The following is a 91620-nucleotide window of genomic DNA, read 5'->3' as shown; positions in this document are numbered from 1 at the left end:
AGGCGCTCCCGGCCGTCAGCCGGGAGCGCCTCTGTGATGCGGGGACCTCATGGTGGAGCTGGCGGGAATCGAACCCGCGTCCTTCAGCGCAGAGGTAGGACTTCTCCGAGCGCAGTCTGCTATGTCGTTTTCTCAGCCCCGACGCTCGAACAGACACGTCGTCGACAGGCTCAGTCGCTGTGAATGTCCCCTGTCAGTCCCGCGACCGGACTAACAGAGCAAGCCTCCTAGCTGAGGCCGGTGACTGGGACGGAGGCGTTCCCAGGCCGACCCTTCACTTAGCTCGCCTCAGGCGGCGAGAGCGAAGTCAGTGCGCTTAGAATCGGCACTTATTGATTTCCAAGGAACGTTTACGAGATGACCTTGGATTCTCGGCTCGCTTCTCCTACGTCGTACGACCAAAGTCGAAACCGATCAGCCCCGCTGTGTAGTTGTCCCTGAAGGGTACCTGGTCCAACCGCCTCGAGACGAACGGTATTCCGGCTCACGCGTCGAACAGGGCCAAGCCGTTGCGCCACAGGACGTCACGCAGCCAGTCGTCACCCAGATCGAGCCGTACGAGGCCCTCGACCTGGTGCGCATACGCGTACGGGATGTTGGGGAAGTCCGAGCCCAGCAGCACCCGCGGCTGCAGGTCGCGCAGCCGCGCGAGAAGGTCGCGCGGGTACGGGGCGGTCTCTTCGGTGAAGTCCGTGAACACCATCGTGGTGTCGAGCCGCACCTGCGGATAGCGCTCGGCCATCGCGAGGAAGTCCTCGTACTCGGGGATGCCCATGTGCGCGACGATCATCGGCAGGTTCGGGAAGGCAGCCATCACCTTGCCGATCAGCTCGGGCCCCGTGTACGTCCCCGGCGCGGGTCCTGATCCGGCGTGCACGACGACCGGCGTCTGCGAGTCGCTCAGCGCACCCCACACGTCGTCGAGCAGCGGGTCGGTCGGGTCGAAGTCGCCGACCTGGACGTGGGTCTTGAACACGTCGACGCCTGCCTCGATCCGGGCCCGCACGTACGAGGCGGCCTCGGGCTCGGGATAGAACGTCGCCGACCGCAGGGCGTTGCCGTGGGCGGCGGCGAACTCGGCCGACCAGGTGTTGAGGTATTCGGCGATCCCCGGCTTGTGCGCGTACGGCAGCGCGGAGTAGCGCAGGACGCCGATCCGCCCGAGGTAGTCGGCGCGCTCCTCGACCGGCCAGCGATAACGGATCGGCCAGGGCCGTCCCGTCAGCGGACCGACTGCGTCGAAGTAGCCCCACACCTTGTCCATGACCCGCGGCGGGAGGAAGTGGACGTGGGTGTCGAACAGCCCGGGGATGCCCAGCTCTGCGGCGAATGCCGGGAGGTCGGCGTCCTCCAAGGTCATCCGGGCATGCCCTTCACCTTGCGCCCCACCTCAGCCTGGACCTCGCGGGTGGCTTGGCGCTCGGCGATCGCCTGGCGCTTGTCCCAGGCCTTCTTGCCCCGAGCGACAGCGATCTCGACCTTCGCGCGGCCCGACACGAAGTAGAGCGACAGCGGCACGAGCGTCACGCCCGGCGTCGACACGGCCTTCTCGATCTTCTCGATCTCGCGACGGTGCAGCAGCAGCTTGCGTTTGCGGCGCGCGGAGTGGTTGGTCCAAGTGCCCTGCGTGTATTCGGGGATGTGCACCCCGTGGAGCCACACCTCCCCGTTCTCGATGTCGGCCCAGCCGTCGGTGAGGTTGGCCCGCCCCTCGCGCAGGGACTTGACCTCGGTGCCGGACAGCACCATCCCCGCCTCGTACACGTCGTCGAGGTGGTAGTCGTGCCGCGCCTTGCGGTTCTGCGCGATCAGCTTGGTGCCGGTCTCCTTGGCCATTCCCCCATTGTCCCTGTCCTGTCCAGCACATTCACGGGCGGGCACGTACGGTCAGACCGTGGCGGACGCGCAGCGCGACACGCGGTGGAGCGCGCTGGTCGTGTGCCTGGTCGCCGGATTCATGACGTTGCTCGACGTCAGCATCGTCAATGTCGCCCTCCCCTCCATCCGCACCGGGCTCGACGCCACCGACTCGCAGATCCAGCTGATCGTCGCCGGCTACGCGCTCGCGTTCGGGATCGTGCTCGTCCCGGCGGGACGACTGGGCGACGCCATGAGCCGCCGTACGATCTTCTGCGTCGGGCTGGTTGTGTTCACCGCGTCGAGCGCCGTCGCCGGCGCCGCGTCCGACCCCGGCTGGCTGGCCGCCGCCCGGATCGTGCAGGGCCTGGGCGCCGGCCTCGTCAACCCGCAGGTGTCCGGGTTCATCCAGACGATGTTCCAGGGCGACGAACGCGGACGGGCATTCGGGCTGTTCGGCGCGATGGTCGGGATCTCGACGGCGGTCGGCCCCCTCCTCGGCGGTGTCCTGGTGTCGGTCGGCGGACCGGAGCACGGCTGGCGGTACGTCTTCTTCGTCAACGTACCGATCGGTGTCGTCGCACTGTTTCTCGCGCTGCGGTGGCTGCCGAAGGCGGAGAGCCGGCGGCGCGAGTCCCTGGACCCGGTCGGCGTGCTGCTGTTCGGCGTCGCGACGCTTCTCGTACTGCTCCCGATGGTGGAGGGCTCGCGCGGGGAGTCCCTGTCGACGCGCCCGTGGTGGCTGCTCGGTGTCTCGGCCGTTCTCATGGTCACCTTCGTCGCCTGGGAGCGCCGCTGGGCGCGGTCGGGGCGCGAGCCGCTCGTCGACCTCGCGCTGCTGCGCGTCCGGACGTACGTGCTGGGACTCAGCCTCGGCACGCTCTACTTCGCGGGGTTCACCTCGATCTTCCTGGTGCTCACCCTCTACCTCCAGAACGGGCTGGACTACAGCGCGTTCGAGGCCGGCCTGACCCAGATGCCGTTCGCCCTCGGGTCTGCGGCGGCCGCGGCGCTCGGCGGACGTCTTGTCGGCCGGTACGGGCGAGCACTCGTCGTGGTCGGCCTCGTCCTGGTCGTGGTCGGCCTGGTCGGGATCGACCTCGCCGTCCCTCACCTCCGCGACCACGTCGGGCTCACGCTGTCGCCTCTGCTGCTCCTCGCGGGCGTCGGTGGCGGTCTGGTCATCTCCCCCAACGTGACGATCACCCTCTCGGAGGTGGACGTCCGGCGCGCCGGTGTCGGCGGGGGGATGCTTCAGACCGCTCAGCGCGTCGGGAGCGCGATCGGCGTGTCGCTGGTCCTCGCCCAGTTCTTCAGCCGGCTCGCGGTCGACGGCGACTACGGGGAGTCCATGAGCCTCGCCCTGCGTACGACCGTCGCGTTCGTCGTGGGAGCCCTGCTGCTGGGCCTGGCCGACCTCGCGACCAGCAGGCGCCGCTGAGGGTGTCTAGAGCCAGTTCATCGGGTTCGTCGTGTCACCGTCGAGCATCACCATGAAGTGCAGGTGGCACCCCGTCGAATAGCCGGTGCTGCCGACGTACCCGATGATCTCGCCGCGGCTCACGCGCTGCCCCGCATAGGTGGAGTAGCGCGACAGATGGTTGTAGGTCGTGGCGACGCTGCGGCCGCGCTTCTGGCCGTGCGCGATGATCACGCGGTTGCCGTACCCGGCGTTGTAGTAGCGGTCCACGACGCGCCCTCCGGCCGCCGCTCGGACCGGGGTTCCGCAGCCGACCCCAAAGTCGGTGCCGTCGTGGAGCTTCCAAACGTGCAGCACGGGGTGGAACCGCATGCCGTACGAGGACGTGATCGGACCGTCGACGGGGTACGACAGCGCGCTGCCGCTGTCGCTGCCTCCTCCACCTCCGCCGTCCGACCCGCCGTTGCCGTCCGACCCACCGTTGCCGCCGGACCCGCCCGACCCGCCAGAGCCACTGGAGTTCTTGTTCTTGTTCGCCTCACGCCGCTTGCGATCACGCTCGCGCTGGGCCTCGAGCCGCTCCTGCGCGGCGATCGCCTTCAGCTTGCTCGAGATCTTGCCGCGCTCGGACTCGAGCGCTGCGAGCTCGGAAGCGTCGGACTGGCGTGCGGAGGCCGCGGTCGCTTGCGCGGACGCGTTGGTTGCGACCAGCTCACCGACCTTTGCTGTTTGCTCGCGCGCCGCCTGCTCGAGCCGCTTCTGCTCGGCGAGGTTGTCGGCAGCCTCCTTGCGCTTGACCGCCACCTCGTTGCGGAGCTTCTCGACCTTCTTGCGGTTGAGGTCCAAGATGACGCGAGTCGCGTCAAGCTTGTCGACCTTCGCAAGGCGTGCATCGGTCACAGCCCGGTCGAGACTGATCTGCTTGCCGTACGTGGCAGGGTCGACGCCGTCGACCAGCGCCGCGAACGCACGCATGCTCGGCGAGCCGCCCTGCAGCGACTCGACGGTCATCCGCTCGACCTCGCGGGCTGCCCTCTTCTGGCTGCGGCGGCCCTTCTTCGCCTCCGACTTCGCTGTCACCAGCGAAGCCTCCGCCTTGGTCAACGCGGCCTGCATGGCGATGTCGCGGGTCTGCGCGGTCGCGAGCCTGCTCTGCGTGGTCGCGAGTGCCGAGCGGGCGGCCGACAACGTGGCCTGCGCCGTCTGGAGCGCCTTCGTGGCAGCAGCGAGCCGGGCACTGGACTGGTCGAGCTCCGCCCGGGCTCCGGAGATCTCGGACTGGACCTCCTTGCGCCGGTGGTCCAGGTCGCCCTTCTCGTCGCCGGCGCTCGGGCTCGCGAGCGCGCCGGTCATGGCCACGACGACCGCAAGCGCGAGCGCCGTCCGCGTACGAGTACGCCGGGGAAGGACGGGTGAAGCCACAGGCCTACCTCTGGTCGGGAACGTTCCGTAGGCGACGCTAACCCTCAACTTGAACGAGAGGGTGCATTTCGTGCCGCCGGGCGTGCCGTCCTAGACCTTGAGGTAGCGCCTCGTCATCACCAGCGTCGGGACCAGCGCCAGCAGGAGCGCGAGGATGCTCGTGTAGCCCATCACCCCGATCGCCTCCTGCCACCTCACCCAGGTCGTCAGGCCCGCAAGCCGGTCGCGCAGGAACCCGTACACCACGAACTGCATGAACGCGGCGAGCCCGCCGCACGCGAGCGCGGCCGAGATCACGGCCGCGACCAGCGACTCGAGGATGAACGGCAGCTGGATGTGCCACGACGACGCGCCGACCAGGCGCATGATGCCGATCTCGCGACGTCGCGCGTACGCGGTCATCCGGATCGTGTTGGAGACCTGGAGGACGGCCGCGACGATGAGCAGCAGGGACGTGCCGAGCGCGGCCCAGCGCAGCTTCGACAAGACCTCGAACAGCGGCGCGAGCAGGTCGCGCATGCTGACGACGCCCGCAACCCCGTCGAGGCCGCTGACCTGGCTCACGACTCCCTCGAACTGGTTGGGGTCGCGCAGCGTCACCATGTAGGAGGTGCCGAACGACTCCGGCCCGAGCGCCTCGAGCTGCTTGCGCCCGTCAGCGTTCTGGCCGAGGTACTCCTGCGCCTGCTCGTAGTTGCGCTCCGGGCTCCAGCGCTCGAACGAGCGGACCTCGGGGTTGTCGTCGAGGGCGGTCTCGACGGTCTTCTCCTGCTCCGGGGTCGCCCGTCCGCCGACACAGGTGTCCGCGGAGGAGTTCTGGGTGCAGAGGTTGACCTGGATCTGGAGCCGGTCGCCGTAGTACTTCTCGGTCCGGTCGGCCTGCGTCTGCAGCAGCAGGCCGAGCGACGCGAGCACGAGCGAGACGCTCATCGTGACGACGAGCGACACCGTCATCGAAAAGTTGCGCCGAAGGCCCGTCGTGAGCTCGGAGAGGATGCTTCCCAGTGCCATCGGTCCTCGTCAGTCCTCGTAGCCGTACGCGCCGCGCGACTGGTCGCGCACCAGCACGCCACCGCTGAGCTCGATCACGCGTTTGCGCATCTGGTCGACGATCCCCGCGTCGTGGGTCGCCATGATCACGGTCGTGCCTGTGCGGTTGATCCGGTCGAGCAGCTTCATGATGCCGACCGACGTCACGGGATCCAGGTTGCCGGTGGGCTCGTCGGCGATGAGGATCATCGGCCGGTTCACGAACGCGCGCGCCACCGCGACGCGCTGCTGCTCACCGCCGGACAGCTCGTCCGGCATCCGCCCGCCCTTGCCCTCGAGACCGACCAGCTCGAGCGTCTCGGGGACGACACGGCGGATCTCCGTGCGCGGCTTGCCGATCACCTGCAGCGCGAACGCCACGTTCTCCGAGACGGTCTTGTTCGGCAGCAGACGAAAGTCCTGGAAGACGGTCCCGAGCTGGCGACGCAGCTTCGGCACCTTCCAGTTGGCGAGCCGGTTGATCTCCTTGCCCGCGACGTACACCCGACCCGTCGACGGGCGAGTCTCGCGCAGGACCATCCGGAGGAAGGTCGACTTGCCCGATCCGGACTGCCCGACGAGGAAGACGAACTCGCCCTTCTCGATCTCGAGACTGAGCTTGTCAAGCGCGGGTCTGGGCTGCCCCGGGTAGGTCTTGCTGACGTTCTCGAAGCGGATCACCGTGCGAGTGTACGCAGCGCTACTTGGCGGTGGCCTCAGCGCCACGCCGCCAACGGATACCTGCCTCGACGAACTCGTCGATCTCTCCGTCGAACACCGCCTGGGTGTTGCCTGTCTCCTGCTCCGTACGGAGGTCCTTGACCATCTGGTACGGGTTGAGGACGTACGAGCGCATCTGGTCGCCCCACGACGCCTGGACGTCGCCGCGCAGCTCGTCGATCTGGGCGCGCTCCTCTGCCTTCTTGAGGGCGAGAAGCTTCGCCTTCAGGATCACCATGGCGCTCGCCTTGTTCTGGAGCTGGCTCTTCTCGTTCTGACAGCTCACGACGGTGCCGGTCGGAATGTGCGTCAGGCGGACGGCGGAGTCGGTCGTGTTGACGCTCTGGCCACCCGGGCCCGAGGAGCGATAGACGTCGATCCGGATCTCGTCCTCGGGGATGTCGATCTGGTCGGTCTGCTCGAGGACCGGGACGACCTCGACGGCCGCGAACGAGGTCTGACGGCGACCCTGGTTGTCGAACGGGCTGATGCGCACGAGCCGGTGGGTGCCCGACTCCACGGACAGCGTGCCGTAGGCGTACGGCGCCTTCACCGCGAACGTCGTCGACTTGATGCCGGCCTCTTCCGCATACGAGGTGTCGTAGATCTCGACGACGTACTTGTGCTTCTCGGCCCAGCGGATGTACATGCGCTGCAGCATCTCGGCGAAGTCGGCTGCGTCGACACCGCCGGCACCGGAGCGGATGGTGATCAGCGCGTCGCGCGCGTCGTACTCGCCGGACAACAGCGTGCGGACCTCGAGGCCCTCGACGGCCTTCTGGACCCGTTCGAGCTCGGCATCGGCCTCGGCAAGGACGTCGGCGTCGTCCTCCTCGCGCGCCAGCTCCACGAGAACCGCGAGGTCGTCGAGGCGCTGGCGAAGACCGGTCGCTCGCTCCAACTCGGACTGCAGGGCCGAGAGCTTGCCGGTGACGACCTGGGCGTTGGCCTGGTCATCCCAGAGGTCGGGCGCAGCCACCTGCTCCTGCAGCTCCGCGACCTCCGCGCGGATCGCGTCGAGGTTGAGAACGGCCTCGATCGACGACATCGTCGAGTCGAGGGCCTTCAGTGCTGCGTCGTAGTCCCGTTGTGCCACACCGACGAGACTACCCGTCACCCCCTCGCGAGCCGCCCCAGGGCGCTGCGCGACAAAGCTGTTGAGGTCTCAGCGGGTCAGCGCGGCACACTCGGCGCGCTCGCAGTCCGCGAAGGCTTCGAGCTTGCGGAGGAGCGTCTGCACCGTCGGGTTATGGGGGTTGTAGACATTCGTGTGCTCGTACGCCCGCGGCCGCGACAGCCCTGTGTAGTACTCGTAGGTGTAGCCGGCAGGGTCGCCGCCCCGCGTGTCGTATCGGACGAGCATCGAGTCCGCGGACCGCACGGCCAGGTAGGAGGGTGTCTCGAGGCTGATCTTCTCGTTGTCGGGGTCGTTCACGTCGCGGACCGGGCGGGTGTGCTCCACGAATGCGTAGCGCGACCACGCGGCGCGTGGGTTGCGCAGGATCGGGAGCAACGACCGGCCGTCGCGGCGCTGGTCGGGGCGCAGGCCGGCGATCTGCTCGAAGGTCGACGAGAGGTCGATGTTCTGGACGACCTGGTAGCGCGGACCACGCACGACGCCTGGGCCGGCGATGATGAGCGGGACCCTGATGTCGGTGTCGTACGGCGTGGTCTTGCCGCGACCGAGCCGCTTGTGCCCGAGGTGGTAGCCGTTGTCGCTCGTGAAGACGAGGTAAGTGTCAGGCCCCACCGTCTTCATGACGGCACCGATCATGTCGTCGAGCGACTGCGCCATGCGGACGCGATCGCGGTGATAGCGGCGCATGCGGTTGACGTCGGCCTTGCGGAGCTTGGCGGTCTGGCCGAACAGCGGAGCCGGGCGACCATCGGCATAGCGTGGCCGCGACGCCGCACGACTGGCGTTGAACCCGGGGGTCTTCGCGACGTCGATTTTGTCGCACCGGACCGGGCCGCAATCACCAAAGCGTCGCTTCGGGTTCTTCTTGGCCTTCTTGTCCTTGAGCGGCCGGTCGCGAAGCGCCGCCGGGAAGACGGGCTCGCCCTTGCGCACGATCTTTGATGCGCGGCTGTGGACGGAGGTGGGCGCGAGCTCGACGAAGTACGGGCGGCCGTCGCGCTCTGCTGAACGGAGGTAGCTGACCGCACGCCGGCGCAGCACGTCTGTCGAGTATTCCGTGGGACGGGTGCCGAAGGAGCGGGTCTGGACCGTACGGGCGCCTTGGATGCCCGAACCGTTCGACGCGAGGCGGTAGCCCCACATCGCGTAGAGGTTGCCGGTCAGGCCCTGGAACGTGCTCCATCCGGCCGGCGCAGCGCTCCCAGAGGTCCCCTGATAGTGGTTGATGAACTTGCCGAAGAAGCCGGTGCGGTAGCCGCCCTGCTGGCCGGACATCGCGTACGCGAAGGTCTTCTTGTTGTTGTCGGCCTTCACCCACGCGGCGTGGCCACCGATCGGGTTCGCCGGATCGGGGCCCGTGGTGTTGATGAAGACTTTGGAGTTGTGGGGGTACATGCCGGTCAGGAACGACGCACGCGACGAGCAGCACAGCGAGTCGACCACGAAGCTGCGGCGGAAGTCGGCACCTCGCTTCTGCAGCTTCTTGAGGTTCGGCATGTACTTCACGAGGGAGCTGTCGAGGTCATCGGCCATGATCATCACGACGTTCGGACGGTAGCGAGCGGCGCCTGCAGGGGCGGCGGCAGCAACGGTCCCGTGAGCAGGAGCGACCGCGGCGGGAGCGACCGCGGCGGGAGCGGCCACGGCGGGAGCGGCCACGGCGGCGGCCGCGGCGCCGGAAGCGGTCGTGCCTGCAGCCGTGCTCGCTGAGACGGGAACCGGCTCCTCGGCCAGCTTCACCGCTACGGCGACGGAGGCGACAAGCGTGATCGCGACAGCAACGACGGCCGCACGGCTACCAGGGACGCGCACGCGAAAACCTCCAGGAGGGGTGACGGGAGGCACAAGTGTACGACGACCCCCACCCAAAGGAGCCGCCATCGCGGCTCCTCTGGGGAGAACTCAGGGGGTTTCGAGCGCGTTGATTCTTTCCTGGGCGTCGGTGGCGTGCTGCGGATCCGCCGCAAGCGTGCGGTGGAACCACTCGAGCGCGTCCTGTGTGCGGCCGGCCTCGACCAGCGCGTCCGCGTACGCGTAGCGCAACCGGGCGAGCCAGGTGGTCGGGCTGCCGTGGTGAAGGGGCTCCTGCTGGAGGACCGCGAGAGCCGCGTCGACCTGCCCGAGGTCGCGACGCGCGCCGGCGGCGACGATCGCGGCCTCCACGCGGAGGTCGGTGTCCTCGAGCTTGTCACGCGCGTCGGCGATCACCTTGAGCGCACGGTCGGGACGACCGAGGGCGCGCTCGGAGTCCGCGATCAACGGGATGTGGTCGAAGCTCCCCGTCATGCGCTTGGCAGCACGCAGCTCGGCGAGCGCGTCGGCCCAGCGGCCGGCCGCGTACGCAGTCTCCCCCGCAGCCTCACGGATCACTCCGATCCGGGGTGCGAGCTCGCGCGCAGTGCGGGCGTGCTTGTAGGCGAGATCAGGATCTTCGTCGATGAGGATCCCCGCAGCGACCAGGTGCGACGCGACGGCGTCGGCCTTGCCAGGAGTCAGCGACGTCAACAGACGACGGACACCCTTGTCGAGCTGGTCGGGGTGGACGCCCTCAGGGATCGGGGGGCCCTCGATACGGCGGGGAGCCTCGCGGTCGCCATCGCGGCGCGGACGATCAGGACGATCACCCTCGCGGCGAGGACCACGGGGGGCACCGTCACGAGGACCGCGCTGCTGCCCATCACGGGAGCCACGCGGGCCACCGTCACGGGAGCCTCCGCTGCGATCTGGTCGACCGCCGCCCGATCCCCCGGGGCGTCCCTGTCCACCCGGCCGTCCCTGGCCACGTCCGTTGCCTCCGCTGCCGCCACGGCCTCCGCCGCTCCCGCCACTCGGGCGGCCTCCACCGCTACGGCCCTGGCCTCCGCGGCCGCCTCCACCACGCTCGCTCATCAAATCAATCCTCCTGCGCTGCCTGCGCTCAGTCTTGCGTACATGCCCTCGTTCGCAAGGCTGTGCACACGTAAAAATGGGTCGTGGGTCGTTTCAACCACCCCGCTGAGGGGGTGGGAAACGACCCACGACCTGAAATATTGTCCGGCGGCGTCCTACTCTCCCACACAGTCTCCCGTGCAGTACCATCGGCGCTGAAGGGCTTAACTTCCGGGTTCGGAATGTTGCCGGGTGTTTCCCCTTCGCCATGGCCGCCGTAACCCTACAGGATTACACAACCAACAACTCTGTTCTGTTGTTGTAATGGGTTGTGATCCCAGAACCTCACAGTGGACGCATAATGTCTTTGTAAATGTGTGTAGACAAGCCCTCGGCCTATTAGTACCGGTCAGCTGCACGCATTGCTACGCTTACACTTCCGGCCTATCAACCCAGTGGTCTACTGGGGGCCTTAACCCACGAAGGGTGGGAAACCTCATCTTGAAACGTGCTTCCCGCTTAGATGCTTTCAGCGGTTATCACTCCCGAACGTAGCTAATCAGCAGTGCTCTTGGCAGAACAACTGACACACCAGAGGTTCGTCCATCCCGGTCCTCTCGTACTAGGGACAGCCTTTCTCAAGTTTCCTACGCGCGCGGCGGATAGGGACCGAACTGTCTCACGACGTTCTAAACCCAGCTCGCGTGCCGCTTTAATGGGCGAACAGCCCAACCCTTGGGACCTGCTCCAGCCCCAGGATGCGACGAGCCGACATCGAGGTGCCAAACCATCCCGTCGATATGGACTCTTGGGGAAGATCAGCCTGTTATCCCCGGGGTACCTTTTATCCGTTGAGCGACGCCGCTTCCACATGCCAGCGCCGGGTCACTAGTCCCGACTTTCGTCCCTGCTCCACCCGTCGGTGTCACAGTCAAGCTCCCTTGTGCACTTACACTCAACACCTGATTGCCAACCAGGCTGAGGGAACCTTTGGGCGCCTCCGTTACATTTTAGGAGGCAACCGCCCCAGTTAAACTACCCACCAGGCACTGTCCCTGATCCGGATCACGGACCTAAGTTAGATATCTAGTACGACCAGAGTGGTATTTCAACATTGACTCCACAACCACTGGCGTGGCCGCTTCACAGTCTCCCACCTATCCTACACAAGTCGAACCAAACACCAATACCAAGCTGTAGTGAAGGTCCCGGGGTCTTTCCGTCCTGCCGCGCGTAACGAGCATCTTTACTCGTAGTGCAATTTCGCCGAGCTCGTGGTTGAGACAGCGCCCAAGTCGTTACTCCATTCGTGCAGGTCGGAACTTACCCGACAAGGAATTTCGCTACCTTAGGATGGTTATAGTTACCACCGCCGTTTACTGGGGCTTAAGTTCAGTGCTTCGCCTTACGGCTAACACGTCCCCTTAACCTTCCAGCACCGGGCAGGAGTCAGTCCGTATACATCGAATTACTTCTTCGCACGGACCTGTGTTTTTAGTAAACAGTCGCTTGGGCCTGGTCTCTGCGGCCCTCATCGCTTCCCACCGCAAGGGTGTTCACGAATCAGGCCCCCCTTCTCCCGAAGTTACGGGGGCATTTTGCCGAGTTCCTTAACCACGATTCACTCGATCGCCTTGGTATTCTCTACCTGACCACCTGTGTCGGTTTGGGGTACGGGCGGCTCTGGTACTCGCTAGAGGCTTTTCTCGACAGCATAGGATCACTCACTTCGCCAAAACGGCTCGGCATCAGATCTCAGGCACATGACAGACGGATTTACCTATCTGTCGCCCTACGTCCTTACACGCGGACAACCATCGCCGCGATGAGCTACCTTCCTGCGTCACCCCATCACTTGCCTACTACCAGTTCGGGTCACACGCTCACCAAGACACGCCACCCCGAAGGGTGATCACGCTCAGCTCGGGTGCTTAGCATCACTGATTCAGCATGGGCGCACCAACGCCGGTACGGGAATATCAACCCGTTGTCCATCGACTACGCCTGTCGGCCTCGCCTTAGGTCCCGACTTACCCAGGGCAGATTAGCTTGACCCTGGAACCCTTGGTCATTCGGCGGAAGAGTTTCTCACTCCTCATTCGCTACTCATGCCTGCATTCTCACTCGTGTGGCATCCACGGCTGGGTCACCCCGCCGCTTCACACGCCACACGACGCTCCCCTACCCATCCACACACCTGGACCCACAAGGGGCCGAGTACACGTATGAATGCCATAGCTTCGGCGGATTGCTTGAGCCCCGCTAAATTGTCGGCGCAGAATCACTTGACCAGTGAGCTATTACGCACTCTTTCAAGGATGGCTGCTTCTAAGCCAACCTCCTGGTTGTCTGTGCGACTCCACATCCTTTTCCACTTAGCAATCGCTTAGGGGCCTTAGCTGATGGTCTGGGCTGTTTCCCTCTCGACTACGGAGCTTATCCCCCGCAGTCTCACTGCCGCTCTCTCACTTGCCGGCATTCGGAGTTTGGCTGATTTCGGTAAGCTTGTAGGCCCCCTAGATCATCCAGTGCTCTACCTCCGGCAAGAAACAAACGACGCTGCACCTAAATGCATTTCGGGGAGAACCAGCTATCACGGAGTTTGATTGGCCTTTCACCCCTATCCACAGGTCATCCCCTCAGTTTTTAACCTAAGTGGGTTCGGTCCTCCACGCGGTCTTACCCGCGCTTCAACCTGCCCATGGATAGATCACTCCGCTTCGGGTCTAGAGCACGCGACTCAACGCCCTATTCGGACTCGCTTTCGCTACGGCTACCCCCCAACGGGTTAACCTCGCCACGTACCACTAACTCGCAGGCTCATTCTTCAAAAGGCACGCCGTCACAACCCACAAGGGATCGCTCCGACGGATTGTAGGCACATGGTTTCAGGTACTATTTCACTCCCCTCCCGGGGTACTTTTCACCTTTCCCTCACGGTACTTGTCCGCTATCGGTCATCGAGGAGTATTTAGGCTTAACGGGTGGTCCCGCCAAATTCACGCGCAATTCCAGGAGTCACGCGTTACTCGGGATAACACAAAAGAAGACTCAGACTTACGCCTACAGGGGTCTCACCCTCTACGCCGGACCATTCCAGGCCCTTCGACTTCACCTGAGTTTTATCACTTCTCGCCAGCTCGGCAGAACCAGCAATGCGCTCCCACGACCCCGCACGGACAACAACTGCCGTCTCTCACATCCGCACGGTTTAGCCTCATCCGCTTTCGCTCGCCACTACTCACGGAATCACTGTTGTTTTCTCTTCCTGTGGGTACTGAGATGTTTCACTTCCCCACGTTCCCTCCGAACGCCCTATGTGTTCAGGCGCCGGTGACCAGACATAACTCTGGCCGGGTTTCCCCATTCGGACACCCCCGGATCACAGCTCGGTTGTCAGCTCCCCAGGGCTTATCGCAGACTCCTACGTCCTTCATCGGCTCTCGATGCCAAGGCATCCACCATGTGCCCTTAGTAGCTTGCAAATTACACACACTACAAAGACACTCGCGTCCACTGTGAAGTTCTCAAACCACAACCCGCAACCACCCGAACCACAACCCACAGGTCATGACCGGCCTGGCCGGAACCAAGACAACAGCACCCCCGACCCCCCAACCGGGAGACCGAAGGCGCCTGATGCCTCAGGACCCAACAGCGTGCCCAACCACCAGACCAGACCCACACAACCCTCCACACCGAACCCCCCGAAAGAGGCACAGCAGTACTAGCTGCACAAGCCCAACCCAACGATTGAATAATCGACGTTCCACTATCTGAGCACCCGGCCACCACGACATTCGCGTGATCAAGCCAGGAACACACCACCACCACAAACCAGTTGCGACAGTGATGAGCAATGCTCCTTAGAAAGGAGGTGATCCAGCCGCACCTTCCGGTACGGCTACCTTGTTACGACTTCGTCCCAATCGCCAGCCCCACCTTCGACAGCTCCCTCCCACAAGGGGTTAGGCCACCGGCTTCGGGTGTTGCCGACTTTCATGACGTGACGGGCGGTGTGTACAAGGCCCGGGAACGTATTCACCGCAGCGTTGCTGATCTGCGATTACTAGCGACTCCGACTTCATGGGGTCGAGTTGCAGACCCCAATCCGAACTGAGACCGGCTTTTTGGGATTCGCTCCACTTTGCAGTTTCGCAGCCCTTTGTACCGGCCATTGTAGCATGCTTGAAGCCCTGGACATAAGGGGCATGATGACTTGACGTCATCCCCACCTTCCTCCGAGTTGACCCCGGCAGTCTCCTATGAGTCCCCACCATTACGTGCTGGCAACATAGGACAAGGGTTGCGCTCGTTGCGGGACTTAACCCAACATCTCACGACACGAGCTGACGACAGCCATGCACCACCTGTACACCAGTGTCCAAAGAGACCCACATCTCTGCAGGCTTCTGGTGTATGTCAAACCCAGGTAAGGTTCTTCGCGTTGCATCGAATTAATCAGCATGCTCCGCCGCTTGTGCGGGCCCCCGTCAATTCCTTTGAGTTTTAGCCTTGCGGCCGTACTCCCCAGGCGGGGCGCTTAATGCGTTAGCTGCGGCACGGAACCCGTGGAATGGATCCCACACCTAGCGCCCAACGTTTACGGCATGGACTACCAGGGTATCTAATCCTGTTCGCTCCCCATGCTTTCGCTCCTCAGCGTCAGAACAGGCCCAGAGAACCGCCTTCGCCACCGGTGTTCCTCCTGATATCTGCGCATTCCACCGCTACACCAGGAATTCCGTTCTCCCCTGCCTGCCTCTAGTCTGCCCGTATCGGAAGCACGAATGGGGTTAAGCCCCAAGTTTTCACTCCCGACGTGACAAACCGCCTACGAGCCCTTTACGCCCAATAATTCCGGACAACGCTCGGACCCTACGTATTACCGCGGCTGCTGGCACGTAGTTGGCCGGTCCTTCTTCTGTAGGTACCGTCACTCTCGCTTCGTCCCTACTGAAAGAGGTTTACAACCCGAAGGCCGTCATCCCTCACGCGGCGTTGCTGGATCAGGCTTTCGCCCATTGTCCAATATTCCCCACTGCTGCCTCCCGTAGGAGTCTGGGCCGTGTCTCAGTCCCAGTGTGGCCGGTCACCCTCTCAGGCCGGCTACCCGTCGTCGCCTTGGTAGGCCATCACCCCACCAACAAGCTGATAGGCCGCGAGCTCATCCTCCACCGAAAAACTTTCCACCACCCACCATGCGGAAGGAGGTCATATCCGGTATTAGCCACCGTTTCCAGCGGTTATCCCAGAGTGAAGGGCAGATTACTCACGTGTTACTCACCCGTTCGCCGCTCGTGTACCCCGAAGGGCCTTACCGCTCGACTTGCATGTGTTAAGCACGCCGCCAGCGTTCGTCCTGAGCCAGGATCAAACTCTCCGTCGAAAACCCAACCAAAGGCTAGGCAACAACTTCCGTTATGACCCGGACTAACTATTTGCTGACAAATAATTGTCACGGAATCAACCCCAAACACTCACCCCTCCAAAGAGAAGCAAAAGTCCGAGGCCTTACTACTGATTATCTCGTCGACTTTTGGCACACTGTTGAGTTCTCAAACATCAGACACACAAAACCCTCAACCCCCACGGGCATCAGATCAAGGCGCGACCCCCAAACCTACCAGAACTTCGCGCAGCGGCCAAGATGGCCACCGTTCGGTGGTCTCAGAGAGAGGGGGTGTCGATCCGGGGTCCGCAGGCCCGGCCTCTCGGCCTTGCCCGCCGCCGTCCCCGGCAACAAGAAGAACATTACGCGGAGGAAAACCGTTGGTCAAACCGGGGGGCTGTGTCGTGGCTCACAACGACTGTCTTTGCAGGTCAGAGCCCCTTTTCTCCTCGAAAGTCCAGGGCCCGGCGTCGCGGCGCGACACCGAGCCCTGCGGACCTCTCGGACAAGTTCGGACAGACCGGTCAGGCCCTCTCGACCTCGGCGCCCGCGATCGACTTCTTGCCCTTGCGGAGGACCACCAGACCACCCTGCAGCTCGGCGTCGTCGAGGGTCTGCTCGGGATCCTCGACCCGGGCGTTGTTGACGTACGCGCCGCCCTCCTTGACGGCACGGCGCGCGGCCGACTTGCTGTCGACGAGGCCGGCGTCGACGAACGCGTCCACGACGGTCGTGCCGGGCGGGACGGACACCAGCCCCGCCTCGACCAGAGCAGCGCGCAAGGTCGTCACAGGGAGATCGACCAGCTCGGCACGTCCGAACAGCGCCGCCGAAGCCTGCTCAGCGGCGCGTACCTCGTCCTGCCCGTGCACCATCGCCGTCACCTCGGCTGCCAGGCGGCGCTGCGCGATCCGCAGCCCCGGCTTCTCGGCCGACTCCACGGCGATCGCGGCGATCTCGTCGAGGTCGAGGAAGGTGAACTGCTTGAGGTACTCGATGACCTTCGAGTCCTCCGCCTGGATCCAGGTCTGGTAAAACGCGTACGGCGAGAGCATCTCAGGGTCGAGCCAGAGCGCTCCCCCGGTCGACTTGCCGAACTTCGTCCCGTCGGCCTTGGTGATCAGCGGGGTCGACAGGGCGTGGACCTTCGCTCCCTCCGCACGCCGTACCAGCTCGACGCCCGCGGTGATGTTGCCCCACTGGTCGCTGCCGCCGGTCTGCAGCGAGGTGCCGTACCGGCGGTAGAGCGCGAGGTAGTCCATCGACTGCAGCAGCACGTAGCTGAACTCGGTGTAGCTGATCCCTGACTCCAGCCGGCTCGCCACCACCTGCCTGTCGAGCATCCGGTTGACGGGGAAGTGCTTGCCGATGTCACGCAGGAAGTCGATGACGTTGACGTCCTTCGTCCAGTCGAGGTTGTTGACCACGAGGGCCGCGTTGTCGCCCTCGAACGAGACGTACTGCTCGACCTGCGCCCGGATCCGTTCGACCCAGTCGGCGACGGTCTCTCGGCTGTTCATGGTCCGCTCCCCCACGTCCCGCGGGTCACCGATCAGACCTGTGGAGCCGCCGACGAGGATCAGCGGGCGGTGTCCGGCCAGCTGGAGCCTGCGCGCGGTGAGCAGCTGCAGCAGGTTGCCCATGTGCAGGCTCGGTGCCGTCGGGTCGAACCCCACGTAGAAGGTGAGCGGCCCCGCCGACAGATCGGCGCGCAGGGCGTCACGGTCCGTCGAGTGCGCGATGAGTCCGCGCGCCTCGAGGTCGTCCAGGACGTGGGTGGTCACGGTGTGTCTCCTCTGTCGGGATCGCGGCCAGGCAAGGGCCGATCCCTGCAAGTCTGCCGCACCGCGCACGTCACCTGACGAGCAAGAGCGCCCCGGCCGGCAGTCCTGCCGGCCGGGACGCCGATCGATCGTGCTCCTCCCGTCCCCCGATCGGGAGGGAGCACGATCAGGACAGACCCGTCGCCGCGCGGAACACGCCGGTCGGGTCCTCACGTGCGACGAGCTCACGCAGGCGTTCGAGCTCGCCGTACGAGGCGGAGCGGTCCAAGGAGTCCCACGGGGCGAGCAGTGTCGACCCGACGGCCCCCTCGGTCCACGGCAGCAGTGCCTCGGACACCGTCTCGAAGCCCTTGACGATCATCGGCTCCATCGACGGGTCCGGTACGAGCGCGAGCGACGTCACCAGGAACTCCGACCGCACCGCGGTGACGAACCCCGGGCGGTGGCCCGGGCGTACGGCTCCCACGTGCCGGACCTGGATCTGCATGACGCCGGGAGTCCCCGAGACCGCCAGCAGGGCTTCGACGGTCTGCGGCGTGAGATCGCCGAGCGGCCGTGCGCAGTGCAGGGCCGGCATCGGGTCGACGGGCTCTTCGCAGATGTCCCCGACCTCGGAGGCCGTACGGACACGCACGGTGTCGTAGACGACCGGCCCCGCAGCGCGTACGGGCGCCAGTGCGGACTTGAGGAGCTCGAGACCGTCCGTCGTGGCTCCCTCGATCACGACGAACGACTGCCCCCGCACCTCCTCCGGGATGAACGACACGTCCGGCAGGTGGACGATCGACGCCCAGAGCGACACCGAAGGCGGCGCCGACGCCGTGGCGTCCACGTAGGCGTCGAGCACCGCGCGGGCCGCGACGAACGGGAACATCAGCCGCCCGCCCGCGATCTCCGGTGCCGGGTGCAGATCGATCTCGACGGCCGTCACGTACGCGAGGTTTCCGCCGCCCCCGCGCAGCCCCCACATCAGCTCGGGATCGGAGGTGTCGTCGACCCAGCGCACCTCGCCCTGGGCATCGACGACCTCCGCGGCACGCAGCGAGTCCGAGCCCATGCCGAACGCGCGGGTGAACCACGAGTAGCCGCCCTGGAGCGTGTAGCCGACGACCGAGACGTCTGGGTTGGAGCCGATCATGCCGGTCAGGCCGGTGCCGTCGAGCTTGGCCTGGAGCGCTCCCCAGCGCACCCCGGCACCGACGCGAGCGATCCGGGCGACCGGGTCGATCGCGAGGTCGGTCAGGCCGCTGCTGCGGACGACGATGCTCCCGGCGAGCCGGGAGGTCGCTCCGTGACCGCCGGCCTGCGGCGCGACAGCGAGGCCGTTCGCCCGGCCGAAGCGGACCGCGGCCGCGACGTCTCTCGGGCTGTGCGCGAAGACCACGGCAGCGGGTGCCTGATCGATCGCGAGGTTCCACGGTCGGCTGATCTCGTCCCACCCGGGGTCGCCGGGGGTGACGAGACGCCCGCCGAGCTGCACCCGCAGCACATCGAAGTCGACGTCGTCGTCGACTTCGGTGGGGTGACCCGGTCGGATCCCGATCGTGTCGGTGGTTGTACTCATCGATGCTTCCTTGCTCCGTGGCCGCTGGTTCGCGACGGCCTTCTGCTGTGACCGTCACACCGTCACGAAAGCCGCTTGCAGAGTCCTTGGAGTTCGCTTGGGGTACGGAAAACCCCCGTCCTGGCACGGTCGCGCGCCTATGCTCTGAGCCATGTGGCTCGCTGTTCTCGGACCGGTCGAGATGCACGGCGAGCAGGCATCACCGCCGGTCGCGCTCGGCACGCGCAAGCACCGCGTCCTGCTCGCGACCCTTGCGCTCGGCGCCGGGAACGTCCAGAGCGTCGACGTGCTCATCGACTACCTCTGGGGCGACCACCCGCCCGGCGGTGCGCACGGCACGCTGCAGGCGTACGTGTCGGGCCTGCGGCGGGCACTGGCGACGGTGCTGCCGCCCGGCGCGGCGTCGCCGTTGCGGACGGCCGGTGGCGGGTACGTCCTCGACACGGATGCTCTGACGATCGACGCGGCGACCGCGAGCGACCTCATGCAGGGAGCGCACCGCCGGCTCGGACCGCTCGTCCGGCACGCGATCCCGGGCTCAGGGGTGGTGGGGTCGGACGTTCTCCAGCAGGCGGCGGACGGCCTCGACGCCGCGGCTGCCCTGTGGCGTGGGCGCCCGTACGACGAGCTCGGCGAGCACCCCCAGGCCGTCGCCGAGCGGGCGCGCCTCGACGAGCTGCGCCTCCTCGCGCTCGAGGACCGCGCGACCGTACGGCTGGCCCAGGGAGAGCACGCCACGGTCGCCGTCGAGCTGGAGTCGCTCACCGCCCAGCACCCGCTCCGCGAGCGCCTGTGGACACTGCGCGCGGTCGCACTGGCCCGCAGCGGGCGTCAGGCCGACGCGCTGGAGTCGATCCGCGTACTGGCGACCACCCTCGACGACGAGCTCGGCCTCCAGCCCGGCACGCAGGTCCAAGAGGCGCAGACGGCGATCCTGCGGCAGGACCCCGCGATCACGTGGTCGGAGGAGGCGCCGCCACCGGCACCCGCGCCGGCCAACCCCGTACCGGCTCGTCCTCGGTCGCGCCCCCAGCCACGACTCCCCCGGCTCCCCGCCTGGCCGATGGTCGGACGCGACCGCGAGCTCACGCTGCTCCTCGACCGGCTCGAGGCCGCCGACGCAGGCGAGCCGCAGTTCGCGTGCGTCGCCGGCGAGCCAGGGATCGGCAAGTCCCGCCTGGTCGCCGAGGTGCTCGCCCGGGCGCGCGAGCGCGGCGCCCGCGTCCTCGTCGGCCGCTGCTCCCAAGACAGCGGTGCTCCCCCACTGTGGCCGTGGGAGTCGATCCTGGACGGGCTCGGTGGCGCCGTGCCGACCTCGATGGGCGCCGACCCCGACAGCGAGCGCTTCGCCGCGTGGGACCGCATCTGCCGCCAGGTGCTCGACGCCGCGAGCGAACGCCCCCTCGTCGTCGCGCTGGACGACCTCCAGTGGGCGGATCCGTCCTCGCTGGGAGTCCTGCGCCACCTCTGCGCGGTGGCCCACGAGTCACGCCTCCTCCTCCTCGTCACCATGCGGACCCACCCCGAACCCAGCGGGCCGGTCGCAGAGACACTCGAGGCCCTCGCCCGTCGCCACGCGGCCTCGGTGGCGCTGAGTGGCCTGTCGGCGCCGGAGACCGCCGAGGTCCTCGCCGCGGTCTCGGCACAACCCGTCGCTCCCGCGGCGGCGGAGGCGATGCGCGAGCGTACGGAGGGCAACCCGTTCTTCGTCGTCGAGTACGCGCGGCTCCTCGGCGAGGCGGGAGGCGACGTGGAGCTCGAGCCGCCCACCGCCGTCGCCGACGTCGTACGACGCCGCCTGTCGGCGGTCCCCGAGAGCACGCTCGACGTCCTACGGCACGCCGCGGTCGTCGGGAGGCGCTTCGACCTCGCCACCGTGATGAGCAGCACCGGGCTCAGCGATCTCGCGGTCCTCGACCAGCTCGAGCCGGCGACGGCGGCAGGGATGCTCCGAGACGAGGGGGACGACCGGTTCCGGTTCGCTCATGCACTCGTCCGGGATGCGGTGTACGCGACGCTGTCGCCCTCGCGTCGTCAGCGGATGCACGCCCGGATCGCCGAGGCGCTCGGCGACGACCGGCGTGCGTCGAGCCGGGTCGCGGAGATCGCGCGCCACTGGGCGGACGCGGGCGAGGACCACGCCGCACAGGCCTGGACCTCGGCATACCGAGCAGCGCTCGCGGCGCAGCGGCGCCACGGCCACGACGAGGGGGCCGAGCTGCTGCACCTAGCGCTGACCCGCATCGACCTCGACCCCGACGCCACCCCTGCCGACCGGTACGAGCTGCTTCTCGCGCTGGCCGACGCCGCTCGCTGGGCGGCACGCTGGGACGAGCTCACCGACGCCGTCGAGGAGGCGATCGCGGTCGCCGACGAGATCGGCGACCCCGAGCTCCTGGCCCGTGCCGCGGTCGCGACGACGCGCGGCGCGCTGTGGCAGAGCCGCCCGTCCGGAGAGACGAAGGAGACCGTCGTCGGAGCACAGCGGCGGGCGCTGGCCGCGCTGCCGCCCGGCGACTCGGCGCTGCGCTGCACGCTGCTGATCGGCCTGGCCAACGAGCTGTACTACACCGCCACCGAGGCGGAGTGCCAGCTCCTGGTCGCCGAGGGGCTCGACATGGCACGGCGCCTCGGCGACGACGCGCTGGTCATGGAGATGTGCTCCGCGGCGTTCCTCGCGGTCTGGCACCCCTGGACCGCCGAGCAGCGTCTCGCGCTGGCCGACGAGGCGGTCGCGCTCGCCGGCCGCCTCGGCGATGCCCGCGCGGAGACGATGGCGCTCGCGCAGCGGGCCGCCGTGCACAGCGAGCTCGGCAACGTCGAGGACCTCGAACGCGACCTGGCAGAGGCGCGCGGACTCGCGGACGCGCTCCAGCTGACGTATGCCCAGTGGTTCCTCGACTGCATGCGGCTCCCCTGGCTGGCGATGCGCGGCGAGCTCGACGCCGCCCGTACGACGATGGCCGACCTCATGACGGTGATCGACACGATCGCCGTCCCGCACAAGCACGACGCAGTCGGCGGCCTGATGCTGGTGCTCGGGATCTGGGGCGGGCTCGACGAGAAGGAAGACGCCGGGCTCGGACAGCTCGTCGCCGCTGCTCGCGTGCCGATCCACATGGCGGCCACCGGCATCCTCGTCCGGCTCGGCCGGCTTGACGAGGCACGGGCGATGTACGAGGAGTCGCAGCCGTCGCTCGACGACGACAGCTGGATCGCGCCGCTCATCTGGGGTTTCGGTGCGGAGGTCGCCCTCGCGCTGGGTGAGCGCGACCTCGCTGCGGCGGCGTACGGGCGGCTCGCCCCGCTGCGTGGTGGCGTCCTGAGCGCGGGGTCGACGATCGCGATGGGACCGGTGGACGCCTTCCTCGCCCTGGCTGCGGCCGCTAACGACAACCTCGAGCTCGCGACGCTGCACGCGGACGACGCCGTACGGCTGATGCGGGAATGGCGGATCCCGCTGGCCGAGGAGTGGCTCCAAGGTCAGCGGGATCTGCACGGGTTCTGAGCGGGCCCGAACCCGCCCGGCTCAGCGCCGCTCGGTGCCGGCGTCCGCGACCAGCCGATCGAGCTGCCGCTTGGTCTGCGCGAGCCTGACCACCACGGCGGCCCGGACGTCGCGGTCTCCGCTGTGGGCCATCCATGCGAGCCCGTCACCGCACACGGTCATCGTCTCCGCGAGGGCGGCCATCTCCAGGCCGGGGTCCGGCACAGGTGGCCGTTCGGCCGCGAGCCGGTGCCAGCGCCGGTGCAACCGTGCCCAGCCTCGCCGGTCCTCGACAGGGATTCCCACCGCGGCGTCGATCACCGCCGCCACCTCACGCTGGTACGCGCGGTCGAGCGTCGTCGTGCTCATGCCGAGACCCCCTCATGCTCGTCCGCGCTCCCGGGCGGCCCCACCGGCCCAGCCGCCACGGGCACCGCGCCCGCGTCCGCGTCCAGCTCGGCCCGCACGTGCGGGAGTCGACGGTCGATCCACGCGGGAAGCCACCAGTTCCAGTGGCCGAGCATCGTCATCGTCGCGGGGACGAGGACCAGCCGGACGAGCGTCGCGTCGAGCGCGACGGCGACGGCCATCCCGAGCCCGAGCATCTTGACCGTGACGTCGCCCTCCGTCGCGAACCCGAGGAAGACGGCCACCATGATCGCCGCCGCGCTCGAGATCACGCGTGCGCTGGACGCGAGGCCCGAGACGACGGACCCGCGGGCGTCGCCCGTACGGAGCCAGCCCTCGCGGATCCGCGACAGCAAGAACACCTCGTAGTCCATCGACAGCCCGAACAGGATCGCGAACATCAAGATCGGAACCCAGCTCGAGACAGGGACGGCATGGTCCATCCCGAGCAGGGACGAGCCCCAGCCGTGCTGGAACACCAGGGTCACGACCCCGTACGCGGCCCCGATCGACAGCAGGTTCATGAATGCCGCCTTGATCGGGACGACCACCGAGCGGAACATCATCGCCAGCAGCAGCATCGACACGAGCACCACGAAGCCGACGACGAGCCAGATGCGCTCGGACAACATCGTCGAGATGTCGGTCAAGATCGCCGTGCTGCCGGTGAGCTGGACGCCGTCTGGCAGCGTGTCGGCCCGCAGCGACGTGATCAGGTCGGTCGTGCGCTCGTCCTGCGGCCCGAAGGCGGGCTGGGCGTCGAACACCGTGATCGCCCCGTCCGACGACGTGGCCGCGGGACCGACCGACGCGATGCGCGGGTCGTCGGCGAGGTCCTCGCGCAGCCGCTCGGTCTGGGCCGGGTCGACGGTGTCTGTGTCGCCGACGAACGTCAGCGGCCCGTTGGCGCCGTGGCCGTACTCGGCCGCGACCAGGTCGTACGCCTGCCGGGTCGTGAACGACGCCGGGTCGGCGCTGGCGTCCTGCGGGAACGTCCGCATGCCCAGCGCCGGCGCGGCGAGCGCCACGAGCACGGCGAGGGCGGCGAGTGCCCACGGCAGCGGGCGCGCCCCGACCCGGCGCGCCCAGCGGCCGGTGAGGGTGGAACGGGCGGCCTGGTCGGCGCTGTCCTCGTACAGGCGTCCGCGGTGCTTGCGGGCGACGAGCCGGTGGCCCGCAAGGCCGCAGAACGCGGGGACGAGCGTCAGCGCAGCCGCCATCACCGACGCCACGGCGATCGCGGTCGCGGCCCCGAACGCCGAGTACGTCGGCAGTCCGGCGAGGCCGAGACCCATCAGCGAGACCAGCACGGTCAGTCCGGCGAAGACCACCGAGCGACCGGCGGTCGCGACGGCGTGCCCGGCGGCATCGACCTTCGACTGGCCGCCGCGCAGCTGTTCGACGAAGCGCGTGACCAGCAGCAACGCGTAATCGATGCCGACTCCCAGACCCACCATCGTCGCGACGGTCGGGGCGGTCGAGCTGACGTCGGTGGTCGCCGCGAGGAGCGTCACGCCCGCACTGCCGATCGCGAGCCCGACGAGCGCCACCATGATCGGCAGGCCGGCTGCCACGACCGAGCCGAAGGTCAGGACGAGGATGACGAGGGCCACGCCCACGCCGATCATCTCGCCGCGCCCGCTCATCTCCATCGCGGACCCCGGCACCTCTCCGCCGTACTGGACCTCGACGTCGTCGAGGTCGGCCGCGGCGACCGCATCCTCGAGCGGCTCGAGCGCCCCCATCACGTCGTTGTCGGTGACCGGGACGTCGTAGCGCAGCGTCAGCAACGCGGTGTCGGCGTCCTCGGACATCTGCGGCGGCGACACCTTTATGACGTGCGGGACGTCGGCGAGCTCGCCGGCGAGCCGGTCGAGGTCGTCGGTCGCGAGCGCGTCGCCGTCCGGGTCGTGCACGGCGACGAGGGCACTCGCTCCACCCGCCTGCGGCATGTGGGCGCGCAGGGCGTCGAGCCCCGCCTGGCCCTCGGCCCCGGGGACGTCCCAGTCGTCCTGGAACGTGCCCCCGGCGCTCGACGCGAACGCGAGCACCCCGACGAGCACGACGAGCCACGCGCTGAGCGTGCGCCACGGGTGTGCCGCGGCCGCTCGGCCGAGGCGGTACAGCTTGCTGGACATCACAAAGCTCCTTAGTCATCCATCTGGACGGAAAGGAGCCTTGCGCGGGCGGCTTGGGAATCGCTTGGGAACGGCTTGGGGTGGCGGCGCTAGCGCTGTGTCCGGCGCATCACGGCAGGCGTCGGTGCCCAAGCGTCCACCAACGCCCGCGCCGTACGAACAGCTAGGCCGTACCGCTGCTGCGCCTGGCCCGGCGCGACAGCGAGTCGATCGTCACGGCGAGCAGCAGGACCGCGCCCGTCACGATGTAGCGCACCTCGGCCTCGACCCCGATGAGGTTGAGACCGCTCGTGATCGACTGGAGCACGAGCATGCCGAACAGCGCCGCGTACGCCGAGCCGCGCCCGCCGAACAGGCTCGTCCCGCCGATGACCGCGGCCGCGATCGCCATCAGGTTGGTGTCGGTGCCGCCGCTGGACTGCGCGACAGACTGCAGGCGTCCCGCGGCGAGGATGCCGCCGAGCACCGCGAACGTCGAGCACGCCGCGAACACCGTGATGTAGACCTTGTTCACCGCGACGCCCGCGCGCCGCGACGCCTCCTCGTTGCCGCCGACCGCGAAGACCGAGCGGCCGAACCGCGTCCTGCGCAAGATCAGGTCGACCGCCACGATCGTCGCCACCCAGAACAGCGGCATGTAGCCGACACCGCGGTCCTGGTTGAGGTACCAGGCGCCGAACAACAGCGCCGCCACCATCAGCACCGCCCGGACCACCGCGCCCTGGAAGGAGGGCGCGGAGAGGTTCGCGGCGCGACGGCGCTGGATCGTCCGCAGGCGGGTGCCGAGGTAGACCAGACCGATGACGACCGCGAGACCGTACGAGACCGGCTCGGACAGGAACTTGAAGTTGGCGAACTCGATGAGCCACGAGTCGACCGGCAGGTTCACCGTGCCGCGGCTGCCGAGGACCCACAGCTGGACTCCGAGGAACGCGAGCAGGCCGGCCAGGGTGATGACGAAGCTCGGGACCCCGAACTGCGTGAAGAGCAGCCCGTAGAACGTGCCGATCGCCACGCCCGCGGCGAGCGCCAGCAGGATCGACGGGAGCAGCGGCCAGCCCTGGTAGACAAGCATGACCGCGAGGATCGACCCGCCGACACCGCTGACCGAGCCGACCGACAGGTCGATCTCGCCGAGGAGCAGCACGAGCACGATCCCGAGCGAGATCATGCCGATCGTCGCGGAGTCGAGGCTCAGGTTGACCAGGTTGCGCGAGGACAGGAAGCGCTCGTTCTGGAGGAAGAAGATCACCCAGATCGCGAGGAGCCCGATGATGACCGGTGCCATCCCGAGGTCCCCCGAGCGGATGCGGCGACCGAAGGCCCTCAGCGTCGCGCGCGGCGAGTCCGTGCCGACGAGGCGTTCGTCGCTCTTGTCGTACGTGGTGGTCATGCGTCGCGCTCCTCGTCCGAGTCGGGGGTGGCGGCATCGGTGGCACCGGAGCCGCCGTCGGGCAGGACGGCGAACGGATCGATGTCCTCCGGGGTGATCGGGGTCCCCGTACGGTCGCGGGCGGCGCGCTCGGCGACGACGTTGTCCGAGGCACCGGTGATTGCGGCCACGAGCTGCTCCGTCGTGACGTCGGCGATCTCGAACTCTGCCCCGTTGCGCCCGAGCCGAAGGACGTAGATCCGGTCGGCGACGGCCTGCACGTCCGCCATGTTGTGGCTGATGAGGATCACGCCAAGGCCCCGTGTGCGCAGCCTCTCGATGAGGTTGAGGGCCTCTGCGGTCTGCGCGACGCCCAGGGCAGCGGTCGGCTCGTCGAGCATCACGACCTTGGGGTCGCCCACGAGGCTGCGTGCGATCGCGACGGTCTGGCGCTGGCCGCCCGACAGCGACGCGATGGGGATGCGGACGGACGGGATCTTTGCGGAGAGCTGTTGGAGCAGCTCCCAGGAGTGGCGTTCCATCTCCACCTCGTCCAGGACACCGGCGCTGGTGCGCTCGTGGCCTAGGAAGAGGTTGGCGACGACGTCGAGGTTGTCGCAGAGCGCGAGGTCCTGGAAGACCGTCGCGACGCCGAGCGCCTGCGCGGCCTTCGGACCGGGGATCGACACGGGGCGGCCGTCGAAGATGATCTCGCCGCCGTCGGGCTGATAGACGCCGGACATGATCTTGACGAGGGTCGACTTGCCCGCGCCGTTGTCTCCGACGAGCGCGACCACTTCGCCGGGTCGTACGTCGATCGAGACGTCGCTGAGGGCTTGCACGGCGCCGAAGCGCTTGTCGATGCCGCGCAGCGAGAGGATCGGCTGGCTGCCGTCGTTCATGATGTCCTTCGCTGGTGGGTGAACGTGGGCGATCCGGGTGGCCACGATGCGACGTGGCCACCCGGACCCGGGGTGTGGGGTGGATCAGCTGAGGCCTGCGGCTGCGCACGCGTCGGCGTACTCGGCAGTGCAGATGTCCTCGACCGTGTAGAAACCGTCCGCCACGACGGTGTCCTTGACGTTGTCCTGCGTGACGACCACCGGGTCGAAGATGAACGACTTGACGCCCTGGAAGTCGGTCGTCTCGCCCACGTCGTCGCCGTTGACGATCGCGACGGCAACCTCGGCAGCCTTTTCGGCCTCTGTCTTGATCGACTTGTAGATCGTCATGTACTGGTCGCCGGCCACGATGCGCTGGATCGCGGCGAGCTCGGCGTCCTGGCCTGTCACCGGCGGGAACTTCGTCAGCCCGTCGGCGCGCAGTGCGGCGATGACGCCGCCTGCCTGCCCGTCGTTGGCGGCGTACACGCCGGCGAGCGACGCAGCATCGGTGTTGTTGAGCTGCGACGTGACGAACTTCTGCGCGTTGTCCGGGCTCCAGTCCGGGTTGTCGAACTCAGCGACCACGTTGAGGCCGCTGGCGTCGATCGCCTTGTGCGCGCCCGCCTTGAACTGGGCAGCGTTCGGATCGGTCGGCGCACCGTTGAGCATGAGGATGTCACCGGTGCCACCGGTCGCCTCGACGAGCGCCTCGCCCTGGAGCTCGCCGACCCGCTCGTTGTCGAACGACAGGTAGTAGTCGGCGCCCTCGATGAAGCGGTCGTACGCGACGACAGGGACGTCGGAGGACTGGGCCGACTTCACGATGCCGACGGCGGCCTCGCTGTCGACCGGGTCGAGCACCAGCACGGCCGCGCCGTCGGTGATCGCCGACTCCGCCTGCTGCTGCTGCTTCGACGCGTCCTGGTCGGCGTTGAGGTACTTGACGTCGCAGTCGTCGCACAGCTCCTTGACCTTGGCCTCGAAGAGCGGCTTGTCGAAGGCCTCGTACCGGGTGGTCTTGGTCTCGGGGAGCAGCAGGGCGATCGTCTTGCTGTCGCTGCCGCCGCCTCCGCCATCACTGTCATCGTCCCCGCCGCAGGCGCCCAGTGCGGCCGTGAGGATCACGACCGACGCCGCCCCTACAGCGGTGCGCGCAAACTTCTTCACTGTTCCTCCCCAGGAGTTTGTGACGTGGCACACATGGCCACGCCTATTCGCCGCAAGTCTTCGGTCGCGCGGCTAAATCGTCAAGTCGTGAACGATAGAGCGTTGCCAAACCGCAACATTGCTTTGAAATGTTCACCTCTTGACGATTCTAGGGAGCGGGCTAGGTTATGGCCATGCCCCCTCGGTCCGGATCGACCTCTGCGCTGCGCTCGGCCAACCTCGACCGCGTCGTTGACCGCCTGCGCGCCGTCGACGAGCTCAGCCAGGCCGAGATCGCCCGTCAGACCGCGCTCGCGCCTGCCACGGTCTCCAACATCGTGCGCCACCTCGTCGCGATCGGCCTCGTCGAGACGACAGGGACGGTCGGGCGGCGCGGATCGACCGTCCGGATCTCACGCGAGGCCGGGCTCGTCGCAGGGTTCGACTTCGGCCACTCCCACCTCCAGGTGGCCCTCGGCGACCTGGCCGGCAGGCTCGTCGCCTCGTCGCAGTGCCCGCTCGACAACGACCACGCGTACGCCGACGGGCTCGCACTCGCCTCGACGATGCTCGCCGAGCTCCTCGACGGCCTCGGCGAGGACGCGAAGCGGGTCCACGCCGCGGGTGTCGGGCTGCCCGCACCCATCAGCCGTGACGGTCGGATCACGGCCGGGTCGATCCTCCCGGGGTGGGTGGGGGTGACGGCGTCCGAGGTCGCGTCCGAAGAGTTCGGCGTCCCCGCCGTCGTCGACAACGACGCCAACCTCGGCGCGCTGGCCGAGATGCGCACGGATCCTCGCGTCACGACGCTCGCCTACCTGAAGGTGTCCTCCGGGATCGGCTGCGGCCTCGTCCTCGACGGCCGGGTCTACCGCGGCGGGCTCGGCACGGCGGGCGAGCTCGGACACATCACGCTCGACGAGTCAGGTCCGCTGTGCCGGTGCGGGAGCCGCGGATGCCTCGAGGCGTACGCGGGAGGCTCGGGGCTGGTCGAGCAGCTTGCCGGCCGGCTCCCCGACCTCACGGTCCACGAGCTCGTGGAGATCGCGGCCGCGGGCGATGCCGGTGCTCGTCGCCTGCTCGAAGACGCAGGGCGTGCGCTCGGACAGGGTTCGGCGATCGTGGCCAACCTCCTGAGCCCCGAGCGCATCGTGATCGGCGGCGACCTGGCCTGCGAGATCGTCGTCGACGGCATCCGCGACGGGCTGCGCCGACACGCGGTCGACGGCTTGCGCGGCGGGGTGGACGTGTCGCTCTCGACGCTCGGCGACCAGGCGTCGGTCGTGGGCGCGCTCCTGATCGCCCTCGACGCTGTGGCGCTGCCGGGCTGACCGTGACGGTCACCGGTGAGCTGGCACAACGGGGAGGACAGCTCAGACGACGGCGGAGCCGCTGCCCAGCGCAGCGACCAGGTCCTCGGCCGTGGGCACGCCCTCGAACTCGCGCCCACCGACGATGACGGTCGGCGTCGCGCTGATCTTGCCGAGCGCGTTCTTGGACAGCGACGCGACGAGGTCTGCGTGAGACTCCCCTGTCACGCACGACTCGATGGAGGCACCTGCGTCGTCTCCGAGCGCGACGAGGGCCGCGTCGGTCAGCACCCCGCCGACCGGCTGGTTCTCGAGGAGCTCGTGGACGTAGGTGGCGTACGCGGCGGGGCCGGCATCGGTGGCCGCGCACAGCGCGGCGTTGACCGCCCGCGCCGACGAGCGCTCCGTCGTGCCGTTGTCGAGGAACGAGACGAGACGGTACTCGAGCGTGATCTGCCCACCCTCCAGGCGCTCTTGGAGCATCGACCCGTGCTCGGCGTCGAAGGCCTTGCAGTGCGGACACAGCGGCTCGACGTAGACGACGACGGGGATCGGGTCGGACGCCTCCGCGGCCTCGGTGTCGAGGTCGTCCGACGACACCACCACTCCCCCGTCGACGGTCAGCCCGGGCACCTCCGTCGCGGCGCCTGACCGCGAGCCTCCGACGGCCAGGTCGGCGGCGCTGCCGCACGAGGTGACCAGGAACAGGCACAGGACGAGTGTCACGACTCGTACGAGGGGGGCACGCCGCATCCCGACATCATCCCAGAGGCTCGGGCGCCGCCGCCCGTGGACTGCGTCGGTACGCCGAGACGGTCGGGTCACCGGTCAGCCAGAACCGCCACGGGACGTCGGCCGCCTGGGAGACGCCGACCCTCGGCCCCGCGCTGATCGCCTCCGCGAGGACGTCGGGGCGCCGCAGGACGACCTCCGGCCCGGTCAGCGACGACCCGTTGTGCGCGAGGGCGAGACCGAGCGCCTGAGTGAGGTTGGCAGGCCCGCGGGCGAGCCGGACGTCCGGCACCTGCCCCCTGCGTGAGCGGGCGACGTCGACCTCCCGGACGACCTCGCCCGCCCGCAGAAGCACCGCCGACGCGTCGCCCTCACGGCCGACCACGACGTTGGCGCAGTAGTGCATGCCGTACGAGAGGTACACGTACAGCACCTCGGGCGGCCCGAACATGATCGCGCTGCGCGGCGTCGGGCCGCGGAAGGCGTGCGAGGCGGGATCGTCGGTCCCGCCGTACGCCTCCACCTCGGTGATCCGCACGGTGACGTCGCCGTGCGTCAGCATCGCCCCGAGCAGCCTGCGCGCGTGCGTCTCGACCGTGAGCGTGTCCACGGCGCCCAGTCTGCCCGCTCAGTCTGCCCGGCCCAGGCGGGCCCGCAGCTCGGCGAGCTGCTCGGCCACCCGTACGGGCGCCGTGCCGCCGCGGGCATCGCGCGAACCGATCGAACCCTCGACGCTGAGCACCTCGCGCACCGCGGGCGTGAGGTGCGGCGAGATCGACGCGAGCTCGTCGTCGGTGAGGTCCCACAGCTCCTTGTCCTGGCCCTCCGCGACGCGGACGCACGCGCCGGAGATCTCGTGCGCGTCGCGGAACGGCACGCCTTCGCGCACGAGCCACTCGGCGATGTCGGTCGCCAGCGCGAACCCCTGCGGTGCCAGCGACTCCAGCCGTTCGGTGTGGAACGTCAGCGTGGCGATCATGCCGGTGAACGCCGGCAGCAGGACCTCGAGCGTGTCGACGGAGTCGAACACCGGCTCCTTGTCCTCCTGCAGGTCACGGTTGTAGGCCAGCGGGAGCGCCTTCAGCGTCGCCATGAGCCCGGTCAGGTTGCCGATCACCCGCCCGGCCTTGCCGCGGGCGAGCTCGGCGATGTCCGGGTTCTTCTTCTGCGGCATGATGCTCGAGCCGGTGGAGTAGCCGTCGTGGAGCGTGACGAATCCGAACTCCTTGGTGTTCCAGAGGATGATCTCCTCGGCGATCCTCGAGAGGTCGACACCGATCATCGCCGTGACGAACGCGAACTCCGCCACGTAGTCGCGCGACGCCGTCCCGTCGATGGAGTTCGGAGCCGATCCGGTGAACCCGAGGTCGGCCGCGACCTGCTCGGGGTCGAGCCCGAGCGACGACCCGGCGAGCGCGCCCGACCCGTACGGCGACTCTGCCGCGACCCGCGCGTCCCAGTCAGCGAGCCGGTCAAGGTCACGCACGAGCGGCCACGCATGGGCAAGCAGGTGGTGGCTCAGCAGCACCGGCTGCGCGTGCTGCAGGTGGGTGCGCCCCGGCATCGCGACGCCCAGGTGCTTGTCTGCCTGGTCGGCCAACGCCACGACCAGACCGCGCACCAGGCGGCCGATCTCGGCGGCGTGGTCGCGCAGGTAGGTCCGGCCCAGGGTCGCGATCTGGTCGTTGCGCGAACGTCCGGCGCGCAACCGTCCGCCCAGCTCAGCACCGAGCCGCTCGACGAGGCCACGCTCGAGGGCGGTGTGGACGTCCTCGTCACCCGGGTCCGGGGTGAACGCACCGGAGGCCACGTCGGCCTCCAGCGCGTCGATGCCGGCGAGCAGCGCCGTCAGGTCGTCCTCGGTCAGGAGGCCGGCTCGACCGAGCACGCGCGCGTGGGCACGCGAGCCCGCGAGGTCGTACGGGGCCAGACGCCAGTCGAAGTGCGTCGAGCGCGACAACGCCTCGAGCTCGGGCGAGGGGCCGGACGCGAACCGGCCTCCCCACAGCGCCGTGCGCTCGCCCTCCGTACCAGTGGTCTCGTGCTGCTCGCCAGCCACGCTCACTCCCCTGCCAGGGACTGGTCGCGCTTGTTCGCCAGCGTGCTCGACATGCCGAAGATCTCGATGAAGCCCTTCGCCATGCTCTGGTCGAACGTGTCGCCCTCGTCGTACGTCGCGAGGTTGAAGTCGTACAGGCTGGTCGCCGAGCGACGGCCGGTGACCGTCGCCTTGCCGGCGTGCAGCGTCATCCGCACCTCGCCGGTGACGGACTCCTGCGACTTCGTGATGAACGCGTCGAGGGTCTGCTTCAGCGGCGAGAACCACAGGCCGTCGTACGCCAGCTCGCCCCAGCGCTGGTCGATCCCGCGCTTGAAGCGGGCCAGCTCGCGCTCGACGGTGACGTTCTCCAGCTCCATGTGGGCGGCGATGAGCGCCATCGCGCCCGGCGCCTCGTAGATCTCGCGGCTCTTGATCCCGACGAGACGGTCCTCGACCATGTCGATGCGGCCGACGCCCTGGGCGCCTGCGCGGGCATTGAGCTGCTGGATCGCCTGGAGCATCGTGACGGGCTTACCGTCGATCGCGACCGGGGCGCCCCCCTCGAAGGCGATGACGACCTCGTCGGCGTCACGCTGCTGCGCCGGGTCGGACGTGTAGGAGTAGAGGTCCTCGATCGGGCCGTTCCAGATGTCCTCGAGGAAGCCCGTCTCGACGGCGCGGCCCCAGACGTTCTGGTCGATCGAGTACGGCGACTTTTTGGTCACGTCGATCGGCAGGTCGTGCTCCTCGGCGTACGCGATCGCCTTCTCGCGCGTCCACGCGTAGTCACGGACCGGGGCGATGACCTTGAGCTCGGGGGCGAGCGCCTTCGCGCCGACCTCGAAGCGGACCTGGTCGTTGCCCTTGCCGGTGCAGCCGTGCGAGACGGTCGTCGCGCCGTGGTAGGTCGCGGCCTCGACGAGGTGCTTGACGATCAGCGGGCGCGACAGGGCGGACACCAGCGGGTAGCGGTCCTGGTACAGCGCGTTGGCCCGCACTGCCGGGAGGCAGTAGTCCTCGGCGAACTCGTCCTTGGCGTCGATGACGATCGACTCGACCGCACCGCACTCGAGTGCGCGCTTGCGGACGATGTCCATGTCTTCGCCGTCCTGGCCGACGTCGACGGCCACCGCGATGACCTCGGCACCGGTCTCCTGGCCGAGCCAGCCGATGGCCACCGAGGTGTCCAGGCCGCCTGAGTACGCGAGTACGACCCGTTCGGTCATGTGGTTTCTCCTAGTTCAAACGTGTCGGACATGACTACTTGTCCGAGAGAGCGTGGGTGGTGTCCGAGACCTTCGTGGTCTCGGCGGTGGCGAGAGCCCGGAACTCGTCCGCGACGCCGGGTCCGCCGGTGGGGTCCTTGCAGATGACGAGCACGGTGTCGTCCCCCGCGATCGTCCCGAGGAGGGCGCCCAGTGCCGCGTGGTCGATCGCCGAGGCGAAGAACTGTGCCGCACCGGGCGGTGTTCGGAGGACGACCAGGTTGGCCGACCCCTCTGCCGACACCAGCAGCTCGTTGCAGAGCCGGGCGAGCCGCGCCTGCGCCGAGACCGTCTCCACCGCCGGTCGCGGAGTACGGTCACCGCCCTCCGCAGGCACCGCGTAGACGAGTCCGCCCCCGGGATGGCGTACCCGTACGGCGTCGAGCTCGACCAGGTCGCGCGACAGCGTGGACGGCGTGACCTGCAGCCCGTCGGCGGCAAGGAGGTCGGCGAGGTCGGTCTGCGAACGGACGACGTGGGTGCCGAGCAGCTCGACGATACGCCGTTGCCTCGCCGCCTTCGTCCCCGGGATGGTGCTCACGACGACGCTCCGGCCGCGGCCTCGCGCAGCAGCCACACGAGCAGCGCCTTCTGGGCGTGCAGGCGGTTCTCGGCCTCGTCCCAGACCACGCTCTGCGGGCCGTCGATGACGTCGGCGGCGACCTCGAGACCGCGGTACGCCGGGAGGCAGTGCAGCACGATCGCGTGGTCGGCGGCCTGCGCGAGGAGCTCGGTCGAGATGCCGTACGCCCCGAAGGTCGCGATCCGCTCGGCCTTCTCGTCCTCCTGCCCCATCGAGACCCACGTGTCGGTCGCGAGCACGTCCGCGCCGGCGACCGCCTCCGCCGGGTCGGTGTGGACCGAGACGGAGCCGCCGGTCGTCTCGGCGATGCGCGCGGCGTCGGCGAGCACGTCGGCGCGGGGCGCGTACGAGGCGGGCGCTCCGATGCGGACGTGCATCCCGGCGACGGCACCCGCGAGCAGGTACGAGTGGGCCATGTTGTTGGCCCCGTCACCGAGGTAGGTCAGCGTGAGCCCGGCGAGCCGGCCCTTGTGCGCGCGGATCGTCTGCAGGTCCGCGAGCAGCTGGCACGGGTGGAAGTCGTCGCTCAGCGCGTTGACGACCGGGACGTGGCTGACCGCGGCCATCTCCTCCAGCCCGGACTGGGCGAAGGTGCGCCACACGATCGCCGACACCATGCGCTCCAGCACACCGGTCGTGTCGGCGACAGATTCACCGCGGCCCATCTGGCTGCTGCCGGCGTCGATCACCAGCGGGCTGCCGCCGAGCGCGGCGATGCCGACCGCGAACGACACGCGCGTCCGCGTCGACGCCTTGTCGAAGATCACCGCGACGGTCTGCGGGCCCTCGAGGGGACGCTCGGCGTACGGAGCAGCCTTGAGGACGTCGGCCAGGTCGAGGATCTCGGCCTGCTCGGCGGGCGAGAGGTCGTCGTCACGCAGGAAATGCCTCATGCCTCGATCTCCTGGTCCTCGTTCGCGTAGGTGTCCAGCACGGCGCGGATCACCGCGACGGCCTCGTCGGCCTGATCCTCGGTGAGGATCAGCGGCGGGACGAGCCGCAGCCGGTCGGGTGCGGCGGCGTTGATGACCACGCCCGCGTCGAGCACGGCCAGCTGCACCTGCGGCGCGACAGCATCGGTCAGGCCGATGCCGACGAGGAGGCCGGCCCCTGAGGTGTCAGAGACGAGCGGGTGGTCGGCCAGCCCGTCGCGCAAGCGCTGCCCCACGCGCGTCGCGTTGGCGAGCAGGCCGTCGGCCTCGAGGGTGTCGAGCACCGCCAGGGCCGCCGCCGCCGCGACGGGGTTGCCGCCGAAGGTCGTGCCGTGGTTGCCGGGCTGGAGCAGGTCGGCGGCCGCGCCGACGGCGAGGCAGGCACCGACAGGGATCCCGCCGCCGAGGCCCTTGGCCAGGGTGACGACGTCGGGGACGACGCCGGTCACGGTGTGCGCGAACCACTGGCCCGTACGGCCGATTCCGGTCTGCACCTCGTCGAGCCACAGCAGCGTGCCGTGCGCGGAGGTGATCTCGCGTGCCGCCTGGAGGTAGCCGGCGCCGGGTTCGACCGCGCCGGCCTCGCCTTGGATCGGCTCGAGGACGACGGCGGCCACGGTCTCGTCCACGGCGGCCCGCAGTGCGTCGACATCGCCGTACGGGACGAAGGTGACGTCGCCGGGCAGCGGCTCGAACGGAGTCCGGTAGGCCTCCTTGCTCGTGAGGGCGAGCGCACCCATCGTCCGGCCGTGGAAGCTCCCGGTCGCGGCGACCAGGCGGGTTCTGCCTGTCCGGCGCGTGAGCTTGAGCGCCGCCTCGTTGGCCTCGGTGCCGGAGTTGGTGAAGAAGACCTTGCCGTCGGTGCCGAGCAGAGCTAGCAGCCGCTCCGCGAGCGTGATCTGCGGCTCGGTCGCGAAGAAGTTGGAGACGTGCCCGAGGGTGCCGAGCTGCTCGCCCACGGCCTTGAGCACCGCGGGGTGCGCGTGGCCGAGGGCGTTCACCGCGATGCCGGCGAGCAGGTCGAGGTAGCGCGTGCCGTCGGCGTCCCACACGTACGCCCCCTCGCCGCGCACGAGGACACGCTGAGGCGTGCCGAAGGTGTTCATCAGGGAGCCGGCGTAGCGTGCCTGCCACTCCGGCTGCGCCGTCGCGGCACTCATGCGAGCCTCCTCAGGGCCGTCCGGATCAAGGTCTCGGCCTCGGGGAGCACCTGGGTCCCCACGCCCTCGTCGGTGAAGATCTCGAGCAGCACCGCGTGCGGCTCGCGTCCGTCCACGACGGTCGCCCGCGGCACCCCGCCCCGTACGGCCTTGAGGCACGCGCCCATCTTGGGCACCATGCCGGACGCGAGGCTCGGCATCAGCGCCTCGAGAGCGTCGACGCCGATCTCACCGATGACGTCGTCGCTCTCCGGCCAGTCGCGGTAGAGGCCCTCGACGTCGGTGAGGACCAGCAGCTTCTCGGCACCCAGCGCGACCGCCAGCGCGGCAGCGGCAGTGTCCGCGTTGACGTTGTGGACCTGACCGTCGGCGTCGGGCGCGACCGAGGAGACGACCGGCACACGACCGGCCTCGATGAGGTCGAGCACCGCCTCCGGCCGGACCTCGCTGACCTCGCCGACGAGCCCGAGGTCGACCTCCTCGCCGTCGACGACCGCGTGAGTCGGCACGGCGGTGAAGAGCCCGGCGTCCTCCCCCGACAGCCCGACCGCGACGGGGCCGTGGGCGTTGAGCAGGCCGACGAGCTCACGGCCGACCTGGCCGACGAGCACCATCCGAACGACGTCCATCGCCTCGGGCGTGGTCACCCGCAGGCCGCCGCGGAACTCCGAGGCGATGTCGAGCCGGTCGAGCATCGAGGAGATCTGCGGGCCGCCTCCGTGGACGACGACGGGACGGAACCCTGCGTACCGCAGGAACATGATGTCCTCCGCGAACGCCTTCTTGAGCTCGTCGTCGACCATGGCGTTGCCGCCGTACTTCACGACGATGACCTTGCCGTGGTACTTCATGAGCCACGGCAGCGCGTCGGCGAGGATCGCGGCCTTCTCGGTCTTGCGCTTCCAGTGCGCCGGGACCTCGTGCACGGCGTCGATCTCGGTGCCGGTCACGAGCTGTACGCCGAGTTCTCGTGGACGTACGCCTGCGTGAGGTCGTTGGTCCAGATGGTCGCGGACGCGTCGCCCGTCTTGAGGTCGATCGTGACCGTGACGGCGCGCGGCTCGAGATCGACGAGGTCGCGTGGCTCCCCCGGCCCGGACTGCTTGCAGACCCACACGCCGTTGATCGCGACGTCGAGGTCCGCGGGGTCGAAGGCGGCCCGCGTGGTGCCGACCGAGGCGAGGATCCGGCCCCAGTTGGGGTCGCGCCCGTAGATCGCGGTCTTGAACAGCGCGCTGCGCGACACCGCGCGTCCGACCTCGAGCGCCTCAGCCTCGGACGCGGCGCCGCGCACGTCGATCGCGATGTCGTGGTCGGCGCCCTCGGCGTCGGAGAGCAGCTGGAGCGCGAGGTCGCGGCAGAGGTCCTCGAGCTGCTTGGCGAACTCGGCCGTGTCGGGCTCCACGCCTGACGCGCCGCTGGCCATGAGGAGGACCGTGTCGTTTGTCGACTGGCAGCCGTCGGAGTCGAGCCGGTCGAAGCTGTACGTGGTGGCGTGGCGCAGGACGGTGTCGCACTGCTCCGGCGTCAGCACCGCGTCGGTCGTGAGCACCACGATCATCGTGGCCAAGGACGGCGCGAGCATCCCCGCGCCCTTGGCCATCGCGCCGATCGTGTAGCCCGCGCCCTCGAGGACCGCCTGCTTGGGCCTGCTGTCGGTGGTCATGATCGCGCGTGCCGCGTCCGGCCCCCCGTCGGCGTCGAGCCCGACCACTGCCGCGCGGACGCCGGCGAGGAGGCTCTCGCGGTCGTTGAGCAGGCCGATCAGACCGGTCGAGGCGACCTGGACCTCGATCGGCGCGACACCGAGAAGATCGGCGGCGAGCTCGGCGGTGTGGTGCGTGGTCGCGAAGCCTTCGGGGCCGGTGTAGCAGTTGGCGCCGCCGGAGTTGACGACGATCGCCCGGGCGGTGCCGGTCTTGATCGCCTGCTCGCTCCACAGCACCGGGTTGGCCTTGCAGCGGTTGGAGGTGAAGACGGCGGCTGCGCTGGACAGCGGGCCGTCGTTCAGGACGACGGCGACGTCCGGCTCGCCGCCGGACTTGAGTCCGGCCGGGACGCCGGCGGCCCTGAAGCCCTGGGGTGCGGTCACGCTCACGGGGCGACTCCGATCGTGCTCAGTCCGGTGGTCTCGGGGAGGCCGAGGGCGAGGTTCATCGACTGGACGGCGCCGCCCGCCGTGCCCTTGGCCAGGTTGTCCATCGCGCCGATCGCGACCAGCCGCCCGGCCCGCTCGTCGACGGTCACCTGGAGGTGGACCATCGTGGCGCCGAGCACGGCCTGGGTCTGCGGCCACTGCCCTTCGGGCAGGACCCGGACGAACGGCTCGTCCGCGTAGGCCTTCTCGTACGAGGCCCGCACGTCGGCGACGCTCACGCCGTCGACGACCGGCGCCGACACGACGGCGAGGATGCCGCGTGCCATCGGCGCGAGCACGGGGGTGAAGGACACCCGCGGCTCGGTGGCACCGCAGGCGCGAAGGTTCTGCTCGATCTCCGGCGTGTGGCGGTGCACGCCACCCACGCCGTACGTGCTGGCCTGGCCCATCACCTCGGAGGCAAGGAAGGCCGGCTTGAGGCTCTTGCCGGCGCCCGAGGTGCCGGTCGGCGCGACGACGTTGACGTCGGGCCCCACGAGACCGTCGAGGACCGCAGGCATGATCGTGAGGGTCGAGACCGTCGGGAAGCAGCCCGGCACGGCGATCCGCGCGGCACCAGCGAGACGCTCGCGCTGGCCGGGGAGCTCGGGAAGCCCGTACGGCCAGGTGCCAGCGTGCTCACCACCGTAGAACGCCGTCCAGTCGTCGCTGCTCTGGAGGCGGAAGTCCGCGCCGCAGTCGATGACGAGCACATCCGGACCGAGGGAGGCGGCGACCGCGGCCGACGCGCCGTGCGGGAGCGCCAGGAAGACCACGTCGTGGCCCGCGAGGTGGTCGGCATCGGTCGGGTCGAGGACGCGCTCGGCGAGCGGCGTCAGGTGCGGGTGGTGCTCCCCCAGGGTGCTCCCCGCGCTCGACGCGGCGGTGAGCGCCCCGAGACGGACGTCCGGGTGCGGCAGCAGCGTCCGCAGGAGCTCCCCGCCGACGTAGCCGCTCGCGCCCGCGATGGCGACCGAGATCGAAGTCATATGCACATTCTTGCAGAGCCCTGCAAGAATGTGCAATCGGGTATCCGGACCCGGTGTGAGATGACCGGCATTCCGGGCTCGTGGGACCCCGCCGTGCCCCGGCACCGACTCAGGGACGGGCGTGGGGTGACAGCCTCAGGTGCGCTGGAGGGCGCCGGTCAGCTCGGCGGCACGCGCGACGGCAGCGTCGCGGACCTCGGCCGTCTCGGCCTCGGTCAGGGTGCGGTCGGGCGCGCGCATCCGCAGCGCGAAGGCCAGCGACTTGTGCCCCGCGGGCACCTGCTCGCCTGTGTAGACGTCGAACAGCCGTACGGACTCGATCACGTCGCCACCGCCCTCGAGGAGCGCCGCAGCGACGTCCGCGCTGGCGACGGACGACTCGACGACGAGCGCCACGTCCTCCTTGGCGACCGGATAGGTCGAGAACGACGGTCGGGGACCGAGCACGGGCGCCGCGGCGATCACCGCGTCGAGGTCGATCTCGGCGGCGACCGTACGGGCGGGGACGCCGTACGACCGACACACGCGCGGGTGAAGCTCACCTGCGTAGCCGACGACCTCGCCACCGAGGGAGAGCACCGCCGTACGGCCGGGGTGCCACGGCGCTGGGATCTCGCCGGCCGCCACGTGGACCGGCACGTGCACGGCCTCACCCACCCGGCGGACCGCCTCGATCGCGTCGCCCCACTGGACACGACGACCGTCACCCCACCAGCCGGCACGCTCGCGGCGCCCGGTGGCCACGAGCACGAGGTGCTGCGGCTGCTCGGGAAGAGCGGCGTCGAACGCCTCGTACTCCTCGTCGCTCGGCGCGCGATCGACCCCGTAGACCGGCGCCTCGGGCGCCTCGGGCTTCGGGAGGAACACGCGGCCGGACTCGAAGATCGCCACGTCGTCGTGTCCACGCCCGACGTTGAGGGCGAGCGCCTTCATGGCGCCGGTCATGAGCGTGGTCGTCAGGCCCGGCTCCTCCGCCGACAGCGGATTCTCGAGGAGCACCTGATCGCGGCGTGCGTCGTCCAGCGGGAGGCCGAGCTTGTCGAAGTCGGCCGGCCCTGCGAACGGGAACGTCTTGACCTCGACGTAGCCGGCACCGGCCATCACCTGACCGACGCGGCGGCGCAACCGCTGCTCTGGCGTCAGGCCACGCCCCGCGGGAGCGTGCGGCAGGAGCGACGGCACCTTGTCGTAGCCGACGTAGCGCAGTACCTCCTCGACCATGTCGTACGGATCGGTGAGGTCGGGGCGCCAGGTCGGCGGGACGACCGTCAGCGTGCCGCCGTCGTGCTCGACCACGCAGCCGTTGGCCGTCAGCGCCGCCACCGCCGTCTCGGGCGCGATGTCGACACCGGAGATGCGCGCCGGCAGGTCGTCGGCGAGCGACACCTGAGGCTGCGCGGGCGGGCGGCCGACGACCGTGGCGCCGGGCTCGATGACGGCTCCGCCGAGGGTGACCAGGAGGTCGGCGACGCGCTGCGCCGCGTACGGCGGGAGCGCCGTGTCGACGCCGCGCTCGAACCGGCGTGACGCCTCGCTCGAGAGCTTCTGCAGGCGTGCCGTCCGGGCGATCGTCGGCGCGTCGAAGTGCGCGGCCTCGATGACGATGTCGGTCGTCGTCGGGCTCAGCTCGGTCGTCTGGCCGCCCATCACCCCGGCGAGGCCGATCGGCCCCGACTCGTCGGTGATGAGAAGGTCCTCGGGCGTCACGTCGCGGACGACGTCGTCGAGAGTCGTGACCTTCTCCCCTGGACGTCCGCGCCGCACCGTGATCGGTCCGCGCAGCGCGTTGCGGTCGTAGCCGTGGATCGGCTGCCCGAGCTCGAGCATCACGTAGTTGGTGACGTCGACGGCCAGCGAGATCGGGCGCATGCCCATCAGCTCGAGGCGGCGCGCCATCCAGCGCGGCGTCGGCGCCGACGGGTCGAACCCGGTGACCGTGCGGGTCACGAAGACGGGGCATGCGAGCGCGTCCTCGACCACGACGGGGTAGTCGTCGGAGCCGTCGGAGGTCAGCGCGACGTCGGCCGGGTCGAAGTAGGGCACGCCGTAGCCGATCGCGGCGTCACGTGCGACGCCGCGCATCGACAACGCGTATGCACGGTCAGGGTTGACCTCGAGGTCGAGCACGTCGTCGCGCAGGCCCAGCAGCGCGATCGCGTCGTCGCCGACCTCGGCGGAGTTGGCCGGCAGGACGATGATGCCATCGGGATCGCCTGTCGTGCCCAGCTCGGCGCCGGAGCAGATCATCCCGTCGGAGACGTGCCCGTACGTCTTGCGCGAGCTGATCGGGAACGGTCCGGGCAGGACGGCACCGGGCAGCGCGACCACGACGAGGTCGCCGGGTCCGAAGTTGTGCGCGCCGCACACGATGCCGCGCGGCTCATCGCCGTCGGCGTTGTGCTCAGTGCCGACGTCGACCGCGCACCAGTTGATGGTCTTGCCGTTCTTCTGCGGCTCGGGCTCGGCCGACAGCACACGACCGACGACGATCGGTCCGGACAGCTCGGCACCGACGGAGTCGATCTCCTCGAGCTTGAGGTCGAGCATGGTCAGACGGTCCGCAAGCTCGGCCGTCGTGAGGTCGGCGGGCAGGTCGACGTAGTCGCGCAGCCACGACACGGGGACGCGCATCAGATCTCCACTCCGAACGGCTCGGTGAACCGGATGTCACCGTCGAACAGGTCACGCAAGTCGGCGATGTCGTACCTGCCCGTAATCGTGCGGTCCAGGCCGATGCCGAAGGCGAAGCCCGAGTAGCGCTCGGGGTCGACGCCGTTGGCGATCAGGACACGCGGGTTGACGACACCGCAGCCCCCCCACTCGACCCAGCCCTCGCCACGGCACGTGCGGCAGTCGGCGACCTCGGCCGGATCGTTGTGGCAGACGTAGCAGAGCAGGTCCATCTCGGCGCTCGGCTCGGTGAACGGGAAGTACGACGGGCGGAACCGCGTCGTCATGCCCTCGCCGTAGATCGCCTGCGCGAAATGGTCGAGGGTGCCCTTGAGATGAGCCATCGAGAGACCCTCGTCGATCGCGAGCCCCTCGACCTGGTGGAAGACCGGTGAGTGCGTGGCGTCGAGCTCGTCGGTCCGGAAGACACGCCCGGGCGCGATGATGTAGATCGGCGGCTTGCGGGTGAGCATCGTGCGTGCCTGCACCGGCGACGTGTGCGTGCGAAGCACCATCGCGGCCTTCTCGGGAGCGACCCAGAAGGTGTCCTGCATCGTGCGTGCCGGGTGGTCCGGGCCCAGGTTGAGCGCGTCGAAGTTGAGCCACTCGGCCTCGGCCTCGGGACCTTCGGCGACCTCCCAGCCCATCGCGACGAAGATGTCGGCGACCTTTTCCTGGACCGTCGTGAGCGGGTGACGCGCCCCGACCGGCTCGCGATCGGTCGGCAACGTCACGTCGACACGCTCGTCGGCGAGCATCCGCGCCTCAGCCTCGACCTCGAGCACCGCCGTACGGTCGGCGATCGCGGCGGAGACGGCCTTGCGGGCCTGTCCGACGCGCATCCCGGCATCCTTGCGGGCCTGCGGCGGGAGCGCTCCGATCTCGCGGTTGGCCAGAGCGAGCGGGGAGCGGTCACCGGTGTGCTCGATCCTCACCTGCTTGAGCGCGTCGAGGGAGTCCGCAGCGGCGATCGCGGCCAGGGCGGCGTCGCGCATCGCCTCGACCTCGTCGGCGTGCAGCGGCGAGACCTCGACCGGGTCGTAGTCGCTGTTGGGTCCGGACATGGTCACCTTTCTTCGGGCGCGCGGCGGCTGCAGCCGAGCACTGATCCAGTCTAGGGAGGTTGTCGAACGGGTTAGGGCTGCGGTACGTCGCGGAGCACCTCGGGCACGTTCTCCGGGAACCACACACCGACGCAGGCGCCACCGCGGTCGCCGTCGCACACCTCGATCTCGCCACCGTGCGCGTCGACGACCCCCTTGACGACGTACAGGCCGAGCCCGGTCCCGCCACGGTCGCCCGAGCGCCAGAACCTCGTGAAGACCCGCGTGCGGATCTCCTCGGGGATCCCCGGGCCGAAGTCGAACACCTCGAGGGCCACACCGTCGGGGAACCGTGTCGGGCGGCGCACGACGACGTCACGCACCCCCATCCCGTGCCGCTGGGCGTTCTCGACGAGGTTGGTGACGACCTGGGCGAAACGGTCCGCATCCACCCAGACCCGCGGCAGGCCCTCCTCGGCGGTGACGTCGAGCTTGAGCCCGGTGCCGGCCGAGACGTTGTTGAGCACGCGGCGGGTGGCCTCGGCGAGGTCGAGCGGCTCGGGACGCAGGGTGAGCCGGCCGGAGTCGATGCGCGCGGCGTCGAGCAGGTCGGTGATGAGGCGCGAGAGCCGGTCGGCATCGGAGTCGACCGTCTCGAGCATGAGCTGGCGCTGCTCGTCGGAGAAGCGGTCCCAGTTGTTGAGCAGGGTCGCGGTGAACCCCTTGACACCCGTGAGCGGTGAGCGCAGCTCGTGCGCGACGGTCGCCACGAGGTCGGAGCGGGCACGGTCACGGTGAGCGCGCGCCTTGGCGGTGCGCAGCGACACCACGAGCTTCTTGACCGGCTGGCGGGGCGCCTCCCGCACGAGGCTCGCCGTGACGAGCAGCTCGACGCCGTCCGAGGTGTGCCAGCTGCCCTCCGACAGCCGGGTCCGGGTCGAGAGCCCGTCGTACGGGCGAAGGCACGTGAACCACGAGTTGCCGGCGAGGTCGTCGAGCGGCAGCGCTGCCTCGATGTGGAGGCCGATGAGCTCGTCGGGTCGCCGGCGCAGAATCCGTGACGCCGCACGGTTGACCCGGGTGACGAGGCCGTCGGCATCGGCGATGACGATCCCGTCGGGGAGGAGGTCCACGTCGATCACGGCGCGCTCCTCAGGCTCGTCTGTCATGGGCGACGCGGGCGGAGGCGTACAGGCAGACGGCCGCGGCGGTGGCAAGGTTGAGGCTCTCGGCACGCCCGTAGATCGGGACGGCGACGACCGTGTCGGCGAGGGCTCGGGTCGCGGCAGCCAGTCCCCAGGCCTCGTTGCCGAAGAGCCAGGCGGTCGGGCCGTCGAGGAGCCCCGTGCGTTCGGCCTCCGGCAGGTCAACGTCGGCGTCACCGTCGGCGGCCAGGACGCGCAGTCCGGCGCGCTGGAGTGCGGCGACGGCTCCGGCCGTGTCGCGCTCGACGACCACGTCGAGATGGAAGAGGCTGCCCACGCTGGCGCGGACAGCCTTGGGGTTGTACGGGTCGACGGAGTCGCCGAGGAGCACCACGGCGTCCGCGCCCGCGGCGTCCGCGCAGCGGATCACCGTGCCGGCGTTGCCCGGGTCGCGCACGTCGGCGCAGACGGCGACGAGCCGTGGCTCGCGCGCGAGCGCCGCGTCGAGCGCGACGTCGAGGTAGCCGCACACGGCGACGACGCCCTGCGGGGAGACGGTCTCGCTGATCGCGTCGACGACCTCGTCGTCGACGACGTGCCAGCGCGCTCCGCCGGCCTCGACCAGGTCGGGGTAGCGCGCCGTCACGGCCGCCGTGGCGTACACGTCGTGGACCAGGCCAGGACGCTCACCGCCGGCGGCGAGCGCCTCGCGGACCGCCTGCGGACCCTCCGCAAGGAAGGCCCGCTCTTTCTCCCGGAAACGCCGCGTGGCGAGCCTCCGGGCAGCCTTCACCCGCCCGGTACGGGGGGTGAGGACGTGCTCGGGACTCGCCACGTGTGCGGAGCTCAGTCGGGCAGGCAGCCGATCAGGCCGCGGCGTCCGACGCCTTCGGCTTGTTGACGTCGGCCGGAAGGCTCGCCTTCGCGGACTCGACCAGCGCCGCGAACGCGTTCGGGTCGGAGATGGCGAGGTCGGCAAGGATCTTGCGGTCGACCTCGACACCGGCCAGACGCAGGCCCTGGATGAAGCGGTTGTACGTCAGGTCGTGCTGACGCACCGCCGCGTTGATGCGGGTGATCCAGAGACGACGGAAGTCGCCCTTCTTGGCCCGGCGGTCACGGTAGCTGTAGACCAGCGAGTGAGTGACCTGCTCCTTGGCCTTGCGGTAGAGACGCGAGCGCTGTCCGCGGTAGCCGGATGCGCGCTCCAGCGTCTCGCGACGCTTCTTCGCTGCGTTGACGGAACGCTTGACGCGTGCCATGGGTTACTCCTCGTTCGGTGTGTCTCGGGTGCGGCGTACGGCGTGGAGGTGACGGCTCAGAGGCCGAGCATCCTCTTCACGCGGGGAACGTCAGCCTTGGCGATCGGCTGGTCGCCGCTCTCGAGGCGCGTGCGCGCGGTGTTCTGCTTCTGCATCATGTGCGTACGGCGACGGCCGTGCTTGTGCACGAGCTTGCCGGTGCCGGTCACCTTGACGCGCTTCTTCATGCCCGAGTTGCGCTTCATCTTCGGCATCTCATGCCTCCATGTCAGGGTCGATGTTCTCCGAGCGCTTGCGCGGCTTCTTGGCCGCGACCTGCTCGACTGAGTCGCGCTGAGCCTTTTCGTAGGCGGCGTCAGCGGCGTGCTCAGCTGCCCGCTCAGCAGCCTTCGCCTCCTTGGCTTCCTTGGCCTCCACGCGCGCTTCGGACTTCTTCTTGTGCGGGGCCACGACCATCGTCATGTTGCGGCCGTCCTGGCGTGGCGACGCCTCGATGAAGCCGAGCTCCTCGATGTCTGCCGCGAGACGCTGGAGGAGCCTGAAGCCGAGCTCGGGGCGGCTCTGCTCACGACCACGGAACATGATCGTGATCTTGACCTTGTCGCCCTGCCGGAGGAACCGCTCGACGTGACCCTTCTTGGTGTCGTAGTCGTGCTGGTCGATCTTCGGACGCAGCTTCATCTCTTTGATGATCGTGTTCGTCTGGTTGCGCCGAGACTCACGGGCCTTCTGGGCAGCCTCGTACTTGAACTTGCCGTAGTCCATGAGTCGGCAGACCGGCGGACGGGCTGTCGGGGCAACCTCGACGAGGTCGAGGTCGGACTCCTGAGCCAGCCGCAGCGCATCCTCGAGTCGGACGATGCCGACCTGCTCGCCGTTAGGACCGACGAGACGGACCTCGTTGGCGCGGATGCGGTCGTTGACGCGAAGCTCTGTGGTGATGGGTCCTCCTGGGTTCGTACCGGATGGTCGTCGTGCGACGACCACCTACGAACAAAAAATGGCCTTCGCTTCGAAGCGAAGGCCACCAGGATCCGTGCCTTGCGACACGCCCGCCGCGTGACGACCCCGGAGGGTGCCTCACGGCCAGGGACCCGACGATCACAAGATCGCCCAGGTGGGAGTGGACTCCACTTCGAGGGTCAACCGTAGCAGACGTCCGTACGGGACCGAAATCGCCCAGCAACGTCCTTGATCCCGCCCGGTAACCCGCGCCCGCGACGCTGGTCCATGCTCCACCGCGTCCGCACCACGATCAAGGACAGGCCCGGCGTTCTCGCGAGCCTCGCTCGCTCGTGTGGTGAGGGCGGGATCAACATCCTGAGCCTTCACGTCTTCCCCTCGCACGACGGGGTGACCGACGAGGAGACGCCCGGTACGCAGGAGCTCGGGGTGATCGTCGAGGACGCGTGGCAGCGACGCGGTGTCGGCACCGCGCTCGTACGCCGTGGGGCGCGTCGGGCCCGCGAGTGCGGAGCCGACGAGGTCGTCCTCGTCACGCAGCCGGGCAACGACGCGATCCTCCGTACGATCGGGAGCGCCGGGTTCCTCGCCCGGATCACCCGTGCCGACGCCACGGTCCGGATCACGGTCGACGTCACGCTTTGTTAGGCTGCCCGGCGTCCCGACCCCGACCGGGACCCAACCGAGGAGCAGCCTTGAGCATCTCCGTACGAGCGGCGGTGGGGTGCTGCGCGGCACTCACGCTCCTGACCGCCTGCGGCAGCGATCCGATCGACACCGATGAGGTCGAGCAACAGATCAAGGCCGGTTACGAGCGCCAGATTGCGGGCGCGACCGTCGACTCCGTGACCTGCCCGAAGAACCTCAAGCGTGAGCCGGGTGTCACCGCGACGTGCCGTCTCACCTTGTCCACCGGCGTCTCAGGGAAGGTCGACATCGCTGTCCGCGAGGACAAGAAGATCGAGTGGAAGGTCGCGCGGGCTCTGCGCAAGCCCGCAGACGACTGAGCGCCGCCACCCGGCGCCGGCCGTACGGGCACCTAGGCCGCGGTCGTCCAGGCCCAGCTGCCGCCGACAGCGACGAGCTCGTCGCCGGCCGCGAGGTGACGGAGGTCGTCAGTCTCGACCACTACGCGTACGGGTCCTGCGAGGTCGAGCAGCAGCGCCGTCGCCCCGTCACCCAGGGCGGCGCTCGCTGCCTCGCGCGCCCACACCGGGACGGGGCGCGCGTCGGGTCGCCAGCGCTGGAGGGTCTCGAGCGCGCTGAACGCCAGCAGCGCCTGCCGGCCGTCGGCGCCGGTCATCATCACCGTCGCCATGTCGGCCTCCTTGTCGGAGCCGACGGCGCTCTCACCGCGTACGGCCACGACGGGGACGAGCACACGGGCGCTGCCCAGCGCCACCAGGACGGGGGCAAGCGCGTGGTCGCCGTCGTACGCCGTCAGCGCGTGTGCGAGCGCGGGGTAGACCGCGCCGTCGTCACCGGGGAAGGCGGGTTCTGCCAGGGATGCCACGGCTCCACGCTAACCGGTGGTCGTGGTGCCCTTCGCCGGAGGTCCGGAGGTGCGGTGATGGGGCAGACTGGAGGCATGAGCACCGACACGATCGCCTGGCTCCCCTGGGCCGCCCTCCTGTCCGCCGGTGCCGGCTTCTTCGCCTGGCGGGCGTGGAGAGCAGGTGACCGGGCGGCGGCCGTACGCCGGGCCGGTTGGGCGCTGGTCCCGTGGGCGCTGTGGCTCGTCGGTGCGCTGCGGCTCGTCGTCAGGATCGGCTCGGCCGTCGCGGACTGGGCTGCCGGGTTCGTCTTCCGCCCGAGCGTGTGGCTCGGCATCGGCATCGCGGTCGTCGCGGTCCTCCTCATCGCGATCGGCTCGCGCATGCGCGACAAGGCGCCCGGCGCCGGCTCCGGCAGGCTCGGTGCGCGCTCCGGCCCCGCCCAGGTCGAGCAGGGGCCGTCGCGCAAGGCCGCCGCCAAGGGCCGCCCCGCGAAGGCCGGCAAGGACGACGACCTCGCCGAGATCGAGGACATCCTGCGCCGTCACGGCATCGAGTAGGCGCTCAGCTCTCGCCGTCGGCCTGGACGATGCGCTCGCGGAGGTACCAGACGGCATCGCGTGCCTTCGGACCGTCCGACGACGGGATCCCGAGCATCATGATGCGGCGGTCGTCACGGGTGGCGACTGATGGCCAGGGCGCACCCTGCGCGTACGCGATGTCGAGCACGTCCGTCCATGCGAGGTGGTGCGTCCGGTAGCCGTTGCGCACGTGCAGGCCGTCGTCGTCGGCGATCACCCGGCTGCGCCCGATGCCCCACAGCACGGCATCCGCGAACAGCAGGAAGAGCACGAGCGTGCCCGTCTGCAGACCGGTGAACCCTGCCCGGACCTCGGCCGGGAGCGTCAGCGCGACGGCGAAGAAGAGCACCCACAGGCACACGCCTGCGACGATCCCGACGATCCGCGGGCCGACGGGCTTGAACACCCGCCGCCCGTCGACCGGAGCGCCGTCCTTCGCGCTCACAGCCGGCACGCCAGGATGTCGGTGACGAGGGTGCCGCGCGCTCCGAGGGCCCACAGCTCGTCCATGACCTTCTGGGCGGCGTCGCGCGGCACCATCGACCGGACCGCGACCCACCCCTCGCGATGAAGGGGCGAGACCGTCGGCGACTCGATGCCGGGTGTCAGCGCGACGGCCGCCTCGACCTGCTCGACGCGGATGTCGTAGTCCATCATCACGTAGCTGCGCGCCACGAGGACACCACGAAGACGACGCTCGAAGACGTCGAGCCCGGGCGACGCGGGCCGGTCCTCGGGCCGGATGACCACCGCTTCCGAGGCGAGGATCGGGCCTCCGACGATCTCAAGGCCGGCCTGCCGCAGGGTGGACCCGGTCTCGACGACGTCGGCGATCACGTCGGCGACGCCGAGGCGTACGGATGACTCGACGGCACCGTCGAGACGGACGACCTTGGCGTCGATGCCACGCTCGGCCAGCCAGGCCCGGACGACTCCCGGGTAGGAGGTGGCGACCGTACGGCCGGCGATCGCCTCGACGTCGGGCAGCGAACCGACCGGAGCGGCGAAGTGGAAGCTCGAGGCGCCGAACCCCAGCGAGACCATCTCCTCGGCGGCGGCGCCGGAGTCGAGCAGGAGGTCACGGCCGGTGATCCCGACGTCGAGGGTGCCCTCCCCCACATAGATCGCGATGTCGCGCGGGCGGAGGTAGAAGAACTCGACGTCGTTGTCGGCGTCGACGGTGACGAGGTCGCGGGTGCTGCGGCGCTGGCGGTATCCCGCCTCGGCGAGCATCTGCGCAGCGGACTCCGCGAGCGAGCCCTTGTTGGGTACGGCGACTTTCAGCATGACGGTCTTCCCGGTCGGTTCTGGTGCCCACCGAGCGGGGTGGCCCGGCGGTCGGCTGGAGGCGGAGGCACGGGCAGGCAGGACGGAGGCGTTTGCCTGACCGTCACAGATGCGCGTACACGTCGTCCAGCGTCAGTCCCTTGGCCAGCATCATCACCTGGACGTGGTAGAGCAGCTGGCTGAGCTCCTCGGCCGCGCGCTCGCGCGACTCGTGCTCCGCCGCCATCCAGGACTCCGCGGCCTCCTCGACCAGCTTCTTGCCGATCGCGTGCACGCCGCCGTCGAGCTCGGCGACCGTGCGCGAGCCCTCGGGGCGGTCGGCCGCCTTGCTGCTGAGCTCGGCGAAGAGCGTGTCGAAGGTCTTCATCGCGCCCTAGCGTACCGAGGCCAGCACGCGCGCCGTCGCGACGGCTGCCTGTGCGGCCTCCCGGCCCTTGTCCTCGCGGCTGTCGGCCAGCCCGGCACGGTCCAGCGCCTGCGCCTCGTCGTCGCACGTCAGGAGCCCGAACCCGACCGGGACACCCGTGTCGAGCGCGACCTTCGCGAGCCCGTCGGTCGCCGCCTGGCAGACGTACTCGAAGTGAGGCGTGCCACCGCGGATGACGACCCCGAGGGCGATCACAGCGTCGTAGCCGGCGCGCGCGTACGCCGCGACGACCGGCGCGAGCTCGAACGCGCCCGGTACGCGGACCAGCGTCGGTTCCGACGTGCCCATCTCGGCCAGCGCCTTCGTGGCGCCGGCGACGAGGCCGTCCATCACGACCGTGTGCCACGACGACGCGACGATCGCGACCCTCAGGCCGCTCCCGTCGGTGCTCGCCAGGTCGGGGGATCCTGCTCCGCTCATCGTGCTGCCTTCCTCATCGGGCCGTCTCCTCGTCCATGTCGACCACCGTGTTCTCGATCGCGACCAGGTCGGGCAGGTGGTGCCCCATCCGCTCGGCCTTGGTCTGCAGGTAGCGCAGGTTGTCCTCGGTCGGCGTGATGGAGAGCGGGACACGCTCGGACACCGCGATGCCGTACTGCGCCATCGCGGCGACCTTGTCAGGGTTGTTGGTCAGCATCCGGACCGACGTGACCCCGAGGTCACGCAGGATCTGGGCGCCGTCGGCGTAGTGGCGAGCGTCGACCGGCAGGCCGAGCGCCAGGTTGGCGTCGACCGTGTCCTGCCCGGCGTCCTGCAGCCCGTACGCGGCAAGCTTGGCGAGGAGCCCGATCCCCCGCCCCTCGTGGCCGCGCAGATAGACGATGACACCGGACCCGTGCTCGGTCACGGCCGCCATCGACGCCTGGAGCTGCGGGCCGCAGTCGCAGCGCTGCGAGCCGAGGACGTCGCCGGTGAGGCATTCGGAGTGCACGCGGACGAGGACGTCGGAGCCGTCACCGAGGTCTCCGAGCACGAGCGCGACCTGCTCGTTGTCGTCGACGACGTTGCGGTAGCCGTACGCGGTGAACGTGCCGAACTCCGTCGGCAGCCGCGTCTCGACCGCACGCTCCATCTGCGTCTCGTGGCGGCGGCGGTAGGTGATGAGGTCCTCGATCGAGATCATCGCGAGACCGTGCTCGTCGGCGAACTCACGCAGGCGCGGCGCCCGCATCAGGCTGCCGTCGTCGTTGATCAGCTCACCGATCACTCCCGCCGGGGTCAGGCCCGCCAGGCGTGTCAGGTCGACCGCGGCCTCGGTGTGGCCGGGCCGGGCCAGCACGCCGCCGGGCTTCGCGCGCAGCGGCAGGATGTGGCCGGGCTGGATGAGCTCGAACGGCTCGGTCGCCGAGTCTGCCAGGACCCGTACGGTCTTGGCGCGGTCGGCGGCGGAGATGCCCGTCGTCACGCCGTCACGGGCGTCGACGGAGATCGTGTACGCCGTCTTGAGCCGGTCTCGGTTGTGCGGCGTCATGAGCGCGATGCCGAGCCGGTCGAGGATCTCCCCCGTCACCGGCGCACACACGTACCCGCTGGAGTAGCGGACCATGAGCCCCATCAGGGCCGGCGTCGCCTTGCTCGCGGCGAAGATCAGGTCGCCCTCGTTCTCACGGCCGGGGTCGTCGACCACGACCACCGCCTTGCCCGCGCGGATGTCGTCGATCGCACGCTCCACCGGATCGAGCCGGACCGCGTCCAGCTCCTCGTACGCCTCTGTCGTCGCGTTCATGCGCCCACCGCCTTGCTCGTCGGTTGATCCACCTGCGGAGCCTCGTCGCGCGCGGCACGCAGCCACACCACCAGGCCCCAGACGACGAAGCCCGCGTAGACCGCGTACAGCACCGCCGACGGGTAGTACTCGAAGTACAGGAGCTCGGGGATGCCGACGAGGTCGACGGCGATCCACACGAGCCAGAAGTCGACCCACCCGCGCGCCATCGCGAAGGTCGCGAGGATGGAGCCGACGAAGATCCAGGCATCTGCCAGGTAGTACCAGCGGGGGGCCGGCCAGCCCGCGCCGACCTGGGTGAACAGCCACGTGCAGAAGACGATCGCGATCGCGGCCGCGCTCAGCAGCACGAGGCGCTCGCGCCCGGTCGCCCATCGCGGGACGATCGCCGGGGCGCCCTCGCCCGTACGGGTCTGGCGCCAGCGGTACCAGCCGTACACGGCGACCGCCACGAAGAAGACCTGCCGCGCCGCCTGCCCGAACAGCGGGGCGCCGTGCCCGCCGAGCGCGGTGCCGAGGAAGACGGTGAAGAGCAGGACGTTGCCGACGATCCCGACCGGCCATGCCCACACGCGGCGCCGCATCCCGCCGACGGCCGAGGCGAGCCCGAAGAGGTTGCCGATGATCTCGCGCCACGCGATCGGGTGGCCGCCGATCGTGAGGTGCGCGTCGTACAGCGTGGTGAGGAGACTCATCGCGCCTCGCCTGGTCCGTCGCTCGCGAGCATCTTCTCGACGTACTTCGCGAGCACGTCGACCTCGAGGTTGACCGGGTCGCCGGGCTGCTTGGTGCCGAGCGTCGTCGCTGCGAGGGTGGTCGGGATCAGCGACACGGTGAACGCATCGTCGCCGACGTCGACGACCGTCAGTGACGTGCCGTCGACGGTGATCGAGCCCTTGGGGACGAGGTAGCGGCCGAGCATGGCCGGGAAGCCGATCTCGACGACCTCCCAGTGCTCGCTCGGCGTCCGCGATCGGATGGTGCCGGTGGCGTCGACGTGGCCCTGGACGATGTGGCCGCCGAAGCGCCCGGTCGCCGGCATCGCCCGCTCGAGGTTGACCGGGTCGCCGACGCGGAGGGTGCCGAGCGAGGTCTTGTCGAGCGACTCGCGCATCACGTCGACGGTGAAGGCGTCCCCGTCGCTCTCGGTGACGGTGAGGCAGCAGCCGTTGACGGCGATCGAGTCGCCGTGCGCGGCATCGGAGACCACCAACGGGCCCCGTACGGTCAGCCTGATCGCGTCGGCCTGCTCCTCGATGGCGGCGATCTCGCCGAGCTCCTCGACGATTCCGGTGAACATCAGGCGCCTTCCTTTCGTACGAGGGCGGTCATCCGCAGGTCGGGTCCGAGCTGCGTGACGTCGGTGAGGTCGAGACGGACGGTGTCGGCGATCGTCTCGATGCCGGAGCCGTTCAGTGCGGGGGTGCCGGCGCCGAGCAGGGCCGGCGCCACGTAGGCGACGACCTCGTCGATCCGGTCGGCGCCCAGGAACGCGCCCGCCAGCCGCGGGCCGCCCTCGAGCCACACGTGACGGATCTCGCGCGCGGCCAGGGTGGCGAGCGCCGCGTCGACGTCGCGCGTGGCCAGGTGCAGGAACGGCGCCTCGGCATCACGGACGCGCGCGTCCTCGGGCACCTCCCGCTCCCCCATCGCGACACGCGTCAGCTGGCGCTCGTACGGCAGCGGGGCGTCCTCGTCGTCGCGCAGCGTCAGCCGCGGATCGTCAGCGGTCACGGTGCCGGTGCCGACGAGGATCGCGTCGCACCTCGCCCGCAGGCGCTGGACGTCGAGGCGGGCGTCGGGGCCGGTGATCCACTGGCTGGTGCCGTCGGCGGCGGCGCTGCGCCCGTCGAGCGTGGCCGCCAGCTTCCAGGTGACGTACGGGCGTCCCGTCCGTACGGCATGGGTCCACGCGACGTTGAGCGCCTCGGCCTCAGTGGCGAGGAGCCCGGACTCGACCTCGATGCCGGCGGAGCGCAGACGGTCGGCGCCTCCGGCCGCGGCGGGGTTGGGATCGTCCTGCGCATAGACGACACGGGCGACGCCGGCGAGGATCAGCGCCTCCGAGCACGGCCCCGTACGGCCGGTGTGGTGGCACGGCTCCAGGGTGACGACGGCGGTCGCGCCACGTGCGGCGTCGCCCGCACGGCTCAGTGCGTCGACCTCCGCGTGCGGCGTGCCGGCGCCACGGTGGGCGCCGACCGCAAGGACGGAGCCGTCCGGCGCGAGGAGGACGCAGCCGACGCGCGGGTTCGGAAGGGCGTTCTCGGTCGCCTCGCGGGCAGCATCGAGCGCCCGGCGCATCGCCGCCTGCTCGTGGTGATCGGCCACCGTTCCGCCCTCTCGTCGTGATGACGTGGGCTCCGGGGCAACGAGAAGGACACCTCGTCCCGTCCGGACCCGTGAAGGCCCGACGACACGAGGGTTTGCGCGATCCTCCCATCCGGACTTTCACCGTCGGTCCCGGAGTTCCACCAGGTCAACCAGTCACCCGAAGGCTTCTGGGTCGCGGACTGTCACCGCCGGCTCGGAATTGCACCGACCCCGGAGCACGCAATGCTCTCCGTCCCAGTGTACGAGAGGGGCACCGGAGCCCGCATCACCCTGACGAACGGTGAGACGTACGCCACTCTCCTGGCTCAGGCGTGGCGGTGGGTCGCGCTCGCGGCCTGCTCGCGGAGCTGGTCCACCATTGCTGCGGGGTCGTCGGCGCCGAAGACCGCAGATCCGGCCACGAAGGTGTCCGCACCGGCCTCGGCGCAGCGCTCGATCGTGGCGGCCGAGACGCCTCCGTCGACCTGCAGCCAGATGTCGCCGCCGTGCTTGTCGAGCATCGCGCGGGTCCGCCGGATCTTGGGAAGCATGATGTCGAGGAACGACTGGCCACCGAACCCCGGCTCCACCGTCATCAGCAGCACCATGTCGAGCTCAGGGAGGAGGTCCTCGTACGGCTCGATCGGCGTCGCCGGCTTGAGCGCCATCGACGCGCGGGCGCCGAGCGTCCGCAGCTCGTGGGCGAGTCGAACGGGAGCACCTGCGGCCTCGATGTGGAACGTCACGCTGCGCGCGCCGGCCTCGGCGTACGACGGGGCCCACCGGTCCGGGTCCTCGATCATCAGGTGCGCGTCGATGGGGGTGTCGGTGACCTTGCCGATCGCCTCGAGCACGGGCAGCCCGAGCGTGAGGTTGGGGACGAAGTGGTTGTCCATCACGTCGACGTGCAGCCAGTCGGCGTTGTCGATGCGCTTCACTTCACGCTCGAGGTTGGCGAAGTCCGCGGACAGGATGCTCGGGGAGATGCGCAGGCCCATGCCGCCCAGGCTAACCGCCGCCGTCCTAGGGTGGACGCGTGAGTCCCCGAGGCGTCGCCGTCGTGACCGGGGCCTCCCGCGGCCTCGGCGCCGCCATCGCCCTGCGGCTCGCGGCCGACGGATGGGCTGTGGCAGTCAACTACCGCCAGGGTCGAGACGCCGCCGAGGCGGTCGTCGCGGACATTCGCGCATCCAGCGGCACTGCCGAGGCGTTCGCCGCCGACGTCGTCGACGAGGACGGGGTTGCCGACCTGTTCCGCAGCGTCGAGGACGCGCTCGGTCCGGTGACCGCCGTCGTCGCGAACGCGACCGGCCCGCAGCCCTCGGCCGGTGTCGGGGAGCTCACCTGGAGAGGGCACCTCGACCAGCTCGAGTTCTTCGTCAAGAGCCCCACGCTGCTCGTCCAGGCAGCCCTCCCGAGCATGCGCGCCGCGGGTGGCGGGCGGGTCGTCCTGATCGGGTCCGACATGACCGCGCGGGCGCTGCCCCGGGCGTCGGCGTACGTCGCGGCGAAGTATGCCCAGGTCGGACTCACAAAGGTGTGGGCGAAGGAGCTCGGGCCCGACGGCGTCACCGTCAACCTCGTCCAGCCGGGCTGGATCCCGGTCGAGCGCCATGCCGGCCTCGACACGGCGGACTACGCCGCCGAGGTCCCGCTCAGGCGGATGGGAACGCCGCAGGACGTCGCCGGCATGGTGGCCTACCTGTGCTCCGACGCCGGCGCCTTCGTCACCGGGCAGCAGATCACCGTCAATGGCGGCCACGTGATCTGAGTCGGTGCCGCGGCGTCCACCGCACGCCCTGAGGTGGACGCCAGGTCACCGACGCAAGGCAGGTCACTCGCGGGCGTCAGGCGGTGCGGCGCAGGGCTGCGACGAACATCGCGTCAGTCCCGTGCAGGTGCGGCCAGAGCTGCACGTACGGGGCGGAGCGGTCGAGGTACGGCACCTCCGGAAGCACGGAGGTCACGTCGACCAGCTCGACGTCGTCGCGCGCCCCGAGCATCGCCTCGACCACGCCACGCGTCTCGGCGAGGTGCGGCGAGCACGTCGCGTACGTGACCACGCCGCCCACACGGACCAGATCCAGCGCATGCGCCAGCAGGTCCCGTTGGAGCGGCACGAGACCCACGAGGTCCGAGGGCTGACGCCGCCACCGCGCCTCGGGGCGGCGACGCAGCGCGCCGAGCCCCGTGCACGGCGCGTCCACGACGACCCGGTCGTACGGCGCGTCCGCTTCCAGCGTCCGCCCGTCGTGGACGACGACCTCGGTGTTGTCGAGCAGCCGCACGGCCGAGCGGACGAGCTCGGCGCGGTGCGGGGTGACCTCGTTGGCGACCAGCTCCGCACCACGGGCGGCGCCGAGCGCACCAAGCAACGCCGCCTTGCCGCCAGGCCCCGCGCACAGGTCGAGCCATCGCGCGTCCGGCCCGGCGACCGGCACCGCAGCGGCAGCGATCGCGACCAGCTGCGACCCCTCGTCCTGCACGCCGATCCGTCCCTCACGGACACCTTCGATCGCACCGGGGTCACCGCCCTCGAGGCGGAACGCGTACGGCGACCACTCCCCCGGCGATCCCGACAGGCCTGCGAGGTCGTCGGCGTCGGCAAGTCCCGGCCGGGCGACCAACGTGACCTGCGGTGCCGCGTTGTCGGCCTCCAGGAGTGCGGCCAGCTCGCCCTCGGCTGCCGGTGCGCCGACCGCGTCGCGCAACGCCTCCACGATCCACCGCGGATGCGCGTGGACGACGGCGAGATGCCCGACGGGGTCGTCCTCATACGACGGCGCCACCCGCTCGAGCCAGGTCGGGAGGTCGGAGGCCGCGACCTTGCGGAGCACCGCGTTGACGAACGACGCCGGTCGGTGCCCGATCACGGCACGCGTCAGGTCGACGCTGGTCGAGACCGCCGCGTGACTCGGCACCCGCATCGCGAGGATCTGGTGCGTGCCGAGGCGGAGGACATCGCGTACGGGCGCGTCGATGCCCTTCGGTGCGAGCGTGTCGAGCACCGCGTCGTACGTGCGCGACCGGCGGATCGTCCCGTGGGTGAGCTCGGTGGTGAAGGCGGCGTCGCGGCCGGCGATGCCGTTCTCCCGCAGCAGCGCGGGAAGGAGCAGGTTGACGTAGGCATCCTGCTCCTCGACCGCGCGCATCACCTCCCACGCGACCTTGCGGGTGGGGTCGACGCGCTGCCGCAGCTGCGGGCGGTCCGGGCGCGAGCGGCGGTCAGCCAAGACGCACACCCGCCTCCGGGCGGACGCCACGCGCCCAAGCGGCCGCGTCCATTGCCTTCTTGCCGTGCGGCTGGACGTCGCCGAGGATCACGTCCGACGTCCCCGTCCCGACACGCACCTCAGACTTGGTCACCGCGAGCTCACCGGGCGCCAGCGTCGAAGGGCCCTCGGCGACCGAGAGCGGGCCGACCTTCAGGCGCTCGCCCTCGTACGTCGTCCAGGCGCCAGGGGCAGGGGTGCACCCGCGGATACGGCGGTCGACGCCGAACGCGGGCACGGTCCAGTCGATCCGCGCGTCGTCGGTGGTGAGCTTCGGCGCGTACGAGAGGCCCTCCTCCGGCTGCGGGCGAGCCTCGATGTCGCCGAGCGCCAGGTGGTCGACGACGTCGGTGAGGAGGCCCGCTCCAAGGTCGGCGAGCCGGGTCAGCAGCGTGCCTGCGGTGTCCTCGGGTCGGATGCGCTCGGTGAACAGCCCGTACACGGGCCCGGCATCGAGCTCGGGCACCAACGAGAACACCGACGCGCCCGTGACCTCGTCGCCGGCGATCAACGCGTGCTGCACGGGAGCAGCGCCGCGCCACGCCGGCAGCACGGAGAAGTGCAGGTTGATCCACCCGAGCCGTGGGATGGCCAGCACGTCGGCGGGGACCAACCCCCCGTACGCGACGACCGGGGCACAGTCAGGGGCGATCTCACGCAGGCGCGCGACGAAGTCGGGGTCGCTCGGCTTCGGCGGTCGCAGCACCTCGATGCCGAGGTCGAGCGCGCGTTCGGCGACCGGTGACGGACGCAGGGTCCGTCCCCGGCCGGCACGGGCGTCGGGGCGCGTCACGACGGCCACGACCTCGTGGTCACTGGCGACGAGCGCGTCGAGGGAGGGCAGGGCGACCTCGGGGGTGCCGGCGAACACGAGTCTCACGCACCCAGCCTAGGGGGCGCGGTCACGCGGAATCGGGTCGCTCACCCCTGCCCGCAGATGGTGGGGTGGGGTATGGACACCACACCGCGCCCCGTCAGCCCGCCGAAGGCACGTCCTGGCGACCGCGTCGCCGTCGTCTCCCCCTCGTGGGCGGGTCCCGCGCACTTCCCCGCCGTGCACGAGCAGGCGATGGAGCGCCTGCGCGCCCTGACGGGCCTCGAGCCCGTCGAGTACCCGACGACGCGCGCAGACGCCTCGCCCGAGGGACGCGCCGCCGACCTCAACGCCGCGTTCGCCGACCCGGGCATCCGGGCCGTGCTGGCCACGATCGGCGGCGACGACCAGATCACGGTGATCCCGCACCTCGATGCCGACCTCGTACGGGCCGACCCGAAGCCGTTCCTCGGCTACAGCGACAACACGAACCTCCTGAGCTGGCTGTGGTCGAACGGCGTCGCCGGCTTCTACGGCGGCGCGACCCAGGTCCACCTCGGCCCGGGCCCGGCGGTCGACCCCGTCCATGCGGCGTCCTTGCGCGCGGCGCTGCTGACGGGTGGGTCGCTCGAGCTGACCGAACCCGGCGAGTCCGAGGACACCGGCCTGCCGTGGGACGACCCCGCCGCGCTGACCTCGTACGGCGTGCGCGAGCCGACCGAGCCGTGGACGTGGCACGGTCCCGCCCGTTCGGCCACTGGCCGTACGTGGGGAGGCTGCCTGGAGATCCTGCAGTGGATCCTGACGGCCGACCGCTTCCCGTTCCCCGCGGCGGCGCTCGACGGCGGGGTCCTGCTCGTCGAGACCTCCGAAGAGCTGCCCTCGACCCAGGAGGTCGGACGCATCCTGCGCTCGATGGGCGAGCGCGGTCTCCTCGCCGCGGTCGACGCCGTGCTCGTGGGCCGTCCCCCGACGTCGGACCTGCAGCACCGACCATCGGCAGACGAGCGCCGGCGACTGCGAGAGGCACAGCGGGACGTGGCCGTCGGCACGATCGCGGCGTACAACCCCGAGGCAGTCGTGGTCGTCGGTGTCCCGTTCGGGCACACCCGCCCGCAGTGGATCGTCCCGTACGGCGGCGAGGTCACCGTCGACGGCGCACAGCAGCGCGTCGTCGCCTCGTACGACTAGGACGGCTCAGCCGAGCGACTGCGGGTCGACGGAGATCCGGTACGGGCGGAGCTTGTGGACCGAGCGCGCGGCCTGCGCGACCTGGAGCGCCCGAGCGAGCGCCGCGCCCTTTGCGCGGGGAACGGCGACGATGAGGCGGCCCCACGGCTGCGCCTCGTCCTCCGACGCCGGCCGCAGCTCGACCGGCCCGAGCACCTGGGCGGGCTGCGGCCACGGCCCTTCGGCGAGCGTGCGCAGGGCGTCGAGCTCGCCCTCGACGGTCGCGAGTCGTACGGCCGGCGGCAGGCGGGCCTCGAGTCTCGCGGCGAGCTCGCGGGCGGCATGACCGGCGGGATCGGCACGCACCAGCGCCTGGAGCACCGCGATGCCCGGGTCACCCACCGCGACGACCTGCCCACCGGCGCTCCGGCCGCGGACGAGGGCCGCCGCGTTGAGCCAGCGCCGGAGCGACTCCTCGTCTGTCCGCAGGTCGGGCCGAGACAGTGCGACCCACGTGTCGAGCAGCACCGCAGCCGCGTAGCCCCCCTCGGCGTGCGGCTCGGCCCCCGGCGTGGCGACGACGAGGGAGGGTGTCTCGGGCACGGTCCGCAGAACCGAGCCCGACGCCGACGTACGGACGAGGGTGCCGGGGAACGCACGCCCGAGCTCCTCGGCGGTCCGCCGCTCCCCCATCACCGGGGCGCGGAGCCGGTGGCTCCCGCACGACGGGCAGGTCCACTCCTCGACGGCGCGCCCGCACCACCGGCACTGCGGGTCGGCGCCGGAGCGGTCCTGCGCGAGCGGGCCGGAGCAGTGCGTGCACCGGGCCGGCGTACGGCAGTCCTGGCAGGCGAGCGCCGCGCGGTAGCCGGTGCGCGGGACTTGGACGAGCACCGGCCCCGTGGCCAACGCGGCCCGCACCGCCCGGAACGCCGACGCTGGCAGCCGTGACCCCGCAGAGGCGCCCGTGCCCTCGTCGACCGAGAGGCGTGCCCAGCTGTCACGCCGGTCGGCCATCGTGGCCGTGACGGCGGTGCACCACCCCGAGGTCACGAGCTGCTCGGCCTCCGCCGTACGCGCGTAGCCACCGACGAGCACGCCGCAGCCGGTGTCCCACGCGCGCATGAGCAGCACCTCGCGCGCGTGCGGGTACGGCGCGCGGGGCTCGGCGAAGAGGTCGTCGCCGTCGTCCCAGATCGCCACCAGCCCGAGGTCGTGCACGGGCGCGAATGCCGCCGCGCGCGTGCCGATCACCGCGCGGACGTGCCCGCGGGCCAGCGCCAGGAACGCCGCGTAGCGCGCCGACGGCCCGAGGTCGGCGGTGAGGACGACGTGACGACCGGCTCCGAGCACCTCGGTGAAGGCCGCGTCGGCGCGCTCGACGTCAGCGACGTCCGGCAGGCACACGACGACCCCGCGACCCGACCGCAGAGTCGCGTCGGCCGCCTGAGCGAGAGCCCGCTCGGGAGAGCCACCCGGGACCGCGTTCCAGACCGCGCGCGGAGACCCGCCACGGGAGAGCGCCGCGACGAGCTCGCGGCCACCGTCGTACGGCGCCCACGCCTCATCGGCCGGCGCGCCCAGCGGGTCGGCGACGGGGGCGGCGGAGGACCGTTTCTCGGTACGGGCGTGCCGCGGGGGCACCGCGAGGCGAGCGACGTCAGCGAAGACCCCTGCATAGCGGTCGGCGACGGCACGGCACAGCCTTGCGACGTCGGGGCGCAGCACCACCTCTGACGACATCACCCGCGAGAGCCTCGCGAGCTTGCCCTGGTGCTCGGTCGTCGCGACGCGCTCGAGCACGAACCCCGTGACCGCCACGCCGGCGAACCGCACGGAGACCCGGCAGCCGGGGACGACCTCCGCGTCCATCGCCGCGGGCACCAGGTAGTCGAAGGGCCGGTCGAGGTGGGCCAGGCTCACGTCGGCCGCGACCCGCGCAACCGGGAGCTCGTCGGCCGCGCCGGCGAACCTGCCTGCAGACGCAGCAGGCGCTGGTCGGGGAGGCTCCCCCACCAGCGCCGGCTGTGCGTCATGTCGTTCGTCGGTCACCAAGCAGTTCTACCAAGCCCGGCCGACGACGCGCCCGCCGTCGTCCCCAGGGCGGTCGTGCGCAGGCTGTGGCTCCTCAGGTCAGGCGCCAACTGCCGCACGCAACGCGTCGGCACGGTCGGTGGCTTCCCAGGTGAACTCGGGGAGCTCACGACCGAAGTGCCCGTACGCCGCGGTCTTGGCGTAGATCGGACGCTTGAGGTCGAGGTCGCGGACGATGGCGGCCGGACGGAGATCGAACACCTCGAGGACGGCCGCCCGGATCTGCTCGACCGGAACGGTCTCGGTGCCGAAGGTGTCGAGGTAGAAGCCGACCGGGTGTGCCTTGCCGATGGCGTACGCGACCTGCACCTCGACCTTGCGGGCGAGACCGGCCGCGACGATGTTCTTGGCGACCCAACGCATCGCGTACGCGGCGGAGCGGTCGACCTTGCTCGGATCCTTGCCGGAGAATGCACCGCCGCCGTGCCGGGCGTAACCGCCGTAGGTGTCGACGATGATCTTGCGTCCGGTGAGCCCGGCGTCGCCCATCGGGCCACCGATCTCGAACCGGCCGGTCGGGTTGACCAGCAGACGGTAGTCGGAGTGGTCGATCGAGAAGCCGTCGAGCACCGCGTCGACGACGTGCTTCTTGACGTCGGGCGCAAGCATGGCCTCGAGGTCGATGTCGGCCGCGTGCTGCGTCGAGACGACGACGGTATCGACACGTACGGGGACGTCGTCGTCGTCGTACTCGATGGTGACCTGGGTCTTGCCGTCAGGACGGAGGTAGGGCACCGTGCCGTCCTTGCGCACGGCGGTCAGGCGCTCGGCGAGCCGGTGGGCGATCGTGATCGGCAGCGGCATCAGCTCGGGCGTCTCGTCGCTCGCGAAGCCGAACATCAGGCCCTGGTCGCCGGCACCCTGGTTGTCGAGCGGGTCGGCCGAGCCCTCGGCACGCTCCTCGTACGCCTGGTCGACGCCCTGCGCGATGTCGGGAGACTGCTGACCGATCGTCACCTGGACGCCGCAGGACGCGCCGTCGAAGCCCTTGGTCGAGGAGTCGTAGCCGATCTCGAGGATGCGGTCACGGGCGATCCGGGCGATGTCGGCATAAGCCTGGGTGGTCACCTCGCCACCGACGAGAACGAGACCGGTGGTCACGAAGGTCTCGCAGGCGACACGTGACTGAGGGTCCTGTGCGAGCAAGGCGTCAAGCACGCTGTCGCTGATCTGGTCGGCGATCTTGTCGGGGTGACCTTCGGTCACGGACTCGGAGGTGAACAGGCGGCTCACAGGGTGTCCTTTCAGCAGCCGGTGGGGCAGTCGATCCAGCCTATACCGCACCAGGAGCGCGGATCAGCCGTTGTCCAGTCGATGGGCGATCGTGTCACAGATGGCGTGCGCGACCGCGATCTTGGGCCCGTACGGGATCTCGGTGGCGCTGCCGTCGCTCCCGAGGATCACGACCTCGTTGTCGGCGCGCTCGAAGGCCTTGCCCCCACTGACGTCGTTGACCACGAGAAAGTCGGTGCCCTTGCGGGCCAGCTTGGCTCGGGCGTGGTCGAGGACCGACGCGTCGGAGTCACCGGTCTCGGCCGCGAACCCCACGATCAGCGGGGTGGCGGCGTCGCCGCGGCGCTCCACGAGGTCCCGAAGGATGTCCGGGTTCTGGACGAGCGTGAGGTCAGGGACCGTGCCCGCGTCGTTCTTCTTGATCTTCGTCCGAGCAAAACTCTCGGGCCGGAAGTCCGCCGGAGCAGCAGCCATCACGACGACGTCGGCCGCAGCCGAGCGCTCCAGCATCGCGTCGTGCAGCTCCGCGGTCGTCTCGACGCGGACCACGTCGATCCCGGTGGGAACGGGGATCGAGACGTTGGCGGCGATGAGGGTGACCTTTGCCCCTCGGCTGGCGGCGGCCTGCGCGAGCGCGACCCCTTGCCGGCCGGACGAGCGGTTGCCGAGGAAGCGGACGGGGTCCAGGTATTCACGGGTGCCGCCCGCACTCACCAGGAGGCGGACGTCAATGAGGTCGCTGCCGCCGTGAGCGCCCCGCGCGAGCACCGCCAGGGCGGCGTCGACGATGTCGGCGGGGTCAGGGAGTCGACCCTTGCCCGTGTCCTTGCCGGTCAGACGACCGACGGCGGGCTCGAGCACGACCACGCCTCGCGCGCGCAACGTGGCGACGTTGGCCTGCGTGGCGGGGTGCTCCCACATCTCGGTGTGCATGGCCGGTGCCATGACCACGGGGCAGCGCGCGGTGAGCAACGTGTTGGTCAGGAGGTCGTCGGCCAGACCGTGGGCGGCCTTCGCAAGGAGGTTGGCGGTCGCCGGAGCGACCACCACCAGGTCGGCCGACTGGCCGATCGCCACGTGCGGAACCTCGGGGACGGACTCGAAGACGTCCGTGCTCACCGGGCGGCCCGAGAGGGCCTCCCACGTCGGCGCTCCCACGAACTTGAGCGCCGCCGCGGTCGGCACGACCGTAACGCTGTGGCCGGACTCGCTGAAACGGCGGAGGACCTCTGCCGCCTTGTAGGCCGCGATCCCCCCGCCGACTCCCAGCACGATAGTGCTCATCTGACCGCGCTCACTGTGGTCCGTGCCCCCGGTGACGGGGACTCACTCCTGCTCGGCGTCGGGCTCCACGGCCTCGGTCTTCAGCAGGCCTTCGTTGATCTCGCGCAGGGAGATCGAGAGCGGCTTCTCCTGGACGTGGGTGTCGAGGAGCGGGCCGACGTACTCCAGGAGACCCTCGCCCAGCTGGGAGTAGTAGGCGTTGATCTGGCGGGCGCGCTTGGCGCTGACGAGCACCAGCTCGTACTTGGAGTCGACCTTGGTCAGCAGGTCGTCGATCGGGGGGAAGGTGATGCCTTCGGGGGCAGCCTGGGTGCCGGACACGTGGTGGCCTCACAGAGAAGTCGTGGATGATGCCCGAACGGAGTCGGGCGGATTCTCGATCAATGCTACCAACTCGGCACAGGCCTGGCCGACGTCGGCGTTCACGATCGTCACGTCGAACTCGTCCTCCGCCGCGAGCTCGACGCGAGCGGTGGCCAGGCGGCGCTCACGCTCGGCCTCGTCCTCCGTGCCGCGGCCGACCAGACGGCTGACGAGCTCGTCCCACGACGGCGGCTTGAGGAACACGAAGAGCGCCTCGGGCATCGCCTCACGCACCTGACGCGCGCCCTGGAGGTCGATCTCGAGCAGGGCGGGCGAACCGGCGGCGAGCCGCTCCTCGACCGGCCAGCGCGGCGTGCCGTACCTGTTGCTGCCGTGGACGACAGCCCACTCGAGCATCTGGCCTTCGTCGACGAGCCGGTCGAACTCCTCCGGCGACACGAAGTGGTAGTGGACGCCGTCGATCTCGCCCGGGCGCGGCGCCCGGGTGGTCGCCGAGACGGAGATCCAGATCTCGGGGTGCTCCTCGCGCACGCACGCGGCGACGGTGCCCTTGCCGACGGCCGTGGGGCCGGCGAGGACGACCAGCCGCCGGCGGTTGCCGGCGGCCCTGGTCGTCGTCGCGTCAGCCACGGTTGGCGAACTCGTGCTCCAGCGCCGCGATCTGCTTGACGCCCAGGCCGCGCACGCGGCGGGACTCAGCGATCCCGATGCGCTCCATCAGCTGGCGGGCACGGACCTTGCCGAGTCCCGGCATCGACTGAAGGAGGTCGTAGACCTTCATCTTGCCGACGACCTCATTGGTCTGGCCCTCCTCCAGGACATCGGCAAGGGAGGCACCTGAGTGCTTGAGACGGTTCTTGATCTCGGCGCGCTCTCGGCGCGCGGCCGCCGCCTTCTCCAGCGCCGCCTGGCGCTGCTCAGGGGTGAGCGGAGGAAGAGCCAACGTGGGTCACCTCGTAGGGGTTGGTTCGATGGAGTGAACTTAGCGAGGGCATCCGCGCAGCGGCAACAGGAAGCCGCCCACGCTGCACGGGCCGCGGGCCAGCCTAAGGGGCGCGGTCCGCGTCCGACCGCGCGGCCCTGCCCTGGGAACGCGGACGGCCCCACCCGCATGCAGGTGGGGCCGACTCGACGCGGATCTGGGTCAGGAAAGGTTGTCGAGATCGAGGTCACAGTCGGCCTTGACCTGCTTGTCGATGGCCTCGCCGGCCTTCTGGAGGGCGTCCTGGTCGAGGTCTGCGACGTCGCCCTTCTGAGCCGACTCGTAGGCTTCGACGAGGGTTGCCCAGTTCTCCTTGACGGAGTCCGGCGCCGCGTCGCGCACCTTCTTGAGGTTGCTCATGACCTCGTCGAGATCCTCGGCGGAGGCGGTGTCGCCCAGCTTCTTGCCGGCGGTCTCGACCTCGTCACAATAGGTGTCGGTGTCGCTGCCACCACCACCACCGCCGCATCCGGTCAGGGCGGCCAGGGCGAGCGTGGCGCTCGCGAAGGCGAACGTGAGTCGGCGCATGAGGTGCTCCTTGTCGTCGGGCCGCAGACGGCGACCCTAGGTGTCGTGGGTCCGCGCGACGGACCGGCGCGGCGACCGGGACCGGGACGTCACCGCAGGGCGTGTGTCACCCTAGCGTCCGCCTGGCTCAGGATCGACCGGTTGGCCCGTCAGCGAAGCTGGTCGGCGGTGGCCGCAGCGGCCGCACGCAACGAGGCCACGTCGGGGCCCGCGGCCAGGACGCCCCGCGAGCTCGCCGGGACGATGTGGTCCCAGACGTGCCCGAAGAGCCGCCGCAGGTCCTCCACGGTCCCGCCCTGCGCGCCGAAGCCGGGCACCAGGAGCGGCCCGTTGATGGCGACGTCCTCGGTGAGGTCTCCGACCGTCGCGCCGACGACCGCACCGTACGAACCCTGCGGGTCCGCAGCGCCGTTGCGCGTGCGCAGGTGGTCGAGCATCACCCCGGCCACCGAACGCTCCCCCACGCGGGCGTGCTGCACCTCGGGGCCCTCCGGGTTGGAGGTGAGGGAGAGCACAAACACGCCGCCGCCGTTGCGCTCGGCGCTCTCGAGGAACGGATCGAGCGACCCGAAGCCGAGGTACGGGCTGACCGTGACGGCGTCGGCCTGCATCGGCGACGCCGCGTCGAGGTAGGCGTCCGCGTAGGCCTGGGCGGTCGACCCGATGTCGCCGCGCTTGACGTCCAGCAGCACGAGCAGCCCGGCGTCGCGCGCCTCACGGATCGTCCGCTCCAGGACGGCGACCCCGGCGGCGCCGTGCCGCTCGAAGAACGCCGACTGCGGCTTCACGACCGCGACCTGCCCGGCCATCGCCTCGACAGTGGTCGCGGCGAAGCGCTCGAGCCCCGACACATCGTCAGGCAGGCCCCACGAGGCCAGCAGGGACGCGTGCGGGTCAATCCCGACGCACAGCGGCCCGTACCGCGCCACAGCGGCACTCAGCCGCGCTCCGAATGCCTCAGGCATGCGCTGCCCCTCTCACCTCGTCGAGCGTGCTGATCCCCCGCTGCGCCAGCTCGTCGCGCAGCTCGCCGACGATCCGCATCGGCGCGGTGGGGTCGTGGAAGATGATGGTGCCGACCTGCACAGCGTCGGCTCCCGCGAGGACGAACTCGAGCGCGTCGAACCCCGTACGGATGCCGCCGACGCCGATGATCGGGAGGTCGGGCAGGGCCTTGCGGATCTGCCAGACCGCGCGTATGGCGACGGGGCGGACGGCAGGCCCGCTGAGGCCTCCGGTCACGCCGCCGAGCCGCGGCTTGAGCGTGTCGGGGTCCATCGCGATCCCCAGCAGCGTGTTGATCACCGTGACGCCGTCAGCGCCCGCATCGGCGACCGCGCCCGCGATCGAGGCGATGTCGGTGACGTCGGGCGTCAGCTTGGCGAAGACGGGGATGTCACGCGGGATGTGCGGGCGGACCTCCTCCATCACCCGGTACGAGGACTCGGGGTCGCACGCGAAGACCATGCCGCGGTTCTCGACGTTCGGGCAGGAGATGTTGACCTCGATCGCGGCAACGCCGGGCGCCTGGCCCACGCGGCGGGCGAGCTCGACGTAGTCGGCCGGCTTCTCCCCCGCGATCGACACGACCGCCCTCGCGCCACGCTGCACGAGCCACGGCAGGTCGCGTGCGAGGAAGGCGTCGATGCCCGGGCCCTGCAGCCCGATCGAGTTGAGCATGCCCGAGGGTGTCTCGGCCATCCGCGGCGTCGGGCGACCCGAGCGCGGGTTGAGCATGATCGACTTCGTGACGATGGCGCCGAGTGCGGCGACGTCGAAGAACTGGTCGAGCTCACGGCCGGCCGCCGCGCACCCGGAGGCAGTCATCACCGGGTTGGGCAGGGCGAGTCCGCACAGGTCCACCGACAGGTCGACGTCGGCGGGCGCGATCGCATCACCTCGTACGGCGGTCATCGCGGGCCTCCCAGTGTCCCGGCCGGGATCGTCCCGACCGCGTCCCAGCGCACCCGGTCCCCACGGAAGACGGGGCCCTCCACGCAGCTTCGTACCATGCGGACGATGCCGTCCTCACCCTCCACGGGCAGGACGCAGGTCATGCAGACGCCGATGCCGCACGCCATCGACTCCTCCACGGCGCACTGGCTCCAGGCACCGTTCTCCTCGGCGACGTCGGAGACCGCGCGCAGCATCCCCATCGGCCCGCAGGCATAGACGACGGCGGCATCGGTGTCGTCGACCAGGTCCGCGAGCACGTCGGTGACGCGCCCACGGGTGCCGGTCGACCCGTCCTCGGTCGTCACGTGGACGCTGGTCGCGACCTTGTGGGCCTCGAGCACGCCGAACAGGCGCGGCGTCGTGGCCGCGCCGAGGACGAGGTGCGCGGCGCACCCGCGCTCGCGCAGGGCGTGGGCGAGGGTGAACATCGGCGCCGAGCCGTAGCCGCCTCCGACGAGCACGCACGAGACGGGCTCCTTCGGCAACGCGAACGGGCGACCGACCGGGCCGACGACGTCGATCGGGTCGCCCGACTCGAGGTCGGCCATCCATCGGGTGCCCTTGCCGTGCGCGGCGAAGACGATCTCGACCGTCTCTCCGTGCCGACCCGTGGCCGACGTGCGGTAGATCGAGAACGCACGCCGCAGCAGCATCCCGCTGTCGGCTCCTCCGACCGCCAGCGCGACGAAGTGCCCGGGGCGCGCGCTCGACGCGATGCCCTCGGCGGCGATGACGAGGTGGTGGTAGTCACCGACCGGCATCCGGGAGACGACCGTCCCCCGGACCTGGGTGGCGCTCACTGCGCGCTCCCCTCCGTCTGCACGGCCCGTGCCCACGACTGCAGCGACCGGACCCCGACGCCGCCCTCGCGGGCCGCCTCGATGCCCTGCACCGCAGCGGCCAGGCCCTGGACGGTGGTGATGCACGGGACGCCCGCGCTGATCGCCGCCGTACGGATCTCGTAGCCGTCGACACGCGGGCTGCCGCCGGACGTCGAGCCGTGCGGCGTGTTGACGACCAGGCCGATCTGGCCGGAGGAGATCAGCTCGTTGAGCCGCGAGCCGCCAGCGTCCGGCACCTCGCTGAGCTTGCGGACGATGGTGGCCTCGACGCCGTTGCGGCGCAGGACCTCGGCGGTGCCCGCGGTCGCGACGATCTCGAAGCCGAGGTCGGCGAGGCGCTTGATCGGGAAGATCATGTGACGCTTGTCGCGGTTGGCGACCGACACGAAGACCTTGCCGGAAGTGGGCAGGCCCTCCTGGGCCCCCGCCTGCGCCTTGGCGAACGCGGTGCCGAACAGCGCGTCGATGCCCATGACCTCGCCGGTCGAGCGCATCTCGGGACCGAGCAGCGTGTCGACGGTCTTGCCCTCGAGAGTCCGGAACCGGTTGAACGGCATCACGGCCTCCTTGACCGCGATCGGCGCGTGGGGACCGAGGTCGCCACCGTCGCCGGTCGCCCGCAGGACCCCCGCGGCGCGCAGCTCGGCGATCGACTCGCCGAGCATGAGGCGCGCGGCGGCCTTCGCGAGCGGCACGCCGGTGGCCTTGGAGACGAACGGGACCGTACGCGACGCGCGGGGATTGGCCTCGAGCACGTAGAGCACGTCCGAGCTCAGCGCGAACTGGATGTTGATCAGCCCGCGCACCCCGACGCCCTCGGCGATCGCGCGCGTGGACGTACGGATCTTGGCGAGGTCCTCGGCGCCCAGCGTGATCGGAGGGAGCGCGCACGAGGAGTCGCCGGAGTGGATGCCGGCCTCCTCGATGTGCTCCATCACGCCACCGAGATAGAGGTCCGTGCCGTCGAACAGCGCGTCGACGTCGATCTCGACCGCGTCGTCGAGGAAGCGGTCGACGAGCACCGGGTGCTCCGGCGAGATCTCGGTCGCGCGCTCGATGTAGTCGGCGAGCGACGCCTCGTCGTACACGATCTCCATGCCGCGTCCGCCGAGCACGTACGAGGGACGCACGAGCACCGGGTAGCCGATCTCGTCGGCCACCGCCTTGGCACCTGGGAACGAGATCGCGGTGCCGTGCTTGGGCGCGGGCAGGCCGGCGTCGGCGAGCACCTGACCGAAGGCGCCACGGTGCTCGGCAAGGTCGATCGCCGCCGGCGACGTGCCGACGATCGGGACGCCCTCGCGCTCCAGCGCCGCCGCGAGCCCGAGCGGGGTCTGGCCGCCGAGCTGGACGACGACGCCGACGACCGGTCCGGCGTGGCGCTCGGCGTGGATCACCTCGAGCACGTCCTCGAGCGTCAGCGGCTCGAAGTAGAGGCGGTCGGACGTGTCGTAGTCGGTCGAGACCGTCTCGGGGTTGCAGTTGACCATCACGGTCTCGTACCCGGCCTCGGACAGTGCGAGCGAGGCGTGGACGCACGAGTAGTCGAACTCGATGCCCTGACCGATGCGGTTCGGGCCGGAGCCGAGGATCAGCACGGCGGGCTTGTCACGCGGCTCGACCTCTGTCTCCTCGTCGTACGAGGAGTAGTGGTACGGCGTGCGGGCGGCGAACTCGGCGGCACAGGTGTCGACCGTCTTGTAGACCGGGCGGATCCCGAGCGCGTGCCGGACGCCGCGGACGACGTCGGCGCTCATCCCGCGGATCTTGCCGAGCTGCTCGTCGGAGAACCCGTGGCGCTTGGCCTTGCGGAGCAGGCCGGGCGTGAGCTCGTCGGCAGCGGTGACCTCGGCGGCGATCTCGTTGATCAGCGCGAGCTGGTCAAGGAACCACGGGTCGATCTTGGTCGCCTCGAAGAGCTCGTCGAGCGTGGCGCCGGCGCGCATCGCGTCCATGACCTTCTTGAGGCGTCCGTCGTGCGGTACGGCGATCTCAGCGAGGAGCGCGTCCTTGTCGAGGTCGACCCACTCGCGATGCCAGTCGAAGGCGGCGTTCGGGCGCTCCAGCGAGCGCAGCGCCTTCTGGAGGGCCTCGGTGAAGTTGCGCCCGATCGCCATCGCCTCGCCGACCGACTTCATGTGGGTGGTGAGGCGCTCGTCGGCGGAGGGGAACTTCTCGAACGCGAACCGCGGCACCTTGACGACGACGTAGTCGAGCGTCGGCTCGAAGCTCGCCGGCGTGCTGTGTCCGTCTTCTCGAGAGGTGATGTCGTTCGGGATCTCGTCGAGCGTGTAGCCGATCGCGAGCTTGGCGGCGATCTTGGCGATCGGGAAGCCGGTCGCCTTCGACGCGAGCGCGCTCGAGCGGGACACGCGCGGGTTCATCTCGATGACGACGATGCGGCCGTCCTCGGGGTTCACCGCGAATTGGATGTTGCAGCCGCCGGTGTCGACGCCGACCTCGCGGATGACGCCGATCGCGATGTCGCGCAGCCGCTGGTACTCGCGGTCGGTGAGCGTCATCGCGGGCGCCACAGTGATCGAGTCGCCGGTGTGGACGCCCATGGGGTCGAGGTTCTCGATGGAGCACACGATGACGACGTTGTCGGACCTGTCGCGCATCACCTCGAGCTCGTACTCCTTCCAGCCGAGGATCGACTCCTCCAGGAGCACCTCGGTGGTCGGGCTGGCGGCGAGACCGGCACCGGCGATGCGGTGCAGCTCGGCCTCGTCGCGGGCGATGCCCGAGCCGACGCCGCCCATCGTGTACGAGGGGCGTACGACGACGGGGTAGCCGAGCGACTCGACGGCCGCGAGGCAGTCGCTCATCGTGTGGCAGATCAGCGACTGTGCCACCTCGGCGCCCCACACCTCGGGCAGACCCTCGACGATCGCCTTGAAGGACTCGCGGTTCTCGCCCTTCTCGATCGCCTCGACCGATGCGCCGATGAGCTCGACGCCGTACTTCTCGAGGACACCGGCGGCGTCGAGCGCCATCGCGGTGTTGAGGGCGGTCTGGCCGCCGAGCGTCGCCAGCAGCGCGTCTGGGCGCTCCTTGGCGATCACGCGCTCGACGAACTCCGGCGTGATCGGCTCGACGTACGTGGCGTCGGCGAACTCCGGGTCGGTCATGATCGTCGCCGGGTTGGAGTTGACCAGGACGACGCGCAGGCCCTCGGCGCGCAACACGCGGCACGCCTGGGTGCCGGAGTAGTCGAACTCGCAGGCCTGGCCGATGACGATCGGGCCGGACCCGATCACCAGGACGGAGGAGATGTCGTCGCGGCGGGGCATCAGCGCACCGTCCCTTCTGCGTCGGAGGAGGTTCGTCGGGTCTGCATGAGCTCGGCGAACCGGTCGAAGAGGTACTCGGCGTCGTGCGGGCCGGCCGCGGCCTCCGGGTGGTACTGGACGCTGAACGCCAGCAGGTCGCCGTCGGCGTCGTGGACCTCGAGGCCTTCGACGACGTCGTCGTTCAGGCAGACGTGGCTGACACTCGCGCGCCCGTACGGGGTCTCGTGCGGCGCGTCGAGGTCACCGGGCCAGGCGACGGCGAACCCGTGGTTGTGCGCCGTGATCTCGACCTTGCTGGTCGTCCGGTCCATCACGGGCTGGTTGATGCCACGGTGGCCGTACTTCAGCTTGTATGTCTCCAGGCCGAGTGCGCGGCCCAGCATCTGGTTGCCGAAGCAGATCCCGAAGAACGGCGTGCCGTCGTCCAGCACCTCCTGCAGCAGCGCCACGGCGTCGGTGGTCGCGGCGGGGTCGCCGGGCCCGTTGGAGAAGAACACGCCGTCAGCGCCCGTCGCGCGGACCTGGTCGAGGGTCGTGTCGGCGGGCAGCACGTGGACCTCGATGCCGCGCTCGGCCATCCGGTGCGGCGTCATCGCCTTGATGCCGAGGTCGACGGCGGCGACGGTCAGTCGCTTCTCGCCGATCGCCGGCACGACGTACGGCTCCGCCGTCGTCACCTCGCCGGCGAGGTCGGCGCCGGCCATCGAGGGCGCCGCCTTCACGGTGGCGAGCAGCGCGTCGACGTCGTGCGAGAGCGAGCTGATCCCGACGCGCATGGCGCCGCGGTCGCGCAGGTGGCGGGTGAGCGCACGGGTGTCGATGCCGCTGATGCCGACGACGCCCTGCTCGACGAGGTCCTCCTCGAGCGTGCGGGTGGCGCGCCAGCTGCTGGCGACGCGGGCGGGGTCGCGGACGACGTACCCAGCGACCCAGATGCGGCCCGACTCCGGGTCCTCCGAGTTGACGCCGGTGTTGCCGACGTGCGGGGCGGTCATGACGACGACCTGGCGCCGGTACGAGGGGTCGGTGAGCGTCTCCTGGTAGCCGGTCATGCCGGTGGAGAAGACGGCCTCGCCGACGGTCTCACCGAGCGCGCCGTACGACTCACCGTGGAAGGTGCGTCCGTCCTCGAGCACGAGGATCGCAGGCACCCTCCTCCCACCGCTGGTTGAGCCTGTCGAAACCCCGCTGGTTGAGCCTGTCGAAACCGAGCCTGTCGAAACCCCGCTCATGCCGAGACCTCCTCGACGATCGCGCCGCCCAGGACTGTCGGTCGCCCTCTCAAGAACGTGGCGACGACCTTGCCCGGCAGCTCGATCCCGGCGTACGGGGTGTTGCGCGAGCGCGAGACGGAGTCCTCGCGGCGCACGACGCGGGTCGCGGCCGGGTCGTACAGGACGACGTTCGCCGGCTCCCCCACCGCCAGCGGGCGCCCGTGCGCGGCGACACGCCCGATCTCGGCGGGCTTGGCCGACATCCGCTCAGCGACCCCGGCCCAGTCGAGCAGGCCGGTGTCGACCATCGCGTGCTGGACGACCGACAGTGCGGTCTCGAGCCCGGTCATGCCGAACGCGGCCGCCGCCCACTCGCACTCCTTGTCCTCACTGGGGTGCGGGGCGTGGTCGGTGGCGACGATGTCGATGATCCCTTCGGCGAGCCCCTCGCGCAGCGCGGCGACGTCGTCGGCCGTGCGCAGCGGCGGGTTGACCTTGTAGAGCGGGTCATACGTAGCCGCGAGCTCGTCGGTCAGCAGCAGGTGGTGCGGGGTGACCTCGGCGGTGACGTCGATGCCGCGCGACTTCGCCCAGCGCACGATCTCGACCGAGCCGCGGGTGGACAGGTGGCAGACGTGCAGGCGCGAGCCGACGTGCTCGGCGAGCAGGACGTCGCGGGCGATGATCGCCTCCTCGGCGACCGCGGGCCAGCCGGTGAGGCCGAGGATGCCGGAGAGCTCGCCCTCGTTCATCTGTGCGCCCTCGGTCAGGCGGGGCTCCTGCGAGTGCTGAGCGATCACGCCGTCGAACGCCTTCACGTACTCCAGCGCTCGTCGCATGAGCACGGCGTCGGAGACGCACTTTCCGTCGTCGGAGAAGACGCGGACGCGAGCGGCGGAGTCCGCCATCGCGCCGAGCTCGGCGAGCTGCTCGCCGCCCAGGCCGACGGTGACGGCGCCAACCGGCGCGACGTCGCAGTAGCCGTGCTCGCGACCGAGGCGCCACACCTGCTCGACGACGCCGGCGGTGTCGGCGACGGGGTCGGTGTTGGCCATCGCGTGGACGAGCGTGAAGCCGCCGGTGGCCGCCGAGCGCGTGCCGGTCTCGACCGTCTCGGCATCCTCGCGACCGGGCTCGCGCAGGTGCGTGTGCAGGTCGACCAGGCCGGGGAGCGCGATCAGGCCGGACGCGTCGAGGGTCTCGGCGTCTGTCGTGTCCAGGTCGGCGCCGATCGCGGGACCGATGTCTGTGATCACGCCGTCGACGATCCGCAGGTCGGCCGCCTGCACGCCGAGGACGTTCGCGTTGCGGATGACGTAGGCGGTCATGCCTGCCCTTCTGTCGTGTCGGGGGTGGTGTCGGGCGCGGACGTCTCGCTCTCGCGGGCGCCGCTGAGCAGCAGATAGAGCGCAGCCATCCGTACGGCGACGCCGTTGGTGACCTGCTCGACGATCACTGAGCGTGCCGAGTCGGCGACGTCGGCGGAGATCTCCATGCCGCGGTTCATCGGACCAGGGTGCATGACGATCGCGTGCTCGGGGAGCTTGGCCATGCGCTTGGCGTCGAGGCCGTAGCGGCGGCTGTACTCGCGGGCACTTGGGAAGTAGGCGGCGTTCATCCGCTCGCGCTGGACCCGCAGCATCATGACGGCGTCGGTCTTGGCCAGCACCGGGTCGAGATCGTACGAGGTGTCGACCGGCCAGCGCTCGACCCCGTACGGCATCAGCGTCGGGGGCGCGACCAGCGTCACCTCCGCGCCGAGGGTCGCGAGAAGCAGGGCGTTGGACCGGGCGACCCGGCTGTGCAGGACGTCGCCGACGATCGCGACGCGGCGCCCGTCGAGGCCCTTCTGGCCAGGTGCGAGGTGGCGGCGCATCGTGAACGCGTCGAGCAGCGCCTGCGTCGGGTGCTCGTGGGAGCCGTCGCCCGCGTTCAGGATCGCGGAGTCGATCCAGCCGGCGCGGGCCAGGCGGGCCGGTGCGCCGGACGCGCCGTGGCGGATGACGACCGCGTCGGCGCCCATCGCCTGCAGGGTCAGCGCGGTGTCCTTGAGGCTCTCGCCCTTGGACACGCTCGACCCCTTGGCGGCGAAGTTGATGACGTCGGCGGACAGACGCTTGGCGGCGGCCTCGAACGAGATGCGCGTACGGGTCGAGTCCTCGAAGAAGAGGTTGACGACCGTACGGCCGCGCAGCGTCGGCAGCTTCTTGATGGGGCGCTCGGCGACAGAGCGCATCTCCTCGGCGGTGTCGAGGAGAAGGACGGCCTCGTCGCGGGTCAGGTCGCCCGTGGACAGCAGGTGCCTCATCGCGCACCGTCCTGTGCAGGTGCGGCCTCGGCGACCTTGGGGGCCGAGACGATGCGGACCTCGTCACGATCGTCGAGTCCGGAGACAGCGACCTTGACCTGCTCCGCCAGCGAGGTCGGCAGGTTCTTGCCGACGAAGTCCGCGCGGATCGGCAGCTCGCGGTGGCCGCGGTCGACGAGGACGGCGAGCTGGACGGCGCGAGGGCGCCCGAGGTCGTTAAGCGCGTCGAGGGCGGCGCGGATCGTCCGGCCGGAGAAGAGGACGTCGTCGACGAGGACCACGACGCGGTCGTCGAGGTCGACGGGGATGTCGGTCTTCTCGAGCGCGCGGGCGGGCTTCATGCGCAGGTCGTCGCGGTACATCGTGATGTCCAGCGACCCGTACGGGACGGGGTGGCCGGCCACGTCGCTCATCCGTTCGGCGACCCGGCGGCCGAGCTCGACGCCGCGGGTGGGGATCCCGAGGACGACGACCTGCGAGGCGCCGCGGTTCTTCTCGATGATCTCGTGGGTGATCCGCGTCAGAGCACGGGAGATGTCGCCTGCATCGAGGACGACAGTGGACGAGGGTCCGGAATCAGAGGTGTGCGCAGACACCGGCTGACCTCCTTCTCCGCCTCACGGGACGGTGGTTAAAGGATGTCTTTCGCGCCTCAGCCTACACGTGTGAGCCCCGTCTCCTAGGGTCCGGGGTGAGCGGTACGGGCCGATATGGATACGCTCCTGCCAGCGTCGCGTGCCGGTGGCAGGCCGTGTCAGGCATGGAGGCGCCAGATCCCGAAGGAGCATGACGATGACGTCATCCCCTTCGCCCTCACGTGACTGAGGGCGACAAGACCAGGCTCATCGCCTGGAACCACGAGCTCCGCACCGTCCACGCACGCCTGCGCGACGCCCTCGAGGTGATGCGTACGGCGCTCGGCGCCGGCGAGCGTGCCGAGCCTGCGACGCGCGACCTGCTGCTGTTCTGCCACGGGTTCTGCGCCGCACTGACCGGCCATCACGAGGGCGAGGACCGCGAGCTGTTCCCGGCGATCGCCGCGGCTCACCCCGAGCTCCGTGACACGCTGCGCGCGCTGGAGCAGGACCACTCGATGATCGCGCACCTGCTGTCGGGGTTGCAGGCTGCCGCGGACCGGGCTGCGTCGCCGGCAGAGCTCGACCGCCACCTCGAAGGCGTCGCGGCGATCATGGAGAGCCACTTCCGCTACGAGGAGCGCGCGCTGCTCACCGTGCTCGAGGGGCTCGCCCTCGACGCCAACCCGAGGGACGTGCTCGGCCCGCTGTGACGGGGTGCGCCGGGCCGGCAGCGCTCACCACCCGAGTGGCGTGAGCGTGGGGGTCAGGCCGACAGCGTCGGCTTGACCTCGACGAGGCGGGTGAGGAGCCCGCGAACGAAGGTCGGCGAGTCGTCGGTCGAGAGCTCCGAGGCGAGGTTGGCGGCCTCGGACACCGCGACGGCGTCCGGGACGTCGTCGCGGTAGAGCACCTCGTACGCGCCGATCCGCAGGAGGTTGCGGTCCACCGCGGGCATCCGGTCGAGCGTCCAGCCCTGCGCGTACTCCGAGAGCAGCGCGTCGATGCGCGCGCCGTGCTCACGGACACCCTCGACGAGCTCGATCGTGTACGGGTTGACCGGCGGGTCGCCCGCGGCGACGCGCCCGTCGAGGGTGGCGCCGACCGAACGGCTCTGCAGCTCGCTCTCGAACAGGACGTCGAGCGCGCGCTTGCGGGCCTTGCTGCGTGAACCCGCCATCAGGAGCTGACGCGGCCCTGGTAGGAACCGTCTCGGGTGTCCACCTTGACCTTCTCGCCGGTGGTGATGAACAGCGGGACCTGGATCTCGCGGCCGGTCTCGAGCTTGGCCGGCTTCGTGCCGCCCGACGAGCGGTCGCCCTGCAGGCCCGGCTCGGTGTACTCGATGGTGAGCTCGACCGACGCGGGGAGCTCGATGTAGAGGGGGTTGCCGTCGTTCATCGCGACGACCGCCTCCTGGTTGTCGAGGAGGAAGCCGGCGGCGTCACCGACGACGCTGTCGGACAGCTCGTACTGGTCGAACGTCGCGGTGTCCATGAACACGTACGACGTGCCGTCGTGGTAGAGGAACTGCATGTTGCGCTTGTCGACGTTGGCCACATCGACCTTCACATCGGCGTTGAACGTGCGGTCGACGACCTTGCCCGAGAGCACGCTCTTGAGCTTCGTGCGGACGACGGCCCCGCCCTTGCCGGGCTTGTGGTGCTGGAACCACACGACGGACCACAGCTGCCCGTCGAGGTTGAGCACCATGCCGTTCTTGAGGTCGTTCGTCGTTGCCATCAGGCGAGCTCCAGGAGGTCTTTGGTCGCGACCGTGAGCAGCTCGGGAGCGCCATCGGTCACGACGAGGGTGTCTTCGATGCGCACGCCACCGAGACCGGCCACGTAGATGCCAGGCTCCATCGTCAGGGCTGTGCGACGTTCCAGTCTAGCGGGCGCCCTCGCACTCAGGAACGGGTCCTCGTGGATCCGCAGTCCGACCCCGTGACCGAGGCCGGTCGTGAACGCCTCGAGCCACCCGGCGTCGGCGAGGACCTGGCGGACGAGCGCGTCGACGTCCGCGCAGATCGCGCCCTCGACGCACGCGTCGACACCGGCCTGCTGAGCCGTCCGGACGACCTCGTACACCTCACGCTGCCAGGCATCGGCCTTGCCGACCACGACCGTACGGGTGCAGTCGGCGTGATAGCCGTCGACGCGGGCGCCGAAGTCGATCTTGAGCAGCTCGTCACGCCCGACGGGGCGGTCGGTCGGGTCGTGGTGCGGGATCGCGGTGTTCGGGCCGGAGGCGACGATCGTCTCGAACGCGATCGCCTCGGCACCCTTGCCGTACATCGTCCACTCGAGGTCACGGGCGATCTCGCGCTCGGTACGGCCGAGCAGCGGTCCGGCGAGCACCTCGGCGAGCGCCTGGACGGAGATGTCGCACGCGCGCCGCAGGGCATCGAGCTCGCCGTCGTCCTTGACGACGCGCAGCTGCTCGACGGCGGCGCCGAGCGAGACCAGCTCGACGCCGTCGAACGCCTCGCGCGCACGGTCGTAGTCGTCGACAGTGAGGGCGTGGGTCTCGACGCCGATCCGCTGGGCGCCTCCGGTGCCGGAGGCGAGCGCACCGAGCAGGTCGCGGTCGACGACCACCTCGACGTCCGGGGCCTCCTCGGCCGCCTGGTCGCCGTACCGCCCGTCGGTCACGAAGACCGCCGAGCCGTCCTCACCGACGCGTACGGCGCCGTTGGAACCAGTGAACCCGGTGAGGTAGCGGACGTTGACGAGATCGGTGACGACCGCCGCCGCGAGACCCCGCTCGCGCAGGATCGCGGCCAGCCGCTCGCGGCGTGAGAGGTGCTCGGAAGGCATGCCGCCAGCGTACGTGGCGGTCCCCCTCCGCCGGTTCGAGCAGGCGCGAGGAACGAGCGCCGTGTCGAGACCTACCGCGAGATCTCCGCGTACGCGGCGGTGAGCAGCGCCGGGTCGGGCCCGGGGAAGATCGTCGGCTCCGCGAGCGCGTCGAGCACGACGAACCGCAGCTGCGACCCACGCGACTTCTTGTCGAGCCGCATGCCGGCCACCAGCTCGTCCCACACGCCCGGCCGGTATCCGGTCGGAAGACCGACCGAGCCGAGCACGTCGCGGTGCCGCTGCACGAGCGTGGCGTCAATCCGGCCGTCGAGGCGCGACAGCTCGGCGGCATAGACCATGCCGATCGCGACGGCCGCGCCGTGACGCAGCGCGTACGCCTCGTACCGCTCGATCGCGTGCCCGAGCGTGTGGCCGTAGTTGAGCGCCTCGCGCCCGACCGTGCCGTCGGCGCCGGTCTCGTTGAGATCACGTGCCACGACCCCGGCCTTGACCTGGATGCCGCGCTCGATGACCTCGCGCAGGACATCGCTACGGACGTCGAGCACCCCGGCGGGGTCTGCCTCGACGCGGTCCAAGATGACCGGGTCTGCGATGAACCCGCACTTGATGACCTCGGCGAGCCCGGAGCGGACCTCGTTGAGCGGCAGCGTCGTGAGCAGCGCGAGGTCGCAGAGCACGCCGACGGGCTCGTGGAAGGCACCGACGAGGTTCTTGCCCTCCGGCGTGTCGATGGCGGTCTTGCCGCCGACCGCCGCGTCGACCATGCCGAGCACGGTGGTTGGGATCAGCACGTGCTGGACGCCGCGCAGCCACGTGGCGGCAACGAAACCAGCGAGATCGGTCGCCGCTCCCCCTCCGACACCGACGATGGCGTCGGAGCGCGTGAAGCCCGCGCGGCCGAGCACCGACCAGCAGAACGCGGCGACGTCGCTCGTCTTGGCGGCCTCGCCGTCGGGGATCTCGATCGCGTGCCCCGCACGCCCGGTGGCTGCCAGCGAGGCACGGATGGCCTCGCCTAGCCCACGCATCGAGGCCGGGTGGATGACGGCGACCCGCTCGGCCCCCTCGGGCAGCAGCCCAGGAAGCTCGGCGCTGAGGCCGGTGCCGACCACGACGTCGTACGGGGCGTCGGTGGCGATGTGGATGCGGGTGTGTTCGGCCACGGGCGGTCTCCTCGGTCGTGCGTGCGGTCGGTCGCTGCTCAGGCGAGCAGGGCCAAGATCTCCTCGGCGACGTCCTCGGGAGTGCGTCCGTCGGTGCCGACGACGTGCGTCGCGACGGACTCGTACACGGGCCGGCGCGCGTCGAGCAGGGTCTTCATCTGCGAGCGTACGTTCCCCAGGAGCAGGGGGCGGGTCGAGCCGAGGCCGACGCGTGCCGCCGCATCGGCCAGCCCGACGTCGAGGAACACGACGACGTGGCCGTCGAGGGCGCGCCTGGTCTCCTCGCGAACGACCGCGCCACCACCCAGTGCGAGGACGCCACGGTGCTCGGCGAGCGCGTCGCGTACGGCCTGCGCCTCGATCGCGCGGAACCGCTCCTCGCCGTCGGTGACGAACACGTCGGCGATCGTCCGGCCGGTCAGCGCCTCGACGTCGGTGTCGGTGTCGCGCACCGGCACGCCGAGCGCCTCCGACAGCACAGCGGCGACGGTGGACTTGCCGGCGCCTGGAGGGCCGACGAGGACGACGACCGGGCGGTCCTGGGGGCTCACGCGGGAGCCAGGGCCGAGAGGTACGAGGCCACGTTGCGGGCGGTCTCGGTGACCGAGTCGCCACCGAACTTCTCGAGCATCACGTCGGCGAGGGTGAGGGCGACCATCGCCTCGGCGACGATCCCTGCGGCCGGCACGGCAGCGACGTCGGAGCGCTGGTGGTGCGCCTGCGCCGGGGCGCCCGTACGGACGTCGACGGTGCGCAGCGCGCGAGGAACGGTCGCGATCGGCTTCATCGCGGCGCGGACGCGCAGCACCTCACCGGTCGACATGCCGCCCTCGGTGCCGCCGGAACGGCCGGAGGTGCGGCGGATGCCGTCGTCGGTGCTCACGATCTCGTCGTGCGCGAGCGAGCCGCGCGTACGGGCGAGATCGAACCCGTCGCCGAGCTCGACGCCCTTGATCGCCTGGATGCCCATGAGTGCGGACGCGAGCCTGGCGTCGAGGCGGCGGTCCCAGTGGACGTGGCTGCCCAGGCCCGGCGGGAGGCCGTGGACGACGACCTCGACGACACCGCCGAGCGTGTCGCCGTCCTTGCGGGCGGCATCCACCTCGGCGACCATCGCCGCGGAAGTGGCGGGGTCGAGCGTACGGACCGGGTCGGCGTCGAGGCGCTCGACGTCGGCGGCGGACGGGACGAGGCCAGCGGGCGCCTTGACGGAGCCGAACTCGACGACATGGCTGACGATGCTCGCACCGCAGGCCTGCTCAAGGAAGGCAGCGGCGACCGAGCCGAGCGCCACGCGCGCAGCGGTCTCGCGGGCGCTGGCGCGCTCGAGGATCGGGCGGGCCTCGTCGAAGCCGTACTTCTGCATGCCGACCAGGTCGGCGTGGCCGGGTCGCGGTCGTGTCAGCGGCGCGTTGCGGGCGATGCCCTGCAGCTCGTCGGCGTCGACGGGGTCGGCGGACATCACCTTGTCCCACTTGGGCCACTCGCTGTTGCCGATACGCAGGGCGATCGGGCTGCCGAGGGTGAGCCCGTGACGGATGCCGCCGACGATCTCGAGCTCGTCGGCCTCGAAGTTCATCCGCGCCCCGCGTCCGTATCCCAGCCGGCGGCGCGCCAACGCGTCCGAGATCGTCGCGCTCGATACGGCGACGCCCGCGGGCATCCCCTCCACGACAGCGACCAGTGCGGGGCCGTGGGACTCCCCAGCCGTCAACCAACGAAGCATGGGGGCAAGTCTGTCATGCGTGCCGCGACGCTCCGTCACGGTCTCGCAGCGCGGATCGGGTCAGGCCCACCAACCCGCGAGGGCCGGGCCGAGCATCGCACCGGACCAGGCGCCCAGCGCCATGAACGGACCGAACGGGAACGACTTGCGGTCGACGAGGCCGAGAGCGCCGAGCGCGAGGCCACCGACGGCGCCGACGACGAACGTCGCGTACGTGCCGACGAGGAGCTCGGCCCAGCCGAGGACGCCGAGGGCGATGCCGAGCAGACCGGACAGCCGGACGTCGCCATAGCCGATGCCACGCGGCGCGATCAGCCACAGGAGGACATACAGCGTCGAGACGATCGCCCAGCCTGCCGCCGCCCGCACGAGCACCGCGGTGTCGCCGGCCAGACCCGCGGCGAGGAGGGCCAGAAGGACGGCGACCGGGTAGGCGGGGAGGACGAGCCGCTTCGGCAGCAGCCGGGTGTGCCAGTCGACGTACGACAGGGTCACGCCCAGGACGACGAAGCCCACCCACAGCGGCAGCGCCGGGTCGAGGCCGAGCTGCCAGCCGAGCGCGCCCGCAAGGACGGCGGAGATGAGCGCGAGTCGCGCGCCGAGGCCGGGACGGGCGGCGAGGTCGGCGTACGGGACCTTCGGTGGTCGCGGTGCCTCGGCGGGCACGGGCACCGGGACGCCGTGACCCGCCTCGCCGTCGGTCACCACTCCCCCCGGCCCGTCGGGGGCCGGGTCGGGCTCGGGGAGCCGGGCGATGACGCGAGGCGCGAGCAGACCGCCGAGCGCCGCGACGACGGCAGCGAGGAGGGCGGCGAGCGCGGCTTCGGGCACGCAGGAACGATAGCCGGGCTGCACGCCGGCCCGCGGGAACCGTCCCCAGGGTCTGCCACGATCGCGTCATGTCTACAGACGCCGAGCGGCTGCGCCGCACGCTCTCGTGCAACCCGTCCTTGGTTACGGTCGTCGAGCGAGCGGCCGCACTCGGGCTGCCGGACTGCTATGTGACCGGGGGCGCGGTGTTCCAGACCGTGTGGAACGTCGTGTGCGGACGGCCGCCCGAGGCGGGCATCAGGGACTACGACGTCTTCTTCTTCGACCCCGATCGGTCGTGGGAGGCCGAGGACGTCGTCATCGGGCGGGCGAGCGAGGCGTTCGTCGACCTCGCCGCGAGCGTCGAGGTGCGCAACGAGGCGAGGGTGCACCTCTGGTACGAGAAAAAGTTCGGTGTTGCCTGCGAGCCGTTCACGGCGACCGAGGACGCGATCGACCACTTCGCCGCTACCACGTGCTGCGTCGGAGTGCGAGCGAACGACGAGGGCGACTGGGACGTCTACGCCCCGCATGGGTTGGACGACGTCTTCGACATGGTGCTGCGGCCCAACCCGGTCCTCGCCCCACGCGACGTGTACGAGGCGAAGGCGGCGCGGTGGCAGCGCGAATGGCCGCGTCTGAGGGTCGACCCGTGGCCGACGGCACGTTGACTCGTCCACAGGTCATCGGCCTCGCTGCCCCTGTGGAGAGACGGCATCCCAGCCCGCGGGACGCGATAGCGTCACACACATGTTCGAAGACGCCACGACGGGTGACACCGCCGAGCGCCTGACCACCGCACTGGTGGAGCGGGTGCTCGCCGCGGTTGGCGCCGCGCGCTCCCGCGCCCTCGCGCACGACGCGCACGAGGCAGAGCTGGGTGCCGCCGAGATCGACGTCGTCGCGATGTGCGAAGAGGTGGTGCGCATCGCGCAGGGTGTCCAGGCCGACGCGGTGCTCGCGCTCGACGTCCGGCGGCGAGGCGTGATGACGCACGTCGAAGAGTCGATGCTCACGCGCTCGCTGTTCACCGAGATCGCGCTCGCCCGCCAGGTGTCCACGCCCGCCGGCGAGCGGACGTACGCCCTCGCTCATGCGCTTGAGCTGCACCCGCAGACGCACGCCCTGCTCCGTGACGGCGCCATCTCGCAGTCTGTCGCGGGCGCTGTCTGCCGCGAGACCACCTACGCATCGGTCGACGACCGGGGTCGCATCGACGCCGAGCTCGCGCCCGCGCTCATCGAGCTCTCGCCGCGACGGGCCGCGAAGGAGGCACGACGCCTCGTGCTCGCTACCGACCCGCACGCCGCGTACGAACGGACGGTCCGCGCACGCGACGACCGGGCGGTCACCTTCTCGCCAGAGCTCGACGCGATGGCGTCGCTGACCGTCTATGGCCCTGCCGAGCAGGTCACGTCCGCGTTCCAACGCCTCGACGATCAGGCGTCGGCGCGCCGAGCCGACGGCGACCCGCGCACCATCCGTCAGCTCATGGCGGACCTGGCGATCGAGGCCTTTACCGGCGCGGGGGTCGGTGCCGACGGGATGAGCGAGGTGCGTGCGGAGATCGGCGTCGTCATGCGACCTGAAGCGCTCTTCTCCGCCGACAACGCCCCCGCCACGCTCGCGGGCTATGGCCCGATCCCCGCTGAGCTCGCCCGTCGGCTCGCCACGTCGGACGACGCATGGGTCCGCCGCTTCTTCACCACACCGGGCGGCGAGCACCTCGCCGGGTCAGACCCGCGGGCGCGACGGTTTAGCGCCGCCGTGCGGCGGCTGGTGCGCACGGTGGACGGCCAGTGTCAGCGACCCTGGTGCGACTGCCGAGTGCGCGACATCGACCACGCGACCCCCTACGCACGCGGAGGTCTGAGCACGCCGCTCAACGCGCAGGGCACGTGCCGACCCGACAACCTCGCCAAAGAGGCACCCGGCTGGACGGTGACCACTGCCGATCCCCACTCCCCGGACGGCTCCACGCTCGCGGCCGAGGTCCGATGGCGCACTCCGACAGGCCACGTCTACGTCAACCGACGACGTGAGCATCTCGGAGGGACTACCGCGGCAACAGGGCCACCGCCCGAGTCGGTCGTCGAGCGACGGTTGACGGAGCTGCGCTGCGCGTGACTGCGTCCCCCGTGGATCAGTGCCCCGCGAGCACCCCGAGCGCTGCGTCGCGCAGCAGCGACGCGCTGACTTCGCGGCCGGTCATCAGCCGCACCTGTGCCGCCGCCTGGTGGGCGAGCAGGTCCAGCCCCGACGCGACCGGCACCGCCTCCGCCTGCGCCGCGCGGGCCAGCGGCGTCGGCCACGGGTCGTAGATCACGTCGAAGACCGCGTCGCACCTCGTCGCGAGCCTCGGCGCGTACGTCGCGATGGCAGCGGCCGGGACCGTCGAGACCACGACCTGCGTCGACCGTGGGAGATCGGGCCCGATCCCGGTCACCTCGACGGCGACCGGAGCAGCGTCCTCGCTCCCCTTCTCGAGGCGGCGCGCGAGCTCCATGCCACGGTCCAGGTCTCGTACGGCCAACGTCGCGCGACGCAGCCCGAGGTGCCGCAACGACGCGATCATCGCCTCGGCCGTCGCACCGGCACCGATCACCACCGCGTCCTCGACCGTCTCGACCCCGCGCTCCCGCAGGGCGGCGATCCCCCCGGGCACGTCGGTGTTGAACCCGTGGCGACCTTCGATGTCGACGATCACGGTGTTGACCCCGCCGACCCCACGCGCCGAGGCCTCGACGGTGTCGAGGTACGGGAGCACCGCACGCTTGAGCGGCATCGTGAGCGACAACCCGCGCCACTGCTCGTCCAGACCCGCCAAGAACGTACCGATGCCGTCCTCGTCCACGTCGAACGCCTCATAGCTCCAGTCGTGCAGCCCGAGCACCTCGTACGCCGTCCGGTGCATGACCGGCGACAGCGAGTGTGCGATCGGACTGCCGAGCACCGCGCAGCGCGGCATCAGCAGCCCCCCTGCTCACGGCAGTTCTGGCGCAACTCCTCCACGTTCTGCTGGTGCTCTGAGTAGCTCTCCGCGAACTTCGTCTCACCCGACTCGGCGTCGACGAGCGTGAAGTAGAGCCACGAACCCTCGGCAGGGTTCAGAGCAGCCTCGAGCGCCTTGTTGCCCGGGTTGCCGATCGGGCCTGGAGGCAGACCGGCGTACTTGTACGTGTTGTAGGGCGAGTCGATCTCCCGCGCCTCGGCACTCGTCCAGACGCTGCCGTCCTTGCCGCTGACGTAGTGGATGGTGGAGTCCATCTGGAGCGCCATGCCCTCGTCGAGACGGTTGTAGATCACCCGCGCGACCTTGTCGTAGTCCGCAGTGCCGGCCTCGGCCTGCACGATGCTCGCGACGACGATCGCGTCGTGCGCGGAGATGCCCAGCGCCTTCGCCCGTGCCTCGATGTCGAGCTCGGTCTCGAGAGCGACAGCCTTGCTCACCATCTCCTGCAGCAGCGAGAGCGGCGTCGCGTCAGGCCCGACGGTGTACGTCGCCGGGAAGAGGTAGCCCTCGGCATTGCCGTCGGCCGCCGCCGGGAGCCCCAGCTCAGGGTCCTTCAGGGCGGCGTTGACCTCCTTCTTGGTGAACTCGGTCTTCTTGACGATCTGCCCGACGACCTGGTCGAGACGTGCGCCCTCGGGGACACCGATCGACGCGTCGACGCGGCTCTTCGGGTCGACGAGCGCCTGCACGGCCGCCGAGGCCTGCATCTGCTTGCGCAGCTCGTAGAAGCCCGGCTGCACCTGGTTCATCTCGGGCGCACCCGCGGCGGCGTCGAGGAACGCGTCAACGCTCGCGACGACGTCTTTGGCCTTGAGCTCACGCCCCATCGCGGCGACCGTGTCGCCCTCGCTCACCTCGATGACGACACTTCCGCTGCCGGGCCCGGGGTAGTCTTCCGGCCCGCCGAGGAGGTCGCCAGCGATCCCGACGAGCTTGGAGGCGCCGAGGTAGCCGACGACGCACACCACGGCGACCAGCAGCAGGACGAGGAAGCACCCCGGACCACGCCGCTTCTTCTTGGCGCGTCGTGCCGCCCGGTGACCTGCGGGGCGGCGTTCGCGCTCGGGCATGAGTCCGATGTCGCTCATCGAGCGGCCTCGACCAGTTCGCCGGGCACCCGCCCGCTGGTCCGCTCCACATCGAGGGCCGACTGAAGGATCACGACGGCGGCAGCCTGGTCCACCACAGCGCGCTGCTGCTTGGCCTTGCGCCCGGCCTGACGCAGGCTCTGCTGTGCGGTCACGGTCGACATCCTCTCGTCCACGAGCCGGACGGGGGTAGGAGCGGACGCTGCCGCCAGCTCCTCGGCGTACGCCCGCACCTTGCGAGCCGCCGGCCCCATGCCCCCCGAGAGCGACCGTGGCAAGCCAACCACAATTTCGAAGGCTTGACGATCATTCGCGATGCTCAGGATGTCGCGGATCGAGTCCGGGCCCGCCGCCACGGTCTCCACCGGGGTCGCGAGGATGCCCGACGGATCGCTGGCGCTCACGCCGATGCGGACGTCACCCACGTCGACGCCGATGCGGACCCCGTGCCGCACGTCAGACCGCGCCTTGGATCGCGCGACGGACCGCCTCGATCGCCTGCGGTGCGGCCGCGACCTCCGTGCCACCACCCTGGGCGATGTCGGCCTTGCCGCCTCCGCGACCACCCAGCGACTCCATCGCCGCCTTGATGAGGTCGCCCGCCGCGAGACCGGCCGAGCGGCCTGCGTCGTTGACGGCGACCACGCAGGCGGCCTTGCCGTCGGCCGTGCCGATCATGGCCACGACGGCCGGCCGCGACGAGTCGAGACGTCCGCGGACGTCGAGGGCGAGCGTACGGACGTCCTTCGCAGGGAGGCCGTCGGCGACGTGCCCGACGTACGCGACGCCGTCCACGTCCACCGCGTCCCCAGCGAGGTCGGCAACCGACGACAGCAGCTGCGCAGCACGCAGCTTCTCCATCTCCTTCTCGGCGGTCCGCAGACGTCCGACCAGGTCCGCCACCCGGCCCGGGACGTCGTCGTGCTGGACCTTGAGGAGATCACTGACTTGCGCGACGAGATCGCGCTCGCGAGCGAGGTACGAGAAGCCCTCGAGACCGACCACGGCCTCAACGCGGCGATTGCCCGCGCCCACCGAGCTGTCGGACGTGAGCACGATCGTGCCGATCTGCGACGAGTGAGCCACGTGCGTGCCACCGCAGAGCTCGCGCGACCACGGGCCACCGATCTCGACGACGCGGACGTCCTCGCCGTACGTCTCGCCGAACAAGGCGAGCGCACCGAGCTCCTTGGCCCGCTCGAGCGGCATCACGGCGGCGGTGACCAACAGGTCCTCACGCAGGGCGATGTTCGCGGCCTGCTCGACGTCGTGCATCTGCGTCGGCGACAGCGCGCTCGACCAGCCGAAGTCGAGGCGCAGATAGCCGGGACGGTTGTACGAACCGCTCTGCAGCGCCGTCGGGCCGAGGACCTCGCGCAGCGCCGCGTGCACGACGTGCGTCCCCGAGTGCGCCTGGCAGGCCCCGACGCGCCACTGCGGGTCGACGTCGGCCTGCAGCGCCGTACCCTCGGTCAGCTCGCCCTCCAGCACGCGCACCTGGTGGACGACGAGGCCGCGCAACGGGCGCTGGACGTCGAGCACCTCGGCGCGACCGCCATCCCATACGAGGACACCGGCGTCGGCGCTCTGGCCACCGGACTCCGCATAGAACGGGGTGCGGTCGAGGACCACCTCGGCGACCTGCGACTCTCCCACGGCCGGTGTGCGTCCGGCCTCCTGGATCAGTGACCGGACCTGCGACTCGGTGCTCAGGCGCTCGTACGCGAGCCACTCGGTCGGTCCGTTCGCGTCGAGCGCGTCGCGGTAGATCGTGGTGTCGGCGTGGCGACCCTTCTTGGACTTCGCGTCCGCCTTGGCACGCGCACGCTGCTCGGACATCAGCGCACGGAAGCCCTGCTCGTCGACGGCAAGCCCCTGCTCAGAGGCCATCTCGAGCGTCAGGTCGATCGGGAACCCGTACGTGTCGTGGAGCTGGAACGCCTTGTCGCCCGTGAGGACGGTCGCCCCCTCAGCCTTGGCCGTGTCCGCGGCCAGGTCGAAGATCTGCGTACCCTTCGCGAGGGTCTGGCGGAACGTCTCCTCCTCCGCGTACGCGACCTGCGCGATGCGGGCGAAGTCCGTCCCGACCTCCGGGTACGAGCGCACCATCTCGTCGCGGCTCACCGGGAGCAGCTCCGGCAGGGCGGGGTCCTCATAACCGAGCAGGCGCATCGAGCGCACCGCACGGCGCAGCAGACGGCGCAGCACGTAGCCGCGCCCCTCGTTGCCAGGGGTGACACCGTCACCGATCAGCATGAGTCCACTGCGGACGTGGTCGGCGATGACGCGGAAGCGCACGTCGTCCTCGTGGACCGCGCCGTACCGCTTGCCCGAGAGCGCCGAGGCCTTCTCGATGACCGGGAAGACCTGGTCGATCTCGTACATGTTCTGCTTGCCCTGCAGCAGGTACGCGACGCGCTCGAGGCCCATGCCGGTGTCGATGTTCTTGCTCGGCAGCGGAGCCAGCACGTCGAAGTCGGCCTTGCTGCGGACCTGGCTCAGCTCCTCCTGCATGAACACGAGGTTCCAGATCTCGAGGAAGCGGTCCTCGTCGACGACGGGGCCGCCGTCCGGGCCGTACTCGGCGCCGCGGTCGATGTAGATCTCCGAGCACGGGCCACCGGGTCCGGGCACGCCCATGTGCCAGTAGTTGTCCTCCAGCCCGCGATCCTGGATCCGCTCGTCGGGCAGGCCGGCGATCCTCCGCCACGCGTCGCGCGCCTCGGCATCGCTCGGCAGCACCGTCACCCACACGCGCTCGGGGTCGAACCCGAGCCCGCCGGACTCGACCGCGCCGGTCACCAGCGACCAGGCAAGCTCGATGGCGCCCTCTTTGAAGTAGTCGCCGAACGAGAAGTTGCCGTTCATCTGGAAGAACGTGCCGTGCCGGGTGGTCTTGCCGACCTCTTCGATGTCCTGGGTGCGCACGCACTTCTGAACGCTGGTCGCCCGCTTGAACGGCGGGGTCTCCTGACCAAGGAAGTACGGCTTGAACGGCACCATGCCCGCGTTCACGAAGAGCAGGTTGGGGTCGTCCAGGATCAGCGATGCCGAGGGCACCACCGTGTGGCCGTTCGACTCGAAGTGGTCGAGGAACCGGCGGCGGATCTCCGCTGTGTCCATATGGGGAAGCAGTCCTTACTCGTCGTACGGGGGAAGCTGGCGCGTGGCGGGGGGTCGTCCCGCGGAGGGGGGCAGAGCGCGGGCGAGCGCGTCGGGCGGCAGACCCAGGTGTTCAGCGATCTCGGCCTCGCGCACGCTCATGCCGGAGCGGACCTCCTCGGCGAACGCCTGGAGACCGACCTGCCACGCGGCGACCTGGTCGGTCATCCCGGTCGGGGTGAACCGGTCGGCCATCCGCTTCGCCTTGAAGGTCCCGTACACCCCTGCGGTGGTGCCCGCGACGAACCACAGAACGCGGCTCTTCATCGTGTGCCCTCCTGCTCGGGTGTCGTGGTGCTGCCGGGCCACGACGGGACCTCCGGGGCCACCGACGCCGAACGGGCCGCCTGGCGCGCGGCGCGCCGCCGGATCTTGCGACGACGGCGGAACTCGCGACGGACGATCCCTCGGATCCGATCCCGGCTCTCCGGCCGTAGCGCGTGCATCAGCCCATGGCTCAGCACGGCGCCACGGACCAGCGGACGTCCCATGGTAGCCGCCACGACCTGCTGCTCCGAAGGAAGGACGATGACGGTGCCCTCCTGGGTCACCACCGCCCGCTCGTGCGGGAGGACCTGGCGCTCGGCGCCGCCGACGTGGGCGAGCGGTGTGGGGGCGTAGACGATCTCGGTGGAGGGGGTCTCGACAAGGGGGGTCGCCCGACTGCTCCCCTCGCTCAGCTCGGTCCGCCCGGCCAGCCCGCGCACCTCGGCGCGCAGCCGCGAGAGGGCGCGCACGGCCAGCAGGGCGGCGGCCAGGGCGACGAGCGCGACGCCACAGGCCAGGGCGGTGACCCAGGTCTCGATCGGCATGGGCTCGACCCTACCGACCGGGTCCGCGGTCAGTCACCCGAGCGTTCCGCCGGGTCGCGCAGGATCTCGCGCAGCCGCGCCACCCGCTCCGCGTACGCGGCCTCCGCGCCGCGGCCGGTCGGCCGGTAGTATTCCGCGCCGTCGATCTCGTCCGGCGCGTACTGCTGGCCCACCACCCCCCGCGGGTCGTCGTGGGCGTACTTGTAGTCGTGCCCGTGGCCGAGCTTCTTGGCTCCGGCGTAGTGGGCATCGCGCAGCGCAGGCGGCACCGCCCCTGCCTTGCCCGCCCGGACGTCGGCGCTCGCGGCGGCGATCGCCTTGTACGCGGCGTTGGACTTCGGCGCGAGCGCCAACGTGATCACGACCTGCGAGAGGGTGAGCGCCGCCTCCGGGAAGCCGATCATCTGCACCGCCTGTGCGCCAGCCACCGCAGTCTGCAGCGCTGTC

General features: G+C 70.2%; 84 protein-coding genes, 3 rRNA genes, 1 other RNA gene and 1 riboswitch (1 of these 89 running past the window's edge). Of the genes, 11 read left to right on the top strand and 77 right to left on the bottom strand.

Translation table 11 applies throughout. The features are described from left to right. Positions 1–50: 50 nt before the first annotated feature. The 3 genes from ssrA to smpB all read right to left on the bottom strand — a co-directional run bounded on the left by ssrA (position 51) and on the right by smpB (position 1836). Positions 51–422, bottom strand: a transfer-messenger RNA (tmRNA) gene (gene ssrA / locus ACFSDF_RS14595). Between the two features lie 62 nt (positions 423–484). After that, the gene (locus tag ACFSDF_RS14590) at positions 485–1360 is read right to left on the bottom strand and encodes an amidohydrolase family protein (protein WP_167004709.1); all 876 of its coding nucleotides are present in this window, start codon (positions 1358–1360) and stop codon (positions 485–487) included. Then, the gene (smpB, locus tag ACFSDF_RS14585) at positions 1357–1836 is read right to left on the bottom strand and encodes an SsrA-binding protein SmpB (protein ID WP_167004712.1); all 480 of its coding nucleotides are present in this window, start codon (positions 1834–1836) and stop codon (positions 1357–1359) included. Before smpB ends, ACFSDF_RS14590 begins: the two co-directional genes overlap by 4 nt. Positions 1837–1894: 58 nt before the next feature. Here smpB and ACFSDF_RS14580 point away from each other — a divergent pair, with 58 nt between their 5' ends. Beyond that, on the top strand, positions 1895–3298 hold the full coding sequence (locus ACFSDF_RS14580) for an MFS transporter (RefSeq protein ID WP_208322872.1): 1404 nt from the start codon (positions 1895–1897) through the stop codon (positions 3296–3298). Between the two features lie 6 nt (positions 3299–3304). Here ACFSDF_RS14580 and ACFSDF_RS14575 read toward each other — a convergent pair whose 3' ends face one another. From ACFSDF_RS14575 to ACFSDF_RS14525, 11 genes are all read right to left on the bottom strand, one after another. After that, a complete protein-coding gene (locus ACFSDF_RS14575) occupies positions 3305–4699 on the bottom strand; it encodes a M23 family metallopeptidase (RefSeq protein WP_167004715.1) in 1395 nt (464 codons plus the stop codon). Positions 4700–4789: 90 nt separating this feature from the next. Further along, a complete protein-coding gene (gene ftsX / locus ACFSDF_RS14570) occupies positions 4790–5710 on the bottom strand; it encodes a permease-like cell division protein FtsX (protein ID WP_167004718.1) in 921 nt (306 codons plus the stop codon). 9 nt (positions 5711–5719) lie between these two features. Then, positions 5720–6409 carry a cell division ATP-binding protein FtsE gene (ftsE, locus tag ACFSDF_RS14565; RefSeq protein ID WP_167004721.1) on the bottom strand — a complete coding sequence of 230 codons (690 nt, stop codon included), beginning with the start codon at positions 6407–6409 and terminating at the stop codon, positions 5720–5722. Positions 6410–6428: 19 nt separating this feature from the next. Further along, positions 6429–7544 (bottom strand): peptide chain release factor 2, encoded by a 1116-nt coding sequence (gene prfB / locus ACFSDF_RS14560; protein WP_167004724.1) that lies wholly within the window; start codon positions 7542–7544, stop codon positions 6429–6431. A gap of 69 nt (positions 7545–7613) precedes the next feature. Next, the gene (locus tag ACFSDF_RS14555; protein WP_377157997.1) at positions 7614–9398 is read right to left on the bottom strand and encodes a sulfatase family protein; all 1785 of its coding nucleotides are present in this window, start codon (positions 9396–9398) and stop codon (positions 7614–7616) included. 90 nt (positions 9399–9488) lie between these two features. Next, the gene (locus ACFSDF_RS14550) at positions 9489–10091 is read right to left on the bottom strand and encodes a tetratricopeptide repeat protein (RefSeq protein WP_243843001.1); all 603 of its coding nucleotides are present in this window, start codon (positions 10089–10091) and stop codon (positions 9489–9491) included. Positions 10092–10617: 526 nt separating this feature from the next. Then, a 5S ribosomal RNA gene (gene rrf, locus ACFSDF_RS14545) occupies positions 10618–10734 on the bottom strand. A gap of 99 nt (positions 10735–10833) precedes the next feature. Next, positions 10834–13939 (bottom strand): 23S ribosomal RNA (locus ACFSDF_RS14540). Between the two features lie 385 nt (positions 13940–14324). Next, positions 14325–15843: ribosomal RNA gene (locus ACFSDF_RS14535) — 16S ribosomal RNA — on the bottom strand. Together the 16S, 23S and 5S rRNA genes form the textbook arrangement of a ribosomal RNA operon. Positions 15844–16370: 527 nt before the next feature. Beyond that, positions 16371–17630, bottom strand: coding sequence for a tyrosine--tRNA ligase (gene tyrS / locus ACFSDF_RS14530; RefSeq protein ID WP_377157995.1), 1260 nt, complete (start codon positions 17628–17630; stop codon positions 16371–16373). A 166-nt stretch (positions 17631–17796) separates the two neighbouring features. Then, positions 17797–19194 (bottom strand): FAD-binding oxidoreductase, encoded by a 1398-nt coding sequence (locus tag ACFSDF_RS14525; protein WP_167009167.1) that lies wholly within the window; start codon positions 19192–19194, stop codon positions 17797–17799. Between the two features lie 151 nt (positions 19195–19345). Here ACFSDF_RS14525 and ACFSDF_RS14520 point away from each other — a divergent pair, with 151 nt between their 5' ends. Further along, positions 19346–22702: a BTAD domain-containing putative transcriptional regulator gene (locus ACFSDF_RS14520; RefSeq protein ID WP_377157993.1), complete on the top strand. Its 3357-nt coding sequence runs from the start codon at positions 19346–19348 to the stop codon at positions 22700–22702. Between the two features lie 21 nt (positions 22703–22723). Here ACFSDF_RS14520 and ACFSDF_RS14515 read toward each other — a convergent pair whose 3' ends face one another. The 5 genes from ACFSDF_RS14515 to ACFSDF_RS14495 form a co-directional block, all read right to left on the bottom strand. Next, positions 22724–23050, bottom strand: coding sequence for a hypothetical protein (locus tag ACFSDF_RS14515; protein ID WP_167251769.1), 327 nt, complete (start codon positions 23048–23050; stop codon positions 22724–22726). Further along, positions 23047–25227 (bottom strand): MMPL family transporter, encoded by a 2181-nt coding sequence (locus ACFSDF_RS14510; protein ID WP_377157991.1) that lies wholly within the window; start codon positions 25225–25227, stop codon positions 23047–23049. The genes ACFSDF_RS14515 and ACFSDF_RS14510 overlap by 4 nt, the downstream gene beginning before the upstream one ends. A 163-nt stretch (positions 25228–25390) precedes the next feature. Beyond that, positions 25391–26620 carry a sugar ABC transporter permease gene (locus ACFSDF_RS14505; RefSeq protein WP_167009157.1) on the bottom strand — a complete coding sequence of 410 codons (1230 nt, stop codon included), beginning with the start codon at positions 26618–26620 and terminating at the stop codon, positions 25391–25393. Further along, a complete protein-coding gene (locus tag ACFSDF_RS14500; protein WP_167009153.1) occupies positions 26617–27501 on the bottom strand; it encodes an ATP-binding cassette domain-containing protein in 885 nt (294 codons plus the stop codon). Before ACFSDF_RS14500 ends, ACFSDF_RS14505 begins: the two co-directional genes overlap by 4 nt. 84 nt (positions 27502–27585) lie before the next feature. Beyond that, on the bottom strand, positions 27586–28650 hold the full coding sequence (locus ACFSDF_RS14495; protein ID WP_167009150.1) for a sugar ABC transporter substrate-binding protein: 1065 nt from the start codon (positions 28648–28650) through the stop codon (positions 27586–27588). A gap of 173 nt (positions 28651–28823) precedes the next feature. Between ACFSDF_RS14495 and ACFSDF_RS14490 the strand changes: the two genes are divergently transcribed. After that, the gene (locus tag ACFSDF_RS14490) at positions 28824–29960 is read left to right on the top strand and encodes an ROK family transcriptional regulator (protein ID WP_377157988.1); all 1137 of its coding nucleotides are present in this window, start codon (positions 28824–28826) and stop codon (positions 29958–29960) included. Positions 29961–30002: 42 nt separating this feature from the next. On the opposite strand, the gene ACFSDF_RS14485 is transcribed toward ACFSDF_RS14490, so the two are convergent. From ACFSDF_RS14485 to infC, 17 genes are all read right to left on the bottom strand, one after another. Beyond that, the gene (locus tag ACFSDF_RS14485; protein WP_167251771.1) at positions 30003–30692 is read right to left on the bottom strand and encodes a DsbA family protein; all 690 of its coding nucleotides are present in this window, start codon (positions 30690–30692) and stop codon (positions 30003–30005) included. A gap of 7 nt (positions 30693–30699) precedes the next feature. Further along, positions 30700–31281 (bottom strand): DNA-3-methyladenine glycosylase, encoded by a 582-nt coding sequence (locus ACFSDF_RS14480; RefSeq protein ID WP_377157986.1) that lies wholly within the window; start codon positions 31279–31281, stop codon positions 30700–30702. 18 nt (positions 31282–31299) lie between these two features. Next, positions 31300–32730, bottom strand: a complete 1431-nt coding sequence (gene argH, locus ACFSDF_RS14475) for an argininosuccinate lyase (protein WP_182397166.1) — start codon at positions 32728–32730, stop codon at positions 31300–31302. Positions 32731–32732: 2 nt separating this feature from the next. Then, a complete protein-coding gene (locus ACFSDF_RS14470; protein ID WP_377157984.1) occupies positions 32733–33938 on the bottom strand; it encodes an argininosuccinate synthase in 1206 nt (401 codons plus the stop codon). A 34-nt stretch (positions 33939–33972) separates the two neighbouring features. After that, entirely contained in the window at positions 33973–34518 is a 546-nt protein-coding gene (locus ACFSDF_RS14465) for an arginine repressor (RefSeq protein ID WP_167009136.1), read from the bottom strand. Further along, positions 34515–35453 (bottom strand): ornithine carbamoyltransferase, encoded by a 939-nt coding sequence (gene argF / locus ACFSDF_RS14460; RefSeq protein ID WP_167009133.1) that lies wholly within the window; start codon positions 35451–35453, stop codon positions 34515–34517. Before argF ends, ACFSDF_RS14465 begins: the two co-directional genes overlap by 4 nt. Next, positions 35450–36652 carry an acetylornithine transaminase gene (locus ACFSDF_RS14455; RefSeq protein WP_167009130.1) on the bottom strand — a complete coding sequence of 401 codons (1203 nt, stop codon included), beginning with the start codon at positions 36650–36652 and terminating at the stop codon, positions 35450–35452. Before ACFSDF_RS14455 ends, argF begins: the two co-directional genes overlap by 4 nt. Beyond that, positions 36649–37503: an acetylglutamate kinase gene (gene argB, locus ACFSDF_RS14450; protein WP_167009393.1), complete on the bottom strand. Its 855-nt coding sequence runs from the start codon at positions 37501–37503 to the stop codon at positions 36649–36651. The genes ACFSDF_RS14455 and argB overlap by 4 nt, the downstream gene beginning before the upstream one ends. Positions 37504–37598: 95 nt before the next feature. Further along, positions 37599–38750 carry a bifunctional glutamate N-acetyltransferase/amino-acid acetyltransferase ArgJ gene (gene argJ / locus ACFSDF_RS14445; RefSeq protein WP_167009127.1) on the bottom strand — a complete coding sequence of 384 codons (1152 nt, stop codon included), beginning with the start codon at positions 38748–38750 and terminating at the stop codon, positions 37599–37601. Next, on the bottom strand, positions 38747–39778 hold the full coding sequence (gene argC / locus ACFSDF_RS14440; RefSeq protein WP_167009124.1) for an N-acetyl-gamma-glutamyl-phosphate reductase: 1032 nt from the start codon (positions 39776–39778) through the stop codon (positions 38747–38749). The genes argJ and argC overlap by 4 nt, the downstream gene beginning before the upstream one ends. A gap of 135 nt (positions 39779–39913) precedes the next feature. Beyond that, a complete protein-coding gene (gene pheT / locus ACFSDF_RS14435) occupies positions 39914–42409 on the bottom strand; it encodes a phenylalanine--tRNA ligase subunit beta (protein WP_167009121.1) in 2496 nt (831 codons plus the stop codon). Further along, on the bottom strand, positions 42409–43512 hold the full coding sequence (pheS, locus tag ACFSDF_RS14430) for a phenylalanine--tRNA ligase subunit alpha (RefSeq protein WP_167009118.1): 1104 nt from the start codon (positions 43510–43512) through the stop codon (positions 42409–42411). Before pheS ends, pheT begins: the two co-directional genes overlap by 1 nt. A 71-nt stretch (positions 43513–43583) precedes the next feature. Next, on the bottom strand, positions 43584–44633 hold the full coding sequence (locus tag ACFSDF_RS14425; RefSeq protein WP_243843142.1) for a sensor histidine kinase: 1050 nt from the start codon (positions 44631–44633) through the stop codon (positions 43584–43586). A gap of 10 nt (positions 44634–44643) precedes the next feature. Beyond that, positions 44644–45471 (bottom strand): TrmH family RNA methyltransferase, encoded by an 828-nt coding sequence (locus tag ACFSDF_RS14420; RefSeq protein ID WP_167009113.1) that lies wholly within the window; start codon positions 45469–45471, stop codon positions 44644–44646. Positions 45472–45502: 31 nt separating this feature from the next. After that, positions 45503–45898 (bottom strand): 50S ribosomal protein L20, encoded by a 396-nt coding sequence (gene rplT, locus ACFSDF_RS14415; RefSeq protein WP_167009110.1) that lies wholly within the window; start codon positions 45896–45898, stop codon positions 45503–45505. 56 nt (positions 45899–45954) lie between these two features. Continuing rightward, positions 45955–46152 (bottom strand): large ribosomal subunit protein bL35, encoded by a 198-nt coding sequence (locus tag ACFSDF_RS14410; protein ID WP_167009107.1) that lies wholly within the window; start codon positions 46150–46152, stop codon positions 45955–45957. A 1-nt stretch (position 46153) separates the two neighbouring features. After that, entirely contained in the window at positions 46154–46885 is a 732-nt protein-coding gene (infC, locus tag ACFSDF_RS14405) for a translation initiation factor IF-3 (RefSeq protein ID WP_167009103.1), read from the bottom strand. Between the two features lie 243 nt (positions 46886–47128). Between infC and ACFSDF_RS14400 the strand changes: the two genes are divergently transcribed. Further along, positions 47129–47509 carry a GNAT family N-acetyltransferase gene (locus tag ACFSDF_RS14400; protein WP_167009100.1) on the top strand — a complete coding sequence of 127 codons (381 nt, stop codon included), beginning with the start codon at positions 47129–47131 and terminating at the stop codon, positions 47507–47509. Between the two features lie 47 nt (positions 47510–47556). After that, entirely contained in the window at positions 47557–47868 is a 312-nt protein-coding gene (locus ACFSDF_RS14395; protein ID WP_167009097.1) for a DUF4333 domain-containing protein, read from the top strand. A gap of 32 nt (positions 47869–47900) precedes the next feature. On the opposite strand, the gene ACFSDF_RS14390 is transcribed toward ACFSDF_RS14395, so the two are convergent. Then, positions 47901–48374 carry an SseB family protein gene (locus ACFSDF_RS14390; RefSeq protein ID WP_167009094.1) on the bottom strand — a complete coding sequence of 158 codons (474 nt, stop codon included), beginning with the start codon at positions 48372–48374 and terminating at the stop codon, positions 47901–47903. Between the two features lie 75 nt (positions 48375–48449). Here ACFSDF_RS14390 and ACFSDF_RS14385 point away from each other — a divergent pair, with 75 nt between their 5' ends. Beyond that, on the top strand, positions 48450–48914 hold the full coding sequence (locus tag ACFSDF_RS14385) for a cellulose synthase (RefSeq protein WP_167009091.1): 465 nt from the start codon (positions 48450–48452) through the stop codon (positions 48912–48914). Positions 48915–48918: 4 nt separating this feature from the next. On the opposite strand, the gene ACFSDF_RS14380 is transcribed toward ACFSDF_RS14385, so the two are convergent. From ACFSDF_RS14380 to rpe, 9 genes are all read right to left on the bottom strand, one after another. After that, positions 48919–49380, bottom strand: a complete 462-nt coding sequence (locus tag ACFSDF_RS14380) for a PH domain-containing protein (RefSeq protein ID WP_167009088.1) — start codon at positions 49378–49380, stop codon at positions 48919–48921. Next, complete coding sequence (hisG, locus tag ACFSDF_RS14375; protein ID WP_167009085.1) at positions 49377–50222, bottom strand: ATP phosphoribosyltransferase; 846 nt, start codon at positions 50220–50222, stop codon at positions 49377–49379. The genes ACFSDF_RS14380 and hisG overlap by 4 nt, the downstream gene beginning before the upstream one ends. Before the next feature lie 103 nt (positions 50223–50325). Continuing rightward, entirely contained in the window at positions 50326–50589 is a 264-nt protein-coding gene (locus ACFSDF_RS14370) for a phosphoribosyl-ATP diphosphatase (protein ID WP_167009082.1), read from the bottom strand. A gap of 6 nt (positions 50590–50595) precedes the next feature. After that, positions 50596–51069 (bottom strand): 6,7-dimethyl-8-ribityllumazine synthase, encoded by a 474-nt coding sequence (gene ribH / locus ACFSDF_RS14365; RefSeq protein WP_167009068.1) that lies wholly within the window; start codon positions 51067–51069, stop codon positions 50596–50598. Between the two features lie 13 nt (positions 51070–51082). Further along, positions 51083–52375, bottom strand: a complete 1293-nt coding sequence (locus tag ACFSDF_RS14360) for a bifunctional 3,4-dihydroxy-2-butanone-4-phosphate synthase/GTP cyclohydrolase II (protein WP_167009066.1) — start codon at positions 52373–52375, stop codon at positions 51083–51085. Continuing rightward, entirely contained in the window at positions 52372–53070 is a 699-nt protein-coding gene (pnuC, locus tag ACFSDF_RS14355) for a nicotinamide riboside transporter PnuC (RefSeq protein ID WP_167009062.1), read from the bottom strand. The genes ACFSDF_RS14360 and pnuC overlap by 4 nt, the downstream gene beginning before the upstream one ends. Beyond that, on the bottom strand, positions 53067–53675 hold the full coding sequence (locus tag ACFSDF_RS14350; protein ID WP_167009059.1) for a riboflavin synthase: 609 nt from the start codon (positions 53673–53675) through the stop codon (positions 53067–53069). The genes pnuC and ACFSDF_RS14350 overlap by 4 nt, the downstream gene beginning before the upstream one ends. Next, complete coding sequence (gene ribD, locus ACFSDF_RS14345) at positions 53675–54679, bottom strand: bifunctional diaminohydroxyphosphoribosylaminopyrimidine deaminase/5-amino-6-(5-phosphoribosylamino)uracil reductase RibD (protein WP_167009389.1); 1005 nt, start codon at positions 54677–54679, stop codon at positions 53675–53677. The genes ACFSDF_RS14350 and ribD overlap by 1 nt, the downstream gene beginning before the upstream one ends. Before the next feature lie 123 nt (positions 54680–54802). Further along, positions 54803–54931: riboswitch (FMN riboswitch) on the bottom strand. An 83-nt stretch (positions 54932–55014) separates the two neighbouring features. Next, positions 55015–55686, bottom strand: coding sequence for a ribulose-phosphate 3-epimerase (gene rpe / locus ACFSDF_RS14340; RefSeq protein ID WP_167009056.1), 672 nt, complete (start codon positions 55684–55686; stop codon positions 55015–55017). Positions 55687–55724: 38 nt separating this feature from the next. On the opposite strand from rpe, the gene ACFSDF_RS14335 reads away from it, so the two are divergent. Then, complete coding sequence (locus ACFSDF_RS14335; RefSeq protein WP_167009053.1) at positions 55725–56459, top strand: SDR family NAD(P)-dependent oxidoreductase; 735 nt, start codon at positions 55725–55727, stop codon at positions 56457–56459. Positions 56460–56535: 76 nt separating this feature from the next. On the opposite strand, the gene ACFSDF_RS14330 is transcribed toward ACFSDF_RS14335, so the two are convergent. Both ACFSDF_RS14330 and fmt read right to left on the bottom strand, forming a co-directional pair. After that, a complete protein-coding gene (locus ACFSDF_RS14330) occupies positions 56536–57930 on the bottom strand; it encodes an RsmB/NOP family class I SAM-dependent RNA methyltransferase (RefSeq protein ID WP_377157974.1) in 1395 nt (464 codons plus the stop codon). Continuing rightward, positions 57914–58840, bottom strand: a complete 927-nt coding sequence (gene fmt, locus ACFSDF_RS14325; RefSeq protein ID WP_167009049.1) for a methionyl-tRNA formyltransferase — start codon at positions 58838–58840, stop codon at positions 57914–57916. Before fmt ends, ACFSDF_RS14330 begins: the two co-directional genes overlap by 17 nt. Positions 58841–58912: 72 nt before the next feature. Between fmt and ACFSDF_RS14320 the strand changes: the two genes are divergently transcribed. Then, positions 58913–59965, top strand: a complete 1053-nt coding sequence (locus ACFSDF_RS14320; RefSeq protein ID WP_167009046.1) for a S66 family peptidase — start codon at positions 58913–58915, stop codon at positions 59963–59965. Between the two features lie 6 nt (positions 59966–59971). On the opposite strand, the gene ACFSDF_RS14315 is transcribed toward ACFSDF_RS14320, so the two are convergent. The 15 genes from ACFSDF_RS14315 to pyrR form a co-directional block, all read right to left on the bottom strand. After that, a complete protein-coding gene (locus ACFSDF_RS14315) occupies positions 59972–61996 on the bottom strand; it encodes a primosomal protein N' (RefSeq protein WP_243843141.1) in 2025 nt (674 codons plus the stop codon). Positions 61997–62077: 81 nt separating this feature from the next. Next, positions 62078–63271 (bottom strand): methionine adenosyltransferase, encoded by a 1194-nt coding sequence (gene metK / locus ACFSDF_RS14310; RefSeq protein WP_167009044.1) that lies wholly within the window; start codon positions 63269–63271, stop codon positions 62078–62080. 63 nt (positions 63272–63334) lie between these two features. Next, positions 63335–64555 (bottom strand): bifunctional phosphopantothenoylcysteine decarboxylase/phosphopantothenate--cysteine ligase CoaBC, encoded by a 1221-nt coding sequence (gene coaBC / locus ACFSDF_RS14305; RefSeq protein WP_167251785.1) that lies wholly within the window; start codon positions 64553–64555, stop codon positions 63335–63337. 42 nt (positions 64556–64597) lie between these two features. Further along, the gene (rpoZ, locus tag ACFSDF_RS14300) at positions 64598–64876 is read right to left on the bottom strand and encodes a DNA-directed RNA polymerase subunit omega (RefSeq protein WP_167009038.1); all 279 of its coding nucleotides are present in this window, start codon (positions 64874–64876) and stop codon (positions 64598–64600) included. A 9-nt stretch (positions 64877–64885) separates the two neighbouring features. Then, positions 64886–65509: a guanylate kinase gene (gene gmk, locus ACFSDF_RS14295; RefSeq protein WP_167009035.1), complete on the bottom strand. Its 624-nt coding sequence runs from the start codon at positions 65507–65509 to the stop codon at positions 64886–64888. Then, a complete protein-coding gene (gene mihF, locus ACFSDF_RS14290) occupies positions 65502–65822 on the bottom strand; it encodes an integration host factor, actinobacterial type (RefSeq protein ID WP_167009032.1) in 321 nt (106 codons plus the stop codon). The genes gmk and mihF overlap by 8 nt, the downstream gene beginning before the upstream one ends. A 201-nt stretch (positions 65823–66023) precedes the next feature. Next, a complete protein-coding gene (locus ACFSDF_RS14285) occupies positions 66024–66389 on the bottom strand; it encodes a hypothetical protein (protein ID WP_167009029.1) in 366 nt (121 codons plus the stop codon). A gap of 149 nt (positions 66390–66538) precedes the next feature. After that, positions 66539–67354 (bottom strand): orotidine-5'-phosphate decarboxylase, encoded by an 816-nt coding sequence (gene pyrF, locus ACFSDF_RS14280; RefSeq protein WP_167009026.1) that lies wholly within the window; start codon positions 67352–67354, stop codon positions 66539–66541. Then, positions 67347–68303, bottom strand: coding sequence for a dihydroorotate dehydrogenase (locus ACFSDF_RS14275; protein WP_167251786.1), 957 nt, complete (start codon positions 68301–68303; stop codon positions 67347–67349). Before ACFSDF_RS14275 ends, pyrF begins: the two co-directional genes overlap by 8 nt. Continuing rightward, on the bottom strand, positions 68300–69145 hold the full coding sequence (locus ACFSDF_RS14270) for a dihydroorotate dehydrogenase electron transfer subunit (RefSeq protein WP_208322528.1): 846 nt from the start codon (positions 69143–69145) through the stop codon (positions 68300–68302). Before ACFSDF_RS14270 ends, ACFSDF_RS14275 begins: the two co-directional genes overlap by 4 nt. Then, a complete protein-coding gene (gene carB, locus ACFSDF_RS14265; protein ID WP_377157969.1) occupies positions 69142–72480 on the bottom strand; it encodes a carbamoyl-phosphate synthase large subunit in 3339 nt (1112 codons plus the stop codon). Before carB ends, ACFSDF_RS14270 begins: the two co-directional genes overlap by 4 nt. Further along, a complete protein-coding gene (carA, locus tag ACFSDF_RS14260) occupies positions 72480–73631 on the bottom strand; it encodes a glutamine-hydrolyzing carbamoyl-phosphate synthase small subunit (protein ID WP_243845163.1) in 1152 nt (383 codons plus the stop codon). The genes carB and carA overlap by 1 nt, the downstream gene beginning before the upstream one ends. Before the next feature lie 77 nt (positions 73632–73708). Further along, entirely contained in the window at positions 73709–75022 is a 1314-nt protein-coding gene (locus ACFSDF_RS14255) for a dihydroorotase (RefSeq protein ID WP_167251789.1), read from the bottom strand. Further along, positions 75019–76002: an aspartate carbamoyltransferase catalytic subunit gene (locus ACFSDF_RS14250; protein WP_167009010.1), complete on the bottom strand. Its 984-nt coding sequence runs from the start codon at positions 76000–76002 to the stop codon at positions 75019–75021. The genes ACFSDF_RS14255 and ACFSDF_RS14250 overlap by 4 nt, the downstream gene beginning before the upstream one ends. After that, positions 75999–76598: a bifunctional pyr operon transcriptional regulator/uracil phosphoribosyltransferase PyrR gene (gene pyrR, locus ACFSDF_RS14245; protein ID WP_167009008.1), complete on the bottom strand. Its 600-nt coding sequence runs from the start codon at positions 76596–76598 to the stop codon at positions 75999–76001. Before pyrR ends, ACFSDF_RS14250 begins: the two co-directional genes overlap by 4 nt. A gap of 221 nt (positions 76599–76819) precedes the next feature. Here pyrR and ACFSDF_RS14240 point away from each other — a divergent pair, with 221 nt between their 5' ends. Next, complete coding sequence (locus ACFSDF_RS14240) at positions 76820–77290, top strand: hemerythrin domain-containing protein (RefSeq protein ID WP_167009005.1); 471 nt, start codon at positions 76820–76822, stop codon at positions 77288–77290. 53 nt (positions 77291–77343) lie between these two features. Here the strand turns inward: ACFSDF_RS14240 and nusB are convergent, their stop codons facing one another. From nusB to ACFSDF_RS14205, 7 genes are all read right to left on the bottom strand, one after another. Continuing rightward, entirely contained in the window at positions 77344–77757 is a 414-nt protein-coding gene (gene nusB / locus ACFSDF_RS14235; protein WP_167009002.1) for a transcription antitermination factor NusB, read from the bottom strand. Then, positions 77757–78323: an elongation factor P gene (gene efp, locus ACFSDF_RS14230; RefSeq protein ID WP_167009378.1), complete on the bottom strand. Its 567-nt coding sequence runs from the start codon at positions 78321–78323 to the stop codon at positions 77757–77759. Before efp ends, nusB begins: the two co-directional genes overlap by 1 nt. Further along, a complete protein-coding gene (locus tag ACFSDF_RS14225; protein ID WP_167008999.1) occupies positions 78320–79396 on the bottom strand; it encodes a M24 family metallopeptidase in 1077 nt (358 codons plus the stop codon). The genes efp and ACFSDF_RS14225 overlap by 4 nt, the downstream gene beginning before the upstream one ends. A 71-nt stretch (positions 79397–79467) precedes the next feature. Continuing rightward, positions 79468–80562: a 3-dehydroquinate synthase gene (gene aroB / locus ACFSDF_RS14220; RefSeq protein ID WP_167008996.1), complete on the bottom strand. Its 1095-nt coding sequence runs from the start codon at positions 80560–80562 to the stop codon at positions 79468–79470. Positions 80563–80600: 38 nt separating this feature from the next. After that, positions 80601–81113 carry a shikimate kinase gene (locus tag ACFSDF_RS14215; RefSeq protein ID WP_167008993.1) on the bottom strand — a complete coding sequence of 171 codons (513 nt, stop codon included), beginning with the start codon at positions 81111–81113 and terminating at the stop codon, positions 80601–80603. Further along, positions 81110–82288 carry a chorismate synthase gene (gene aroC / locus ACFSDF_RS14210; RefSeq protein WP_377157964.1) on the bottom strand — a complete coding sequence of 393 codons (1179 nt, stop codon included), beginning with the start codon at positions 82286–82288 and terminating at the stop codon, positions 81110–81112. Before aroC ends, ACFSDF_RS14215 begins: the two co-directional genes overlap by 4 nt. A 60-nt stretch (positions 82289–82348) precedes the next feature. Continuing rightward, entirely contained in the window at positions 82349–83119 is a 771-nt protein-coding gene (locus ACFSDF_RS14205; RefSeq protein WP_377157963.1) for a prepilin peptidase, read from the bottom strand. 68 nt (positions 83120–83187) lie between these two features. Here ACFSDF_RS14205 and ACFSDF_RS14200 point away from each other — a divergent pair, with 68 nt between their 5' ends. Together ACFSDF_RS14200 and ACFSDF_RS14195 are read left to right on the top strand one after the other, a co-directional pair. Then, positions 83188–83769: a nucleotidyltransferase family protein gene (locus tag ACFSDF_RS14200; RefSeq protein WP_167251793.1), complete on the top strand. Its 582-nt coding sequence runs from the start codon at positions 83188–83190 to the stop codon at positions 83767–83769. A 79-nt stretch (positions 83770–83848) separates the two neighbouring features. Further along, positions 83849–85225, top strand: coding sequence for an HNH endonuclease (locus ACFSDF_RS14195; RefSeq protein WP_377157961.1), 1377 nt, complete (start codon positions 83849–83851; stop codon positions 85223–85225). Positions 85226–85241: 16 nt separating this feature from the next. Here the strand turns inward: ACFSDF_RS14195 and ACFSDF_RS14190 are convergent, their stop codons facing one another. The 7 genes in view from ACFSDF_RS14190 to ACFSDF_RS14160 are tightly spaced (at most 29 nt apart) and all read right to left on the bottom strand, a layout consistent with a single transcriptional unit that may run on beyond the window. After that, on the bottom strand, positions 85242–86066 hold the full coding sequence (locus tag ACFSDF_RS14190; RefSeq protein WP_377157959.1) for a shikimate dehydrogenase: 825 nt from the start codon (positions 86064–86066) through the stop codon (positions 85242–85244). Beyond that, the gene (gene mltG, locus ACFSDF_RS14185) at positions 86066–87199 is read right to left on the bottom strand and encodes an endolytic transglycosylase MltG (protein WP_167008978.1); all 1134 of its coding nucleotides are present in this window, start codon (positions 87197–87199) and stop codon (positions 86066–86068) included. Before mltG ends, ACFSDF_RS14190 begins: the two co-directional genes overlap by 1 nt. Next, complete coding sequence (gene ruvX / locus ACFSDF_RS14180; RefSeq protein WP_220471295.1) at positions 87196–87654, bottom strand: Holliday junction resolvase RuvX; 459 nt, start codon at positions 87652–87654, stop codon at positions 87196–87198. Before ruvX ends, mltG begins: the two co-directional genes overlap by 4 nt. A 1-nt stretch (position 87655) precedes the next feature. Further along, a complete protein-coding gene (gene alaS, locus ACFSDF_RS14175) occupies positions 87656–90322 on the bottom strand; it encodes an alanine--tRNA ligase (protein ID WP_377157957.1) in 2667 nt (888 codons plus the stop codon). 15 nt (positions 90323–90337) lie between these two features. Next, positions 90338–90628 carry a DUF6167 family protein gene (locus ACFSDF_RS14170; protein ID WP_167008969.1) on the bottom strand — a complete coding sequence of 97 codons (291 nt, stop codon included), beginning with the start codon at positions 90626–90628 and terminating at the stop codon, positions 90338–90340. After that, complete coding sequence (locus tag ACFSDF_RS14165) at positions 90625–91173, bottom strand: hypothetical protein (protein WP_167008966.1); 549 nt, start codon at positions 91171–91173, stop codon at positions 90625–90627. The genes ACFSDF_RS14170 and ACFSDF_RS14165 overlap by 4 nt, the downstream gene beginning before the upstream one ends. Positions 91174–91202: 29 nt before the next feature. After that, positions 91203–91620 carry the 3' end of a replication-associated recombination protein A gene (locus ACFSDF_RS14160; RefSeq protein ID WP_243843139.1) on the bottom strand. Its footprint extends 977 nt past the window's final position, so 418 of the gene's 1395 nt are visible here — the last part of the coding sequence; its start codon lies off the right edge, out of view; the stop codon is at positions 91203–91205.

The organism is Mumia zhuanghuii, from assembly GCF_042681565.1.
Lineage (GTDB): Bacteria > Actinomycetota > Actinomycetes > Propionibacteriales > Nocardioidaceae > Mumia.
Note: the sequence above shows the minus strand (reverse complement) of the source record. Positions and strands in the feature narration are given on the sequence as shown.

What these genes read in the sequence shown, in the direction of transcription:
- coaBC (WP_167251785.1), bottom strand. Translation starts at nt 64,555, where the DNA reads ATGAGCACTATCGTGCTGGGAGTCGGCGGGGGGATCGCGGCCTACAAG.
- ACFSDF_RS14350 (WP_167009059.1), bottom strand. Translation starts at nt 53,675, where the DNA reads ATGTTCACCGGAATCGTCGAGGAGCTCGGCGAGATCGCCGCCATCGAG.
- ACFSDF_RS14250 (WP_167009010.1), bottom strand. Translation starts at nt 76,002, where the DNA reads ATGAGGCACCTGCTGTCCACGGGCGACCTGACCCGCGACGAGGCCGTC.
- pheT (WP_167009121.1), bottom strand. Translation starts at nt 42,409, where the DNA reads ATGCGCGTCCCCGTGTCGTGGCTGCGCGACTACGTCGACCTGCCCGCC.
- ACFSDF_RS14195 (WP_377157961.1), top strand. Translation starts at nt 83,849, where the DNA reads ATGTTCGAAGACGCCACGACGGGTGACACCGCCGAGCGCCTGACCACC.
- ACFSDF_RS14200 (WP_167251793.1), top strand. Translation starts at nt 83,188, where the DNA reads ATGTCTACAGACGCCGAGCGGCTGCGCCGCACGCTCTCGTGCAACCCG.
- ACFSDF_RS14455 (WP_167009130.1), bottom strand. Translation starts at nt 36,652, where the DNA reads ATGAGTGCCGCGACGGCGCAGCCGGAGTGGCAGGCACGCTACGCCGGC.
- ACFSDF_RS14165 (WP_167008966.1), bottom strand. Translation starts at nt 91,173, where the DNA reads ATGCCGATCGAGACCTGGGTCACCGCCCTGGCCTGTGGCGTCGCGCTC.
- pyrF (WP_167009026.1), bottom strand. Translation starts at nt 67,354, where the DNA reads ATGCCTGAGGCATTCGGAGCGCGGCTGAGTGCCGCTGTGGCGCGGTAC.
- ACFSDF_RS14255 (WP_167251789.1), bottom strand. Translation starts at nt 75,022, where the DNA reads ATGACCGCCTACGTCATCCGCAACGCGAACGTCCTCGGCGTGCAGGCG.
- ACFSDF_RS14515 (WP_167251769.1), bottom strand. Translation starts at nt 23,050, where the DNA reads ATGAGCACGACGACGCTCGACCGCGCGTACCAGCGTGAGGTGGCGGCG.
- argF (WP_167009133.1), bottom strand. Translation starts at nt 35,453, where the DNA reads ATGAGGCATTTCCTGCGTGACGACGACCTCTCGCCCGCCGAGCAGGCC.
- alaS (WP_377157957.1), bottom strand. Translation starts at nt 90,322, where the DNA reads ATGGACACAGCGGAGATCCGCCGCCGGTTCCTCGACCACTTCGAGTCG.
- pheS (WP_167009118.1), bottom strand. Translation starts at nt 43,512, where the DNA reads ATGTCCGGACCCAACAGCGACTACGACCCGGTCGAGGTCTCGCCGCTG.
- ACFSDF_RS14190 (WP_377157959.1), bottom strand. Translation starts at nt 86,066, where the DNA reads ATGCCGCGCTGCGCGGTGCTCGGCAGTCCGATCGCACACTCGCTGTCG.
- ribD (WP_167009389.1), bottom strand. Translation starts at nt 54,679, where the DNA reads ATGCGCCGGGCGCTCGATGCTGCCCGCGAGGCGACCGAGAACGCCCTT.
- ACFSDF_RS14505 (WP_167009157.1), bottom strand. Translation starts at nt 26,620, where the DNA reads ATGACCACCACGTACGACAAGAGCGACGAACGCCTCGTCGGCACGGAC.
- ACFSDF_RS14285 (WP_167009029.1), bottom strand. Translation starts at nt 66,389, where the DNA reads ATGCGCCGACTCACGTTCGCCTTCGCGAGCGCCACGCTCGCCCTGGCC.
- carB (WP_377157969.1), bottom strand. Translation starts at nt 72,480, where the DNA reads ATGCCCCGCCGCGACGACATCTCCTCCGTCCTGGTGATCGGGTCCGGC.
- ACFSDF_RS14410 (WP_167009107.1), bottom strand. Translation starts at nt 46,152, where the DNA reads ATGCCGAAGATGAAGCGCAACTCGGGCATGAAGAAGCGCGTCAAGGTG.
- rpe (WP_167009056.1), bottom strand. Translation starts at nt 55,686, where the DNA reads ATGGGCCTGCGCATCTCCCCGAGCATCCTGTCCGCGGACTTCGCCAAC.
- ACFSDF_RS14360 (WP_167009066.1), bottom strand. Translation starts at nt 52,375, where the DNA reads ATGAACGCGACGACAGAGGCGTACGAGGAGCTGGACGCGGTCCGGCTC.
- ftsX (WP_167004718.1), bottom strand. Translation starts at nt 5,710, where the DNA reads ATGGCACTGGGAAGCATCCTCTCCGAGCTCACGACGGGCCTTCGGCGC.
- mltG (WP_167008978.1), bottom strand. Translation starts at nt 87,199, where the DNA reads ATGAGCGACATCGGACTCATGCCCGAGCGCGAACGCCGCCCCGCAGGT.
- ribH (WP_167009068.1), bottom strand. Translation starts at nt 51,069, where the DNA reads ATGAGCGGAGCAGGATCCCCCGACCTGGCGAGCACCGACGGGAGCGGC.
- argC (WP_167009124.1), bottom strand. Translation starts at nt 39,778, where the DNA reads ATGACTTCGATCTCGGTCGCCATCGCGGGCGCGAGCGGCTACGTCGGC.
- ACFSDF_RS14320 (WP_167009046.1), top strand. Translation starts at nt 58,913, where the DNA reads ATGGACACCACACCGCGCCCCGTCAGCCCGCCGAAGGCACGTCCTGGC.
- aroC (WP_377157964.1), bottom strand. Translation starts at nt 82,288, where the DNA reads ATGCTTCGTTGGTTGACGGCTGGGGAGTCCCACGGCCCCGCACTGGTC.
- ACFSDF_RS14520 (WP_377157993.1), top strand. Translation starts at nt 19,346, where the DNA reads ATGTGGCTCGCTGTTCTCGGACCGGTCGAGATGCACGGCGAGCAGGCA.
- smpB (WP_167004712.1), bottom strand. Translation starts at nt 1,836, where the DNA reads ATGGCCAAGGAGACCGGCACCAAGCTGATCGCGCAGAACCGCAAGGCG.
- ACFSDF_RS14385 (WP_167009091.1), top strand. Translation starts at nt 48,450, where the DNA reads ATGAGCACCGACACGATCGCCTGGCTCCCCTGGGCCGCCCTCCTGTCC.
- ACFSDF_RS14510 (WP_377157991.1), bottom strand. Translation starts at nt 25,227, where the DNA reads ATGTCCAGCAAGCTGTACCGCCTCGGCCGAGCGGCCGCGGCACACCCG.
- ACFSDF_RS14500 (WP_167009153.1), bottom strand. Translation starts at nt 27,501, where the DNA reads ATGAACGACGGCAGCCAGCCGATCCTCTCGCTGCGCGGCATCGACAAG.
- ACFSDF_RS14400 (WP_167009100.1), top strand. Translation starts at nt 47,129, where the DNA reads ATGCTCCACCGCGTCCGCACCACGATCAAGGACAGGCCCGGCGTTCTC.
- ACFSDF_RS14590 (WP_167004709.1), bottom strand. Translation starts at nt 1,360, where the DNA reads ATGACCTTGGAGGACGCCGACCTCCCGGCATTCGCCGCAGAGCTGGGC.
- ACFSDF_RS14470 (WP_377157984.1), bottom strand. Translation starts at nt 33,938, where the DNA reads ATGACCGAACGGGTCGTACTCGCGTACTCAGGCGGCCTGGACACCTCG.
- ACFSDF_RS14225 (WP_167008999.1), bottom strand. Translation starts at nt 79,396, where the DNA reads ATGCCTTCCGAGCACCTCTCACGCCGCGAGCGGCTGGCCGCGATCCTG.
- ACFSDF_RS14525 (WP_167009167.1), bottom strand. Translation starts at nt 19,194, where the DNA reads ATGAGTACAACCACCGACACGATCGGGATCCGACCGGGTCACCCCACC.
- ACFSDF_RS14485 (WP_167251771.1), bottom strand. Translation starts at nt 30,692, where the DNA reads ATGCGGCGTGCCCCCCTCGTACGAGTCGTGACACTCGTCCTGTGCCTG.
- ACFSDF_RS14275 (WP_167251786.1), bottom strand. Translation starts at nt 68,303, where the DNA reads ATGACCGCCGTACGAGGTGATGCGATCGCGCCCGCCGACGTCGACCTG.
- nusB (WP_167009002.1), bottom strand. Translation starts at nt 77,757, where the DNA reads ATGGCGGGTTCACGCAGCAAGGCCCGCAAGCGCGCGCTCGACGTCCTG.
- ACFSDF_RS14370 (WP_167009082.1), bottom strand. Translation starts at nt 50,589, where the DNA reads ATGAAGACCTTCGACACGCTCTTCGCCGAGCTCAGCAGCAAGGCGGCC.
- ACFSDF_RS14170 (WP_167008969.1), bottom strand. Translation starts at nt 90,628, where the DNA reads ATGAAGAGCCGCGTTCTGTGGTTCGTCGCGGGCACCACCGCAGGGGTG.
- pnuC (WP_167009062.1), bottom strand. Translation starts at nt 53,070, where the DNA reads ATGAGTCTCCTCACCACGCTGTACGACGCGCACCTCACGATCGGCGGC.
- rplT (WP_167009110.1), bottom strand. Translation starts at nt 45,898, where the DNA reads ATGGCACGCGTCAAGCGTTCCGTCAACGCAGCGAAGAAGCGTCGCGAG.
- hisG (WP_167009085.1), bottom strand. Translation starts at nt 50,222, where the DNA reads ATGCTGAAAGTCGCCGTACCCAACAAGGGCTCGCTCGCGGAGTCCGCT.
- argB (WP_167009393.1), bottom strand. Translation starts at nt 37,503, where the DNA reads ATGAAGTACCACGGCAAGGTCATCGTCGTGAAGTACGGCGGCAACGCC.
- ACFSDF_RS14490 (WP_377157988.1), top strand. Translation starts at nt 28,824, where the DNA reads ATGCCCCCTCGGTCCGGATCGACCTCTGCGCTGCGCTCGGCCAACCTC.